The organism is Kistimonas asteriae, from assembly GCF_018263925.1.
Classification (GTDB): Bacteria; Pseudomonadota; Gammaproteobacteria; order Pseudomonadales; family Endozoicomonadaceae; genus Kistimonas; species Kistimonas asteriae.
In genome coordinates, this window is sequence record NZ_JAEVHF010000013.1 from 1 (window position 1) to 115,343 (window position 115,343).

Sequence of the window (115,343 nt, forward strand, 5' to 3'; positions counted from 1 at the left end):
ACTGTTATCGATTTAACCGGCGCTTTGATTTGAAGGCGATGGTATCAAGGCTGGGTTACATGGCTGCGCGAACCTGCCCCATGCCAGCAAGGCTTCTCAAGCTGGCTGAGCCACAGTGGTAATCAGGAATATTTATCAGCATTATTTACTGCTTCTACAGATTTACATAACTCACCCATTTGCTCATCACACAACACAATCTCATCAAAGACCTGATGCTCTTTATGATAATCAGAATAAGCACCTTGCCAGTCTAAAAAATGAGCATTCATAAGTTCCTTTACACATTTATACTGAGCTAACAAACGCTCTTTAGCTCTACCAACCTTTAGAAGAAAGGCATCCTCCAAAGAAGTACCGCCTACAGCACCTTCCATTTTTTCAAAAATCCGCTCTATTTTATACATAGCCATTGATCCAGATAAATCATGATGACGCTCATTATAATGAAGCAAGTTCTCCATGCTTGCCTTCGCTATAGAAGACTCACGCCGATCAACAAAGTATCCGATGACACTCTTCAAATGAGCCCTTATCTCTGTATTATTGAAACGCCTTTCTGGCAACAGTGCTTTATCACCGATAACATCTGACAATCCACCCTTTACAGGTACAGATTTAACATCGTAACTTTTATCGGACAACGATGTCTTTTCCAATCGCTTACCTCTTGAAGATATAGCGACCCTAACAAAATGAACTAATGCATCTTTATACCATTGTTCTCTTCCTGCTTGCCATGAAGCATCCATAACACCCCTCCAAAAATCAAAATATTAGAAAGCAGCTTATATCTGCAACTAGAAAAACTGACAGTAAGCATATGCTTTAGTTCACATTTGATAACTTAACGGTTAGATACAGCAGCCGTGAATTAATGAAAGTCACGCTGAACGCAATAAGACAGGTGATACCAGAACGACTCTCCTGCCTTGTTGCGTTTTGCTCAGTTGAATTACATCAGAAAATCACTGTATTCCGTATCCATCAATCCCAGTCGATCATTGTCCAGCCAGCTGTTAACGCTGCCGACTTCTTCAACATCTTCCGCATCAGTCACAGTCGCCACATGGAATACCGCGTCACCTTCATACGCTGCCGGCATATGACTCTTACCGATAATGACACCTTCAAGCTGGGAGGCCACCGCCACATCGGTATTGTCAGCCGGGTTATAGACATAACCCAGCGTTTGCCCCTTGCGGACAAAATCACCCAACCCTCTGACAGAGCGGAACAGACCACTGCATGGCGCCCGCATCCAGCGAGAACGGTAGGCCCGGATGGTTTCGCGTTCAGCACTGCGCTTTGCTGCCTGCTTTGGCAGCATCTCCAGACGGCGCATAACATTCAGAACGCCCTGCAGACCGATACGGATCGCTGCCTCATCAAGACGCAGCGCTTCGCCGGCCTCGTAAAGCAATACCGGCACATTGTGCTCTGACACCGCCGCACGCAGGGAACCATCCTGAATAGCCGTATTAATCATGACCGGTGCACGGAATGCCGTTGCCAGTTCGCTCGTGTACTCATCTTCCAGTCGAGCCCGAATCTGCGGCAGGTTAGTACGGTGCGCACTACCGGTATGCAGATCGATACCCACATCAGACACCGCTACCACATAACGCAGGAAGGCATCGGCCAGACGTGCGCCAAGTGAACCGGTTTCGGAACCGGGGAAACAGCGGTTGAGGTCACGGCGGTCAGGCAGGTAACGGGAACGGTTCATAAACCCATAAGGGTTGACCAGGGGCACGACCAGCAGGGTGCCACGCAGCTTTTTCAGCTGATAGTAATTGAGCAGACGGCGGATAATTTCAACACCATTGACCTCGTCTCCATGCACCGCCGCACTGACAAACAGCACGGGGCCTTCACGACGTCCATGGAACACATGGACGTTCATCATGGCTTCAGTCTGACCCGGCAGGGCCATGGTGGGCAAAGCAATCTGCCGGTGCTCACCGGCAGCTACCTCAACCTCCCCCAAAGTAAAAGGCTTGCGCTTCACGACAGATCTTTCCTGACAAATAATAACCACCGAGACTGACCAGTTTCAGCGGGATTGTCATCAGTTTTTTTCTATCGTGAAGAACAGAAAATCAACTACAGGGCGCCATTGAAAGAACACCTGCAGAGCCTTTTAACTGTCCCAGTAAGCTTCTTCCAGAGAATCCTCACGCTCGGGCAATCCCCGGGTTAATCTGGGCGAGTTCTGGATCAACACCTGGTAACTCACCCGGTTCGCGTATTTGCACACCTGGGCAAACGAGGAGTACGTCAGAAAGGGTTTCACATGCTTACTGGATGTCGGCAGCACGGTACAGTGGTAATGGTTGGCCGTCATATCATGAACAACGGCGGCCAGCGCACCATCGCCAGCACCATTGGTGTTATGGATTTTGTCGGGCCCGCCCATATAAGGATCAATCTGGGCAAACACCTTCACCGGCTCCGAGCAATCCCGTCGACGCAGCGGACGGCTGAACTCAAACGCATTGAAGTCCGCTACTGCACCGGAGCGAATCGGGTTCGCCGTCTTTCTCAGCATGGACTGATCACCGTATCCACTCAGATAAAGCCCTTCCGGCCCGGCGGTCAACAACACCAGATCCGCCATATCCAACACGCTTTCTGATGCCAGCAGTGGATCTGCATGCCCTGTGAGCGCCTCGGCCTCTTCCTCATTCATGGCAACGAGGGTCACATAATCCCTGATGAAGCAGGTAAACGTCTCGCGCTTGGCTTCGACCAGCGGGCGGGTACCCAGTGTCAGCACCACTGGCACATCATGCTTAACGGCCAGCTCTGCCGCCTTGAGGGTTGCCCCATAGATCGGCAGCGATTCATCCGCGAGGGTGTAAGCACAAAGCAATAGCGCCGAGGCATCCGCGATGACCGCTTCGGAGATATAGTCTTCACCCAACGCATTCATCTGTCCGGGACTGATACCGAAGGTGCGCTCACCATCCGAGGTAATCAGCGCAAAACAGCGCCCAATGGCGCCCGGCACAGGCTGAAGATGGGTGAGATCCACCTTGCTGCTGGTATTACAAAGATAACGATAGGCAGAGGTACCAATGACAATATTTTCACTCATCACACCCAGCAGGATGGAGCTGTCATCGGCAATAACGGAATAATTGTGCAGCGTATTGCCAATGGTGCCGCCGGCAAATTCATCCTCAATGGCATCATTCAGCTGGAGGCGCTGGTACAAGAGGTTGGCCTTTTCACTGTCCATAAGCTGCGATGCGCCTTTCTGCAGCTCGAACTCTGCCAGCAGCTCATCATCAACACGGGCGGTGATATCCACCAGGTTCTGGTCGATACCCGTCACATAGGTATTCACATGGGAGAAAGCAACACTTTCCCGATCAAAGCGGTTACCTGCATTGACGGGGAAATAGTGCTTGATCTTACGCTGTCCAGGAAATTTCATGGTCACCTGCCGGGCGTGCTGGAGGTATAAAAAAGCGCCGGATTTTATACCCCTCGCGACAGGTAAACCATTAGTAAATATTCAGAAAATTCTCAAACACCCTGGCAATGTTCACCTGTGTTCTTACTTGTTCTATTGATAAATGATTGCTCTTTTCATTCGCTCGGACTTCTTCAACACACGCCTTTTGTCTTTGACTTGATAATATTCGACGACGCGCTCAACCCAGTTTTCCTGTTCGTCGAAACGGTAGTCTTTATAAACGACAATCTCTGCTTTGGGGTACAACCCGAAGCTTTCCCGCTCTTCCAGCACCAGCTCGCCCTGCTCCCCATAGGTATAACGATGTGCCTGGAGCAAACCTCCCTCGGCATATTTCGCCTTGTTTTTCATTCGACCCTGCTGATCATAACTGAATTCGACAGCCTGACTGGACTCTTTCAGCTGGATATTCGCAATCAGGTCAACGCCTTGGGGAAACGTCATATATCTCAATGCACGACCCTCACCATCAAGCTCCGCGACACGCAGGAAATCGCCACCACAACGACGAAGCAACTGCTTATCCTCGAAATAAGCCACATCAAAACAGGGGCTCAGTTTTCTGGCCTGACTACCCGGTAGCATTCGATAATCGCCCGTCGCCAGATAAGTGGCTTTATTATCTTCCACGGCGGGCGGATCAAGCTTGATGATATTACCCAGGGTGTCGTACCGGAATGTCTGGCGCAGTTTCAGCTCACCATTCTCCCGCACAATATGCTTGACGGGGTTTCCCCACTTCATCTCCAGCGTTTCATGGCGGTCCGTGACAAGTCCCTTCACCCGTTCAGAAATACGCAGACCATCACTGGAATAGGTTTCAACCACAACGTCCAGCAAGCTAACATCCCGATCCTCACCGGCCTGCTCCTGAACCCCTTCCGTGATGACCTGAGTGACAGCCCCCTGCAAACCGGCATCATCGCGGGTTTTGATCACTTCGACAGGATAACGGTTCAGTGAACGACCAATGCCCTCTGACCAGGTGGAACACCCAGGCACTAGCCCCACGACAGCAGCAAGCAGGATTGCGGACTGAAACACACGCATGACCAACAGTCTCCGGTTGTATAATTATTATTCCCGACAAGTGCAGTATACCCCGTCCTATCACCGTCGTCCCTGACCCTGATGCCCACCCAACAGATACAAAAATGCCGGGCATTATCCCGGCATTTCTGACACAGCAAGTTGAAACAATCAGTCCATTTCATCCATCCAGGCCATCTGGATCGCCTCAAGGACTTTCTCACCACAGCGATCAGGTGAGTCTTCGAAGCCATCCAGTGCCAGCACCCAGTTACGAAGATCGACAAAATTCACATAACGGGGATCTGTATCCGGATATTTCTCGCTCAACTCAATCGCGATATCCACCACATCCGTCCACATCATGGCTTGCTGCTCCCTTTCGATGGCTCAGTGTCGTTCTGACACCTGATTGATGGTGTAACGGGGTATTTCTACCACCAGGTCCTCTTCCTGTACAACCGCCTGACAACTCAGCCGGGATTCATGCTCCAATCCCCAGGCCTTATCCAGCAAGTCATCCTCCAGCTCATCAGAAGGCTCCAGCGAATCAAACCCTTCCCGAACGATCACGTGACAGGTGGTACAGGCGCAGGATTTCTCACAGGCATGCTCGATGTCGATGCCATGCTCCAGCGCCGCATCCAGGATCGTCGTGCTACCTGGCTCAACTTCAACGACCTTGCCCTCTGGACAGATCTCTTCATTCGGCAGGAAAACAATCTGGGTTTTCTTGCTCATTGACTACTACCCCTTGAATTCATCCACAGAGTGCCCGGAAAGCGCCGCCTTGATCCCGGCATTCATACGACGGGCGGCAAACTCATCCGACGCCCTGGCCATTTTCTCAATCGCCTGTTTAATAGCTTGAGCATCTGACCCCTGACGCACCTCCGCCAGGGATTGCATGATAGCCTCAAGCTCTGCACGCTCTTCCTGATTCAACAGACGTTCACCGTCTACGGCCAGTGCCGCGGCGACGGCCTCCAGAATCCGGTCAGCTTCCACCTGCTGCTCCAGCAAGACCCGAGCATCTTTGTCCTGTGAGGCATGATCAAAGGAATCCCGAATCATCCGGGTGATCTCATCATCCGACAGGCCATAGGAGGGCTTGACCTGGACGGCCGCCTCAACACCGGAGGACTGCTCCCGGGCGCTGACACTCAACAAGCCATCAGCATCCACCTGGAAGGTCACCAGAATCCGGGCCTGACCTGCCGGCATGGCCGGAAAACCATTCAGAATAAAGCGAGCCAGCGAGCGGTTATCAGCAATTAACTCTCTTTCGCCCTGCAATACATGGATAGACATGGCAGTCTGACCATCCTTGTAGGTTGTGAACTCCTGCGCCCTGGCTGCGGGAATCGTGGTATTGCGATGCACCACTTTTTCCATCAACCCCCCCATGGTTTCCAGTCCGAGGGACAGCGGAATCACATCCAGCAGCAACATATCATCAGCGGACTTGTTGCCCACCAGCACATCAGCCTGAAGCGCAGCACCGATGGCCACAACCTGATCCGGGTCAATAGACGTCAGAGGCTCCTTACCTGCCAGTTCCGCCACCCGCTCACGTACACGGGGAACACGGGTTGAACCGCCGACCATGACCACTTCGTTAATATCCGATACTTTCAACTTCGCATCACGCAAAGCGCGTTTGACCGTACGCAGCGTACGATCAACCAACGGATCAACCAGCGCATTAAACGTTTCGCGGCTCAGTTCACCCGTCCAACCTTCAAAGCTGACGGAAACCACAGTCTGTTCAGTCAGCGCCTCTTTAGCGTCACAGGCAATCATCAATATCTGGCGGAGGCGCTCCGGTGTTAATAAGGACACGTCGATCCCGGCCTGGGATAACAACCATCCGGCTACTTCATGATCAAGATCATCACCACCCAATGCGGTATCACCACCGGTGGCCAATACCTCGAAGACACCTTTATTCAGGCGCAGAACAGAGATATCAAACGTTCCGCCACCCAGGTCATAAACTGCGATGACACCTTCGCCCCCCTGATCCAGCCCATAAGCGACAGCTGCCGCCGTCGGCTCGTTGAGCAACCTCAGTACATTGAGACCCGCCAGCCGTGCGGCGTCTTTGGTCGCCTGGCGCTGGGCATCATCAAAATAGGCAGGCACGGTAATCACGGCGCCACTCAGCGTTCCGCCCAGGGACGCTTCACCGCGAAGGCGCAACACGTTAAGAATGTCTGCAGATACCTGGACCGGACTCCTATCACCCGCTGCGGTTCGCAGATACGGCATCCCTTCGCCACTGTCGACAAAGTCAAAGGGCATGACATTACCCAATGTCTTCACATCCGCAATGCCACGCCCCATCAGTCGCTTGACAGAAACAATGGTATTTCGTGCGTCAGTGGTTGCCTTTGCCCTGGCATCACGACCGACGGTCACTTCATCACCGTAATGCACAACAGAAGGAAGGATGACATGACCATCATGATCAGGAAGGGTCTCCGCCACACCACTACGGACGGAAGCAATCAGCGAGTTGGTGGTACCCAGGTCGATCCCCACCGCCAGCTTCTGCTGGTGAGGCGCCGGGCTCTGGCCGGGCTCGGAAATCTGCAGTAATGCCATTTGCCGCCTTTTTAGTACATCGTCCTGTAGCGATCAATCGCTACAGGAATGAAAAATATGCAGGGATAATATCCGTATGATGCAGAGAGTCCAGCCGAAAGCCGTGATCTTTTCCACTCGGACTGACCCTGAAGATCAAACCCGACAAGACCTGTCAGTAGTCCAGCAGCTCCTCTTCAAGCTGTTCAGCTTCAGCAATGAACTTCACCAGGAAATGCATTTTGTGGGTGATATTGGCCGCCTGTCGAAGGCTGTCTTCAGCCCGCGCTGCCCAGCAACCAACAAAATTGGTTTCCAGCCCTGCCAGCATCTGCCGCGCCTCATCCAGTAGCTGAGCAAGGGCCGCTTCAGGGTCGGCACTGTCACGCACCGCCATCAACTCATCACGAAGCTCCATCTGCTGCATCAGGAATGCTGAATCAGCGACCGTATGGCGATCCGAGTTGACTTCAACACCTTCCAGCTCAAGCAGGTAAATAGCCCGAGACAGCGCTGACCGCAATGTATCGTAGGCCTGATTCACAAAGGCTGCATACTGCACCGCCAGACGCTGCCCCTGCTCTCCCTGCACAGCAAAGCGGTCAGGATGCACAGCCTTCTGCAATTCACGATAACGGGTATCCAGTGCTTGGTGGTCAACGTCGTACGCCACGGGCATCTGGAACAACTCGAAATAGTTCTGCTGAAGATTGAGCCCAGCCTGACGGTCAGACATTAAAACTCTCTCCGCAGCCACACTCGCTGGCGACATTGGGGTTATTGAACTGGAAGCCCTCATTCAACCCTTCGCGAACAAAATCCAGCTCTGTACCATCCAGATAGCCTAAACTCTTCGGGTCAATGAACAACTGTTCACCATGACTCTCAAACATCAGATCCTCTTCCAGGATCTCGTCAACAAACTCCAGCACATAGGCCATGCCGGAGCAGCCGCTGGTCTTGACCCCGAGACGGATACCAATGCCGCGTCCACGGCCATTCAATTGTCGACGCACATGCTTGGCCGCCGCTTCTGTCATGGTTACAGCCATGAATCACCCTGTATACAACTCAGTTCATCAAACCCGGATCAAGCGCACACTCACGTAGAGGTGAGCCGCTTTCCGATCCGTTCACCAGAAGCCTGCTCAGGCTCCCTGCTGCTTGCTCCGATAGTCGTCAATCGCAGCCTTGATTGCATCCTCTGCCAGTACGGAGCAGTGGATTTTTACTGGCGGCAGCGCCAGCTCTTCGGCAATCGTGGTGTTCTTGATGGTTTCTGCCTCTTCCAGCGTTTTGCCTTTCATCCACTCTGTCGCCAGAGAGCTGGAAGCAATGGCAGAACCACAACCATAGGTCTTGAACTTGGCGTCTTCGATCACACCGCTATCGTTGACACGGATCTGCAGTCGCATGACGTCACCGCATGCCGGCGCACCGACCATGCCGGTACCCACATGAGAGTCCCCCGCATCCATTTTGCCGACGTTACGGGGATTCTCGTAGTGATCGATTACTTTTTCGCTGTAAGCCATCGTCTTTTCTCCCGCCGACCGGTTAGGCCGGCTCTGTCAAGGTGGTCAGTGAGCTACCCATTCGACCGAATTCAGGTCGACGCCATCCTGGTACATGTCCCACAGGGGAGACAGTTCGCGCAGTTTGATCACCGCCTGACGCACCTTGTCTGCGGCATAGTCCACATCTTCTTCCGTGGTAAAGCGGCCGAAGCTGAAACGTAAAGAGCTATGTGCCAGCTCGTCACTGAGGCCTAGCGCCCGCAGCACATAAGAAGGCTCCAGGCTGGCAGAGGTACAGGCAGAACCGGAGGATACGGCAATATCCTTCAGCGCCATGATCAGAGATTCACCTTCCACGAAAGCAAAGCTGACATTCAGGTTACCCGGCACACGCTGCTCCAGGCTGCCATTGACATGCACCTCTTCCATGTCGGACATGTGATCCATGAAGCGGTTCCGCAACGCCAGCAGACGCGCATTCTCAGCAGCCATCTCTTCACCGGCGATACGGAAGGATTCCCCCATGCCGACCAACTGATGGGTGGGCAGGGTACCGGAACGCATGCCACGCTCGTGACCACCACCGTGGATCTGGGCTTCAATACGGACACGGGGCTTACGACGGACATAGAGGGCGCCAACCCCCTTGGGTCCATAGATCTTGTGGGCACAGAAAGACATGAGATCAACTTTCATGTCTTCCAGGTCAATCGGCAGCTTGCCGGCGCTCTGGGCGGCATCCACATGGAACAGCACCTTGCGCTCACGGGTGATTTCACCGATCGCCTTGATGTCGGTGATAGTGCCGATCTCATTGTTGACGTGCATCAGGGTCACCAGGATGGTGTCTTCCCGGATCGCATCAGCGACGGATTGCGGCTGGATCAGACCATCGCTGCCAGGCGACAGATAGGTGACGTCGAACCCTTCGCGCTCAAGCTGACGACAGGCATCCAGCACCGCTTTGTGTTCGATTTTTGAGGTGATGATGTGTCGCCCTTTTTTCTGGTAAAAACGGGCAACACCCTTGATGGCCAGGTTATCGGATTCCGTCGCACCGGATGTCCAGACAATCTCACGAGGATCCGCTTTGACCAGTTCAGCGACCTGCTTCCTGGCGTTTTCCACTGCCTCTTCTGCTTTCCAGCCGAACAGATGGGAGCGGGAGGCCGGGTTACCGAAGTTACCTTCGGTCGTCAGACACTGCATCATCTTTTCGGCCACGCGCGGATCGACCGGAGTGGTTGCGGAGTAATCAAGGTAAATAGGCAGTTTCATACAGAATTATCTCCCGCGCGCTTATCTGCTTCTTGTGCGCTTGGCTATTCGCTCGCTAGAGCGACGTTATCTCAATAGGTCAGATCGGTCTCAGAACGATTCAGCGTTGATGCGCTGCTCTTGCTCTTCAGGGGTCAACAACCGATCGGCTCCCTGCTCGCCGTCCTGCCTGCAGGCTATTTTCTGCACTTCCTTGCGCCGAACCAAATCCGCAAGACTGATTCCGCTTAAAAATTCATGGATCTGCTTGCTGAGGTCACACCAGAGATGGTGGGTCAGGCAGACATCGCCATGCTGGCAATCCCCGTCACCCTGACACCGAGTAGCATCCACGGACTCATTGACCGCATCAATGACTTCAGCAACGAAGATTTCCTCGCTGTTTCGACTCAGGCAATAACCGCCACCGGGGCCACGCACGCTGCTCACCAACGCATTACGGCGCAGGCGCGCAAACAGTTGCTCAAGATAGGAAAGAGAGATTCCCTGGCGCTCAGAAATATCCGCCAGAGCGACTGGCTTCTCGCCAGCATGCAGTGCCAGGTCCAGCATCGCGGTGACCGCATAACGGCCTTTAGTCGTCAGACGCATCGTAAATCACTCCCCCGGCAGTCAATCAGTAAATCCGAGGGTAAGTATCAAATACCCGACCATATTAGTCAAGTATTAAACCTAACCGAACCGCCAGCATACCTGACGATTTCAGAATTAAACGGTCGATTCCCCTTGTCATTGGCAACTAAACGCGCTCCGGTGGAGGCCAACACTGTGCAACAGACAGGTTTTAAGCGCTGCGGATTATAACAGAGAAAAAGCAAATTACAGCAGGCTATAGAAGCAGTTTCCCTGCAAAATAGCGCATAAGCGCCCTATTTCGCAGGGAGATGACAACAGCAACGATCAGGCATCCTCAGCAGCTGGCGCCTTGCGCTGCTTGACGGAGACGGACTCAAAATCCTCATCCTTGAGCTTGGGCAACCCGGCTTCACCGCAGTCAACCCCCTTCTCACGCAGGGCCTGGCACATGGTCTCAATCCGGAATTCGACCGCATGGAGATGATCCAGCATGGCCGTGATCGCCTGGGCTGTCGGGTCAGGCATGTCACTGGTGACGGCATAGGCATCAAAGCCCATTTTTTCTGCCATGGCCTGGCGCCGCGCCTCATCCACCTGACGCTTCCGGATAATACGCCCCGGAATCCCCACTACCGTAGCACCTTCCGGCACTGCCTTGGTCACCACGGCATTAGAGCCCACCTTGGCATTGTCGCCTACCGTGAACGGCCCCAGCACCTTGGCACCGGCACCGACAATCACGCCGTTACCCAGCGTTGGGTGGCGCTTTCCTTTATTGAGGGTCGTCCCACCCAGGGTGACCCCCTGATAAAGGGTCACATCATCCCCAATCTCAGCCGTCTCACCGATCACGACACCCATGCCATGATCAATAAAGAAGCGGCGACCGATGGTGGCCCCGGGGTGAATCTCAATACCGGTCAACCAGCGACTGAACGTGGAAATACATCGAGCCAACCATTTGAACCCACCCAGCCAGACCTTATGGGCCAGCCGGTGCAACAACAGGGCATGCAGGCCCGGATAGTTGGTCAGGACTTCAAACGTATTGCGTGCCGCCGGATCCCGGGCAAAGACACTGCTGACATCCTCACGTATTCGCTCAAACATAGGCTTCAGACCGATTGTGTTTCCTTTCTTCCGCCGGCGGACTGCTTACCGAGCGCAGCCTGCATCTCCGACAGAATCCCCCTGAGAATATTCAGTTCAACCCGATCAGGACGAACGCGACCGTATAAACGACGCAATTTAGCCATGATCTTGTCGGGGTTACTGTGCTTGAAAAAGTCGATATCTGCCAGCACTTCCTGCAGATGGCCGTAAAAATGCTCCATCGACTCAGAACTGGCCAGATCATGGGTGCGACACTCCGGCACCAGCGACGCCTGCTGCTGTTTCAAATCCGCCTTGCGCAACTCATAACATAAGACCTGAACGGCAGACGCCAGATTCAACGAACTGAACTCGGGATTTGAAGGAATATGGGTTTGCTGATGACAAAGCTTCAACTCATCATTGGTCAACCCCCGGTCTTCCCGGCCGAACACCAGCGCCACAGAACAATCCCCCACTTCAGCGACGGCCGCTTCTGCACACTCCCCAGGCTCCATCAACGGTAAAGAGATACCGCGAACCCGGGCACTGGCGCCGATGATCAAACCACAGTCTGCCACGGCTTCCTCCAGCGTGGCACACACCATGGCATTATCGAGGATATCCGTCGCCCCTGATGACAGGGTCACCGCTTCTGGCGCAGGAAAGGCCTTGGGTTCGACCAGCACCAGCTGTGAAAGCCCCATGGTCTTCATCGCCCGCGCTGCTGACCCGATATTGCCGGGATGCGACGTATTCACCAGAACGATACGCACATTATCCAGAGACATAAACCAACCACCTGAAAGCGTTTCGGCGACCGACAAAGCTGAACAGCCACCGGAAAAGAGAATAACAAAGAAATGCATCGGACCGGCCAGCCCCAATAAAGCCACTGCCGCATCCAGCGGCGCAGTCTACCAGATCCGCCCATATATTGGCGTCATTTCCCCCTTCGGGAAGAAATCTGTCTATTGCGATTATCCGGTAGTGACCGGAGCGCAACTCAGGAGTAGAATTCCCGGTTTTGCTGATCTTCACGACTGAAAGCGGCAGTATCCGTTCTCGCATACTCATCATAACGTGAAGGCATTCGGTTCTTTAACACTGCACAGGCACAGCGACCCTCATGCAACCGATGGTTAACATCGCCCTGCGTGCTGCACGCAAGGCTGGCGACATTATCGCCCAGGCATACCAGCAGCTGGACGTCATCAAAGTACAGGCCAAGAGCGCCAACGACTATGTGACCGACGTCGACAAAGCGGCAGAACGCGCCATTATCTCGATACTCAAGAAGTCCTATCCCGACCACGGGTTCCTGGGTGAAGAGAGCGGCCACCAGCCCGGCACCGGCGAAGGTGAAAGCTACCTCTGGATCATCGACCCTCTAGATGGCACCACCAACTTTATCCACGGCATGCCGCAATTTGCGGTCTCTATCGCCTGCCAGTACAAAGGCAGAATCGAACACGCCGTTATTCTTGACCCGATTCGCCAGGAAGAATTCACTGCCAGCCGCGGCCGTGGCGCCACCCTGAACGGCAAACGTATTCGCGTCGCTGACCGCACCAACCTGAAAGGTGCCCTGATTGGCACCGGCTTCCCCTTCCGTGAAAACCAGATGGCCAACCTGGACAGCTACCTTGGCATGTTCCGCAGCCTGGTGGGTGATACTGCCGGCATCCGTCGCGCAGGCGCCGCCTCCCTGGATCTGGCCTACGTGGCTGCCGGTCGCTTCGACGGTTTCTGGGAATTCGGCCTGCACGAATGGGACATGGCAGCAGGCTGCCTGCTGATCACCGAAGCCGGCGGCTTTGTGGGCGACTTCCGTGGCGGCGACAAGCACTTGGAGAAAGGCCAAATTGTCTGCGGCAACCCCAAATGCTTCCGTGAAATCCTGACGCGCATTCAGCCGTTTGTCAGCGAAAGTCTCAGGTAATCGCTTTTCGGGGAATCCACGGATTTCCCGACTCTCCCGCATCAAACAACGCCATACTGCTCAACAACTGCGTCCACAAACGTACGCAGAAGTGGCGTCACCCCCCAATTCTGCGGATAAACCAGCGAGATGGGCACAGCCGCCTGACGGTATTCCTCCAGTACAGGCAACAACTCACCAGTGCCCAACTCCTCCTCAATAAACAGGTCGGGGAGATAGCCAATGCCCATACCATCCAGTGCCGCCTGCTTGACCATCTCCCCACTGTTGACCTCGTAACGACCATCAATTGCCACGCTCAACTCGCGACCGCTGGCCGGATCCACCATATGCCAGCGTTTGGACGGCCCGACCACAGAATCATAAAGACAGTTATGCGCCTTGAGATCATCAGGGGTTTTTGGCGTACCGTGACGCGCCAGGTACAACGGGCTGGCAAAACAGGTCACCAGCGTGTGGGATACGGTCCGGTATTTGAAGTTGGAATCCTTCAGCCTGCCAATCTTAAGCGCCAGATCCATCCCTTCCTCTACCATATTCACATGTCGATTCGTCAAAAATACCGAAATATCGACACCGGGATACTTCCCCATGAATTCAGCGGCCAAGGGGGATAACCATTTTTGACCCAGATAGAGCGGCGCTGTGATCCGAAGAATGCCACTCACTGTGCTCTGCTGCTGTTTGACGGCCAGCTCCAGCCGATCAACCCTCTGCAGAATCTCATCCATTTGATCCAGGTAAGTCCGACCAGCCGGCGTCAGACTGATACTGCGTGTTGTCCGGTAAATCAGCTGCGTATCCAGCCAACGTTCCAGCTCTGCGACATAGCGACTCACCGCAGACGTCGCCAAGCTCAACTGAGCCGATGCGCGGGTAAAACTCCCCTGCCTGGCAACCTCCCGAAACACCGTCATTGCGCGCAACTTATCCATATTATTCCAATTATTCGAAAAATGATTTCACTTAACGATTATTTATCAAACTTTATGAAAAACCTATAGTCCAACCCTACAGGCAGCGCAATACACCCTTTAAGAACACAGGAGAACACTATGAAAATTCTTATCATTGGCGCCAGCGGCACTATCGGAAAGGCCGTGACCGAGAAACTGAATGCAAGTCATGAGGTGATTACCGCCAACCATAACAGCGGCGACTACCAGGTCGATTTAGGCAACAAAGCCTCCATTACAGCACTGTTCGAGAAAATTGGTCCTGTTGATGCCGTGGTGTCCACAACAGGTATGGCCCAGTTCGGCACCCTTGAGCAGTTGAGCGATGCAGACTATCAACTGGGTCTGGATAACAAGCTGATGGGACAGGTAAACCTGGTACGCATCGGCAAGGCGTACCTGAGCGAAGGCGGCTCCGTGACCCTGACCAGCGGCTTCCTCGCCCAGAACCCTATACCGGGCAGCATTTCCCTCAGCATGGTGAATGGCGCACTGGAAGGCTTCGTTCGGGCTGCTGCCCTGGAGCTGGGAGAATCATTGCGCGTGAACACTGTCAGCCCGGTTTTTGTGACAGAAACCGCACAGGCCATGGGCATGGGTACCGAAGGCACACTCTCGGCAGAGCAAACGGCCAACGCCTACCAGGCCAGCATCGAAGGCAATATGACCGGACAAATCCTTGATGTCCGCGACTACGTTTAACCGCCCTCCCATAAAAAAGCCCCCGCTGTTAAACGGGGGCTTTTTTATGCACCAGAAATACCACCCTGCTTAAGGCATATCATCCAGCTCATCATCCTTCTTCACCGGAATAATCAGATCTTCACGACTGATTTTCATGTAAAGCAGGACGTTACAGGCAATGTATATGGACGACGACGTACCAATAACAATACCGATCAACAACGCCACGGAGAAGTTGTGGATCATGTCGCCACCCAGGAAGAACAGGGACAACAGCACCATGATCGTGGTACCCGAGGTCGCCAGTGTCCGGCCCAGGGTCTGCGTCAGGGAGACGTTGATGATTTCAATCGCCGTACCCTTACGCATCTTGCGGAAGTTTTCCCGCACCCGGTCATACACAATGATGGTGTCGTTCAGTGAGTAACCGATAACCGCCAGCAATGCCGCCATAACCGTCAGGTCAAACTGCAACTGGAAGAACGAGAACACACCCAGCACAACAATCGCATCGTGCGCCAGTGAAGTCACCGCTCCCACGGAGAACTTGAACTGGAACCGGAAAGCGATATAGGCCATGACCAGACCCAGCGCCATCAGCATGCCAAGCCCGCCCTGCTCACGCAGACGATCACCAACCTGAGGCCCTACGAACTCAACCCGCTTCACCTGAACCTTACCGTCGTACTGCGCCGCAAGGTTCTCAGACACACTATTACCCAGTGTCGCCATATCACCGGGAATACGGATCAGCACATCAGACTCCGAGCCGAACTCCTGGGCAATGGCGTCACCGTGGCCCATCTGCTCCAGCTGGTCACGGATTTCACTGATATCCGCCGGCTTGTCGTAGGACAGTTCTACCAGTGTGCCACCGGTAAAGTCCAATCCCCAGTTAATGCCGTTAACCGCCAGACTCACCACGGATCCCAGCACCAGGATAACGGACAGCACAGTGGCCAGTGTCCGCACCTTCATAAAATGAATAACTTTCAAGTCCGGCCTTCCAGCAGCATCGGACGTGCTTTTTTCACCTGCCATGGATAAGCCCTCAAATAGCCAGTTTCTTGAGATCGCGACGGCCGCCATACACCAGGTTCGTCAGCGCACGGGTCACGACAATGGCCGTGAACAGGGACGTGATGATACCCAGCGACAGGGTGACCGCGAAGCCCTTGATCGGCCCGGTACCCACGGCATAGAGGATAACACCCACCAGCAACGTCGTGATGTTACCGTCAAAAATAGACACAAACGCCCGGTCATACCCATCATGGATTGCTTTCTGTACAGAAAGCCCATTGCGCAATTCTTCACGAATCCGGGAGAAAATCAGCACGTTGGCGTCAACCGCCATACCGAGACTCAGGACAATACCGGCAATGCCCGGCATGGTCAGCGTCGCCCCCAGCAGGGACATTGCAGCCACCATCAACACCAGGTTCAGGGACAGGGCAACGTTGGCAAACAGACCGAAGACCCGGTACACCACGACCATGAACACCAGCAGCAGCACAAATCCAACAATGGTGGAATTAATACCCATCTGGATATTTTCCCTACCCAGGCTCGGGCCGACCGTACGCTCTTCAACAAAGTGCATGGGTGCAGCCAGTGAACCCGCTCTCAACAGCAGTGCCAGTTCGGACGCTTCAGCCGCAGAATCCAGACCGGTAATCCGGAAGCTGTTACCCAGCGCACTCTGGATGGTCGCCAGGCTGATGATGCTCTTCTCTTCGCGGAAAGACTGCACCTTCACCCGCTCTTCCTCGCCGTCGACCATCTTGGTCTCGTAGCGGGTCACGGGCTTCTGCTCGATAAACAATACCGCCATGCTGCGGCCAACATTGTTACGGGTCGCGCGGTTGATCAGCTGACCGCCGCGGTTATCCAAATCAATATTGACCTGCGGACCACCACTTTGCGCATCAAACGTGGAACGGGCATTGGAGACCTGGTCACCGGTCAGGATGACATCACGCTCAATCCGGGCGGTACGGCGCTCATCATTTCGGAAAGAGAAATTCTCACTGACCGCGACAGACGCGTCATAAGGTGCTGCCAGACGGAATTCCAGGTTGGCAGTCTTGCCGAGGATACGCTTGGCCTCAGCGGTATCCTGAACACCAGGTAATTCGACAACAATGTTATTACGGCCCTGGCGCTGCACCAGCGGCTCGGAAACACCCAGCTCATTCACCCGGTTACGGACTGTCACCAGATTCTGGCGAACCGCGTAGTCGGCAATTTCCTTAATACGCTGCTCAGTCAGCTGATAACGGACGGTGAAAAGATCACCGCGCGTACTGGCATCCACCATCAGATCAGGGAACTCCTTACTGATAGTCTTAACCGCCTTGTCGCGCACCGCTTCTGCACGGAAACCCAGCTCACGCACACCGGTTTCGCCGCCGCCCGGCAAACTGCGGTAACGCAGCTTTTCCTTGCGCAGCAGGGTACGAATTTCGGTGTTGTAGACTTCCATCCGTGTCTGTACTGCCTTGTCAGTATCCACCTCCAGCAGGAAGTGCACACCACCGGACAGATCCAGACCCAGCTTCATTGGATGCGCGCCAATGGATATCAGCCACTCCGGTGTGGTTGAGGCCAGGTTCAGCGCCACCACATAGTCGTCGCCCAGATTGTCCTTGATCAGCGACCGGGCCAACAGCTGCTGGTCCGCATTTTTGAGGCGGATCAACACAGAGCCTTTATTCACTTCCTCAGCCTTGACCGCAATATCGGCCTGCTCAAGGATTTTGGTGGCTCTATTCAGTGTGGGCTGACCGATGGTCTGGGAAGAACTGGTACCAGAGATCTGCACTGCCGGATCATCCGGGTACAGGTTCGGCAATGCGTAAATGATACCGACCGCCACCACAACCAGGATGACGAGGTATTTCCATAAAGGGTAACGATTGAGCATGGCTCTATTGTTTCCTGCTACTGACAAGGCCTGGATACATGCGCTGTGCGCGGGTCACCACCTGCCGGCACGGCCAGGGCCGACCGGGAGAAACCTTCCGTACAGACAAAAAAGACCTGGCCGCTCAGCGGCCAGGTCTGTCCATTCCTGTTATTTAATCGCCTTGATGGTACCCTTCGGCAGGGCGGCCACGACGGAAGACTTCTGGAAGTTCAGTTCCATGTTGTTCGCCACCTGCAGGGTGACGTAGTCATCAGTCACACCGGAGACACGGCCCAGGATACCGCCGGAAGTCACCACTTCATCCCCTTTGGACAACCCACCGACCAGGTTCTTGTGCTCTTTGGCGCGCTTGCTCTGGGGGCGCCAGATCAGCAGCCAGAAGATCAGGAAAAACACACCCAGCATCACGAACTGGAACATACCGCCCAGGGCCTGGGGTGCCCCAGCCGACCCATCTGCAAACGCCTGACTGATAAAAGGAATCATTTCCCCGATTACTCCTGCTTACAACACATTAAAATTAACATTCATGGTTCCGATGCCACCGTCGGCCAGCATCCGGATAACAGACGGCGTCCGGTATCAGAGTTCCGGTACCGGCATGCCCCGTTTAGCGTAGAACCCGCTCACAAAGTGCTCCAATTTACCTTGTTCAATGGCTCCCCGCAATCCAGCCATCACCCGCTGGTAGTAGCGCAGGTTGTGAATGGTATTGAGCATGGCGCCGAGCATTTCGTTGCACTTGTCCAGGTGATGGAGATACGCGCGGCTGAAGTTGCGGCAGGTATAGCAGTCACACCCAGCCTCAAGCGGCTCTTCAGAACGCTTGTGAATGGCGTTACGAATTTTCAGCACACCTTCGTCAGTGAACAGATGACCGTTACGGGCATTGCGGGTCGGCATGACGCAGTCGAACATATCCACACCGCGGCGTACCGCTTCCACGATATCTTCCGGCTTGCCCACGCCCATCAGGTAACGGGGATACTCTTCCGGAATCCGGTGCGGGGTATGGCTGAGAATACGGTGCATGTCGTCCTTGCTTTCGCCGACACTCAGGCCGCCGATGGCATAACCGTCAAAACCCACTTCCAGCAGACCGTCGAGAGAACGCTGTCGCAGGTCTTCAAACATACCGCCCTGAATAATACCGAACAGGGCTGACGGACTGTCCGCATGGGCTTCACGGCTACGGGCCGCCCAGCGCAGGGAGAGCTCCATGGAATCCGCCGCCTGGCTCTTGTCGGCATCACCCGGTGTGCACTCGTCAAAAATCATAACGACGTCGGAACCCAACTCCCGCTGCACCTGCATGGAGATTTCCGGGCTCATGAACACCTTGGCGCCATCCACCGGCGAGCGGAAGGATACCCCTTCCTCGGTGATCTTGCGCAGCTCACCCAGACTAAACACCTGGAAACCGCCGGAATCGGTCAGGATCGGTTTGTCCCAACCATTGAAATCGTGCAGATCACCATGCTGACGGATGATCTCGGTACCCGGACGCAGCATCAGGTGGAAGGTATTGCCCAGAATGATCTCGGCGCCAATCTCATGGATATCCCGGGGCAGCATACCCTTGACAGTGCCATAGGTGCCCACTGGCATGAAGCAGGGGGTTTCCACGGTACCACGGGGAAACGTCAGCCGGCCACGACGGGCAAGACCGTCCTGTCCCAGTTTCTCGAACGACATGAAACATTCTTTACGCATTGACTCTCTGCAGACTCCGTAAACGCATCTAACGCTGTGCTGTACTGCCCTGATCTATGAAATGGCAGGGAATCTAATCCCTGCGGGTCAGCAGCATCGAATCGCCATAACTGAAGAAACGGTAGCGCTCAGCTACAGCTTCCCGGTAGGCGTGCATAATCTCGTCATAACCGGCAAAAGCCGACACCAGCATCAGCAGGGTCGATTCCGGTAGATGAAAATTGGTTACCAGCATATCCACGGTCTGGAACGGGTAACCGGGGTAAATGAAAATATCTGTTTCGCCAGCATAGGGTTTCAGCTCACCATCGCGGCTGGCGGTCTCCAGACTGCGCACGGAGGTAGTGCCTATAGCGACTACCCGACCGCCCCGTTCACGGGTGCGGCGAACCGCCTCACAGACCTCTCCAGAGACTTCCAGGTATTCTGAATGCATGTGATGGTCTTCAATGGAATCCACCCGTACCGGCTGATAGGTGCCGGCACCCACATGCAAGGTCACAAAGACTTTCTCAACGCCCTTTTCCGCCAGACGCTCAAACAGCGCCTCATCAAAATGCAGGCCAGCCGTAGGGGCTGCAACCGCACCTTCCTTACAACCGTAAACCGTCTGATAGCGACTCCGGTCGCTCAATTCATCATCACGGGTAATATAAGGCGGCAATGGCATATGGCCGAGGCGATCCAGCACATTCAGAACCGGCTCATCCGTGAGGAATTTCAGCAGGAACAATGCATCCTGACGCTCCACCATTTCCGCTTCCACATCCTGCTCGAGGATCACCCGGGAACCCGGCTTGGGGGATTTGCTCGCCCGGATCTGTGCAAGCACATGGTGCTCATCCAGCACCCGCTCGACCATAACCTCGATTTTGCCGCCGGTGGCTTTCTGGCCAAACAGACGGGCCGGGATCACCCGGGTATCATTCAGCACCAGCAAGTCACCCTCGTTGAGGTGATCCACGATATCGCTGAAGTGCTTATGTTCCAGGGAGTCGTTCCCATTGACCACCAGCAGGCGGCTGCCGGTACGTTCGGGCATGGGGTAACGGGCGATCAGATCATCTGGCAGATCAAAGTGAAAGTCGCTGACGCGCATCCAGCGTAAAACCTCACTGAATAAAAAAGGCGGCAAGCATAACCAAAGTCAGGCCGAAAGTCAGGCCGTATTATCCTCCGCTGGCGCACCATCCAGCGAAACCGTCTTAAATAAAAACGTATAGGGAGAGGACTAGCGCTCACCCACATCAACACAACGGATTGCAATCAATACGCACAAATAAAGGATCCATGGTGTGAAATATACACTCACTTTCGTACTCGTCATCCTGCTGGCAGCAATCACCCAGACATCAGCAGAAACCCGGGCAGTGGAGAGTGAACGGTCAGCCCACCCCACGCCACAGAACAGCAATGACCCGGAAGCCAGAGCCCAGCCACTGCAAAACAAAATCCTTGAGACACTATTTACGGCACAGTTTTACCGTTTTGCCATCAGAAAGCGCCAAACCGGCCACAACACCAACACGAAAGAAGGCATCACCCTGGCCAAGGTGAACCAGCAATATATTTACCTGGAGCGCCCAACCACCAATCAACCACTACCCGATTTACAACGCCTGTTCAAAAAGAGTTTCCAGATTAAAACACTGGATGATGCACGTATCCTGGAAACAGCATTGAACATCCTTTATCCCATCCAAAACCGATATGCTTATGACAACCTCAAGGGCAAAGCAATCCGACAGAAAGGGAATCAATGGTTCTTTATTCGGAACACGTTTTTCAGAGATCTGAAAGGCTTCATTTTTAATACGGATGATGACGGCAACATTCTTGCCATTTCTTTTTCGGCAAATATCCCCGACGACAAGTAACCCCGCACACCAAAAGGGAAGGACATTCTCAGTCCCTCCCTTGCTGTTTACAGCCCCGCGTTCTTCAACCGGTTGGCATGCTGCCGGTATACCGTAACCGGATCCGTATCCAGCAGGCTGTGAATCCCCAGCACCTGGTTCACCTCATCCAGGTGATTCATCTTGTAGTCATCCCGAATCACCATGCCCATGTGGGAACTGCAGCGCCCCACCAGCCCGTCATTCGGCTCATCAAAGGCCAGGGCCACCAGCGTCAGGGCGTAATCCGTGACATCCAACGGATTCGTAAACGGTTCTGTTCCACTCCAGGAGTAATAACGAATACCGTTGACCGCATAATCCCCCTCACCGCAATCCGCCGGAATCGCTTCCGGATATTGCTGGTTAAACGCTGCACTGCCCGCCGGGCTGAGGGCTTGCAGAGAGGCCATGGCATCCTGCCCGTTATCGGTCGGATTGCTGGACAAGCCATTGATCAGCGTCCCTAGGCCGTTAAGCACACCGGTCACTACGGTTTCCGCCACCGGGCTCTCGCTGACACCCAGTACAACATCGGCCACCGGGCTGCCCTTATGGGGTGAGCCGACACTGGTCACCGACTTCACCAAATCCGGCCGAAGGCTGGCCGCCACCCGGCTGGTTGGCCCACCGTGGGAGTGGCCGATCAGGTTAAAACCGTCGGCACCGGTAATCGCCTTGAGGTTTTCCAGCTGTGCAATCAGCTCCAGCCCACGGGCTTCGGAACTGTCCAGCGCGGTTACCTGGGCCACATAGACCTCGGCCCCACTCCGGGTCAGCTCGCCGGTGATCCGGTACCAGTAATCCACCCCCAGCACCGCATCAAAACCCAGCATGCCGTGGACCAAAACGATGGGGTATTGCGTTTCGGTATAGGTATCCTTCTTTTTCCAGAACCAGAACGCCTGTGATGGCTGACTGACCGCCACCAATATCGCCAGCGCCAGCCCGGCGATGCCTGTTTTCATTACCTGTGTTGTCATTGCTCTGCTCAATCCCGATTATCGTTGATTCTTGTTGTTATTGAGGTCACTCCCGACTGCCCAGAGTTCCGATGATTCACCCGGCTAACGCTGGATGCTTACTGCTACTGCAATCGCTCCATGGCCTGTACAAGCCGCAGTTCATGGTCAGAAAAATGCTCGCGCTGCAATGTGGCCAACGCGGCTTCATCAACACCGGACGCCACCAGCATAGTCCGCTCCTCCTGGTAGGCCTGCAACCGTTGCTGCCATGCCTGCCTTTCTTGATCCAGCGCGGCCAGTCGCTCAGCCGCCGCATCCCCCCAGACGGAAGCCCGCTGACTATATAAAGCCGCAGGGTCTACCGCTTCCGATGCAGCCACATGCTGCGCAGACAGCACCGCCAACGGCTGATGAGCCGCGACTGAAGCGCTGGCCACATCGGCATAGGTCTCTGCCAGTACGGACAAAGCCGCCTGCCGTTCACCCTCTGAGAGGCCGGGATCATTTCGAAGACTGATGCGTTCCAATGCGTACTGATCGTATCGCTCCTGCGCACCCCAGAAAGCGTCCGCCACGTCGCCAGGGAAATGGCGCCGGCGCAGGTCGTACAGTTTCTGCCAGCGCTGACGGTAGTCGGTGATATCCATCTGATGCCCCAGGGGCGGCAACGCTTCAAGCGCTTCCGCCATTAAGGCTTCCCGGTAATCAATATACTGGTGCAGCAATGCTCTCAGGCGAGTAGCCACACCAGGGGCGTAACCGGCTGTCAGTTCAGACTCAATCCTGTCGACCAGCTGTACCAGTGAGATTTCACCCAACGTTGAAAGGTAGTAGTCAAAGCGATCGCGAATACCACGGGTGATGACCAGATTACCGTCGGCATCCAGTTGGATAGCACCATCTGGCACCGTCCCCCGCAGCGAGTGAGGCAGGCGATTATCAAGAGCAACAGGTGACACCGACGATTCCATATTCAAGGCAGCGACCGCGTGGTGCTGAGCCAGTGCCGGATCGGCCGTATCGCCCAATTCACCGCCGGGCACTACTGACGATGGCGCTTCAACCAACCAAAAGGAGACCAGAAACAAACAGGCCAGCAACAGGCCTAACCCGCCAGCGAGATAAGGAGAGAGTACGGTAGAAAACCGGAAGAAACGCTTCATGCTGCCACATTATAGTTATTATTCTGTACAGATGTGCACGATTATAGGGCATTCAAAGCCGGCTGCCTGCAACAGACGACAGTGTTCAACATGAACCCGGCCAGTGCCTAAAGAGGCTAACCAGGCCAGACTCTCCTATAGTGTTCCTATTACCATCTTGATTTGTGACGAGGGAACGTCCATGCACCGCCTCTGCCTTCTGGCATTGATGACACTACTATTGAGCCTGACCTCCTCCCTGCAAGCCCAGGGACTGACGTCTGCCATGAAAGCCCAGCTGGATCAGGATATCCAGATGATCAGAACCTGGGTCAGCTTAGAGAAGGTGATTGACGCGGTCAGAAAGCAAAATGAGCTGGATATTCCACTCAGCGCCATCAAAAGAATGGACGCCAGCTGGAAAAAAGTGATGAAACAGAAGGGCTCGCCCAATAACCTGATGATCCGCGCCTTTCACCATCCTGCCGCCCAGTTTTTACGGAAGGTGGCAGACAAGCACAGACCCCGCTACCCCGAAATGTTCCTCTGCGATAATAAGGGCGCCAATGTCGCCGTCACCCAGTTCACATCAGACTACTGGCAGGGCGACGAAGACAAATGGCTCAATGCGTTTAATAACGGCAAGGGCAAGGTGTTCATTGGGGAGCCTGAATTCGACAAAAGCACCCGCACCATGTCAGTTCAGGTCTCAGTGCCGGTCATGGACCAGGGTAAGACGATTGGCGTTCTGGTCGTTGGCGTATCCTTGAAGGCCCTGGGCAAACAGCAATAACGCATTACCCGCTGCGGATACACGCCATCAACCAGATGGCACATCCCCTCAACCCAGACGTGGCATAATACCTACAGCCACCGCCACCTGAGCCAGAATAATCACCCCGCCGACCCCCATCACCAGCCATAACAGCATGCGTTGCCAGCCTTCAAGGCAGCCGCCATAGAGCTTCCGGACCATCAGCCCCGGCAACAACAGCGCCAATACCACCAAGGCTACGGCCGCAAAACCCAGGGCGGCGATAAACGCACCCGGCACCAGCAACACTGCGACCAGGGGCGGCAGGAAGGTAATGGCCGCGGTCCGACAGCGTCCCTTGACGGAATCCGCATGCCCCATGGCTTCCGCCATATAGTCAAACAACCCCAATGCCACCCCGAGGAAAGAGGTCGTCAGCGCCAGTGCCGTAAACAACGAAATAGCCGTCGTCACACCGGCTGACTGGCTGGTTTCACTCAGAGAGATGACCAGCGCACTGACGGGCTCCTGCTCCTGGCTCATCTGCACCAGGGCATCATGGGAAACCACCCCATTGGAAGCGGCCGTCCAGAGCAGGTAAATCAGCATCGGCAGGCTCGCCCCCCAGAGGATGGCCGGACGGATACGTTTCGGATCCCCCTCCAGATAGCGGACAATGCTGGGTACCGTGGCCTGAAAACCAAACGAGGTAAAGAACAGTGGCAGTGCCGCCGCCAGGTAGTGGGGCGACGTCATGGGGCTATCGAGCCGGGCCCAGTCAACGGCAGGCAGCAAGGAAACCAGCAGCACAGCCAGCATGACCAGCTGGAGCAGGAACAGGGAACGGTTCACCCAGTCAACATAACGGGTACCGGCCTGGATGACGGCGGCAAACACCAGAGTGACCGCAATGGCCTCCCCGCCAAACGGCAGCCCCAGGCTAAACCAGTGCTCCAGGGAACCGGCCAGATAACCCGCAGCCCCGGCAATATAAGCCGCACACAGCGCATAAGGGAGACAGATCGTGGCCAGCGTCGCCGACACACGACCGGGCCGGCCCAGCTGCTCACTGGCGGCGCCAAACAGCGTCGTCACATTCTTGCGGGCACAACAGACCTGGGCCACCAGAAGACCCGACCCCGCCGCCAGCAACCAGTTCACCACCATCAACACAACCGCGGCCCGAAAACCCACCATCGCCGTCACCAGCGGCATGGCAATCATCCCTGCGCCGATGGACGTACCGGCAATAATGAAGGTGCTGCCCAGGGTTCTGCTCTGCATAACACTCCTTTCGTTCACGACAGTGGCGGACCCGATGACAACGGGTACCCGGGCGACCAGGGGAAAGCCATCACAACGGCGTATCAAGGATGACGGTGGCAAAACCACACTGACAACATCGTACAAACACACGCCCCCTGCAAATTTGACCCCCCTGCCGGCGAAATGTTCCGATATAAACGCGCACAACAGCACGAAAGTCTGTTGCATGCTGAAAAGGTTTTGATATACTCCCGCTCGCTTTCGGAAGGGTTCCAACGCAGTTTCTGCGTGTGAAACGTGGCATTTTCCTGCTGCACGCTCATAGCCTTCCGATGATCTACTATGGCCGAGTGGTGGAATTGGTAGACACGACGGATTCAAAATCCGTTGCCTTTAAAAGCGTGCCGGTTCGAGTCCGGCCTCGGCTACCACCCTAAAATCAAGCAACTACGCAGTTTCTCTGCACTCCCTCAATTACCGTCATTTTGATGCTCGTGGCATACACGTGACATGAGTGCACTCAATCTTCCCAAAACAACTGATAGATTTTACGTATCTAGCGGCAACCTTGAACTACAAGTGTCGTACATATCGCAAGCATTACCGATACGTTGCTATTGATTACCTTCCTGAACAAATCGCTCGATTGTAGAGATTTCAGTCATGTATAAACGTGTGCGATATATACCCCTTCAATCGTTCACGTATAAAAAACATAATTAGTAAATTTGCCTGCAGGAAGAAGCGTTCTAAGATATGGATTCAAATTGCTCTGATGTAGTGCTTCAGGGGGCTTATAATGACCGCTAGCATTAGACCACTGGGTCAAGGTGCCGCCGGCAATTTTCATATGCCCCGCGTACCTCACGCTTTCGCGCATTGCCAGGGAAGTGTGCCCCTGTAGTGACCCCCAATAGTCATATATATTGGGCGCACAGTAAATTGTGAATGCCTCATAAGTCAGCACTACAAATAGATAATCACCATCGGGAGCAACCATCGTCTTAAGGCTGTCTACAATGGAGGTCAACATATACTGATCACCGCTTTTATGCACTGTAAATACGAAATCCTTATGCATAGGGTTCTGCTTATCCTCGGGTTTCAGTGTAATTGGCTCAAAATTCAAAATATCATGAAACAGATCTTCTAACTGAATGAAATTACTCTTATCAATTAAAGGCATAATAATTACCATCAACATAAATAAATAATGCAGTAATTATGTAAATCCCAATAACTATACATCACTTTATCTAAAAATACTGACTGCTTTCATCCGGGAGTAAAATATAAATATATAATAAAGAAATACACCAAGCTGCCCCAAATTAAAACATCAAAGCAGCCCTTATAAGAAGCGATCAGGGAGAAAGGAACACATGGACATATCATCCATAATCGGCCCAATAGCGGCCATAATATTCGTCCCGATCATCATGGGATTGCTTGCAAAGGTAAAAAAGCTTCAACCTAAAAAAACAACAGAAAAGAGTCTAGAGCAGCTAGAAAACGAATATTCAAAATATAATACTCATATCCCCTTAATACTCTTTTTTATCTTTAGTTTTGCTATAGGCTTTTTGATTTGGTATGTCTTGGATGGGTTATACACTTACAGGATATCTCAGTTGGCGGATAACAACGTATACCTATTCCCCCTACCAAGAATAGCTTGGGCTCTACCCGCAATATTCATGTCAATAATTCTTGCGGCAATACCTCTCCATTATTTGTATTTGGGATTGCTAGGTAAAGAGAGGTATGCAGAATATACCGAATACACCAATTTAAAGCATGGAATAGACGGCTGGAAGATGCTCAAGTACATGAGTTTAGCGATCTTGCCAGTGTGTCTGGTCTTTTCTCTATTACTCCTGGACTCATACATTAGAGTCACTAAAAATACATTTGTTGCCAATACCGTATTTAGTTTAGGAGAGAAAGAGTTCGGTTTTGAAGACATCAAATCCATAACCTTAACCAAATCGTTCAAAGCGCCAAATGGAAACATTGTTCGGCGTTCATCTTATGAAATTGAGTTCAGTAATGGTTACGTCTATAACTTAAAGCAGACTGCATCGGAGCTTGATTTTGAACAACAACAGGAAGTTGTAAATTATATTACAAACAATTCAGAGGTTATTGTAAAAGTGAATGATCCATACCCTAACTAATACTTCGGAAGACATTGCCAGCAACAAACAACAAAACCAACAACAAAGGGGACACCCACAAACTTCCCCGTTCTCAACACTGCACCCTCTTTCTCCGGCTTCTGATTTTTCAGATCCGGAGAAGCCATGACCAGCCCTCGCACACGCCTTCGAATGACCGCCCGAACAGCCATCGGGACAACAGGTAAAGGTCATTCATTCCCACACTCACGGTGTCTCTGCAAGATGACGCCTGCCAGCAAAACCCGCTTACCACATAACCTCCCGCCAACGCTCTACGGATAAACACCCGTTGGCTATCCTCAGAACACCGGAAACACACTTTGATCTCTAATGTTTTGAAATGTAATAATTACGCCCCTTCCGCACACTCCTCCGACGTTCATCATTCGCTGCATAAGGCTGTAGGCTGTTCTCATGTCCCAACCAGCGCCCACCCAACGGGCCCGTCACAAGATTAACCCCCCGGTTTTCTGGGGTTCCGCGATTCTGATTTTCCTGCTGGTTAGCTACACCGCCCTCTTCCCTATGGAAGCCGGGATACACTTTGGCCAGATGCAGGCCAGCATCACGACCAATGCCAGCTGGTTTTATATCGCTACCGTCGCGCTGATCATGATCTGCGTGATCTTTCTTTGCCTGTCCCGCTACGGCGACATCAAACTGGGGCCGGACCATTCCGAGCCGGACTTCAGCTTTGGCTCCTGGTTCGCCATGCTGTTCTCTGCAGGCATGGGGGTTGGCCTGCTCTACTTTGGCGTCTCCGAGCCCGTGATGCATTTTTTATCCCCGCCGATGGGCGACCCCGGTACCGTGGCCGCCGCCAGGGAAGCGATAAAAATCACCTTCTTCCACTGGGGCCTGCACGCCTGGGCGATCTACGCCATCGTCGCCCTGATTTTGGCCTTTTTCGGCTACCGCCACGGGTTGCCCTTAACCCTGCGCTCCGCCCTGTACCCGCTGATTGGTGACAAGATCCACGGCCCCATTGGCCATGCGGTGGATATCTTCGCCATCATCGGCACGGTGTGCGGTGTAGCCACCGGCCTGGGGCTCGGGGCGTCACAGATCAGCGCCGGGCTGGATTACCTGTTCGGCATTCCGGTCACGCCAGTCAACCAGACCATCCTGATCGTCGTCATCACCGCCCTGGCGACACTCTCCGTCGCCACCGGGCTCGACAAGGGCATTCGCCGGCTCTCCGAGGCCAACCTGCTGCTGGCGCTGATCCTCATGCTGATGATTGTTTGCCTGGGCCCGACGGTCCTGCTGCTGCAGATGCTGGTGCAGAACACCGGCGGCTATTTATCGGAGATCGTGTATAAAACCTTCAACCTCTACGCCTACCAACCCACCGACTGGATCGGCGGATGGACGCTGTTTTACTGGGCATTCTGGTTATCCTGGTCGCCCTTTGTCGGGATGTTTATTGCCCGCATTTCAAAAGGCCGGACCATTCGGGAGTTTATTACGGCGGTACTCTTCGTGCCGACCGGGCTCACGTTTATCTGGATGACCGTCTTTGGCAACACGGCGATCGACCTGATCATGAACCGTGGCGCGACAGAGCTGGGGACCGTGATTCAGCAGGACGTCTCCCTGGCGCTGTTCAAGTTCCTGGAGTATTTCCCGTTTTCAAGCGTCTTGTCGCTTGTGGCGGTGATCATGCTGGTCGTCTTTTTCGTGACGTCTTCGGATTCCAGCGCCATGGTGATCGATATGCTGGCCTCCGGCGGTGACAGCAAGGCGCCGGTGTGGCAGCGGGTGTTCTGGTCGTGCGTCATCGGCGCCGTCGCACTGACCCTGATGCTGGCGGGCGGGTTACAGGCCCTGCAGGCAGCCACCATTGCCAGCGCCCTGCCGTTTTCCATTGTCTTGCTACTGTCGACCTATGGGTTGCTCAAGGCACTCAATATTGATGCTACCAAGAGAGAGAGCCTGGCCCAGACCCAGCTCACCCCGAAAGTGGGCCATGTCACCATCCCCTGGCAGAACCGCCTGAAGACCCTGGTGCATTTCCCCCGGCAAGCCCATGTGAACCACTTCGTGAAGGAGACCGTGATACCGGCCATGGAAGCGGTCAGCGAAGAACTGAAGAAACGCAATGTCGACAGCACCATTCAATTTGATAAAGAAAAGTCCATGCCCAGCCTGGTGATGCTGCATGGCGACGAAATTGATTTTCTTTACCAGGTGTACCCGCGTTCGTACCTGCAACCCAGCTTTATGCTGGATGAAGAGGACGACGAAGAACGGAAATACTTCCGGGCGGAAGTGTTCCTCAGAGAGGGCGGGCAGGACTACGACATTATGGGTTGGACGAAAGCCCAGGTGATTGGGGACATTATTGACCAGTACGAGAAGCACATGCATTTCCTGCATATGATGCGCTAGGTGCAAGGGACAGCAACCTGTCACACGCCTGCGGGTGCGTAAGCGATTCGAAGGATGATTTTACTGGAAGGTGGCCCGCACCCAGCGGGCCATTATGGCAGGGGCTGACGGTTACGCCTGGCGTTTCCACTCCATGAGCTTCTCGCTCAAGGCATGGGAAATGGTGTCGTACTTACCGCCGACATTGAGGGCGGCTATCGCCTTATCCTTGTTGCCTGCCAGGGCCATGGCCAGAACGGCTGCGGCGGTTTTGTGGAATTCCGCATGCAGGGATTTTACGTCTTCAAAGAAAGGTGACGATTTATCTTCCAGACCATAAAGCCACTGGCCGAATTCACACTGGTTATCCTGACGCACCACCTCCGGTTCCCAATCACTCTGGCCGGAGGTGATGGCCCGTCGGATGCGCATTTTCCACACGCCATGGGCGATGATGCCGTTTTCTATCTGATCCTTGATATCCATGGTGTCATCCTTGCCAAAACCCGTGATTTTTTAAGCTTAGCCAAGAGTGTGCAGCTGGGAAAACGCGTTGAGACCCGCCACAACAGCGTATCTTCTGCCTGACTGCAATACGATTCAGGTCATTTTCATTATCCGGTACATCCGTATAATCTCGGCTCCCGTCAAAATAGACGACATTAGTTGCTCAAAGTGTGTGGTGAGCTTTTCCGGTAAAGAGTGTGCGGGCCGGCGGGCGGTAGCGTGCCTAACAAATAACGCGAACCTAGATTATGTCGTTTTCTACATCGATCAGACGTGCCAGCTCACACAAACCTCTGTTAGTGCTCAAGGAGAGATATGAGCGAAAACTCATACAAATCAATTAGAAACAGTGTCATTGCATCAGTTCTTGCAGGTGTCATTCTGTTAGTGGTGCCCGAGATACGAGCTTACGCTGTTACCCTTTTATCTTGGCTGAGGAATAGCGTGCTCTGGTTTTGGGAGGCTTTAATAGACTCCTACGCTTTACCTGGCTGGGCTTGGCTTTTTGTGTTTCTTCTTGCCCTGATTGGCTCATTGGCAATATTCTTTGAAATCAAAGGAGAAAAAGCAGAACCAGAATACAAAAAATACGTTGAAGATTTTATGTTTGGTGCAAAATGGCGGTGGTACTGGGTTGGCAATCAGATTTCCAACATATGGTGTTTTTGCCCTCGATGTGATGCCAATCTAGTTTACGACGATAGTTCATGTCGTGATTTCTATTCTGATATTAAGAAGACTGACTTTATTTGTGAAAACTGCGGCCACAGTGTTGTGGCTAGCGTCAAAGGTGGAAACAAAAATTATGCAGTTGGAGCTGCTGAGCGTGAAGCTCTCAGGCGAATCAGAACCAATGAATACAAAAATCACTAACAAAGCGGTGTTATCGCCCTCGGCAGATAGCGCTATTCCGATGGCGCTACATGACAGCCCCCTACCGCGGAGTTAATTTTAAAAGGAGCGCATCCATAAATGGATGATTTCTTCAAAACGAAAGTTGGTTTCACAATAGGTTTGCTTGCTGTTTTTGCATTCAAACCGTTAATTGATACCAATACAAGCATAGGATTTAACATCTTCAATATTAAAATCACTATTGAGTATGCTTATGTTATTTTGACTGCTTTCCTCGGTTTAGCCGTATATTTTATTTCACTACAGTTTGCTTCTTCTACACACATTAAAATATTAGATACTATAAGTGATATATGCTACACATTAGCTCTAGCAACACCGCCTGTCTTTTTAGTCTTTTGGGCATTAACAATTGCACTAAATGAAACAAGAAAATACGTCCACCAAATTCCAGATCTGCTAATTCATTTTGCATCTGGATTCCTGAGCAGCATATTTGCAGGCTTCACTTATATATTCTTAAGCAAGTCGATAAAACTCAAATTTCTTGAAGCAGAAAGAAAGGAAGAAAGAAAGAAAGAAAGAAAGAAAGAAAGAAAGAAAGAAAGAAAGAAAGAAAGAAAGGAAAGTGTAGAGGTTTTATCACGCGCAAAAAATCTTCTTAAGAATGATATGTATGACATGTCTGTTCTCGAATCAAATAAGATTTTGGAGTTTTCATTAAAGCGTATACTCGAAACCAAGGGGATTTCAACCAACAAACAAAACTCCTATCAGATTATTAAAATTGCTGCCAAAAACAGAATTCTTAGTAAAGAAGATATTTCCCTGATAAATGAAGTCAGAAGAAAACGAAATGACTCGGTTCACTTAATAGATGCAATTGACAAATCAACTGCAGAAAAAGTATTAAAACTATCTCAAGAATTGATCTTGAAGTTAGATTCAATTTCTTCATCATCAGGATATGAGTGGCTTGAACAAAATAGAGAGAAAGCTTTAAAGCTTTTCAAAGTTGGCGATCAACAGAAATGTTCTTACCCATTAAAAATGCTTAAAGAAGCATGGGAAAATAGAGATGGCGCTATATCGCTAGAGCTTGCAGACTTCTTTGAAACGCTGTTATCTCACAGCCCTGAACTAATCATCGAAGTATTCAAAGATGATGTTGATCTGCTAAACAGCTGGTTGGAAGTTACAGAGAACCAGTTGTTTACTGACTGGCTTGGAGGCCAAGCAGATAAACTACTAAACAGAAAACAGCGTATCCTTTCAAGACTGGAAGAATACATTCAGAATAATGATGACGAAAACAAACAGATTATTGCTATAAAAATGTACGACAACATAAAAAACTGCCACATTCGGGAAATCAACTAAAATCTCAGAAGTTAAAGAAGATGATGCCTACGGCGCACCTGTTTTAAACATTATTTGCCACCGCAACTAAAACACTTCAACAACATGAGGATTATTTAGAAGTACATGCCTGAAGAAAAGCTAGTTGAATACAGAAAAAAAATTGATGAAGATGAAGGACTTCAAGGTAAAAGAAAATCACTTGTAGGCCTTTCAATTTTGATGCTTGCCATCAATTTTACAGGGGCAACTTTCAAAGAAGCCAATACATTTATTTTTAAAATTGAGTTCACAAACCAATCAGGCCTTAGTTATTTTCTTTTATTAGCCGTGGCATTCCTTCTGATTCGTTACTACACGTATGCTCACCACTATCATGAAGAATTATATAAATTGTGGTCTAGCAGAATGCTAAGAGACCGTAAAATCTTTTATTATCACTACGAAGCAGAAAGTGTTAATGGACTACTGGCGAATGCGATAAATGTGTGCGGTGGTGATGAACCCGGAATACAAGCATCCAAATACCACATTACTGGTATTTTTAAACGTGGGTTGCTATATCCAACCTCACATCATCATGAAGACGGCATTGAAGAATATGAAGAGTTAATTTCGCTTACAAATTTCACAAATGACTGGCGTAGAGCAGATTATTTAAAATTGCTAGCATATGAGTTCAAATACCAATTCACTGCCTTCTTCAAATATAGAGAAAATCTGGATTTAGTTGGACCATATTTGCTTGGTATTGCAGCACTTTCACTAACAACATGGAAACTGGGCTTACTCAGTTTAACAACATAATCAAAAATATCAAAGTTAACCGTGTGGGACTGTACTAATGTTCAGCCCCACATCGATTCGTTACATTTCAAGGAACTATATAGTGCATCAATTAGAAATTATGGTTAAGAACTATAAATGCTTCAGTGAAGAGGTTGGCTTTGATGCCATTCAGAGGGTGAATCTAATTATTGGCAGAAACAACTCTGGAAAGTCGTCTTTATTAGATCTAATCGATGCGGTAACATCAAAGAAATATGAATTTGATAGAAGTACATGGAGGGACAACCAGCGCCCCCAAGTGTTTTTTCAGTCAGTCGTTACCGAGGAGGTTGCCACTCGGACTTTTCCAAATAATACAAGAGGTGGTCAAATCGGCGGAAACCATGGGGACTATGGTCGGCAATACATTGGAAAAACCATCAAGTGGTCTAAGAGCGGAGAGGAAAGAAATAATAATTCTATCCTTATATATTGTGATGATGAAGGCATTCGTCCACCACTACGGCAAAGTGGGGATTACCATAAACACTTGCCAAAAAACATGCCCATTTTCTTAGAGGGCAAAGTTTTTCGTAGGCTTTTGGCTGAGAGAGATATCCTTCCTGAGCCCGCGAGCACAACAGATATAAAAATATCGACAAACGGAACCGGGCTTACAAATGCAATCCAGTGCTTCATTAACAAGTCCGATCTTCCTAGCGATCTTGTTGAGCGGAATATATTAGAGGGTCTAAACGAAATATTTGCACATGATGCTGGTTTTACAGACATCGTATGCCAACTCCACGATAACAATGCATGGGAGATTTACTTAGAGGAAGAACATAAAGGAAGAATACCTCTTTCACAGTCTGGCAGCGGGTTAAAAACTGTGATGTCTGTATTAGCTTGCTTAATTTTGGTTCCTCACCTCGAAGGTAAGCCTCTAAATAGTTATGTTTTTGGCTTTGAAGAACTTGAAAACAATATACACCCTGCTTTATTGCGAAGACTTAACGAGTATATATACAAAGCATCCATAGAACATGATTTTATCTATTTTCTTACAACACACTCAAACGTTCTGATCGATCAGTTTAGCAAGCAGTCAGACGCACAAATCATACATGTCACTCATGATCAGCAATCATCTAAATGTACAACTGCGAAAACCTATATTGAAAACAATGGAATTCTTGATGATCTAGACATTAGAGCTAGTGATATTCTTCAATCTAATGGTGTGATTTGGGTTGAAGGGCCATCTGACAGAATTTACTTAAATAGATGGATAGATCTTTGGAGTAATGGAACTCTTAAAGAGGGAACCCATTACCAAATAATTTTCTATGGTGGGCGCTTGCTATCTCATTTGACGGCAGAAAACCCAGAAGACATAGAAAGCGGGATATCTATACTAAATGCTAACAGGAATGCTCTTATCCTAATTGATAGCGATAAAAGAAGTCGGCAATCAAGAATAAATGATACGAAGCAGAGAATCAAAGACGAGTTTGATGCGTTAAATGCGTTTTGCTGGATCACTAGAGGAAAAGAGATCGAGAATTATATTCCACTTGAAGTAGTATCTGCTCGCTGGGGTGTTCATGTCACGGAGCATGTTGGAAGATATGATAATTATTTTGATTATCTTGATCAGCTAGTGAGTGGTGAAGGCACTAAATATAGTAGTAAAAAAACGCTAATGGCTGAAGAACTAATTCCCCATATGACCAGAGAAAATCTTTCTCAAATGTTAAACATTAGCGATAGCATGGAACGGGTATGCAGGTCTATTGAATCCTGGAATAGTTAAAAATGTAACAAGGCGCTGCTGTCGGACCAATTTTTCGCTGTACTCCAAATCTGCCACAGAGCGCGGCATTGAACACTCTCATTTTTCTCATTCTTATTTTGAAGACCCGATATGAGCATCAATATCGACTGGCAAGGTGATTGCCAATTCAAAGTCACCACATCCGGTGGTTTCATGGTTGAGGTCGATGCCGAGAACGCGCAGGCGCCCTGCCCGACGGAGCTCTTGTTGTCCGCACTGGGTTCCTGCAGTGCCACCGACGTGGCCCTGTATTTTCAGGATAAAGGGGTAAACCTGGAAAGCCTGAATAACCAGGTGACCTACACCCTCACAGACAGTGAGCCGAGGCTGTATGAGTCCGCCAACCTGCACTTTACGGTCAAGGGTCAGGGGATTACGGCGTCAGACGTTGACCTCGCAGCCCAAAACGCCATCACAAAATACTGCCACGTGTGTTTAATGTTGCAGCCCGCCATCAGGATCACGCATTCGGTTGAAGTCGTTGACGGTGACCGTGAAACCGCGGCTTAAGCGACATTGGCCTTTCGAGGTGTTGCCCCCGGGCAAGGCCTCGCCTCCCCCTATACGCATGGATACGACTGTTTAGGTCAGGCGCCTACGCCGACAATGGGCTGGCTCACGACCATGCCCGCATCGGGTAATGGCCGTCTAACAGGTTGATCCCGTGGCCAACACTGATGTGAAGCCCCCTCATTTCCCCGGGCGGATTCGCGCCTGCGCTGTTTTCGAGAACCGATAATGTCCGAGATGTATACGAAGCATGCTGAAACGTATGATTCGGTGGTAAGAAACAATATCTACAACGCCTGTCTGGAGCGCCCCTCCCTCCAGGCATTGCTGGATGATGTGCAAGGCCTGGATGTCATCGATATGGGCTGTGGCTCAGGCATTTATGCCGGGTATTTCCTCGAACAGTCTGCACGCAGCGTGACGTGTCTGGATGTCTCCAGCGACATGGTGTCCATCGTCAAACGGAAGTTTGGCGACAAGGTCGCGGCCTATGCTCAGGACATCGCGTCAGGCTTACCGCAGGAAGCCGCGAACAGTGCCGATGTCATCGTCTGCCCACTGGTGTTGCATTACCTCGAAGATTTGCGTGTCGTCTTTAACGACGTGCACCGGGTGTTAAAGCCCGGGGGTTATATGGTGTTTTCCACACACCATCCGTTTGCCGATTTGGAGTGTTCGGCCTCCGGTAATTACTTTGCGACGGAACGGGTTCAGGAAGAGTGGAACACGGTGGGTACGCCGGTTACCGTCAACGTTTATCGCCGGTCACTGACGGATATCTGCAACGCGATCACCGCTGCCGGGTTAGTGATCTCCAGGCTGACAGAAGGTACCGTCTCCGAAGATGCCAAAGCGATATCGGAAGAAACCTATCACCACCTGAAACACAATCCCAACTTTCTGTTTGTCCGATGTGAAAAGTTGCCTGCCTGATGAAGCAACCGGGTGGTGTTTTCCGGCGTTAAGCCCGCCGGAAAACACCGAAATACAATAATGCGTTTATGGGGAGTAGCATGAAAAAAGTCAATCACCGCATCACGACTGCACTTTCGAACGGGGCTGAATTTCTAGCCATGGGCGAAATTGCGGCGAATACAGGCATGCTCGTAAGCCAGGCGCCCAGAAATAACGCCAACTACGACATCATTGTGAATAATCACGATTTGTCGAAAGGATGCAGAATCGAAGTTAAGCATAGCCGCACGGGGTTCAAAGCCAATATCAGTGGCGATGAGTATGATTTCCTCATCTTTATTTACGCTCCCAGCACTATTACGAATGGCGAAATCAAGCCAACTCAAGAAAGGGAGATATACGTTTTTCCTCATTACCTGGTTGAATCAACGAATAAGGGAAAAACCGGTGTGAACTTTAACCCAAAGAACATACCTGATTATGAGCGCTATCGTAGCGCATTTGGCCTGATACGCGACGCTCTAGAAGGAAAAAACGCATAACAGGGCAATTAACTTCAGCCCTTCGGCTCGGATCCTCAAACGGCTTCATGGGGCGATAGCAAACCTATAAACCTCCCCTTAAATTTAAACCTTCCAACGAAATATTTACTGGTACGTTATGGAAAGCAAAGAAAAATCTTTAGAAGAAAGACTTTCACATATCGAGCATGAGTTAAACCAATCTAAAAGTTTAACCAAACAAGCTCGCTCCCTTCCAAACATCATTGCTTTGATTGCTCTCTCATTGACACTCTTTCAGTTTTTTGGCGGCATGATTGAGGCAAGGATCGATGAGAAAAAATGGACTGCTGAGCGCCTACAGATCGATATTTCTTCATTACATAGTGATGTTTCTTTTTACTTATCATCGAGAAACAAAACATCTTCGGATGCAATGAACATAAATAACAAACTTTTAAAGTTAGAAGATAAAATCCCAAAAAACCCAGGGAACATTGAACTTACATCAGCCGTTGGACTTGCTTATAAAGCAATAGGAAACATAGATAAAGCCAAACTCTACTTAAATAAAGCAATTAGCCTTTCTGTTTCGAGAAAAGATTATGATAGAGCAACATACTTGACGAATGAACGACTCACTTTATCCATCTGGGCCTACAAAAACAATCCATCCGATTTGACCGAGCAAATGAGTAAAGCCCAGGATTTACTATCTCATCTTAGTGAGCCTAAAAAACGGCAATTCAAAGAAGGCGTTATTCTTCAAGCCAACTTTAATGTTTGCCTTATGACAAAAGACTTATTCTGCCTGGAAAGAAACCTAAAAGAACTATTGGTACTGGACTATTTCGATGCAAATTTAACATATAACACCATTAAATCAATCCGTATGAATTTTGGAGAAAATATTGGAGATAACAATCAGACATTACTAGAATTAATCGAAAAAGATTTTTCAAAGAAAACAGGATTTAAAACCAACAGTAAGCTCACAGAATTAGTTCACTATATTGACCTAATGAATTGACAAACATTAGGTCCATCAAAGCAATCACATGGATACTGCTTGAACCAAATGATTGCTAGCTCTGATAATACAGTGGCTATACCTGTCAGTAAGAACACCCTCTGATAACAGCGTCCTGTGGGGGGCCTTTAGCCCCCACGCAAGTGTTCAGTCTGTAGAAAAACGTCCCAATACACTGGCAAATAACGGCAAAGCCGATACCCTTTACCCATCTGTCATAAGGTTGTTTTACTCGCCGTGCCATCCTCGACGCTAGCACCACAGGGACGATGGACTCCGCACTGAAGAAGACCTCCTCTCGCATCAACGTATTCCTGAGAACACAAGATAGAGTGACATCAATGGTAATAGACAGAGCAGCAATAATACTCAGAGCCAAGAAACCTGCGGTCGACTGGATCAATCAAACCGCTCCGATCCCGGACATTGATCCCTTGAGCCTTCCAGAAGTCAACAGTGATAGTCAGCTGTATCTTGTTCCTGATGATGTCGATACCGAAGAGCTGGCAACCATCTGGGCTTATACCAATGCAGATGTGTTGCTACAAGATTTTTTGAGTGGCTGGCATCAAGATGAGTCGTTATGGCCAAAAACACTGGATACTGACCTTTTCAAGCAATGGTTTGCTGTTGAATACCACAGTTTGATCATAGATACCGTCGATGCACCTATCAACAAAGCAGACTTCTAACACGGCCGGGCTATAGACCGGCCAACTACACAATTGACAACAGACGTTTAAGCAATGATTCTGTCATGCGCTTACGCTTCATCATCTGACCGCATTCCAACACAGGCCAGCCAGAGCGCCTTTCTGCGAAAGGCCATACCATTCAATACGAGTTAACGATCATGAACAAAACCCATGCCTTATTAACTGCACTGGTCATTTCCCTCAGTGTTGGCGGGTTGGCGCACGCTAAGAATGACAAGGAAAAAGACCTGCCACCGGGTTTGCAGAAAAAGGTTCAATCCGGCAAAAGCCTGCCTCCGGGTTGGGAGAAAAAGCTGGAGGTCGGCGGTAAGCTGGACAAAGACCTCTACAAACAAGGCAAGGTGGTTCTGACGAACCCGGACAAGGGAACGGTCACTCTTGAGCTGGACGGCAAATTTGTTCGGGTACTCAAGAACACTCGTGAAATCGTCGACATTCTGGACGGGCGTTAACCGGGCACACCGGTAACCTGCCGTCTGGCAGGGCCGGATCACCAATGGGGTATGAAGCCGAAGGAGTCGCCGAGTGACCTACGATGAGTTCAATGCCTTTTGTCAGTCACTCCCCGCCACCACCTATGTCATGCAGTGGAACCATTCCCATGTCTGGAAAGTGGGTGGGAAAGTCTTTGCCATTGGCGGTCTCGGGCGCGAAGGCAACCCCGCCTTTATTTTCAAAACCTCGGAACTGAATTATCACTTTCTCAGTGAACAGCCCGGTTACCGGCCCGCGCCTTACTTTGCGTCCCGCGGCATGAAGTGGATACAACACTACGACAGCACCCCGGAAACGGATGAGGCGCTACAGTATTACCTCACGTCGTCGCACCGGCTGGTTGCATCGGGCTTAAGCAAACGAAAACAGAAAGAACTGGGGCTAGAACCCGTCACTCAAACCCAATAACGCTCCTCTCCCCATTCCCTGATTTCCCTTCTTTCATTGCCCGCCACAAGCGTCGCTATTACCCACTGATAGCGACGCATCATTCTCTTACAGACAGACACCTTGCCAGCTATAGTGAAACGCTGAGTTTCTGCCCCGCTGGCTGCGCCTTGTTAACCTATCGCCCGGAGTACCGATGCAGGATTTCCTCGACCGTTATGACTTCATGCTGTCTGAAGCCGCCATTGTTGAAAGACTGCGACGAAGGGGCGATATCGCCCTGGACAACATCGTTCACGCCCACCTGATTTATGATGCGCAAGGCGCAAAGGTACTTTCGCAGATCTACAATGACTACATCCGCATAGCCCAGCAGGCGGATACACCACTCCTGTTGTGCACACCCACCTGGCGAACGAATAAGGACAGGGTTCAGCAGTCCGGCATCAGCACTGCCATCAATCGCGATGCGGCCAGGTTTCTGCATACACTGAAACAACGCGCAAACGACACCGGTACGCTGAAAATCGGTGGCACCATCGGTTGCAGGAATGACTGCTACCGGCCCGAAGAAGGTTTGTCAGCCACTGAAGCGACCCGTTTTCACACCTGGCAGATCGAGCAGCTGGCCACCGGCGAAGTGGATTTTCTCATTGCTGTCACACTCCCCAGTGTTGAAGAAGCCCTGGGGATTGCCAACGCCATGGCTATGACCGGTAAGCCTTATATCATCAGCTTCGTCATCGGAAGAGACGGCAAACTACTGGACGGCCACTCTCTGGCCGACGCCTTTGACATCATTGATTCCCAGGCCACCACACCACCGCTCGGCTATTTCGTGAATTGCTCCTACCCCGCCTTTCTTAACCCGAGCGCGCAACCGGCAGCGGTTTTTAAACGGCTGTTGGGGATGCAGGCCAACGCCTCCTCGCTGGATCATACGGCACTGGATGGTTCACCGGAGCTGAAGTCTGAACCCGTGGAAGCTTGGGGGGATTTGATGCTGCAACTCAATCGTGACTATGGCGTCAAAGTTTTAGGCGGCTGCTGCGGCACAGGCAATGAACACCTTGAATACCTGGTAAACCATGGCAGGTAATACCGTTTCCATCAGTCAACCGTAACGTGATCCTGCATTACCCTCTTCAGCATTCTCAATGGCCAAAGCGAATGGCCCGATCACTCGCCACCAATTTTACAGCAGGAAGCACCATCCATAACACACGTGACGTACGCTGCCAGACCGAATAACATTCACCGTCGTCTATGGGGCAGCGCACGGTAGCGGACCTCCAACATCGAATAACAACATCATTTGGAGTGGATAATGAGTTTGATTTTTAGAATGATCTATTTGCTGTTAGCGTCGTTCTTCAAGCCACGGCTCCCCATCGTTAACCCCGAAAATTCACTTGTGCTGCGCGTGTTACCCAATGACCTGGATATCAATTTGCACATGAACAACGGCCGCTACCTGACCATCTGCGATCTGTCTCGCGTTGATATGTTCATCAGGACGGGGCTGGCGAAAACCATGTACAAGGAAGGCTGGATTCCCGTTGTTTCTGAACACACCATGAAATATAAAAAACCGCTGAATCCGTTTCAGAAGTACGAAGTCACCATGCAAATCACCGGCTGGAATGAGAAAAGCTTCCACATGATTCATACCTTTCTGGTTAATGGCAAGGTCGTCGCGGAAGGCACATCGCTGGGTTGTGTGCTGAGCAAATCCGGTGTAATTCCCCCGGAAAAGGTGATGCAAACCGTCACTGAAAGGCTTGAGGCAAAAAATGCTGGCCGTTGAGTGTTAATCTGTCCTGGCGCCCAGACAACATCTTGGATGCTGCAAACAATATAAATCGAGTTTAGGAGTAAGGCTTTTTATGGTTCGAGATCTGTCCCTGCAGGAACGTGCCATGGCGTTTATCCAACAGCAGTCAACGGGACATCTGCCGCAAGAAGAAGCCTGCGTCACGATTAACTTTCATCCTGCTCAACGGACCAAAGACGGCACCCCGCTCCTTGCAGCGTTAGCGGGCAGCGGTCTGATAAAATCACAATTTGAGACCGGAACCAGTAACGGTGGCCTGACAGCCCATCCGGAAGGCGATCGGTGGCAATGGGAAAGTCGTGCATTCAACGGCGTATACGACCACTGCAGCCCGGAGGCTCGCCCAAAATACGGCGCACTTGATTACCGAAGACGGGGATCAGGCGGTTCCCCCCGTTTTGGTTCCGCCTGCTTCCGGCTACACCCTCACGTGTTAAGCAGAACAACCTTCTGTTATCCAGACAGTTACTTCAATCCGGTGGCCTTTTCCACCTATGAGCATGTCGGCGCCTTGATTCAACAGGCAGCATCCTCACAGCTTGATGCTCTGGATAATTATATTGAGGCGCATATTCATGGCGAGCTCAGTCTGAAGTCTGATGTAGAAGCACTGGTTTTAGATCCTGTATTTCAGGGGACCGAGGTTGAGCAACTGGCCAGCAAACTGGATTGCGCCATCGAATGGCATAACGGTTTCCAAGTCAATGTCACCAGCTTACAGCCACACACGAATTATCGCGGGGAACATATTATGGCGCTGGCAACAACGCTTGCTGAACATAGCCACCTCAATCCATTGCTGATTGAATGCGCCTTTGGATCAGGGTTATACCCGGCACAGGATGTTAAAAAAGTGTGGCATTACCTTGCCCGGTTTGGTGATTTAAACGATCGGGAATAACCGGAGGCTATATTCTATAGTGTTTTCGGCCTAACGTTAGCCAACTGCCTGATGCTGAAAAAGAATGTATAACTAAGGATATCAACGCAGCCTCTATCACGTGATGCTACGTTTACTGATACCGGCTGTGTAGAAAGTGAAAATCTGCAAACAGTGAATGGATCCGTAAGCCTGAAATAGACCAGAGGTGTCGATGAAAGCACTGCGAGTGGATCACTTAGTACTAACGGTGACGAATATCGAAAAGACGGTTGCCTTTTATGAATCTGTACTGGGTATGGAAAAAGTCGTTTTTGGTGATAACCGGGTTGCGCTCATCTTTGGGAAACAGAAAATCAATCTGCATCAACTCCACCACGAATTTGAACCCAAGGCACAGCGGGTAATGCCGGGCAGCGTTGATATCTGTTTTATCGTCGATACACCTTCGGATGAGGTGGTGGAACACCTCAAACGCAACGCAGTTGAGATTATCGAAGGACCGGTGCAGCGTACCGGCGCGCTAGGCGCTATTGATTCCGTGTACTTTCGAGACCCTGACGGTAATCTGATTGAAGTTTCAACTTACCTCGACCGTTAACCATCCGTATGACGTAAAGGTAATCTCATCTATGGCTCATAAAACTCATAGATCGTCATGTGTCAGAGCAGGCTTCGTTAGTAAATATCAGTACCTATACAACTGGAGGCGCCACTTTCAACTCTGCGAATTATGTACTTTTTTTAGCTGCCCGACCAAAGCCAAGCCTCTGCATTCTAACACCGTGCTGATTTTCCACTTGTAATTGCTCTTTCTTTTTCTTAGTTCTTTCATTAATCTTTATCATACGGGTTGGGATTCTATTACTGAGTTCAGAACAATATTCCGACGCAGCTTCACCTCTGCTTTTTCCTCTACGACGATTCGCAATATTATCCAGATTCAACATGCTAGACGTACGAGTAAACTGAGCCGTTAACGATTTCTTATCATCACTTTTAAGCCAGGCACCGGCATATTCCAGAGACCGTTTATTTTCCTTATCTTCTTCCTCCATACACTCTTGCTCATGTCGTTCAAATGATTTCAGAGCAAGTACTTCCTCATAATCTTCAGCTGTCAAAAGTGAGTTTGATTCGTGGGAAATAGAAATGTCTACGAATATTCCTCCTATATCCTCAGATGCATCTGCAACATTAACATTCAGAGAAGTCATGCAAGAACCTGATTCGGGCTTTTCATGAATTATCGATAACATACCGTTCAATGGCGTTACACTTTCTGTCGTCAGATCCTCTCTCTGCACTTCAACATTCCCATCTTTAGACCATTCATCGAATACACATTCAGGCAGTGGCGGTTTAACTAATGCCTCTTCCTTAAGTTCACTTTCGGCATCAGTGTGTGGAACGACCGAATCACTGGCAGGCTGTAATTCAATAACCACGTCTTCCTGAAGGGATACATTCTGTACTTCAGGATGTACCACCATACTCTCCTGCTCATGCTTTACATCTGTTGATAATGTTTCTCTGGCGGGCTCAGAATCACTTACTGGCTCTTTCATATTGATTAGATGACTTCCAGTGACTGCTAACACGTCTGATGTATCACTGTGCTTTTCGAGAATAACCTGCACTTCCACACTGACATCGCCTGGTGCACGTAAGTCATCAGTGCTTGCCTGCTTATACGAAACGATAGAATCAGCAGTTTCACCTTTTTCATCGTCGACAGTAATGGTTTCTTCACTGGCAGGATCAGTGACTTCTTTTGAACTGAAAAGGCCTTTGAAAAAATCAATAATCTTACGAATTAACCATAAATCGCAAATCCGGTCACACAAGCGCTTGTCACTTGTTTTCGATTCATCAAGTGTTGGCTGTAAAGATTCAACTTTCTCGTTTGATATAGTTCTGTTCAATCCACTCGCTTCACTTTGTACTGCTTCAGCTTCAGTGGCTCCCCCAGTTTTATTTCGCAATGAAAAGCAATTTCCACAACTCAAGTCACACTTCTTATCCATGACAACCAACCCCTTCTATATACCATTAACGAATGACTAACTATTTGGTCAGTTATTTTGGATAAAAGTTCCCTATCAATATGAAAACACCCTATAAATAACAGTTACTATAACGATTATGTTTTAGAAAATGATCAGTCGATAAATAGCAAAGTCAGACTTATCGCTTTGTATAGATACATACAACTAAAGTCTACCTTTCCCTCTCCGTACGTGATTTCCTATTCGTATGCACGTTCATTGGCCAGCAAACGCCCTCCATCATCACTGAGCAAAGTGTCAGCTGATACCGCCCCTATGCATTGAATGAGGTCACGATATCTATCGCTTTATAACCTTGATGCAACACTTAAGCATTAGTACACCTCGAATAGATAAAATACTGCATCAATAGCTAATCAGACACGTTACTTACTCATTTTGGGGGGATGCTCGTTACCTGACCAGTGGCAAAGGAACTCCCGAAAACGAATGACCTTGTCATCCTTGATATCGAATACATGGGCCCAGCGATTCTCAAAGGGCTGGTTTGTTGCCTTGTCATCACCGGTCTCATCACCCAGCACAACCACGCTATCACCATCATGGATATACTGGTTAGCGGAGAACGAACGAAAAGTCCAAGTGCGTTCAAGAATATCCAGGAACTGCCTGACGCCCTCCCTGCCACGATAGGACTGGCATTTTTCCAGAGAAGCCGGCCCGTTGACCACCCATTCAATATTCTCATCACACATCTGGATGAAACCTTCCAGATCACCTTTAGAGAAACTGTCATAGACATTTTTGACGATATCAACCGGTGACATCATGTTGTACCTCCTGCCAGGGTTTATTCCTTAAATCGCAAACCGCTTTCATGCATAGTCTGCGCATAAAGCCTTTAGAAACCTCGGCGTTTTTATAGTTCATTTCAAAGGATGGGCAAGGCGTATCTTGATGGATAGTCATCTGCCCGTTGGTCTGTATCATTCACGGCCGCTAACATGCGGTAGTAATGGCGCAGAAAAGCGGTGAGCGAGTGTTCACCCTCCCCTTGTGATATTGGGTGGGTAATGTGACAGGTCGCAGGCCAGGCGCAGCATGTCTATATGCTGAATCCCGTTTTCGAAAACAGGTTCATCATAATGATCAATAAAAAAATTCTTGATGATGGATTCAACACGAAATCCCTACCGCTGGTAGAAGGCTAACTGATAACCGAAGGTACCTGTTCCCAGTTCCACGGATTTAAGCTGCTTGTCTTTCAGACAGGACACTGCGAACACCAGCAGGCGGGTACCGATCCCCTGGGCTTGAACTGCTGGGTCAACGGCTATGTTAAAAATTTCTGCAGTACCTGCCTTTATTTCCCTGGCAATGCAAACACCGGCTATTTGTTCCTGATCACGAGCGACAAAACACCATGCATTCCTCAAATAGTTCTTTATGCATTTTTCAGAGGGGTCAGCCCCAAGGAGTAGATGCATGGGGGCAATCTCGGTCGAGGTCTCTTCAAACGTTAACATCGTATCTATGACCTGTTTGCACTACCCAAAACGGTTTATGCCAAGTTTGCACTTTGCAGAACCTGGCATCTTTTGCCTGGGCATTTTACCTACTTATCAGCAGCAATGATTGCGGTAGATTATCCGAGATATCGCTCAGCCCATTTCTAAACTGGTCACAGCAAATATCTCATCAAGATTCACAGAAGGTGCACGCCCTTTATACATACGCATGCAGTCAAACTCTATGGGTACAAGATGGAGTGAATCGATCAGCACCTGTCTCTTTGTATTGGCTTGAGGAATATCAAGGTATACAGGTGTGCCTTTTGGCAAGCCAACACATAAGCTGTTGATCAAATCAACAGCATCGTTTGGATTCAGAGCATACACCGGTCCAAGGCGATATCCCTCCGTCGCCTGACGTATTGCGGCATAGCCTGTTATGGATCCATTCGAGGCACGGATGGTAGCGTGTTTCCTGGTTGGATCAACTGTCAGCCACGCGTGAGCGAAACTCGGGCGTGGTTCGGAAATGTATTGAGCATCAAACGCGATCAATTCACTTCGGGAGGGGGGCTTGGTACTGATAGGGATGGCGCAGACTTCACTTCCATTGACCTCATAGGCATGCCGTTGGTGAAGATACGCGCTAACGAATCCCTTTTTGGCGTAGTTGTCGATTTGTTCAATGACTCCATCCAGCCCAATGCCCTGAATGCCCTTATGTTCTAACTCCTCACACGCATAATCCCAGACTTGTATGCCGTAGCCTCTCCCTCTCAGTGAATCAGGTTCGACAAAATAGTATCCAAGAAAGGCATAGTGAGCCTGATAGATTGTCGCCGCAATACACGACACAATATTGCCATTGAGCAGGCCTACAAAAAAATGGGCGGTTTCAGTGGCAGAAAACGTATCCAGATCGTTTAAGCCAAGGTTCCATTGTGCATCCTGATACCATTTCAGCAAAATGGGCAATTCGTTCTTTTGTATTTCTCGAAGTTCTAACGCGTTAGACACAATAGCAACTCCCATATAAAAAACACGGAGTGTTCAGACTAGATGACAGATGCTGTTTGTCGATGAATCGCGTGAGCCGTCGATGCCGCTGAACATACTGTGACACCACTGACCGCTAGATAGGATGGAAACAGCATTCTTCGGTATCAGAAAAGTGCTTCCAGAGAGACTTAGTTTGTCATGCTTGTACAGTTTTATGCATTGTCATTGTTCTTATTGCTTGTATAACAGGGTCGTGCTTTGTCTGTGCCTTGATCGGAAAGGCGCAAATTCAACAACATTTCGTTCAATAGTACGCATCCCAGGAATCAACCACGGTATTCAATAACGCGCCAAAGCGTGCCACATACAACCATGGCATCACTTTTTTAGTGCACAGTTCTCAGCATTACCCCCGCCATTTATCCCTCTGCAGCTCGCTGGCATAGCCCTTGCTTTTACAGGAGCATCATCAGGCAATGACTGTACCTGCAGCCCGCCCGGTGACTGCTTCCCCTCACAGGCAAACAGAGAACGCTTATGTCTTATCTAGCTCCTGCCGAGTTCGTCACCAAAATGGTGGACGCCGGCGAATCCAAGGTTTTCATGTCCACCCGCGATACCCTGATCCGGGGTTACATGGCCGGCGCCATCCTGGCCCTGGCCGCCGTGTTTGCCATTACAGTAGCCGTCAAGACCGGCAGTTTCCTGCTGGGCGCCGTCCTGTTCCCCGTGGGTTTCTGCATGCTCTACCTGATGGGCTTTGACCTGCTCACGGGAGTCTTCGTACTGGCGCCGCTGGCCTGGCTTGACCGGCGCCCCGGCGTGACGCCTTCCGCCATCCTGCGCAACTGGGGCCTGGTGTTCCTGGGCAATTTCGCCGGCGCGCTCACGGTTGCCTTCATGATGGCCTTCGTTTTTACCTACGGTTTCAACGCAGAAGCCGGCGCTATCGGGAGCAAGGTGGCCGGTATCGGCGAGGCACGGACACTGGGTTATGCCGAATATGGCGTGGCCGGCTGGTTCACCATCTTCATCCGCGGCATGCTGTGTAACTGGATGGTTTCCATGGGCGTTGTCGGCGCCATGATCTCCACCACCGTCAGCGGCAAGGTACTGGCCATGTGGATGCCGATCATGCTGTTCTTCTTCATGGGGTTTGAACACTCGGTGGTCAACATGTTCCTGTTCCCCTTCGGCCTGATCATGGGCGGTGACTTCTCGGTCATGGATTACTTCATCTGGAATGAAATCCCTACGGCCCTGGGTAACCTGGTCGGCGGTCTGGCCTTCACCGGCCTGACGCTGTACACCACCCATATCAGAACCGCGCCCAAGCGCCCGGTCGAGCCACTGCTGAAAGAAGCAGCGTAATTCAACCCACACCTCGGCCCCTGGCGGGCTGGGGTGTCTAACGCTTGTAGAGACTTTATGACACCAGCGTTAACGGTCTCCGTCGGACAGCATACCGACAAGGGCCTCAAGCCCGAAAACCAGGACTGCCATGGGATTCGTATCCCGCAGGATGGCCTGCTGACGATGAAAGGCATCGCCGTGGCCATGGCGGATGGCATCAGCAGCAGTGAGGTCAGCCATGTCGCCAGTGAAACCGCCGTAAAAAGCCTGCTGGACGATTATTACTGCACCTCCGAAGCCTGGTCCGTCAAAAGCGCCGTGGAACGGGTGCTGACAGCCACCAACTCCTGGCTGTATTCCCAGAGCCGTCACGGCCTTGGCCAGTACGACAAAGACAAAGGCTACGTCTGTACCCTCAGCGCTCTGGTGCTGAAACATCATACGGCGCATGTCTTCCATGTCGGCGATACCCGTATCTACCGGCTGAACAGCAACGGTCTGGAACAGCTGACCAATGACCACCGCGTCTGGGTCACCCGCGAACAAAGCTACCTGAGTCGTACGCTGGGCGTTGAACCTTACTGCCATGTGGATTACCACACACTGCGTATACAACCAGATGACCTGTTCATCATTAGCTCCGATGGCCTCTATGACTTCATTTCCCCGGAACGTCTGATCGAGACCGTTCAGAGCCATCAGGACGATCTTGATACGGCGGCCAGAACCCTTATCGCCCTCGCCCTCCAACAGGGCAGTGATGACAACCTGAGTATTCAGCTGGTGCGCATTGATGACTTGCCGGACGCCACCAGCACCATCAGGCAGCAACTGGAAAGTCTGCCCATCCCGCCCAGGCTCAGTGCCCGAACCGTATTTGATGGCTACACCATCATGCGGGAACTCCATGCCAGTAGCCGCAGCTATGTTTACCTCGCGCAGGATAACGAATCAAAAAAAACCGTAGTATTGAAAGTGCCGACCATCGCGGTAGGCAGCGATATGGCACACCTTGAACGCTTCCTGCAGGAAGAATGGATTGCCCGGCGCATCAGCAGTCCGTATGTCCTGAAAGCGGACCTGGCCGAGCGACCACGCACTGCTCTCTACACGGTCTTTGAATATATAGAAGGGCAGACACTGGCCCAGTGGGCCACCGACAATCCCAAACCGGACATCACCACCGTACGCCAGATCATCGAGCAGATCGCCCGGGGGCTTCATGCCTTTCACCGGATGGAGATGCTGCACCAGGACCTGCGGCCGGAAAACATCATGATCGACCCTACCGGCACAGTCAGAATCATGGATTTTGGTTCCGTCAGCGTGGCGGGTCTGCAGGAAAACGTGACGGAAACGCCGCTGACCCACCTGCTCGGCACCGCGCTTTACAGTGCGCCGGAATATTTCCTGGGAGAACCGGGGACACCGCAGTCAGACCTGTTCGCCCTCGGTGTGATCACCCACTTCCTCCTGTCTGGCCAATACCCCTATGGCAACGAGGTGGCCAAAACCAAAACGCGTGCCGCGCAGCGCAAGCTGGTGTATCGCACCGTGCTGGCGGAGGACCAAGCGATTCCTGCCTGGGTCGATGAGGCCATCCACAAGGCCGTCCACTCGCTACCGGAGCGTCGCTATGAAGAACTGTTTGAATTTATTCACGACCTGCGTAAACCCAACCCCAGGTTTCTCAATAAAGCCCGACCACCGCTGATAAAGCGAAACCCGGTTATCGTCTGGCAGGGAATCAGTTTGGTGTTGGCACTGATCATCCTGTCTCTGCTGTTCCAATGACAAGAAGAAAACAAACGACTGTATCTGGTTTCAACCACAACCTGCGCCAGGGAGCACCTATGATCTCAAACCGCGAAGCCGTCACAGCACTGATTCTGGCCCGGAAAGTGGCCAGAGGAATCAGCTGGAAACAGGTCGCCGATGCGATTGACCTCTCCAAGGAGTGGACCACTGCCGCCTGCCTGGGGCAGATGACATTCAATAAGATACAGGCAGAAACCGTGGGAGAACTGTTTGACCTTCCCGATGAAGCGATAGCCTGGTTACAGATCGCCCCTTACAAAGGCTCCCTGCCGACAGCCGTCCCCACTGATCCACTCATTTATCGCTGGTACGAAGTGGTCAATGTCTATGGCAGCACCATCAAGGAATTGATTCATGAGGAATTTGGCGACGGCATCATGAGCGCGATTGATTTCTCAATGGATATCCAGCGGGAGGAAGACCCGAACGGTGACCGGGTCAATGTGGTGTTATCCGGCAAGTTCCTGCCCTACAAAACCTATTGAGCATACTGTGTGGCCGCATAAATAAAACGGGGTGCCATGAAAGGCACCCCTGCAAACCGGTCATACGCTACGCGACATGAAGTATCAGGCTTCTGCCGGGGCAACGTGCTGGCATACGGCCTCGTGGGGAGTCGTGTCCCTGGGCTGGAAGACGCGTTCAAGTGCTTCACCATAAGCCTGCTGCATTTCCTCACTGCCATTAACGCACATGCCGAGGTCTCTCAGCAGTCCATCTTTCAGGCCATATATCCAGCTGTGAATGGAGAGTTTTTTATCATCGGCCCAGGCTTCCTGAACGATACTGGTCTGGCAGACATGGACGACCTGCTCAATCACATTCAATTCGCACATACTGTCGATACGGGCCTGCTCTGACAATGGAGCCAGTGTCTCTCGATGCTTCAGTTCCGTGTCCTGAATATGCCGCAGCCAGTTATCAATCATGCCTTGCCGGCTGCCGGAGATCGCCGCCTCAACACCGCCGCAGCCGTAATGGCCACAGACGATGATGTGCTCAACGCCAAGAACGTTGACCGCGTAATGAATAACGGAAAGACAGTTGAGATCACTGTGAACCACCACGTTGGCGACATTGCGGTGAACAAAAAGCTCACCCGGCATCAGTCCGACAATCTCATTGGCTGGCACCCGGCTGTCAGAACAGCCAATCCACAAATACCGCGGCGCCTGCTGGCGGGACAGACGCTGAAAAAATTCAGGGTCCCTGTCGCGCACGGATTCTGACCAGGACTGATTGTTGTCAAACAGATGCTTGAGTACTTTCACGTGTATCCACCTTCAACGTTCGGGCAGCGCACAGAATATAAGTAAAGGCGGGCCGAAATCGACTCCATTTTGTTAATTTCGTGGTGTTTTCGTTACAAATATTGAATTCAGTGGCGTTCCAGCTGTTCACGGCACCAGGTAGTGAACTCTCCCGACCAACCTGACAATTGTTCCTGACACTCAAGCCTGCTATCCATGTGCCTGTAATAAGCCACCTGTGCCGCTATTTCTTCAAGGTCGCTGTTATCAACCAACTCATTACCGGCTATTTTTCGTGCAATTTCCTGATCTTGTTCAGTGGGATTTTCAAGCTCGCTATTAATCAGTTCGAGATCCTCCCACAGGTCTTCCTTCACCTGCACCATAGCTTCCAATTGGGCACGCTTCAACGAATGACTGCCAGCCTCAGACAGCAGTTTCATGAAAGATAACTCCGCGCCCTGACCTGTAAACAGCCTCTGAAAATCCGCCTGCCAACCGGTCTTCTCCCCCATGGCCTGCAATCGTTCAGACAATGGCTGATCAACCATCGTGAAATAATTCCATTGATCATCGCTGCTCAACCCTGAGTGGAAAAGCATGGTTTCGAACGTGCCTTTCATGGCAAGCAGCACCTCGGCATTATCCAGGCCCGCCATGGCATTACGGGTCAGGATGGCAGCGGCCTGCATGATGTTTTGTTCCAGTTGCCCGTACTGTGCATGATTAGTCACCACTTGCCCACCCTGTGAAATCAGCGCCTGTAAGCGACCCAGTGTGACATCGTCATAATCTTGCCGGGAGTGATTGACGATGTACTCATCCAGCAGATGAGTCACACCATTCAGGAAGGTTTCTGGATCAATAGCACGATCTTCACACAAGACATCAACGGCTTCTGTGAAACTGTATTTCTCCATATTCTGCAATTTGATCTGGAAGTAGTTATAGGCTGGGTCCTTTTTATCAAATGACGCCGAAAGACTATTCTCAACGACATCTCTCGCCCCAACAGAACCACCGATGACAACATCATCGTCATCATCATGTTCTCGCTCAGAAACCGTAGAGGCCTGGCCGATCGCCTCGTCCTTCTCATTCACCAACTGCTCCAGATACTGATTACGCGCTTTCCAGGTATCGCCCTCCATCGTGTCATATTCACTTGTTTGCTCATGTACAGGCTTCTGGCGGGGATGGAGATTCGCACGCACCTTCCGGTTATTCAGTATTTGATCGGGAAGATGATCAGCACGGCGGCGTTTTCTCGGTGCTTTGATCAATGGACGGTATCGGGCGACGGTAGCTGCCATATCAGAGTGGTTATCCTGCGAATCCAGTTCCGTCTGTAGCAGGGACATCGCCTTGTCATCAACCAAGGCATGGATAGGATGCAAGTCGCGCCCCTGTTGTCGACACTCATCAAGCAGGGCCTGCAGGTCTTCCTCAGAATGTGCCTGCTCTAGTCTGTCCCTGACCTGATCAAGCCAGTCAGCAGGCTTCTCAGTATCGCCTTTTCGGCTTGACTGCCCGGCCTCCCGGTTGTCGATCTTCACGCTACTCGGCTTGTTAATGCCTGGCTTTTTCTGGGGCAGGTCGTTTTCAGGTGGCGACTGATTTTGAGACGAAGGGGCTATCTTTCGCCCATCCCTGCCTAGACCTTTTTTTTGCGTTTCAGATTGCGCTTTTTTCCCCGCAGGCGTGTCTCCCTGGGGCTTATTTGAAGGTCCGTTGAGTCGCATCCTTGCTCCTCCCTGATCAGGCGCTTAGAACCGCATGGCTTTTAACCAGTATAGGTAGCCAGCCCCCAGAACCTGGCCTTGACCTCACGAAAATACAGGGGGAATACGTCTGTTGAGCTGCAATTTCTCCCGGACAGCCTCACCAGTCAGCGCATAGCCATGGAGTGTGTCGCCGTCCTGATACAGCGCCTTCACGCCTGCGTCGCCTTGCTCCAGTACCCACTGCCCCCTGGCACCGACAGCAGGCGGTGCCGTCACCACTGGGCAGGCGGGGGTTTTCACGGTTACTGGCATCGGCCCATAAGAGACCGCCGTCGGCTCACCGGCCAACGTTTGTGCCAGCGCGCGGGCGCAGCTCATCAGGGGCATGACATACAGCAGAACATGCCCATCCACTTCAGCACAGTCCCCCATGGCGAATATATCCGGATGGCTGGTCTGAAGCAGCTGGTTGGCCACGATGCCCTTACCGACAGCCAACCCGGCCTTCTCGGCCAGCTGGGTACGGGGTCGCAAACCCACGGCGGAAATCACAATATCAGCGGAGACACTATCACCGTTATCCAGCGCCAACCGGACACGTTCCCCGGCCCGGAAAACACCTGTTGCTGCACGGCCTAATCGGAAATTGACGCCCAGTGTCTCCAAGGCAGACTGGACACTGCCCGCCGCCTCAGTCGGCAGCAGCCCTGGCATGACCTGAGAGGAAGGCGCAACAACCGTGGTTTGATAGCCACCAGCATGGAGGTCGTTCGCAAATTCGCACCCGATCAGTCCCGCGCCCATAATGGCTACGTGGGCACTCTCCGGCAGCGCGGCACGAAAACGGTCATAATCGGTCAGGTCATTGATGGAAAACACCGCATCCGTGGCATCCCCCTCCAGCGCCAGACGGATCGGTGCAGCACCGGTCGCCAGCACCAGCTTGCTATACGTCAGTACCCGGCCATCCGTTTTCAGCTGATGAGCCTCGGGATCAATCGCCTGCACACCGGTATGGGTCAGGATGGAGGCATTGAGTTCGGCGGCCATGGTTGCCGCCTCAGCCATAGCAAGCTCATCCGCAGACTTCCCTTTGCTGAAACCGGTGGACAACATGGGTTTGGAATAATGACGGCCATCGTCAGCCGTGATCATCACCAGGGGAGTGTCCTGGTCCTGCTTGCGAAACGCTTTCGCCAGGTTATAACCGGCAAGCCCCGTACCTACGATAATGATGGGATGCATAATTCTTTTTATTCCCCGGATCATAAAACCGAAACGAATCAGCCAATTTCAACCATTTCAAAGTCATCCTTGCTGACGCCGCAGTCAGGGCACAGCCAGTCAGCGGGAACATCTTCCCACGCGGTACCGGGGACGATGCCATCATCCGGCCAGCCCTCAGCCTCGTCATACACCAGGCCACAGACGACACACTGCCACTTCTTCATACTGAACTCCCGTTTGCGGATTTTTTATTGTTGGTATCGTGGGTCAGTTTCCGGCTACACGCAAACCGGAGACGATAACCTGCGTGAATTGTGCCTAGACCCTGTGTGAATTTCAAAACTGATAAAAACCCGAAGGGCCGTTACAACCATTGTAACGGCCCCTTGAATGTCTGAAGGGAATGAAGTGTCTAGCGGTCAATCACGATGTTGCCGGTCTTAAGGTCCACGACCAGGTCATAACTGAACAGTTCCATACCCACAATATCGATGAGTTCAAGTTCTGTCGGACTGCCTTCAAAGGTGACATGGTAACTTTTCTCCCCGTTCACGGAGCTATCACCCGAACCGGAAATTTCCGCGTAACTCTGGTTATTCAGCCCCATGACATGAACCTGCTGTGAATCATTCAGGCTCGACTTGTCATGTGAATAGGACACCGATGTAACCGGGTGTTCCTTAACGGTTGTCTGACCATTGACCATCATGGTTTCTGACCAGCTGTCCGTCATCACGGATTCTATCTTGACGTTAACCCGGCCCAGTGAATGCTCACCCTCTTCAACGGGTACGGTCTCCCGCTTGAGCTCTGCCGGAATCTCGATCGCCAGACGAAAACGGGCATATTTGAGGTTTTCATGGGAGGCATCTTCCTTGACTTTCAGCTGCACTTCGGATGAAAAGTCATTCAGCTCTTCAAGGTTCTTGATCGCCGACACATCATTACCGGCGCTGTCCCGGATCTCCAGCACCTTGTACTGAATACGGGACAGATCCTGGTTAACAAAGCTGAGGTTTTTCAGGCTGACGGAGTAGTAGTTGTACTTCAGATCATTATCCATACCGAATCCGAAACTACCGTTCGGGTCATAACTGGCCACCTTCGGCAGGACTTCACGGAAATAGGCATCCTGTTCCCCACGATCGACCTTGTCCTGAAAGCCACCCCCTGAGTCCAGGTTGACGCCAACCGTCAACGCAGCCCCCATGGCCAACCGTAACCCGACTCCGACTACCCCAGACATACTGCTTACCTCACATCCTGTCAGTCAAACGCGATACGGCTGCGGTTGTACTTCACCAGGCGTTTGCCCACACCCTTGACCTCAGTCAGGTCATCCAGGCTGGTAAAGTGACCATGCTGCTCCCGGAATGCCACAATCGCCCTGGCCGTATCGGCACTGACAAAGACCAGCGCACGATCAATAGCCTCAGCATCGGCGGTGTTGATATTCACCCGGCCGGCATCCGCAGAAACAGATAGAATGGTTGTCGCAAAGACTAGTGCGACGATCGAAGAAACACGCTGCAAAGACATGAGCTACCTCCTTGTACTGCCAAACCTCTGCTCACACCTATTGGTTTAGTCCAAATTCAGGGCTCCGGGGCATAAATCCTCCAATGAACCCTGTTTTCTCCCATTCTACAGCCAGCAATCTGTAAAACAGGCGCCATAAAAAACGCCCGCGGCTGCGGGCGTCATTTATCTGTCACGTCTCAGAGCATGACCTAGAAGGTAAACGCCCGGGAAACACCATCTGCCATAGTTTTTCTGCCCCTGATTAGATAGATGATCTGAGACAGTAATTATGGACACCTCCCTAAAAGAGTAAAATCACTCTTGTAGGCGACCAATGACAGCCTCAGAGCACTGTTAACAAATGCGCACTTTCGTACCTCAGATTCATGTCGTTTATGCTTGTTAGTTAGCATTGGCTCGCATAATATCGCCGCCGCATATTCCTTTTGAGACTCACTGATCGGTTATGGCGGTTATCCTGCAGTTTCCCGGCAATACACCGGTTCATTCCCTTACGATTAACCCGGTCAATTCCGTACCGGAATTTGTATTGTCCGCAAATAATATCCACTTCTTCCGCCATGCAGGTACGGACGGCCTGTTAACCCTGCGGGGCAATGCCAGCCAGATTATCTCTGAACTGCAGCAGCGCCGTAATGAACTCCAGCACCATTGCTGGAATGAATGCTGCCGGGAGATGGCGGATGATGCCTTTGTCGACTTCATGCTGGAGACCCTCAATCGCCTGGAGGAGATCGTCTATTACGTCATGGACCATGTGGACCCGACCGACAGCCTGGAGCTCTGCGGTGTACCTGACTTCGCCTGGGTTGACCTGCTGGCCAGCCACTGACACTGGTCATGCCATTTAGGCTTTATTGTTGACCTGAAACGGAATCACTTGAACCCGCCGGGCTTTTCCGTAAACTCATCCGCCAAAATGGCTAGATATTCACGGATCGTATGAGCAGTTCCAACGAGCAGATACCCCAGGTTCCCCTGCCTCCCGCACCACTGTGGCGCCGACTGGCGGCCATGTTCTATGACACCCTGCTGGTCATGGCCCTGATGATGGTGACCACCGGCCTCTATCACACGGCGGTCAACAAGTGGCTGCTGAAGATGGATGACGCACCGCTGGGTTTCAACCCATTCCTGGCTTCCCTGCTGGTGTTTGTCAGCTTTGGTTTCTTTGCCTATTTCTGGACCCGAAAAGGTCAGACGCTGGGCATGCAGGTTTGGCGCGTTCGGATTCAGAACAAAGACGGTGGCGCCATTTCCCTGTGGCAGTGTCTGCTACGGTATATGATCGCCATTCCCGCGATCGGGCTGGCTTTAGCCGGTGTGTTCTGGATGATGATCGATAAGGAAGGCAAAACCTGGCAGGATCGTTATTCCATGTCGGAAGTCGTGCTTCTGCCCAAAGGTTTCTACGGACTCAAATAATTGTTGTATTGCAGTCACGGTCACGTCTGCAGGACAGACGTGACCACTGTTCATTAAGCCGCCCGCCGCAACAGCACCACGCCAATCCCGAAGCAGATCACAATCGGCAGCAATACCGCCACCATCGGTGAAAAGCCAAATACCAGGCTGGCCGGTCCCATCAGGTTCTGCAGGATCATAAAGACAACCCCCGTCACCACACCGGTAAACAACCGCAGGCCCATGCTGACCGAGCGAAGCGGCCCGAACACAAACGACATCCCGATCAATACCAGCACAAAAATGGACAACGGCTGCAGGACTTTCTTCCAGAATGCGAGGTCATATTCGCCGCTTTCCAGCCCCTGGTCACGCAGGTAATCCACGTAGGTCATCAAACCTTCAATGGAGAGGTCATCCGGCTTCACCACAACCACTTTCAGCAGGGTTGTCGTCAACTCGGTATGCCAGTCTTCGGTCAGATTCGTGGTCGTTGTGACTTTATTTCCCTGATAATGGCTATTCTTCACATCTTCCAGTACCCAGTGTTTTCCCTGGTACAGGGCACGATCCGCATAGCTGCTTTCCACCAGGCGGTTCTGGTCGTCAAATTCAAAACGACTGACGCCGTACAAAACGCCATTAGGCTGCACGGCATTGAAGAACATGTAACTATTGCCTTCCCGGTGCCATACCCCTTCGTCACTGTAGCGACCGTCTGCGGAACGTTCGATCTTGCGCTGGGTCAGCGCCATCTGCTCCGCCACTGGCGTGAGATATTCACCGATCAGCATACCGGCAACAATCATCACCAGCGCCGGCTTCATCACCGCCCAGCCGATCCGGCTGAGCGAAACACCAGCAGCACGCATGACCACCAGCTCACTGTGTCCGGCCATGGTGCCCAGACCGGCCAGGCAGCCGATCAAAGCGGACACTGGAATCACCTCATAGATCCGCTTCGGCGTGGTCAACAGCATGTATTTCAATACTTGCGGCAACTGGTAGTTGGCCCGCATGCTGCCCAACTGATCCAGGAAGGAAAACAGGCTGTTCAGGAATACCACGACCACCAGCACAACCAGCATGGCGCCGAGGACGTTCAGCCCAATGTAGCGATCCAGCTTCTTCATGACTCTCAACGCCCCCTGCCGGACAACCACTGGGTCAGCCGGTTCCAGTAAAACATCACCACCGCGATTGCCAGGAATACGGCATGCACCCCCCAGACGCCAATGGCCGGCGACAGGTTGCCATCCTCAACCGCACCGCGGGCCGCAATCAGCAACGCCAGGTACAGGAGATAGAGCAGAACCCCTGGCAGCAGTTTCATAAACCGTCCCTGCCGCGGATTCACCCGCGCCAACGGCAGTGCCATCAGTACGATAACCGGCGCCAGCAGCGGCAGTGAGATACGCCACTGCAACTCGGCCTTGCTGGCATTGTTATCGTGGCTCAACAGAACCGATGTCGGCTGCACACTCTCTTTACTGGCGCGGGCGCTGACATCGCGATCCTGCATCTGTACGCCATAGGTCTCGTATTTCATGATGCGCGCCTGGGGCTGCCCCGGCACCAGGTCGTAGCGATAACCGTCTGACAACATCAGGTAGCGTTTGCCGCTTTTTTCATCCGGATGCAAGCGTCCCTGTTCCGCCAGCAGCATGGTCATACCGTTCTCGGCACCTTTTTCGGAACGCTGGGCAATGAAGACATGACTCATGACCGACTTGTCATCCAGCAGTTCCTCGACATATGTCGTGCGATCCCCGCCATCCAGCATCTGGAAACGGCCCGGTGTCAGGTTATCGAACTCGGTCATGCTGTCCTGTCGGTTCAGGATGTCTTCCACCTGGGCGGTGCCGGCCGGTGTCAGCCAGATGCTGAACAGGCCCACCACCAGCGCCACCAGCAGGGCCGGCGCCATGGTATAGCCCAGCAGCCGGTTCTGGCTCATCCCGCAGGCTTCCAGCACCGTCATCTCACTGTCCACATACAGGCGGCCATAGGCCAGCAGGATGGCGATGAACAAGGCCAGCGGCATGATCATCTCCAGGAACCCCGGCATCCGGTACCCCATGATCGCGAACAGGAACTCGGCCTTGATCTCACCGACCGCCGCCTGTTCGAGGTATTTGATAAAACGCCCGCTGACAATAATCAGCAGCAAAATGCCGCTGATAGCCAACCAGCTATGAAGAAGTTCTTTGGCAAGATAGCGAAATACGATCAAGGCTGAATCCCGATACTGTTCAGTTGTCGCAGGACTGTATATAACGCACAGATATGACGTAAACTCCCCATAACCCTGCAACGGCTCCATTATGTACCAGGAATCGCTGCTTACCGCCGGTTACAGAACCCGTTCACATCGGCAAGAAACCGCGCATTATCGCTAAAACAACCGTGTTTGTCTCGGAGTGATTATGGAAATTTCAGTGAAGAACGGCGCTGCTGACAAGCAACGCACCCAGTGCCTGGTGATTCTGGCCGGCGAGACACAGCAGAACGCCGCCTTCACCGCTGTCGACAAAGCCGCCGGCGGCCTGCTGAGCGATCTTCTCAAGCGTGGTGACCTGAAGCAGAAGCCCGGACAGACACTCCTGATTCCCAGGGTCGATGGCATTCAGGCAGAACGGGTGATCCTGGCTGCGACCGGCAAGGAGGCACTGACCACAAAAACTGCCACCAAAGTGATTGCCGGTATCGTCTCCGCCGTTAACAGTGCCTCTGTCAGTAACGCCATGATAAGCCTGGACGGCCTGGAGCCGGCAGACCGTACACAGGCCTGGGCTACCAGCCAGTTAAGCCAGATGCTGGAACATTCCAGCTACCGCTTTGAACAGTTCAAGAGCCAGAAAGACGACAAAAGCGTTTCACTAGACAAGGTGACCCTGCAGCTGACCGCCCGCAAGGGCGTGACTGAACTGGAAGCCGCCGCCGCGACCGGTCGCGCCATTGGCTACGGTATGAACCAGGCGCGCGACCTGGGCAACCTGCCCGGCAACGAGTGCACGCCCAGCTACCTGGCGAAAGAAGCCGAAGAGCTCGCCCGCAAGCACACCAAGCTGACCACTAAGGTACTGGGCGAAAAGGACATGGAAAAACTGGGCATGGGCTCATTCCTGTCCGTTGCCAAGGGGTCTGCCGAAGAAGGCAAGCTGATCACCATGGAGTACAAGGGTGGCAAGCGCGGTGAGCAGCCTGTCGTACTGCTCGGCAAGGGGATTACCTTTGATACCGGCGGCATCAGCCTCAAGCCTGGCGCCGAAATGGACGAGATGAAGTTCGACATGTGCGGCGCAGCCTCCGTACTGGGCGCCATGCACACCATCGTCACCCTGAAGCTGCCAATCAACGTAGTAGGCATGATTGCCAGCGCTGAGAACATGCCATCCGGCCATGCCAGCAAGCCAGGGGATATCGTCACGTCCATGTCTGGCCAGACTATCGAGATCCTGAACACCGATGCTGAAGGCCGACTGGTGCTCTGCGATGCCCTGACCTACGCCGAACGCTTCAAGCCACGTGCTGTGGTGGATATCGCCACCCTGACCGGTGCCTGCATTATCGCGCTGGGCAGCCATATCAGTGGCCTCCTCAGTAACAATGATGAACTGGCCGAGCAACTGCTCGCGGCAAGCCGCATGGCGGAAGATCCGGCCTGGCGCATGCCGATGGACGAAACTTACGACCAACTGCTCGACAGTAACTTTGCCGATATGGCCAACATCGGTGGTCGCGCGGCAGGCACCATCACCGCCGGCTGCTTCCTGGCCCGCTACGCCAAGGCATTTGCCTGGGCGCACCTGGATATTGCCGGTACGGCCTGGAAAAGCGGCAAGGAGAAAGGGGCAACCGGTCGTCCGGTACCGTTGCTGATCCAGTACCTCCTGGATCAGATTGCACGGGATGGCAGTGCAAAACCGGCCCCGGCTCCCAAAACCACAGCCAAAAAGCCTGCCGCCAAGAAAGCACCGGCTAAAAAGGCAACAACACGCAAGAAGTAATACCAACGCGCGGCAGGCCCCCTCTGTGCCTGCCGCCTTTACCCGTGTAACATTATTGCCCTGAACCACTCTGGCCTGATTTCATGTCACACGTTGACTTCTACATCCTTCCAGGCAACCAGCCTGATGACCGACACCAGTTTGCCTGCCGCCTGGTGGAAAAAGCCTGGCACAAGGGGCACCGGATCCACATCCATGCAGAAAGTCAGGATGAGGCCCGCCTGCTGGATCAATTGCTCTGGCAGTTCCGGGAAGACAGCTTCATTCCGCATCGCCTGCAGAAGGATGACACCCTAAAGGATACCCCTGTCACCATCGACTGGCAGACAGAATCTCTGGAACAACATAATGACGTGCTGATCAATCTGGCAAAGGCCATACCCGGGCAATGCACCCGCTTCAGCCGCATCAGCGAGATTGTGATACAGTCTCCCGACGTATTGGCCATCACCCGTGAGCACTACCGTGAATACCGGGAACTGGGTTTCCCACCGAATACCCGTGATCTGAGAAACAGGCACTGACCCATGTCCGGAAACAACCCAACAGAAAAGAACACCGCCGACCTCCTGGGGGAGCTGGAAACCCTCAAGGATTTCCTGGGCACGTCCAGCCTGCATGGCGATCAGGCTGATAACGTCTCAGACGAAACCAACACGGATGAGATTCCTATCCTGTTTGATATTGCCATGGACGATGGCGAAGAAGACGATATCCCCCTGTTGCTCGACCAAGTCGACAATACCACTGAAATGCCTGATGACACACAGCAACTATCCACGCAACTGAGACCTGATCAGGTAAAAGCCACTTTAGAGCAGGCTGGAGAATTGCTGATTCAGGAAATCATTGACGAAGAGATGGTTCGCATTGAAGCGATTCTTCGCCGTCAGCTCAAAGCGAAATTAAATCAGTTACTGAACTCTGAAAAAAACTAATAGCTGGTTTCATGGTATATCCATAATTAACCTCTAACCATGTGGGCAGTGTTAATACACTCGCGAAATAATTCTGATATTTTTCTTATTTCATCTACTATCAATAACAAAATGATCCCGTAAATAGTATTGACTGCCCGTGTAAGGAAGCTATATGCCACCTAGCTGCATCACTGTGCACAACCAGAAGAAAAAAAAAATCCATCAACAAAAAATTCTGATATTATTACTACTCCCATCAATTAACATTGCAGCCTCCCTACACAATAACACTCCAAACGAGGGCATGATAATACAACATGGAAGCCTAAGTACTTTTGGCCAAACACTGCAAGAACAACTGCAAATCAAAATGAACAACAATGACCTACCATTCCAACTATTTTATATCAACACAGATTCATTATTCACAGAAAAACAAACATTCGAAATACGACAATTACTTAATGCCTCGCACACCATTATTTTAGATGGCACAACCAGCTCACCAGAAACCATCCAGACAACCAGTGCTGCTATTGGTGGCATCGGCCTGTCATCACCCGTAATAATGATACGCGGCAATCAAAAAGCGTTTCCTGAATACAAGCATATTGTCATTCCTGCCAGCGTCAACGCCCCCCCCCCTGAAGTATTGAACAGACTGGCAGACGAAAGCTATCGTCTTCTGACCACATGGCGAGCCCCCCTTTACCATGCACGATCCGCCGAACGCCAGAAATCCCGCTGGCGTCCTGAGGCCAGCATCTCAATTGAACAACGCCATATCGATCTCTCCTGCATGGTTGGCAGTAAATTTGAAAGCCGACAGGGCAACGAACCAGACTGGACAGAAGGTAAGACAGATGCCTGTGACCATGCAGCAAGCTTATCCTTGAGTTATACCGTCGATCTCATTCGATCTGTCCCCACATACATAGCTGATACACAGGACCTCAAATACCTGCGAATAACCGTTGACCCAGAAACCAACGGCGGTGCGGGATGGCATTTAGTAGACGCCCCCATGCACAAACATACCTGGTTCGAAAGCTGGACCAATCGTGAAACCTGGTTTGGACCAATTGCCGACCGTTATACAATTCAGGTTCACCCGCTGGATCCAGATGTTCGCTTGCATAACGCGATACCGGCCAACACTCCAAAACAGTCACATATCACTGAACGTTCGGCCATTCAAGTTGGTGTCATGGGGCAGTTTATTTTTCTGGGTCCTGAAATAATCGCCTATCAACCGGATGACAATATCGAAGAACAAGAGGAAGTTGGTGTTCCATCTGGTCAGGATGCGGTAAACGATCAAGCATCATCAGCAACTGACAACCTTTCTGACCAATCTGAAGCTCCCCCCCCCATTGAGATTTATTCTGATGCACCAGGAACTAGCTCAGAGCAGAACAAAGAACATTCCAAGTCATATTATGCATTACCTAAAGAGGAGGCCAAAAAATACTATTTAAAATTAATAGATGATCATTTTGACACTTACCTTTATGAGTTATGGAAAGAAATACTTGAAGTCCGCAACCAACCAATAACATTGAACGGGAACAATCAGCCCCTGCCTATTAGCGAACAAATCAAGAACCAACTATTGTCAGTCATATTGATGGAAACAATGGGGAATATTAACCAACACAATGTTGACAGGCTTGTTTCCGCTCGAAATTACTGGTATACGGCAACCGCAACAAGTATATCCCCCTCAGTCATTCAAGCATACAAGGACAATCCAACAAACTTCAAATACCAAAGGCCTGAGTTCTTGCGCCCCTATCCGTTTTACTCTTTCAAAAGTAAAACAACAAGCCCCCAAACAAAAGACACATTCTCATCGAATACACATAGCACAGAGCAAACCTTGCTTGATCCTCCTGAAAAACCGGTCATACAAAACAGCCACACGTATAGATCGCCACTCACGCCAGTGACTGCATTTACATACAGCAGTGAACGCTCTATCAACTATAAAAACCATGAATATATTCTTATCAACCAATCAAGGGCGGACACAGCTGATTACGCAGCCTGGACATGGTCTAGAGATTTTCCCAATGCGAGTAAACACTGGCGCACCCATATTACCTGTCCGCTCTGGTGCCAAGATTGGTTTTTTGATAACAACGCTTTTTCGCCTGCAGCATACGCCAGTTTCACTCCCGGTTTTTCATCGACCTTTGCCGTTCCTGCCAGGAAAACAGATTTGTCCACCTTGATACTCACCGTCGCTATAAAGCCAGTTGCTTTAGGTGGACGCATACAGTATCGCTTCATTTACCAAGACTATGGAACCTGGGGACAAAGCGGTAGGGATATCGCCTTCAATCAGGTCATCACTGTAAATTGGGGATCGTCAGTGTTTAACCCAGAAGCGCCTGTCATTATTAAAATGCATAATAAAAATCTCTGTCTTAATGTGAGAGAAGGAGATACAAAAGGAAATGGGCAAGTCAATCTCTATAAATGCCGCTATTCTGAGAGCCAAATCTGGGGGCAAGATCAATACCATCGTCTAAAAGCACACTCTGATGCACAGCAATGTCTGACAAAAAGAGCGCATAATATAATCATGCTGGATACCTGTAACAATACTTCAAACCAGAAATGGTTCTGGGACGATCAACTTTTACGTGACACTGACGGTTGTTATCTTTTTACCGATAACAATCTCTCATTAGCAGTTACGTGTGATCCCAATGAAGCAACACGCTGGATATACCAAGTCAAAAAACCGGTGACAAAGGGCGCTATCACTATCCTCCCATTGTAACAGTGGCGCTATACTGCATTGCTATGAATGATAGAAAAAATCGTAAAACCTAACCTATCAGTCCGCTATGATGTCACAATGACATTTTCGCCTTAAACCGTCATAGTTCTCCCGGACAGTTTCAAACGAGATACTATTGATGTGTGCAAAAACTTCCAGATTTCCTCTGTGTAAATCTATCATCTCAGCGCCAGAGGTGATCATGAGTAAGGTTGACGGTCGAAAAATATCTCATGCAGTCCGCGAATCCATCCGTATGGAAGCTATGCAGCAATGGCAGGACGGTGCTTCTGCCAGCCATCTGGCAGAACAGTACGGGGTTAATAAATCCTGCATTTATGAATGGATAAACAGCTATAAACAGGGCGGTTTTGATGCCCTGAAAACCTGTGAGATGCCAGGTCGGCCGCCTAAGCTGACGGATTCGCAGAAATCCGAACTGGCAGAGATTCTGTTACACCAGCCCCCCACCGCTTATGGTTTCTACAAAGCCCTGTGGACCCGGGATATTGTTGCAGCCATCATCAAGCGAGTCTTCGATGCTTCCATGTACCCGGCATCCGTTGGCAGGATGCTCAGAAAAATGGGATTTTCGCCACAACGACCCACCCGTAAGGCGTGGCAGCAGAGTAAAAAAGTCCATGAATGGCTAAATGAAACCTACCCGGCGCTTCGCACACAGGCCGAGGAGCACAATGCCCTGATCTACTTTGCTGACGAGGCCAGCGTTCGTTCCGATTATCACAGTGGCACTACCTTGGGACGAAAAGGGTGTACCCCCTTGGTTGAAGCAACCGGAGCACGCTTTGGTATCAACATGATTTCAGCTATCAGCGGTGAGGGAACAATGCGCTATATGACCATTACGGGCCGTTTCAATGCCGATGTTTTATTCGCTTTCTGAAACAGGTGGTCAGATCCCATGACCGGCCTGTCATGGTCGTGGTTGATGGACACTCAGCTCATAAGGCGAAGAAAGTTCCCAAATACCTGAAACAGGAACCTCGCCTTTTGGCGATTGAAATACTGCCGACCTACTCACCGGAGCTGAATCCTGATGAATTGGTATGGGGTTATTTGAAGTCTGGACACATTGGACGGATGCTCCTGAGGAGCAAAGAGCAGTTTCTACGCGCCATCACTTCAGGCTTGCGTTCGCTACAGAAAATGCCCGATAAGATTCAGGGATTCTTCAGGGCTGAACATACCGCTTATGCTTGTGTGGAGGTATTTGTTGGGTAGATATGGCACACATCAATAATAACAATGCACTCTTACTACACTCCTGTAGCTATGTGGAAAATCAGAAATACGACTGAAACCATGACCGATTAAGGAATAGCCAAGACTGTTATCTTTTCCTGAGCAACAATGACAAATTAAGCATAAGTTGTGATGACGTAGAAACGTCCAAATGATCGTTGCACATACAAAACCCAAACTCACATAACACCTTACTAATTACTTCATTATAACAATCACTTCCTACCAAACCCAGAAAACAGGCAACAATTAGCGGCCCGGAAACCTTGCTTATATGAATACTAAAAAATATGAAAAAAAACTGCTCAAAAAAGACAGGAAATAAATACGCAACCTATTCGACTTTTTCTCAAAAAGTGTTAACTCCCTGCTACGCTAAATGCCAAAACATTATATAAAACACCGGTTTTTAGCCTGTAACCAGGACAATATGAATGCCACATACAGCGTTAACCCGAAAAACCACCACACCACTCACTAAATACATTATTTTTTTCATGGGGATAATTGCGTTAAATGGTTTAACCTGGTTACATCCTCCAGACACTCATGCCTCTCATCACTCATTCGGCCCACTGACAGAGTATGGCAGCCGGTTAAAACAGCACATTCAAACTGATAAAGACTTCCCTGCCCCGCTGACTTATATCAATGCACTATCTCCCCCTTTACCTGAGGAATGGCAGACAATCCATCAACAGCTAACATCTGGCGCCATTATTATTGTGGATGGGACAACCTCATTACCCGCCGACGTTCAAGATATCAGCGCCAAGGTTGGCGGCCTGGGTATGAGGGGCACAATTGTAATGATCCGAAAGCAACCGGGAAAAGCGCCAGAATACAAAGATCTTCAGTGGTTCCCCCCACAATCGGAAACGGATGGCGAAACCGTCAAAATAAACCACCAGTTAGCACAGAAACTGGCTGATGAAACCCTACAGATGCTAACGCCCTGGCACTCGTCCTCACGCTATCGCACGGCAGTAAAACCGGGCGGTAAAGTCCCTCCCTGGAAACCCGAACTCTCCATCCCCATTGAAATCAGACAACTGGGGTTCCCCTGCCTGGTTGGCAGCCGCTACGAAGGCAATAATTTCACCGGGTATTCTGCCTGGGACGATACACTGATTGATGCCTGTAACAACGAAGCCAGTGTATCTCTGAATTATTCTGTTGAACTGATCCGCTCAAAACGAAGCAAAGGGACAACCCAGAACGCCAAAATTGTCCGGATTACCATGGATCCTGGCAGCAGTGGAGGGGCTGGCTGGCATCTTGTCAATCTGCCACAACACAAGCACACCTGGTTTGAAAGCTGGGCAAACCGTGAAACCTGGTATGGCCCTGTTGCTGAAAGCTACGCTGTCACGCTGGAGCCACTTGATCCCGATATACGCCTATATCACGCCGTGCCAGACAATCATCCCAAACATTCCGAGATTTCCCACACCACGAAGATCGAAATCGGTGTTGCGCTGACAGCAGGAATCGATTTCCCGCTACATGATGATCAAAATGAAGGGCAGCAAATGTGTTGCGGGGGTAACGATGAGCATGGACACGACGCGGACATAGTAGATGGCGGTGCCGAAGGGGATGATGATGGTGCTCACCCAGCACACGCTCACGGAGGTCAACCTCCTGCTGCACCTCAAGCTGCCGGCATGGCCGGGAATGATAGCGGCCCTTGTTGTTGTGGCGGCCACGGTAGTTCCTCAGATAGTGGTGGCCATGGTAGTTCCTCAGATAGTGTTAGTCATGGCAGTTCCACAGATAGTGGTAGCCATGATAGTTCCTCAGATACTGATGACCAAGGCAGTACGGGCATGGATCCAATGAGCGATGATGATGAGGATGACGAGGGAGCCGACCAGCACAAAAACAGTTTTGACCCGTACGGGCATGAGTCAGGTGGGAGCTGTTGTCGTGACGACGTTATAACCTTCCCAGGGACGGGGGGAATTGTGAGAAGCACCCTATTCCCATCCACACTTCAAAAAAGACAACACACTTTGTCGCCACATCGCCAGAAACGCACGCGTGCAGCACAATTCAGGGATATTGGTACGGAACAGTCGTTCACCTACGAAAGCAAACGCTCCATCGCCTATCAAAATCATGAGTATGAGGTAATTAATCGCGCCAAAACCGGAATTCAGAATACGGCGTCCTGGCTTTGGACACGTGAATTTTCTAAATACGCCAGTCACTGGCGCACAAATAATACCTGCCCACTCTGGTGCGATGACTGGTTTTTTGCAGACAGCGCCTTCTCTCCGGCGGCCTACGCACACTTCATTCCTGGCTTTTCAGCGACATTCATGGTTCCTGCAGAGAAGACTGGGCAATCAACCATCCGTTTTACCAGCAGCGTCAAACCCATCGCCCTCGGTGGCAGGGTGCAATACCAGTTTTTCTACCAGAAATATGCGCCATTCAGCCGTAAGGGAACTGACTATCACCTCGCGCAAGATCTCACCATTGACTGGGACTCGCCGATATTTGCCGCCGAAATCCCCATCTCTCTGGAGGCCTTGCACAGGAATACACCGAATGGTGCATGCCTTACAGCACACAGCACCAACAGGGAGTCCCTCGAGCCAGCGTCTGTCAGCTCATGTCAGTTACAACCCAACCAGCTATGGGGACTCGACACAGAGCTACGCCTGCGTTCTTTCCTGATTTATGATCATTGCCTTAACCGTGAACCGGATGACACGCTTTCATTACGACGTTGTGACCGCAGTATTTCACAAAAATGGAAATGGGTTGAAAACAACCTGGTCAACAGACAAGGGGGCTATCTCAGCATTTCCTCAGAAGGCAGCCTTTATACCAGCTGGCAACCTGCAGAATTAACTGCATGGCACGGCTTTATTCGTCAGTCCCATAGCAGCGATGCCCTGCGTGTCGACCCTGCCGTAAAAACCTAGGCCATCAAAATGACAGAAAACCATTGACCATTTTTAATGGAACTCATCAAGAGCAATGGTTTTCTTTCACGACCTTTTATTTATCGCCAGCGACTAACAAATGAACACCCATTTAACACACTGAAAACGGAAACCCCATCGACAACAAAAGCCTTTGTTAGTTTCACAAAACAAAATATGAATAACCCAACGAAAACCAACAACAAACGAATACCACTCAGGGCAACAGTAAAATAAGTAGTAATCACTCTTTATGATTAATTAAGTTTACTTTTGTCACCTTTATGTAACACTCAACAATATCTTCTAGCCAATAGAAAGTTATTACACTATAGCCTTATACAAATCTTCTCTTTGTAGTTGATTTTTCTGTATCAGAAAACTGAGAGATGAAAATACACTGTTCCAAAAAGGTTCTGCTTATGAATAGAAAGGATTGCCAAGCACCTAACCGCATCCTGGACGCTCTTTTAGACAAAAAAAACAAATCTATATTTATTCATATATTAAAAACCCTCTTATTGGAGGGAAAAAGTAAACAAAACAACAGACAACAAACTGCTCCAAAAGAGTTTTCATATAAAAAAAAATATGGCCAACCAACCCACCACCTTTCAAGACGCTTGAATACAGCAGTAAAAATTCTGTCGTACAGCTATTTTACCTATTCACTCGCACTCAGGTGTCGCATGATGCTGAAAAAACAGACAGCCAAACAGCAAGATGACATACCTCCAGGCAAGCCTGGCCACTTCATTCTACTCGCAATGCTGAGTTTATTTATTCAGCCAACCCTAGCTACAGATAAGCCTTATACAAATACGTCTCAACCGGTCATCAAGGACCATGGTGAATTAACTCGGTTTGGTATGATACTGCACGAACGATTGCAGACAAGCTCCGAAAAACCAAAGAGCCATAACCATCATTCTGTAAGACCACTTATTTATATCAATACACAAGGAACGCATTCAAAACCTGCCCTGGAGAACATTCGTTCAGCCTATTTACAAGGCGCGGTTGTTATTCTTGATAATACATCAGGGGCTGAAGGGGCTGAAAAACTCAGTGCAAGCATTAGTGGTATTGGCATTGCGAGCCCTGTTCTCCTGATAGGACTTGGCCACCACCACACCCCGGAATACAAAATACTCGACATCTCCAATAGTGAAGACAAGCCTGACTCACCATTATCACCCACTGAGCAGGCAATGGTTTCCCTGGCTCAAGAAGCTCATACCTTACTGGATGATTGGGATAGCAATACTAGAAATCGGAATTACCGCCAGCGAAACACCCAGGACTCCAATCAGTTCTACCGTCCGGAAACCTCTATCAATGTTGAGTTTCGCAACATTGGCTCTCCATGCATGGTGGGAAAGGACTACCATGGCAACAGTGTCACCGGCGCATCCCGCTGGACCGATGAGATGATTGATGCCTGTGACGGTAAAGCCAGTGTTTCACTGTTCTATACCATCGATCTGGTTCGCTCTGTCGCCAGCGATGATGGCTCAACAGAAGATGCCAAATATCTCCGCATTACATTAAACCCTTCGGGTGAGGGTGGCGCTGGCTGGTACTTTACTGACATGCCGACACATAAGACGCTCTGGTATGAGAGCCTTACAAACCGGATTGAATGGTTTGGCCCCATCGTCGAAGATTATACGGTCACGGTGTCAGCCCGGGATCCGGAAGTACGTCTCTTTCAGGCGGTTCCAGGCAATAAACCCCAGAACAGCAATGTCGTCGAACTGCCTTCAATCGGTATCGGGGTTAAAATACCCAAAGGTTTGCTCAATCCTGCTTATATGCCATTTCCTTCCATGGGCTTGTCAACGGGTCTTGTGGCAGGGTTCACCACAGACCGGGCTGTCATCTATAAAAATCATGAATACACCATTATTAATCGCTCCAGTGACAACCATTCAGCGACTGCCGCCTGGCTATGGAGCCGTGAATTTGATAAATACAGTGAAAGCTGGCGAACCAATAGTACCTGCCTGCTATGGTGCGACGACCCATTTTTTAATGACAACGCCTTTTCTCCAGCCGCTTACGCACATTTTGCTCCGGGTTTTTCAGCCACTTTCAAGGTACCTGGCGACAAAAATGACCATTCCAGCTTTTTGTTTTCGGGGACGGCCAATGTGGTTGCGCTTGCGGGGCGCGTCCAATACAAGTTCCTTTTACAGCATTATGCGCCATGGAGCCGTAAAGGTTCTGTCCATCATTTCGCACAGCGGTGGGAGGTAAACTGGGGCTCTGCTTTCTTTAATTCCGATCTTCCTATGTCCATTGAAGCATCAAGGGAAGAGAGTGGTAGTGGCTTGTGCCTTAATATTGCAGAAAGTGATATTGATGAAGGCGTTGGTAGTGTCAACCTCTATGACTGCCACTTCCGAAGCAATCAGATCTGGGGGGTAGATTCTGAAGACCGCTACAAAACACTCTTACAGGACGACCTCTGCCTGACCAGAGAGCCGGATGACACAGCGACTGTTCGCAGCTGTTCGCATGCAGTCAACCAGAAATGGGAATGGGAAGGTAACTGGTTAACCAGCCAGCAAGGAGGGTATCTTACTGCGGGGACGGATGGGAGTATCAGGATCACCCCGAACGCTTCTGAAGCACTGGAGTGGCGAAGTTATTTCAGAAAAGCCGACAGCACCGACACACTGAGCATTCAAACGATCCCCGGCGAATAAATAAACGGTAGCAAAAGTCTGCTCACAAAATATGACAGTGAGGTTAACGGAACACATGAAAAACCATCAATCCAATAAGTGTTTCAAAAACGCCAAATATCATTATGAAACACAAGTAGTTGAACACTCTACGGACAAGACGCGTATTCAACACTGTCAGACATGCGCCAATAAACCACACAATTAACAAGTATTTAGCAATAGGGAATCACATTTCGTGAACTCAACATCGGTGATACATGAAAAATAACCAAGACTGCATCAGATAAGAAATAAAAGTCATGCACAGACCTTAATACCAACAGGCGCATCATGATGCCAATCAGCTTTTAATACATCAAAATGAGGATATAGATATGCTCTTGCCAAAACGGCTCTGTACATTAGGCAGTTTATCTTTTGCCAGCCTGCCTCTGCTATTAGGCACGTCATCATGGGGTTCTGAGTTATCTGAACATCACGTCAGCCCTTTATACAAAAATGAATCAACAATAAAAACGTATGGCCCAATGACACGATACGCCTCGGCATTACAAAAAAAACTTATTAACATTGAAAGTGATCCCCATAAATCCATATTGCCACAGAATATTGCATACATTAACGCAGCTGCGTCACTGACATCTCACCATCAGAGCCATATTCAAAAAACATTGGCATCAGGGGGGACAGTCATTATCGACAGCACAGAAAACCAAAACAAAGCCATAGCAAAAAAAATCAGCGCTACACTTGGCGGTATCGGCTTTGACAGCCCTATCATCATGATAAGAAAAAACAGTGACGGTATCTCGGAATATAAACAGTTGATACCGCATTTTCCTGAAGATCATGATGCCGATAAAACACCCAGCCATCATCTTGATCATGAAATGCTCTCTGAAGAGACCGTTTCAATGCTACAAGACTGGCAGAAAAAAAGCTCAAAATACCGCGCTAAGGAACGTGACAACCACTACCGACCAGAAGTGTCTATCCCTGTAGAGCTACGCTACACCAACTTCCCCTGCATGGTAGGTGACACGTTTCATGGTAATGGTACGACAGGCTACTGGTATTGGAACGATAAAATGATCGACGCCTGTAACAAAAATGCCAGTGTCTCGCTGTTTTATACCGTAGATCTTATCCGCTCCGTCTCTTCAACAGCGGGAGGCGCAGATGATGCCAAATATGTTCGGATCACGGTAGACCCTTCGTCCAATGGCGGGGCAGGATGGCACCTTACAGATCAACCAGATCACAAACATACCTGGTTTCAAAGCTGGACAAACCGGGAAACATGGTTTGGCCCTGTGGCTGATAGCTATTACGTCACCATCCAGTCCCATGACCCGGACGTACACCTCTATAACACCATTCCCAGCAATCACCCCAAAGAATCGCAGATCATGCACACCATTGGTTTGCAGGTGGGTGTCAGCGGCGGCCCAAGCCTGTTAAACCCCGCCTTAATGGCTGCGGGCGCTGCAGGTCAGAACCCATTAGGTTTTTCTGGCATTAATATGGGCCTGTCTTTCACCTACACCAGTGAACGAGCTATCAGCTACAACAATCATGAATACGAATTAATCAACCTGTCCAGAGCTGGTAATACGGACAAAGCAGCCTGGATATGGAGCCGTGAATTTGACAAGTATGCACAACATTGGCGTACCAACCGCACCTGCGAACTCTGGTGCCAGGACTGGTTCTATGATGATGTCGCCTTTTCTGCAGCGTCTTATTCAAGCTTCACACCCGGTTTTTCCGCAACATTCCAGGTACCCGCGAATAAAGGTGATACCTCCACCCTGGAGTTTGAAAGTGCCATAAAAGCCGTCGCACTCGGAGGCCGGGTGCAATATGCATTCTTATTTCAACATTACACCCCATGGGGCTTTAAAGGCACCAAGTACAGTTTTAAACAAAACATTGATATCAACTGGGGCGCTACCTTTTTCAATGCCGAAATCCCTGTTTCGATTGAAGCTTATAAAGAGAGTAGTGAGCATGGTATTTGCCTTGAAGTGATAGACAGTAAAACCGAAGCAGGTAGCAAGGTAGGCGTCGGAGACTGTCACTTTAATCAAAACCAGATCTGGGGCATGGATTCAGAGTTTCGTTACAAATCCTTTCTGGCGCAGGATCGCTGCCTGACACGTGAAGGCCATGAAACACTGACGATTCGACCCTGTACCCATGCCGCCAACCAAAAATGGGAATGGGAAAATGAACACCTCATCAACAACCTGGGAGGTGCCATGACGATTAAAGAAGGTAATCGCGTGATTGCATGCCCCCATACACAAACCCCGACTGAATGGCGTAACTTTATTCGGAAGCCTGATATCACCGATACCATGACCGTGTCAGCACTCACCATGACAACCGATGAGCCCAACGCCAAACGGCCTCAGAGAACACCCGACTATTCTCCTGAACCAAACAGTAGTGCCACACCGCAAGAAGAAGATACGGTGTACCCGCCTTCATCCACTGCCATAGACAACGGCATCGAACAAGACATTGACGATGATACCGACTATGACAGTGTCAATGAGCCCCTTGAAAGCACCGAAAATCAAGAGGAAACCGTTTGGAGCGATGAATCCCCCCTCACCCCTTATGAAACCGATCAGGCATCATCTGCCTACTCTGCGCTGGATGCCAATGCAAGAGTGCCCAGCAACGCTGGCACAGAATCAACGTATACAATGATTATCAAACAAACCAATGACGATGATTAACAAGCTTCAAGAGTACTAAGTACGCACGGGTATCGGCCCTTATGCTGATACCACAGTCGAGGCGTCACCCATCGTTTTGCTGAACCTGTACCTTCAGTAACGCGACGGATGGCGCCTTGGCCTGCGTCCAGCCCCCATAGCGCTTTATCACCACGGCAATAGCGTTGTCCTGTCGACATAAAGGCATGATAAAATATGATACGCCGCATATAATCTCATCCTTTTAACCTCCGACAGGCAGTTTTATCCCCGCTATGGAGAAGACCTACAACCCCCACGCCATTGAGCGTTCCTGGTATCAGACTTGGGAAGACAACGGTTACTTCGCACCGACCGGCGAAGGCCAGCCCTACACCATCATGATTCCTCCGCCCAATGTGACCGGCAGCCTGCACATGGGCCATGCCTTCCAGGACTCCATCATGGATGCCCTGATCCGCTACCACCGCATGAAGGGCAACAACACCCTCTGGCAGGTAGGCACCGACCATGCCGGCATTGCCACCCAGATGCTGGTCGAGCGTAAGCTGGCCGTCGAAACAGGCCAGAGCCGCCACGACCTGGGCCGTGAGCAATTCCTGGATAAAGTCTGGGAATGGAAAAATGAATCCGGCGGTACCATCACCCGACAGTTGCGCCGTCTGGGCGCTTCCGTCGACTGGAAAACCGAACGGTTCACCATGGACGACGGTTTCTACAAGGCAGTACAGGAAGTCTTCATCCGACTGCACGAAGATGGCCTGATCTACCGCGGCAAACGGCTGGTCAACTGGGATCCGAAGCTGCATACCGCCATCTCTGACCTTGAAGTCGAGAACAAAGACGTCAAGGGCCATATGTGGCACCTGCGCTATCCGCTGGCCGATGGCGAAACCACCCTCGACGGCAAGGATTACATTGTTGTCGCCACCACCCGTCCGGAAACCATGCTGGGTGATACCGGTGTTGCCGTAAACCCGGAAGACCCACGTTACAAGATGTTGATCGGCAAGGAGATCATCCTGCCACTAGTCAACCGTCGTATTCCGATCGTGGGTGATGAGCATGCGGACATGGAAAAAGGCACTGGCTGCGTAAAAATTACGCCAGCCCACGACTTCAACGACTACGAAGTCGGCAAGCGCTGCAACCTGCCCATGATCAATGTGATGTCCCTCAACGGTGACATCAGCGACAAGGCCGATGCCTTCAACATGGACGGCACACCAAACGACAGTGTCGACACAGTTATCCCCGAAGCGTACCGGGGCATGGAGCGCTTTGCAGCCCGCAAACAAATTCTGGCTGACCTGGAAGCCGCCGGTCTACTGGACGACACCAAAGATCATGATCTGACCGTTCCCTATGGCGACCGGTCGGGCGTCATCATTGAACCTCTGCTGACTGACCAGTGGTTCGTCCGCGCCAAACCGCTGGCGGAGCCGGCGATCAAAGCCGTTGAAGACGGCGAGATCCAGTTCGTTCCCAAACAGTACGAAAACATGTACTACGCCTGGATGCGTGATATCCAGGACTGGTGTATCTCCCGCCAACTGTGGTGGGGCCACCGTATTCCTGCCTGGTATGACGAGCAGGGAAATGTCTATGTTGGCCACAATGAGGCAGAGATCCGCGACAAGCACCAACTGCCTGCTGACACCACGCTGCGTCAGGACGATGACGTACTGGACACCTGGTTCTCTTCCGCGCTCTGGACCTTCGGCACGCTCGGCTGGCCCGAAGCCACGGAACGTCTGAAGACTTTCCACCCGACCGATGTTCTGGTCACCGGCTTTGACATCATCTTCTTCTGGGTTGCCCGGATGATCATGATGACCCTGCACTTCATGAAAGATGAAGACGGCAAGCCCCAGGTACCGTTCAAGCATGTCTATGTACACGGACTGGTCCGTGACCAGGAAGGCCAGAAAATGTCCAAGTCCAAGGGTAACGTCCTTGACCCGCTGGACCTGATTGATGGCATTGAGCTGGAAACCCTGGTTGAAAAGCGTACTGGCAACATGATGCAGCCCCAGCTGGCGGCCAAGATAGAAAAGCAGACCCGCAAGCACTTCCCGGATGGCATTGCCGCCTTCGGTACCGATGCTCTGCGTTACACGTTCTACTCTCTGGCCTCCACCGGACGTGACATCAAGTTCGACATGGGCCGGATCGAAGGTTACCGGAACTTCTGCAACAAGATCTGGAATGCCACCCGGTATGTCCTGATGAATACTGAAGGTGAGGACTGCGGACAGAACGGCGGTGAAGTTGAGCTCAGCCTGGCTGACCGCTGGATCATCTCCCGCCTGCAGCAGACAGAAAAAACGGTTGCCGAAGCGATTGAATCCTTCCGTCTGGATCATGCGTCCCAGGCATTATACGAGTTCGTTTGGAACGAGTACTGCGACTGGTACCTTGAGCTGTCCAAACCTGTACTGTGGGACGACAGCGCCTCAGACGCACGCAAGCGCGGCACCCGCCAGACTCTCGTCCGTGTACTGGAAACCATACTTCGCATGGCACACCCGTTCATGCCCTATATCACTGAAGAAATCTGGCACAAGGTGAAGGCACTGGCAGGCAAGGATGGCGACACCATCATGCTGCAGACATTCCCCACACCAGACGAAGCCCTGATTGACGCTCTGGCTGACCAAGACATTGAATGGCTCAAGGGCGTGATTGTCGGTATCCGGAATATCCGTGGCGAAATGAACATTGCTCCGGGCAAAGAGCTTGATGTTTTGCTGCGCAACTGTACGGAACAAGACACCCAGCGGCTGGGTGATAACCTGTCCTTCCTCAAGAAGCTGGCCAAACTGAGTAATATTCGCATGCTTGGTGCAAACGAAGTCGCCCCCATGTCCGCGACTCAGCTAGTCGGCAAGATGGAAGTGCTGGTTCCCATGGCTGACCTGATCGATAAGGAAGCGGAACTGACACGGTTGACCAAGGAAGTGGATCGCCTCCAAAAAGAGACTGCGCGATTGGCCGGCAAACTGGGCAATGAAAAATTTGTCAGTAAGGCGCCTGCCGATGTCGTTGAAAAGGAAAAAGCCAAATTGGCGGAAGTAAAATCTGCCAAGACAAAGTTGGAAGAACAGATGGAAACTATCAGACAGCTTTAAGGCATACCAGTGAATAAGTGCATCAAGTAAGATATTGATGCACATTCATATTTACGGAATACTACCCATTGTGACAGCAATCAAGTATTATCGCTGCCACAATGGCAAAAGTTTTAATCAGCCTAAAAATAAAAGACAACTAAAATATAATTGCCACCTTTTTAACAGCTTATACATTGAGAAAATACTGTCTTTATTAATGTATAAAGAACTCAACCAAAGAACACCTATCTACATTCCCTCTACACCCTTAAAAATATCAGATCCTTCCAAATGAGACCTTCAAACAACTATCACTGACCATCACGCTTAGATTCCCGAAAAATTTGAATCAGGCTATTATTTAACTTCCCGCCCCCTTCATAAAAATTCAAACATCCCACATCACCCTTATATATGTGACAAAAAATCAACTATAAACATCAAACCTTCGCCAAACCATTAGTTAAATGACCTCCGGCAAAGCCGGAGGCTTATTAGGTGACGCCCTCAAAGGGCTTTTATTGCGCCCATGGGCGCGAGTCCCAACCAAGCTTTAACTGATCCTGCCGTTCATCATCCTTTTCCTGATTACGGATATACGTCCTGACAACATCCTCATCCAGAACAACTGTTGTCACAAAGTAGCCCCTCACCCAGAAGCTCTCCCCATTAAAATTTCGCTGTCGACCTTTAAAGTGACGAGCTATCGCTATGGCACACTTGCCTTTCAAATAGCCGATAACATGTGACACTGAATACTTTGTAGGAATGCTAATACATATGTGTACATGATCACGCATCAAGTGGCCTTCAATAATTTCACAGCCCTTGCGCCTGGCTAGTTCATGAAATATATCTCCAAGAAACTTTCTCAACCTTCCATAGATCAATTTCTGACGTCTCTTCGGAAAAAAAACTACGTGATACTTACAATCCCAACGGGTATGGGTCAGACTCTTGTAGTCTGGCATAGGTGAATTCTCGTGATTCTTGGCAGAACCTCGAGATTAGCTACCGACGCCTCGGTAAAACCTATGCGAGTCTCCCCGGGTTTACCTAATGATTAATTAAACAAAACATACCTTTCAACGCTAAGCGCCCAACAGCCTGAGATCACCCCTTGAATTCCAGTAATGTCATAGACAGGGCAGTTTCCTGCTCAGTAATTGATGCTAATTCTCACGAATCCTATACCCCCCATAAATCCGTTCACCGACACCAATACATACAAACCTTCACTGGTATGCAAGGCGTTAGCGTAACCATTCGCAAAAATACATGGTCAGCCTCAACGCTACCTTTTGGAACTAAACTCAGGCTTGCTACTCATACTCCTTGCTCATACCCATTTCGTAGATACAGCCAGCCAGAAAAATCCATTTCCGACTGTATGTCATTAAAATGAACCTCCGCCACCCTCCGTTACGACCAGTGCTAATATCAGACGCATCTGCATAGTTTGCAAACAACGATTGTAATGCCCTCTGACAACTTTCTGCATCCCTACACTCCTGCACTCACTATCCCCAAAAAGACAAGATTGAAGCTGCTTTGACAATATCTTTGCATTCCTCAAATCGTGACTTCTTCTGCCACCTTATCTGCATTCTCAGAGGGCATTCACACACTGACGCTCACTTGAGAACGCAGATAACCAGTTGACCCATAAAGATTTCGTCATCACACTCTCCTTTTTGAGATACAATCAACCTCTTATAAATCCAAAATATTTCAACATATTCTGTGCATACCTGACAAATACTAAAGTCACACTTTTTTTGCGTGCAAAACACGCCTCACTTTAAGAACTAAAACAAAAAACATATAAGTGTATTTACCGAACGCACAGACAAAACCAAAAACCAGATGATATTCGAACAAAAATTGACATTACACTCATAATTAACAAACAAAACATTATTTACTTTTTCAGGGCAGTCTACCCAAGAGCTATTAATCGCACGTTTTTTCTATTTACACTATAAATTCCACTTTCAACTTGTTGATATGAGAACAAACGTACATTAACCGAATGTCGGCGTCACACTGACGTTTGTATATAAATGCCATTATTTAACGAGCGTCTTTGAAGCGGAAGTCTATCCTTGTATAACCTTGGCGTTGTCCATGGTTAACCGTAAATTATTGGGCTCTCCTTTAACTCTCAGAGAGAAATCCATGCCTATCACTAACCAAACAGTACTGTATGAATGGCAACAGTAATCAGGACAGCGTAATAAATCAGGTACTTTATATATTACTTCTGATGGCCATGACTAAAGACAGGTAGAACTCAATGCCGACGACAGTCAGAAAAAGCAGAAACAGCAATTGTACACCGTTTGAAGCCCGTATGGCTGTCACTCGTGATGACATGGAAGCCATCATGAGGCTACGGCACAGTGTTTTTAATCAGACCTTCGGTGCACGGTTTTCACATTGTGAAAATGGCATGGATTACGATAGCTTTGACCCCCTTTGCCGCCATCTCATTGTGAAGGATCGGAGTAACAACCAGACCATTGCAACAACCCGCCTGCTGACCGAAAAAAAAGCCCAGTTAATTGGTTCTTTTTACAGTGAAAATGAGTTTATCTTACCAGGCCTGAAAGAATTACCAGACCCCATTCTTGAACTGGGGAGAGTCTGTATTCATGAAGACTATCGCAATCGAAGTGCCATTCTCAGCCTGTGGCAAGCGCTTTCCAAAGTGCTGACAACAACCGATACCGAGGTACGGTTTCTCATTGGCTGTGCCAGCATCAGCATGGATGATGGAGGTATTCAGGCGGAAGCGATTATGCGCATACTTCGTGCAAACTATATGGATACCAGCCGTATCAAAGCAACGCCCCTTGTGCCATTACCGCAGGTCGATCTTCCCGACAATGTCGTCACCTCCATCCCCCCCTTTCTCAAGTTTTGCCTTCGCCTGGGTGCAAAAGTTTGCGGGGAACCCAGTTGGGATCGAGATTTCGGTGTCGCTGATGTATTTACTCTTCTGGACCTGCATGAGCTTAATCGACATACGCATCGCTATGTCAACCGGTTTCTCTGAACGAAGATGGCATTAACTAAAGGGGGATTCCTCCCCCTTTTTAGTGACGCAATCAGCTGATTTTCACCGGCTCAAACTGTGCAATTTTGTCACGCCACTCTTCTGGCCCCGTCTGGTGAACAGATGTTCCTTTGCTGTCAACAGCCACCGTCACGGGCATATCTTCTATATCAAATTCATAAATTGCTTCCATGCCAAGATCATCGAATGCGACTACCTTGGCCTGCTTAACTGCCTGTGCAACCAAATAGGCCGCGCCACCGACCGCCATCAGATACACCGCTTGATTATCGCGAATTGCCTCAATCGCAGTAGGACCGCGCTCGGCCTTACCGATCATGCCAATCAATCCCGTTTGCTCGAGCATGGTGCGGGTAAATTTATCCATCCTGGTTGAGGTCGTCGGACCGGCAGGTCCGACCACTTCATCACGCACAGGATCAACTGGCCCAACGTAATAGATAAAACGGTTCTTCATATCAACAGGTAGTTCCTCACCCTTGGCAAGCATATCCACCATACGTTTGTGTGCGGCATCACGACCCGTGAGCATTTTTCCTGAAAGCAACACGGTTTCACCAGGCTGCCAATCACGGATATCTTCTGCGGTTATCGTATTGAGATTGACGCGACGGACACTGTCTCCAACTTCCCAGGTAATATCCGGATAATCGCCCATGGAAGGAGGCGTCAAAACGGCAGGGCCGGAGCCATCCAATGTAAAATGTGCATGTCGAGTAGCGGCACAATTCGGAATCATGGCCACCGGCTTAGAGGCTGCATGGGTTGGATAGTCCATGATCTTGACATCAAGCACGGTCGTTAAGCCGCCCAGCCCCTGCGCCCCAATACCGAGTTTGTTAACCGCCTCAAAGATTTCCAGACGAAGCTCTTCAATTCTGCTCTTAGGACCGCGGTCACGGAGTTCATGGATATCAATGGGATCCATCAAGGACTGCTTTGCCAATACTGCGGCCTTTTCTGCCGTCCCCCCAACGCCGATACCCAACATACCCGGCGGACACCAACCAGCGCCCATAGTAGGGACGGTCTTGACCACCCACTCAACAATATCATCCGACGGATTCAGCATGGCCAATTTGGACTTGTTCTCAGAGCCCCCCCCCTTGGCAGCCACCTGAACATCCACCTTGTCACCAGGTACCAGGCTAGTGTGAATAACGGCCGGCGTATTATCTTTGGTGTTTGTCCGTTTCCCGGCAGGATCTGCAAGAATGGACGCGCGCAGGACATTATCGGGGTGCGTATAAGCACGCCGAACACCTTCATTAACTAAGTCTTCCACACCTAGCTTGGTATCAAAGCGAACATCCATGCCTACTTTAAGAAAAACAGTCACAATACCCGTATCTTGGCAGATAGGACGTCGGCCCGTTGCACACATACGGGAATTAATCAGAATCTGCGCCATGGCATCCTTGGCTGCCTGAGACTGTTCCTTCTCATAGGCTTCGTGGACAGCCTTGATGAAATCAACCGGGTGGTAATAGGAAATGAACTGCAAAGCGTCGGCAATGCTCTGTATAAAATCTTCTTCTCGTATAACAGTCATCGTTTTCCGGACTCCTTTGACTGGCGTATCCGCTCGCCTTCCGACGAACAAACCCATCGCCATGGCTGAACACGGTAATGCATTATTATGAAGGTGTGATCGGAGTATACCACTATCCATAAAGAGGGGGATTCTTTGCCCTGGACAACTCGGTTACACTCGAAAAGTCTCTAACAGACCGCTTCAACGAGAGAGGAAATGGTACAAATCCATTTTGGTAATAAGTCTTACCAAACAAAGTCAGGAAAATCGCTACTTGAAACACTGCTGGAGCAGCATTGTCGCATTCCATGGTCCTGCAGGGCCGGGTTATGCCATTCATGCCTGATGCAAACCACCCAAGGCTCAGTACCTAAAGAGGCCTGTTCTAGCCTCTCACAAGACCAGGTAGAAAGTGGGTTTTTCCTAGCCTGTCAATGCTATCCCACCAGCGATATCACCGTTCGCTTGCCTGAACGCCACCTTCAACCCCAGCCAGCTGTGATCACCGGGAAAGACTTTCTCTCTCCCACATTGCTCGCTATAAGGCTGGCACCACGCCTCCCACTGCAGTATCGACCCGGACAGCACATCCTGCTTTGGCGTAATACAACGGACAGTAGCCGTTATTGTCTTCTGTCACAACCAGAACTGGACAGCGAGCTGCTGATTCATGTGGAACGGCGAGCCGGTGGCAAGTTCAGCCGATGGCTGTTTGATGAAGCGGCTTGTGGCACTCAGGTGACACTCAGTGAACTGGCCGGCCAGTGTCACTACCAGCCAGGCAGGGATAACAAGCCCACCATCCTATTTGGCAGCGGCGTTGGTATTGGCGCCGCTATGGCAATCACTCGTGACACACTATTAAACAATCCCTCATCGGTCCTTGTAACACTCTTACATGCAGATACCGAATCGCCCGAAGCGTTTTTCCTTCGCCATCACGACCTGCCTGAATCACTTCTGCAGACTATCACTCTGGAAGCACCAATAGAGAGGGTTGATGAACTGTTGGCAGAACGTCGCTTCCAAAATGCGCAGATCAAGTTAATTGGTCAAAATGACAGTGTGCTCACCTTAGAGCACACGCTGAAAAAAAGACGTTATCCAGACACGCATCTCGTTACTCAACCCTTTTCGCCCATACCTTCCGCCTGATTGCCACGGGTATAGGAGGACTCAGGGTATAAATCAGGAATAACGGAGACACTGGATGTCACAACCATGTCTGGATAGGGCGCATTATCAAAGGCCAGCTCGACAAACCACGCCGTCCACCCAGACTTGGGCGACTCAACATCAATACTGAACTGGCAAGGTTCTACTCGCTGAATCGCCACGTTTTCGGGTTTATACTGCAACCCGTTCTGGGAAAGCGCTGTCATTCGAAAATCACGAGCCTCAGGATTGGTCACCTGCCACAAAACAGCACGCTTTGGGCAAACCGGCATACTCGCAGCCAAGCGCCCAACCCCGGGACGACTCCAGTTCACATCCGGCAACGGCCTGTTATCAACCCTTGCACCAAGAAATGCTTCAAACGTATCCGTAGCCCGCGCCAGCCCACCGGGATCCCTGAAGACATAATGTCGACTATTGGGAAACGTGCGCATCCACGTTGGCCCCAGGAGTTCTTGCAGGTAGAGCTTGGCGGAATCAGGCGGAAAAAAATCATCACCTGACGCAGTAACAATATATTTTGGCATGTTCAGGCGATCACGGTAGCGATAAGGATCCACCAGCATCAGCAAACGATACATTTCAGGGGTATGAACATAGGAAAAGACATCATGCTCGGGTGCATAATAATCACTGAGTGCCGGAATCGTTCCCTGATGCGCCTTATAAACATGATCAATAAACGCCTCACTTTTGAGGATATCAATCACGACAGGTATGAGTGAATCGGTTCGCTTATCAACAGCGGCAGTGAGCCACGCGGTCCACCCCCGCTTGGAAGCCCCCGCGAGAACAAAACGCTCAACATCAACGCCTTTATACGATAATACAGCCTGAACGGTATCCATCGCCCGTACTGCTGACTTGACCATGGGAAACTGCAACAGCAATGCCTCACTTTCCTCAGGATCCTTGAGATAGTGATACCAGGTCCAGGCAATAAGATCATCTTCCTTACGCGGCTTACCATCCGCAAAGCGCAGATACTGATTCGGTACATCTTTCAGGTCGACAACGACCGCGCCGGTACTGGCCGCAATTTTGGCGAAATCAACCTGATTGAATACATCGTAAGTCACGTCTCCATATTCAGGATCACGTGGGTATCGAGTCCCTCCATCAATAAACAAAAACGCCTTTTCTGAGCGAACAACCTCGGGTCGGTAAATCATCAACCGATGACGCCAGACTGGTTCAGAAACACCATGCTTTATCGCCGCAGACCAGGTCTGGGAGACCATACTGACCTGGTACAGCTTGACTTTAGCATTAGGAAAATCGGCAACGTTTTGCCACGCCTCCCCTTCCAGCGTCCACTCCCAGCTATTATCCGGTTGTTGAATATAGTCATCCAACGCAGTCCTGTGCACAGGGTTATCCCCATCCTTTATCATGCCGCAGGCAGACAGTACGGGCATCACCGCCAGTACGCCTGCAAGAACAAGCACTACTAACCGACCGCTGTTAAACATGAAACTTGTGCAAGCCATGCCATTATTCCTGGTTAATACCTTGTCAGAGTAGTCATATCGTGCCCCTACAGGGTATGACATAATGCCCCGGCCCACTGACAAAATGACGATAACAGGGCTGGTGCCTGAACATGACCGATTCAATACAAACAGACGTTGTTGAACGTATCCTGCAAATCCGGATCGTTCGTCCTGAACGAAAGAACGCATTGACGCATACCATGTATGACGCATTGGCAGCCGCATTGCTGCAGGCGGATGAACAGAGCGAAATACGAGCCATATTCATCACCGGTACAGATGACTGCTTCACCAGTGGTAATGATGTGCAGGACTTCCTGTCCCACCCGCCATCAGGGCCAGACAGCCCTGTGTTTCGTTTCATGCGTACACTGCAACAGTGCCGCAAACCGGTCGTTGCCGCCGTGAACGGCCCCGCTGTCGGCATTGGCGCCACGCTGCTTCTGCATTGTGATCTCGTTTATCTTGGGCCTGACGCCAAACTTCAGATGCCCTTTGTCAAACTGGGGCTTTGTCCGGAATACGCATCCAGCCTGTTGGTACCCGCAATGGTCGGCCATCGCCGGGCGACAGAGCTCCTGCTACTGGGTGACACCCTACGTGCAGAGGAAGCTGTCAGCGCAGGCATCGCTAATGCTGTCTTCGATGAGTACTACCAGGAAAAAGCGTTCGACAAAGCGCGGGAAATTGCCGCATTGCCACCAGCGGCTATCCGCATGGCCAAACGGCTAATGAAAGAGCCGGTTGAAGAACAGATCTCTCGGCAAATTGCCCGTGAAGGCGCTGCCTTTGTGGAACGCCTTGCATCACCTGAGGCACGGGAGGCCATGATGGCATTTATGCAGAAACGCCCCGCCGATTTCAGCGCATTTGAATAAGCCCCTATCGATAATGGCCTGGATGTTTTCACCCCCAGGTCATTGATAGGTTTTCGGTGCTAGAACCACCACCAGGACGTATTTTCTGCTACTTGGGCAACAGTTTCCTGAACCGGTGCAGACAACACCACAACCGGATTCAACGCCCGGGTTTGTTCAAGCTCCGCCTTGGCTGAAGAGCGAGAAACAAACTGCATGGGTCCATCACCCAGAGGCATATCACCTGCCGTCGGATCCAGCCTGGGCGAGGTTAACTCTGCGTAACGCAGATAGTAGGTCCCACCACCTGCCACATCCAGGGAAAAACTGGCTATCCGGTTGAAATTGATAGGCTGTTCGGCCAGAAAAGAATCTTCCAGAAAAAACAGGTCCAAACCAAAGAACGGGCGCTTGAGAAGAAACTGATACTGACCCGGCGCCAGTTCCAGCACTTGATGACCATTACTGCTGATATTCACGACGGGCTCGCCGTTAACATACACGGTCGGTGCTTCCAGTTCCTCTTCCGCCCATTCACTGTAGGGGCGATAGATAATGACATGGGCGTTATCGAGTTCAGGACTGGCCTGCGTCGCATACAACGCCCCGTCAACGGGTTTCAGGTAGGCGCCGAACGTCCTGTCCCAGGAACTGCAGGCTGACAGGAAATACAGAACGCACAGCACGACGCTGATTCGGCTGAGTGATTTCATTATTGTTATTCTCCACACATTCGCGTGCTCATTCTGCCTGTTTTTTGCAAACGGTGCTATCTATCAGGTGCTCATCCAGGGCGCAACGCCAATTGCCGTCATGATGAGTTCCACCGAAAGTGCCGCCAGTATCATGCCCATGATACGGACAATGATCGCGGAACCGTTATGACCAATCACCTTGAAAATACGGTCTGCCATGAGCATTAAGCCACAGGTTACCAGCAATACGAGTAACAGAACCGCCGCCGTCGCCGTCTGCTCATACAGGGTTTTCACCCGGTTATCGGTCAAGGTAATCACGGCCATAATCGCACCGGGGCTAGCGATCGATGGCACAGCCAAAGGGAAAACGGCCAGATCATGCCCCGGCTCTGTTTCACCAGGCTCCTGGATATGCGTAGAAAAGATCATTTGCAAACCAAACAGAAACAGGATGACGCCACCGGCCAACTGTAAAGAGATCAGCTTGATATCCATGGCCGTTAATATCAGTTGGCCAAGAATCAGTGCGGCAATCAGCACAACGCTGGCATATAGTGTCGCCTTGATTGCCGTTTTTCTACGCTGTTGCGCAGACAATCGCGCGGTAAGTCCGGTAAACAGTGCCAGCGTCCCTACCGGATCAATCGTCGACCACAACATCATGAAATCTTTAATCAGCATTTCCATTGAGACACCACCTGAGGTTATTCCATTACTGTCGGCGCGTTATTTATCAGAAATCGCTGATTACCACCAACCCATTTATGTAGCTTATTGTTTACAATACGAAAATCTGACAACGGCCTTCTGACGGAAGTCCGCAGCCGGCCGATACAGATCAATAATCCCCCGTGCCAAGAGGCGTACTATAAGCGGGAAGAACACCCTGATCGTTTCCAAACGGGGGAAGTAATAAGCATGCAACTGTCATTTTTGGGGGCTGCCGGTACCGTCACCGGCTCCAAGTATCTGGTGACATTCAATGGCTTCCAGCTACTGGTCGATTGCGGACTGTACCAGGGACTAAAAGACTATCGTCGTCGAAACTGGCAACCCTTACCGATACCAGCGGAAGACATTGACGCTGTTGTTCTGACTCATGCGCATATTGATCACAGTGGTTATCTGCCCGCACTGGTCAGACAGGGGTATGACGGACCCGTCTACTGCAGCCAGGGCACCAGGGACTTATGTCGTGTGCTGCTCCCTGACGCCGGTTACCTCCAGGAAGAAGACGCTCGCTTTGCCAACAAACACGGTTTTTCCAGGCATCAGCCCGCCCTGCCGCTGTATACTGAAGAAGACGCCCGTCGCTCATTAAAACTGTTTCGCCCCCTGCCTCTCGATAGCATCAACGATATCGGCAAGGGTTTGACCCTGCGACTCCGTCCGGCAGGTCATATTCTGGGCGCCTGCACACTGGAGGTGTTCAATGGGCGACACCTCCTCTGTTTCAGCGGTGATCTTGGTCGTGCCGACGACCCTATCATGTACCCACCCGAACCGATGCCGCGGGCCGATTACCTGGTACTGGAATCCACCTACGGCAATCGCCTGCATGCCGAAACCGATTCGCTGGTGACACTGGAACAGATCATCAACAAAACCGCTAAACGGGGCGGCATTGTCCTGATGCCCTCATTCGCGGTTGGCAGGGCGCAACTGGCCCTGCATATGATCAGCCAGCTCAAGCTTCAGAACCGCATCCCCCGCGAATTACCGGTCTACCTGAACAGCCCCATGGCGATCAAGGCGACTGAGCTGTTTTACCAGCATCCTGAGAAACATCGGTTAACCCATGAAGACTGCCAGCGCATTGATGCCGGCACCCACTATGTACGAACCATGGAAGAATCCATGGCGCTGAACCGCCGCACCTTTCCAGCCATCATCATCTCCGCCAGCGGCATGGCCAGCGGCGGCCGCGTTCTGCACCACCTGAACACCCTGGCCCCCAACCACCGTAACAGCATCGTATTCATGGGATTCCAGGCGCCGGGCACCCGTGGTGAAAAAATGGTGAATGGCGCACGAGAGGTAAAAATCCACGGTCGGCAGGTGACGATCAATGCGGATGTTCATAATCTGGAAGGCTTATCCGCCCATGCCGATTACCAGGGGATTCTTGACTGGCTCACAGCAGTGCACCAGCCCCCCAGAAAAGTCTTGATCACCCACGGTGAACCCACGGCATCGGTGTCATTAGCGGAGCATATTCAGACACGTTTTGGCTGGTCGGCTGAAGTACCGGAACTGGGCACAACGATTGAGATTCCTGATCCAGACTGATCAGATACTGAAACGTTTCATCCAGAGTCCATGGAGATTGCAGTCACTCACCGCGAACAGGACGCTTCCCGGCGGCAGGCGCAACACAAACAGCCCTTCCGCCACAGACAGGGCGGCATGCAATGACATGCCACACAGCTCCTGGCGCTGGTGATCATAAAGGCGAATAGCGGATATATGGTGCGCAACGGTCTGGACATGCCGAACCACAATGCCGATGCGTACCAGCTCCCCTTCCCGGCAGACCGTCACGTCCGGAATATGGGCGTCACCCCCGGCCCGGCTCTGCCAACCGCCTGTCAGCGTAATCGGCTGAACAGCCTCTGCCACACTATCCTGCCCCAGTGCCAGCGCCATTGATGCCGTACCAGCCACCAATCCGTAATGCAGGAACGTTCTTCTCATCATGCCTTCACTCATTACATCGCACCTCTACAGCCCGGGTCATGTTGCAGCAAGCCTAGCAATGAAAGCGCCTGAGAGAGTGGCCACGCCCCCGCAGAGATGGCAGAATATATCGACAATCAATAACAACAATAATGACAAGAAAAGCCATGAAGTTGACCAGACAACTTTACCCCTTACTGCTTCTAGTGGGTTCATTCTCACTTGTCCACGCCGCTGACAACGAGAACGCTGACCCATCCGTTCCGGTGTATGATATGGGCGATGGCTACCATAATTATCCGCCCGGTCACACCGAACCGCCCCCAGACGCGCCCTTACGTTATGGCCGAACCACGTCCAACACCTTCCCGCTGCCCAGCATGGCCAGTGAAGACATGGCCGATGCGTCTGTCCCGGGCGCACTTCAGGCAACCTCCGCCGGTCAGAGCGACGACGATGAACGGGAAAAGCATAACGTCAATGTGGGAATCACGATCGACGAACTGGAAGATACGATTGATATTTCACTGCCAAATGACAACCTGGCCAGTCAGGGACAACAGCGACCAACCACCGTTAGTATTGACGTGACTTACAGCAATGACAGTTCAACCGATGTGCATGTTACGGCAACAACCACATCCTATAATGAATAACCCTTAGAAAAAGAATACCATTGCACGGAATTGATTATTAATAAAAGAAGGATACAGTCATTAAAGCGGAACATTAAACAGCTTTATTTGGGGATGATTTAATAAAGCTGTTTTAATGAATCACCTTTTTATCGGACTCGTCTCTCGCCCGAAACCAGTCTTTTAATTTTTCCCTGACGGTTTTAGATTCCACCAGAAACTCCGGATGCAGGGAATGCCTGATAGATTTCACCTTACCATCAAGCTCTTCCAGGCGCTCTATGGCAATGTCGACATTATTCTCTTTAATGAAACGAACCATTTCCGAGGTTGGTCCACAAATCGCCTGCCGGTATTCCTTGTCCATAATAACTCCCAATTCCAGCGGAATAATAACCACGAGCAGCTCTAATTCGCCTTATTTGTGATTTTTTTTATTTGAATTAAGCATTTTTACCAACTGTGTATATACTGGAAGCCTCACAGTCAGGAAGAGGACGTTCCCTGACTATATCGCCTATGGGCGAAAAAGGTTTAACCGCCAGGGTTGGCATAAATAGAACGGCAGATACCAGCAATGGGCAGGCATACAAGCTTTGAACTGACTGAAGTACTGAGTCAGGCGATGGATTTATTCTGGCGCCTTGGCTATGCCAGTACATCTATGCGTCATGTTGAGGAGGTTACGGGCTTAAATCCCGGTAGCCTCTATCACCATTTCAGCAGTAAAGAAGGCCTCTATAAAGCGGTTATTGAGCATTATTACACTGCCATACTCCAGCCTCGCCTGTACCATTATCGTCACACCGCCTCGCCCAGGGAATGCCTTCGGCGCTTTTTCACGACCAGTTATCGTCATTTCCCGGCCAAAGAATACCGTGGGCATTGCCTGCTATTGCTGGCTGTGGTGGAAACCAAGCACCATGACGATCTAAGCCCACAGTTTCAGCAATATATTTCTGAATTAAAACAGGACTTTACCGCCATTCTGACGCTGGATACAGAGCTGAAAGTCCCTGAGACCAGTGCGGACTATCTCTTTGAATGCTATATCGCGCTACAGTTCTATGCCTGCCTGAATCCCAGCCGGAAATTCCTGGATAACAAGGTACGCGTGTTCTTTGAAAGATTAACCCTGCTGGATCGCTAGCTCACTGTAATTCCCAGCCCCCTGTGCAATAATCCCGCTTCTGATTCGACATGTCTGAAGTGCAGTACTTATGGCCATTAGCAATATTATTGTTCACCATCTTGAACGCAATCCGGATGCTGACAGCTCCACTGTGCATCCCCGGTCAACCCCGCTGCCGGTGACACCGGCGACAGAAGGCCTGCTGCAGGATCTGCTGCAAAGCTACAACCAGAAATCCGACAAGGCCCATGGCTGTTTCCCGGAATCCGACGGTGATTCAGGGCTGCAACACTGGCTCAAGGCCTACCTGGATGAACAGCTGCCCTTCGTCGACTTCAGCCTCAAGACCACAGAAAGCCTGAAAGAAAAGCTCGATGCCGCCGGCATGTTTCCGGGCGGTTTCGTACTGATAGCCCACTACCGCAGTGGACTGACCCAGTATCTGCTGATAACCCTGGTCAGCCCGGCCAGCAGCGTCACGGTCACTGACCAGCTGGATATTATTGATACTGCCTACCTGGATATGGGGCGTCTTAACCTGGCCGCTCGCATCAACATTACGGAATGGCAGAACAACTCTCAGGCTCAACGTTATATTTCCTGGATCAAACCCCGCGGCGGACGCCGCCTCAGCGACTGCTTCAGGGATTTCCTGGGTGGCACCGAGACAGCCAATACCAAGAAAGATACCGATACCCTGATGAACGCCGTCGAAGCTTACTGCGACACCAGTGAAACACCGACAGAACAGGGTGGCGTCAAGAAACGGGTCTATGAATACTGCAATGAGCAGCTTCAATCCAGCGAAGCCATTTCCCTGGACGAATTATCTGCCTTCCTGAACGAGGCGGAACCCGACAATTTTGCACGCTTCGTCAACACACAGGATTATGATGTTGCCCCGGAAATCGCTCCCAGCAAAAGCCAACTGAAGCGACTGATTCGTTACTCCGGACGTGCCAAGGGATTCAATATCGCCTTCGAGGCTGAACTGCTAGGCAGCCGTATCACCTATAACCGGGAAAACGATACCCTGACCATTCAGGGCATCCCGGATAACCTCAAGTCCCAACTTGAAAAAGCCTGAGAATCGCTGACCGCCGCTTGCGCATGAGGACGTGATCTATGAAATCAATCAGAATATGGGATGTACCGACGCGCCTGTTCCACTGGCTTCTGGTGCTGGCTATCGCTGGCCTCTGGTATACCGGTACCGAAGGCGATATGGACAGGCATCTGCCGCTGGCCTATTTCACGCTGGCGCTCCTGCTGTTTCGGTTTATCTGGGGATTTGTCGGTGGTTTCTATTCGCGATTCTCTGCGTTCCAGCTGGCGCCCGCGAATGCGATCCGTTATATCCGTAGCGGTCTGAAGAGCGATTACCCTGGCCACAACCCACTGGGCAGCTGGAGTGTTGTGGCGTTACTACTCAGCGTTGCAGTCCAACTGACCACCGGACTGTTTGCCAATGACGCCATTCTGACTGAAGGCCCACTGGCTCACTATGTGTCCAGTAATCTCAGCGATCAGATGACCAGCTGGCATTCCCTGAACTTCAATATTCTGTTGGGACTGATCGCCCTGCATATCGCAGCAGTATTGTTTTACTCCGTCATCAAACGGGATGATATTCTGCCTGCCATGATTACCGGTAATCGCTCTGTTTCGGCAGATACAGACGAACCTGCCCGCAAAAACCCTGCCTACAGCCTGATCGCTATTGCTGTTGCCGCCGGTATCGTGTGGCTGATCACACAGTTAGGATACTAAGTATTCAATAGACTACTAGCGCAATAAAAAAGCAGCAATTGACGATTCAATTGCTGCTTTTTTGATTCTTTATCACAAGGTCTTATTTATACTTGTAGGGTTTGTGGCAGCTGCCACAGGTACCGGCTGTTACTTTGAACTCTGCACGGATTTCGCCCATATCGCCCTTCCCGGCGACCTGCTGCAGCTTGAGCGCCTGATCATGGAATTCTCTCATTTTCTGATCAAAGTCTGCTTTTTTTTCCCAGACAGCCGGCTTTGACTTCGAATCATCAGTTAGCCGCTTTTCTGCGAATCCCTCGTAAGACCAACTACTCAGCGCAGCCAGCCGATCAGCATCTGCGGAGAAACGTGCCGCATCGTAAGGCTGCTTGCCTTTGATCATATCGCCCATTTCGCCGAAATAGGTGCCAATCAAATGCATATGTGATTTGCGCAAGGCAACAGCATCTTCATCTTTATCGAAAGTCACGGCGTGTGCTGACACATTGAACGCAACTGCCGCCAAACTCATCAAGGCTATCTTTTTCATCAGCTAATCGACTCTCTCGTTCTGTTGTTGTTCAGAGTAATCTCACGGTGGCGCGTCGGCTTGTCATAAGCCTGGAAAGGTACCGTTATCATTAAATTCCGCGCGAGAGTCTAGCATAGCCCCCTCAGCAGAACAGCGAGAACGGGGCAGGCAAAACGTAAAGAAACGAAAATTATTAACGTTTACAAGAGAGGGAACAGGACAAGCAGAATGCCTGCCACCATCGAGCTGACGACGGTGGCAGGTGTTATTAATCAGACATTGAAGCGGAAGTGCAGAACATCACCGTCCTGAACAATATACTCTTTCCCTTCAACACGCAGGCGACCGGCCTCCTTGGCACCCTGCTCACCATTGTATTTGGTGAAATCCTCATAGCTGGTCACTTCGGCACGGATGAAGCCACGCTGGAAGTCTGTATGGATGACGCCCGCGGCTTCTGGCGCTGTTGCACCGATCTTCACCGTCCAGGCACGCACTTCCTTCACACCGGCCGTGAAGTACGTCTGCAGCCCAAGCAGCTCATAGCCCGCACGGATAACGCGATCCAGACCCGGCTCTTCCATACCCAGGTCCGCCAGGAATTCGCCTTTTTCTTCGTCATCCAACTCGGCGATCTCGGCTTCCAGCTTGTTGCAGATCGGCACCACGATGGAACCTTCCGCCTCTGCCAGCGCGAACACCTTGTCCAGGTGAGGATTATTCTCAAAGCCATCCTCATCCACATTGGCAATGTACATGGTCGGCTTGCTGGTGAGCATGTGGAACATTTTGACCAGCTTCCACTCTTCCGGCGTGAAGCTCAGGCTGCGCACCGGACGCCCTTCTTCCAGCGCCGGAATCATTTTTTCCAGCAACGCTTTCTGGGCCAGCGCTTCCTTATCGCCACCCTTGGCAGCGCGGGAGATACGCTTCTCCTGCTTTTCCAGACTGTCCAGATCCGCCAGCGCCAGCTCAGTATTGATGATTTCAATATCAGAGATTGGGTCAATCCGGTTGGCAACATGAATAACATTATCATTTTCGAAGCAACGCACGACGTGGGCGATGGCATCGGTTTCCCGGATATTGGCCAGGAACTGGTTCCCCAGACCTTCTCCCTTGGAAGCCCCTTCGACCAGGCCGGCGATATCCACGAATTCCATGGTGGTTGGCAATACCCGCTGGGGCTTCACAATCGCAGCCAGCCTGTCCAGACGGGGATCCGGCATAGGCACCACGCCTGCATTCGGCTCGATAGTGCAGAAAGGGAAGTTTTCCGCATCAATACCCGCCTTGGTCAGGGCGTTGAAGAGAGTGGACTTACCAACATTCGGCAGTCCAACTATGCCGCATTTAAAACCCATGCTTGTCTACCTTATTCAGCAGAATAATCGTCAATAAAACCGGCGGATTATACGGGCTGAAAAGACGCTGCGCAAAAATGCTGAAAATCCATCCATTCTCAAGGTGAGCAGTAGGCAATTACACGCTAGATTTTTAACAGGGACTGCGGGAAAAGAGAGCCAAAACACCATGGATTACCGGGATTTGCGTCAGGGAATCATCACTTCGATGTTGATAGCATCGTTGCTGGGTGTGGCAGGCGTCAGTCCGGTGACGGCCAACCAGGAAGCCGAGGCAAAACAGGATATTCTGAATTTTGTCCAGTCCCGCAACCAGCAGCACTACATGCAAACATTGAATGCGCATGTCAAAGAACTGGTCACATTATTTTCCAGCAAGGCATTACAGCAGCTCCAGAAAAACAATGACCGCAGTATTCAGGGCAAGCCACTGACCAAGCTGGATAGCAATGTCGGCATCGCCCTGGACAAACTCACGGATGATCAGCGTACCTCGCTCCACCAGCTGCTCGCCACTGCGCTGGACACCGGCGGCTATCAACGCCTGACCGCCATACTGAACCAGAAATTCCTGCATCAGGAAATGGCCGGTCATGACAGCGACCTGCTGACGGATCGCCTGCCCGAAGAACGACTCCTGCTGACGGGCATTCCTGGCAGCCATGAATGGGGGATTCGCCTCGGTGGACCGTGGCTGAATATTGACCTGTTTTTCGATATGGCCGAAGGGCGAAACCGTGTCAGCACAGGCCCCCTCTTCATGGCCAGCTATCCGACTCAGGTCCCACCGGCACCCGCCATTGACCTCAGCCAGAATTCAACAGAAATACACTACCCCTACCTGCGCTGGCATGAGCAGGCCGGCCAGACCGTACTCTGGCAGGCAGGCCATTTTGCCCGTACCACGGTGAAGGAACTCCGGTCTGTTGTGCGCTACAAGACCTGCCTGAACCGCAAAGCACTTACTGACGAATGCCTGATGATTCCAAAACTGCCAGATTCAGCGGCATTCCTGACGCCGGCAACCCCCACGGTCAGGATTGACCAGCTGACGGTGGCTGAGCGCTACTACTTCAAACGCTTTGTGAAAACCATTCTGGAAAACTGGCAGCCGGAGACCCGTGATCCCTCCGACACCATGGAGCAGCTGAATCTGGCCAGACTCGCCTGGGCAGGGAATCCAGAAGAACAGGATCAGGGGTTTTATCTTCGCATTCAGTCAGAAACGCTGCTGATTGAACTTCTCCAGACCCCAATGACGCTCACCACCGACACCATGGGCCTGCCCAATAATGCCACCTTCATGGTTTTTCGGGATCTCAGTTCACCGCATGATTTTGACCCACTCAGCAATACGCTCAAACTGCTGAATCAGGCTCGAAAGGACGCGGAAGCTGAAAAGTCATCAGCAATGCCGCACAACATGGAGACAGCCAGCGCTGCAATGATGATGGGTGAACCCACCCAAAACAACATGCGATCCAATGACGCCATCACATGGCTCAGGGACTCTGCCTATCTGGAAGGGGTGGAAATCAAAATTGGCTACGAAGGCAAACAGGTCGCTACCGGCACACCATTTTATCCCGTCGTACGTACACGCTTAAACGGTAGTCTTCACAAGAATATGCGTGTCAGCGTGACACTCCAGGATCAGCACGGCCAAGCCCTAATTGTTGGCCATCCCCTTAAATATGACAATGAAAGAGGGCTCTATTCCAGCGCTCTGACACTGCCAGAAGCCATGAGCGGGACACCCGTGATCATTACCTATTCGATCCATCAACCCGGCAGTCATTACGAAGGGATATACGACGCAACAGTAAGGCCCGACATGCCACTGGATAGCGCACCCGGCAGCTCAGGCCGAAAAGGTATGTAATGCCTGTACAGCCTTGGCCCATGAGCCATCCAACACCTCAGGCATCAGCCGCACCGACTCATCAATGACAGTACGAATCTTGTCATCATCCTGCCTTGACGGCTTGTTAAGCACATAACCCACAACCTTGCTGCTGTCACCGGGATGCCCGACCCCGATTCGCAAACGCAGAAAGTCCCGATTATTGCCCAGACGGCTGATGATATCCCGTAAGCCATTATGGCCGCCATGGCCACCACCCTGCTTGAGCCTCGCGGTTCCAACTGGAATATCGAGTTCATCATGGGCGACAAGAATGGACTGGGGAGGAATACGGTAGAAGTTCGCGATGGCAGCCACAGCCTGGCCACTGCGATTCATGAACGTGGTGGGATAAAGCAACCGGATATCACGCCCGCCCAAATAGATTTTTGCGGTCAGTCCGTGAAATTTCTTTTCCGGCTGAAGACTGGCACCGCAGCTGCGGGCCAGCGCTTCAAGGAACCAGACGCCGGCATTGTGGCGGGTATCTTCATATTCTGCACCGGGATTACCCAGGCCAACAATCAGTTCGACAGCCTCATTCGGGGTTGTCTGCGCCACAATGTCGTCTCCGTCCGTGTTATAGCTTACTCAGCGCTGCTTTCGCCTTCGCCTTCAGCGGCTTCATCAGCTACGTCTTCCTTGGTCGCACGTACTGCCTGAACACCGGCTACTGGCAGATCGTGGTCTTCACCGTGCATCAAGTGAACCAGCTTAACGCTTTCAGCAACCTTCAGCTCAGACAGGTGTACACTGCCACCCAGCTCAACGGCTTCCATGTCAACTTCGATGAACTCAGGCAGGTCCTTCGGCAGGCAGCGAACTTCTACTTCTACCATGTTGTGGGTGATCGCACCACCCGCCTTTGCACCGGCGCAGATATCTTCGTTGATGAAGTGCAGCGGTACGTTGGTGGTGATTTCAGTGGCAGCATCAACACGCAGGAAGTCCATGTGCATGGCGAATTCCTTAGCAGGGTGGCGCTGAATATCCTTCAGGATAGCCTGCTCGGTCTTGCCTTCAACATTCAGGGTAACGATCTGCGCGTAGAACGCTTCGCTTTCCTGCGCCTTACGAACGTCCTTGGCCATCAGAGTGATCTGGGTGGCTTCAGCATTGGCACCGTAGATGATAGCGGGCAGTTTTTCTGCGTGACGCAGGCGGCGGCTCGCACCTTTCCCTACATCCTTACGCAGTTCAGCATTCAGAACGATTGCTTCAGACATGGTCTTCTCCAATAAAAATAAAACCGTGACAGACGGCGACCAGTCTGTCACTGCAGATAACGAAGCGGCGTATCATACCTGCAATAGAGACTTTGTCAAAGCCGTATCATCCGGGACGCAACAGGCTGACTGTAGGTAAATAGCGCCCCATAAAAAAAGCAGCCCTAAAAGGCTGCTTTTTTTCAGAGCATGTCGCTAATTAGCGAAACATGGCACTGATAGATTCAGCATTGCTGATACGACGCACGGATTCGGCAACTAACGGAGACATATCCAGCTGACGGATACGATCCACAGCACGGGCTGCCGGAGTCAGCGGGATGGTATTGGTAACAACCAGCTCATCCAGCTCAGAATTGGCAACATTTTCCAGTGCACGGCCAGACAGTACCGGATGCGTTGCATAGGCAAATACCTGCTTGGCACCCTTTTCCTTCAGGGCAATGGTTGCCTGGCACAGGGTTCCGGCGGTATCGACCATATCATCCACCAGAATACAGGTACGACCATTGACATCACCGATAATGTTCATGACTTCTGCTTTATTCGCTTCCGGACGACGTTTGTCGATGATAGCCAGTTCAGCATTCAGACGCTTAGCCACCGCACGGGCACGTACAACACCACCATGGTCAGGAGAAACGATCACCATGTTATCGAGATTTCTGCGCTCGATATCATCCAGCAAAACCGGAGAACCATAGATATTGTCGACAGGAATATCGAAGAATCCCTGAATCTGATCAGCATGCAGGTCAACGGTCAGCACACGGTCAACCCCCACGCTGGCGATCATATCGGCAACAACTTTGGCGCTGATAGCAACACGGGTTGAACGGGGACGGCGGTCCTGGCGGGCATAACCGAAATAAGGAATAACGGCAGTAACACGGGCAGCAGAGGAACGGCGCATGGCGTCAGCCATGACCAGGAGTTCCATCAGGTTATCATTGGTCGGTGCACAGGTGGACTGGATGATGAAGACATCCTTGCCGCGCACATTTTCCTGGATTTCAACAGAGACTTCTCCGTCACTGAAGCGTCCCACACTGGCCTTTCCCAGTGGGATATGCAGGTGATCGACGACCTTCTGAACGAGTTCCGGGTTAGAATTACCGGCGAACACCATCATCTTCGACACAGTAGCACCTTGAGTCTCTTTGCAGTTTGGAAAGCGTTATCAAGTACGCGGGTACAGTTGATGCCTATGCTTGAAAGTCTGGCTGGGGTGGCAGGATTCGAACCTACGCATGACGGGATCAAAACCCGTTGCCTTACCGCTTGGCGACACCCCAGTTACGGTCATCATTTTATAATCTACCCGGCTCCCTGCCAGCGTTGCGATTATCCCCGATGGCCGGATCTTTCGCAATATCATCAGCCTTCAGGGCTCTTTCACTGAGTCACCGTTAGAAGGCGGCGCTACTCTACAAAGTGACACAAAAACTGTCAAACGCGGAATATGCATACTTTACGTAGTGTTAACGCTAAGCCGACAGTTGCCAGCGTCGAATCAGAAGCGTGACTTTAATATCGCCTTTCTGCAATTTCAGCCGTCCTGGCAACTCGTAGCCGGACGTAACGCCAAACCGGTCAAACGCAATCGTCCATCCAGCCTGATTCAGTGATTGCAGTCGATTCATGTCATTCAGCTGCAAATCTGCGTATTTTCCCGGGGCAGGCACACCTTTGACCCACGACTGCAGCAAACGAAACGGTATGATCCAGCCGGTCTGCTGATAAACCAACGCTTCGAGCGAAGGCCCCATGAGAACGCCTTCATCAGGCACGGTCATGACAACATGACCAGGGGCTCCCTCAATACTGGCAAGGCTCTGCCCAAAGGGGCCGGTCAAATAAACGGTATAACTGCCCGCCTGTTCTTCCCACTCCAGCGTGGCACTACCGGCTTCCGATGCGGTTCTGACACCCAGCTTGCCCGACAGCTGCCATTGATCCAGCGCTGTCATCACCGCAACATGCTCCTGCCAGGATCGATGCTCCACGTCCTGCGCCAACTGGGCACGCCCTGCACACCCTGCAAGAACCAGCAGAACCGATAGACCGGCCAAATACCGGACAGCACCCAACAGACCACGCATTGACTGAACACCCTTGAAATAAACAGGCCCGAACCAAACGGGACGGGCCAAATAGAAATTACATTAGAACAATGCTTAAGGCATGAAATCTACATTATTGCCCGACCTGCAGGCGTTCCATGGTTTCCTTAAGTATTTCGCTGTCCGGCTGCCTTTCCAGCGCCTGCTCCCAGAGCAACGCGGCTTCCTTACGACTGCCCTTGACCCAAAGCACCTCACCCAAATGCGCTGCCACCTCTGCGTCTGGCATTTTCTCATAAGCGGCACGCAGGTAACGCAGTGCTTTTTCAAAGTCCTGCTGTCGGTAGGCCACCCAACCCATGCTGTCGATGATAGCCGGGTCATCAGGTTTTAATTCATAAGCCTTGGCAACCAGCTCCTGCGCCTCATCAAACCGCTCGGTGCGATCAGCCAGGGTATAACCCAGCGCATTCAACGCCGCAGCATTCTCGGCATCAATCGCCAGAATGCCTCGTAAGTCTTTCTCCAGCAGCGCCAGATCGCTCATTTTTTCTGCCAGCATTGCGCGGGCATACAGCAGGTTAACATTGTCGGGATAGATTTTGACGGCCTTGTTCAACACTTCTGCCGCCTGCTCATATGCCCGCTGCTCAATCAGTACATCACCTTCCATCAGGTAAAACTGCGGTACAAAAGCTGGGTACAGCTCACGGGCAGCACGCAAGTCTTTTACCGCCTGGGGCCACATTTCGTGATCCGCCAGCATTTGCGCCAGTGCGGCATACGCCGGGATCAGCTGTTTACCCACACCCACATTCAGATAGTGCTGACGCGCCTGCTGCCAATCATCCTGCTGCTGGGCTAATCGCCCCAAGTAGAATTCAGCCAGGTTTTTATGGCTATTGAATGCTGAAAGGCGCTCAAAGTAGCCCACTGCTTCTTCCGGCATGGTGTTCTCAAAGGTGATCAACCCCAGCGACAACAGGATGTCCGGATCATTCGGTGACTGGGCCAGAAGAATCTCAAACTGCTCCTGGGCCTGATCCAACCGCTGTGCATGCACAAGCACCCGTGCATAAAGGAGGCGTAAACGGGTATTATCCGGCGTATCTTCTACATAATTCGCCAGGAAACGACGGGCATCATCCGGGCGCTCCATTGCCATTAAAACCCGCCCTTTGAGCATGACAGCCTTGAGGTTATCCTCGCGTTTCAAAATACGTTCGCAAAGCTTGATCGCTTCGGCATTGCGACCGTTGTATTGCAGCAAAATGGCTTTACCCAACAACACCTGACTATTATTCGGATAGCGCTTGAGGGCCTGATCAAATGTTGCGATCAGCATGTCACGCTCTTCCTGCCCCTGATCGGCCGCACTGACAGCGACAAACTCGAAGCTGGCATCGCCGGCCATTTCCAGCACCCGCAACATTTCGTCGGCAGCAGCCTGGTACTCGCCGGCACGGGCCAGCTCGATGGCACGAGCCTGGAGTGCAGCAGGGTTTTCTGCATCCACACTCGCCCATAATTCAGCCGCATCTCTGGAAGCCTGCCGTGCACCAATATAAGCAGCAATCTGATAGGCGCGTGCCGCCAGACCTGGATCACCGGTCTTGTGCGCCTGTTGCAGGTAATTCCCCAGCGCCAGATCAAACCGCTGGTTATGACCAGCCACTTCCGCCACCAGCAGATCGTAAAGGGTATCCGGCTCAAATGAAGCGACAGGCTCGCTGCTTTCCTCAACGGTTGCCTGCCCGGCATCGGTCCCTGCGGATGTCATTGAAGACAACTGGGCACAACCGGCAAAGGCTACCGTCGCCAGAAGTAATGGAAGATAACGCAGGCGGGATCTGATCTTTAACAACGTGATATTCTTCTTTCCGGGAAACCGAGCCTGGTGCAATAATGACACAAGCGCCGTGACAAACACATCCCGACCCAAACACAAGATTTGCAGTTGACGTATATCCATAGGAAAATTCTGCTTTCTCCATGCTTCCCTGTGAGGCGTCACTCCCGATGTGAATCAGTTATACGGCGATTGGGCAGGTGACAATCAGGGCTCAGTAATTTTAATACTAGCCCGAGTTACCGGAGAAGAGGGTGGCAATATCAGAAGTTTGCAGCAAAGCGAAAAAAGCCATACTGCAGGCTAGTCTGAAAGACTACTACCGTGAAGCTTTAGCCAGCTTGTGAGTAGATAAAAGAACAAGGTACCTGACGATTTATATGGGATTCCTGGCAGTCGGCATCAATCATCAGACAGCACCCGTCAGCCTGAGGGAACAGATTGCGTTCTCGCCTGAACAGCTGATTCCAGCCCTGCAGAATGCCCTGCAGCTGGAACCGGTCAGCGAGATCGCGATACTGTCAACCTGCAACCGCACTGAGCTGTACTGTTTCGGGGATGTCAAACCGGAACGGCTATACCAGTGGCTGTCTGACTTTCACCAGATCAACAGTCATGCGCTGACACAATACGCCTATGCCCACGCTGATGAGGCGGCTATCCAGCACATTATGCGCGTGGCCTGCGGACTGGATTCCCTGGTTCTGGGCGAACCTCAGATCCTGGGACAGATGAAATCTGCCTACGCAGTCGCTCGCGAGGCCGGGGCTACAGGCACACACCTGAGCCGCCTGTTCCAGGGCACCTTCACCACCGCCAAACAGGTACGCACACACACGGCGATCGGCGAAAACCCGGTATCAGTGGCTTACGCTGCCGTCACCCTTTCGCGCCAGATCTTTGCCGACCTGTCAGAGAACACGGCCCTGCTGATCGGTGCCGGAGAAACCATTGAACTGGTGGCCCGTCACCTGAAGGAACAGGGTACTGGCAATATCATTGTCGCCAACCGGACGCTGGAGCGTGCCCTTCGGCTGGCAGAGAGCGTCAACGGCCACGCCATCCTGCTGTCAGATATTCCGGAAGAGTTGCACAAAGCTGATATCGTCATTGCCTCCACCGCCAGCCAGCTGCCTATCCTGGGCAAGGGCGCGGTCGAACGAGCCCTGAAAAAACGCCGCCATGCGCCGATCTTCATGGTGGATATCGCCGTCCCCCGGGACATTGAACCGGAAGTCGGCGACCTGGCCGATGTCTATCTCTACACCGTTGACGATCTGCGCGAAGTCGTGGAAGACAACCTCCGTAGCCGCCAGGAAGCGGCACAGGCCGCAGAAGAGATCATAGCCACAGGATGTGACGCCTTCCTGAAACGCATCCGCGCCATGGACGTGGTGGATATTCTCAAGTCTTATCGGGAAAAGGCAGAAATCATTCGCGACCATGAGATCAACAAGGCACTCCGCCTGATACAGAGCGGCCGTCCCGTCGACCAGGTTCTGGCCCAGCTGGCCCGCGGCCTGACCAACAAACTGATCCACACACCCTGCGTCCAGCTCCGCAAGGCTGGCAGCGAAGGGGATACCGCCTCCATTGCCTTAGCCAGGGATTTTTTTGATCTGCAGATTGCAGACACCCTCGAACCTACCCCTATCAAGCCTGCGCCACTACAATCACGCCAGGCCACTGTACGGGCCGTCGATCCAACGCCGTTGAGCGACGTCCGCCCTCCCAAGGTAAAGAACCACTGAAATGAAAGCTTCTATCAGTACCAAGCTTGATAACCTGCAAGACCGCTTTGAAGAACTGAGCGCGCTGCTCAGCGACCCGGAAATTATTTCCGACCAAAACCGTTTCCGCAGCTTCTCCAAGGAGTACGCTGAGCTGGAACCGGTCGTAAAATGCTATCGCGAATACCGCCAGGTGCAGGACGACCTGGAAGAAGCCCGCAGCATGCTGTCCGACTCAGACCCTGACCTGCGCGCCATGGCAGAAGAAGAAGTGGAAACCACACAGGCCCGTACCGAGTCATTAAGCCAGGAACTGCAGATCCTGCTGCTCCCCAAAGACCCTGATGACGCCAACAACGTATTCCTGGAAATCCGCGCAGGCACAGGCGGTGATGAAGCGGCCATTTTTGCCGGTGACCTGTTCCGGATGTATTCCCGCTATGCCGAAAGCCAGCGCTGGAAAATCGAAATCCTTAGCGAAAACCTCGGCGAGCACGGCGGTTACAAAGAGATTATCACCAGGGTTGTTGGTCAGGATGTGTATGCCCAGCTCAAGTTTGAGTCCGGTGCCCATCGGGTTCAACGGGTACCGGCAACGGAATCACAGGGAAGAATTCATACGTCTGCCTGCACCGTTGCCATCATGCCGGAGCCTGACGAACAGGAAGAGATCAACATCCGCAAGGAAGACCTGCGGATTGATACCTACCGCTCCTCTGGCGCAGGTGGCCAGCACGTCAATACCACCGATTCTGCCATCCGTATTACCCACCTGCCCTCAGGCATCGTGGTGGAGTGCCAGGATGAACGTTCACAGCACAAGAACAAGGCCCGCGCACTCTCCCTGCTCAATGCCCGGCTGAAAAACGCCCAACAGGAAGCCCACGCCAAAGAGATGGCCGACCAACGGAAAAGCCTGGTCGGCAGCGGTGACCGCTCGGAGCGAATTCGAACCTACAACTACCCGCAGGGACGGGTAACCGATCACCGTATCAACCTGACGCTCTATAAGCTGCCGGAAATCATTGAAGGCGATCTGGCCCCGGTGATCGAACCGCTACGTCAGGAACATCAGGCAGAACTGCTGGCTTCACTGGCAGGCGAGAATTAATGCAGGTCAGGGATATTCTACAACGCGCCAGGGAATTAACCTCACTGAGTAGCACGCCTGCACTGGATGTTGAGCTACTGCTCTGCCATGTGCTGGACAAACCACGTAGCTGGCTGTTTACCTGGCCGGAACATGAATTAACGACAGATCAGCTGGCGGCCGTCAACCAACTGATCGATCGACGCCTGATCGGCCACCCTGTCGCGCACCTGATCGGCACCCGCGATTTCTGGAATCTGACACTGAATGTCAGCCCCGATACGCTCATCCCACGTCCCGATACCGAGCTTTTAGTCGAGCAGGCACTTGCCTGCCTCGACCCGTCGCCGTACAAAGTGGCCGACCTGGGCACCGGCACCGGCGCGATTGCCCTGGCGCTGGCGGTAGAGCGGCCAAACTGGGAGGTTGCAGGCACCGACCGGGTCGAAGCCGCTGTCGAGCTTGCCCGGCAAAATGCCGACATGAACGCATTGCTGCATGTGCAGTTCTACACTGGCTCATGGTGTGATGCCTTACCTGACAAGGATTACGATCTTATCGTCAGCAATCCGCCCTATATCAGGACAGATGATCCGCATCTGCACCAGGGTGATGTTCGCTTTGAGCCCAGTTCCGCCCTGGCATCCGGCATCGACGGATTGGACGACATTAGAATCATTGCCAAGCAGGCATTACAGCATCTGAAACCCCGCGGCTGGCTGCTTCTGGAGCATGGCTATGACCAGGGGGATGATGTCAGAAATATCCTGACCCAGCAGAATTATACCGACATAGAAACCCTTCGTGATCTTGCCGGACATGAACGCATTACCCGGGGACGACGCTTTGACTGAAACACTCAGCGACCAGCAACTGTTACGCTATAGCCGCCAAATCATGCTGCCGGAACTGGATATCGCCGGTCAGGAAAAACTGCTGAATAGCCGGGTATTGGTGATTGGCGCCGGTGGTCTTGGCTGCCCGGTGGCTATGTATCTGTCTGCTGCCGGAGTCGGCACGCTCGTGATTGTCGATCATGACGATGTGGATGAGAGCAATCTTCAGCGCCAGATTGCCCACACGATACGCGACCTTGGCAAACCGAAAGTCTTTTCCGTCACTGAATCGCTTCATGCCCAGAACCCAGATACCCGCGTGATGGCCATTGCCCGTAAGCTCAGCGAACCTGAACTGCTGGAAGAAGCCGGTGCCGCCGATGTCGTGGTGGACTGCACCGACAACTTCCAGAGCCGCCATGCCATCAACGAGGCCTGCATCAGAACGGGGACACTCCTGGTTTCCGGCGCTGCCATTGGTTTCAGCGGACAAGTCGCTATTTTCGGTCTTTCTGATGGTCCCTGTTATCACTGCCTGTATCCCGATACCGACGACCAGCAACCGACTTGCAGTGAATCAGGTATTTTGTCCCCCGTAACCGGCGTCATTGGCTCTATTCAGGCAACAGAAACCATCAAACTCCTGACGAATATCGGACAATCACTTTCTGGACGACTCATGCTGTTTGATGCCCTGAGCATGACCTGGCAGACACTGAACCTGTCACGCAATGCCAACTGCTCCGTCTGCGGTACCAAAGCCCGAACATAATCACTTAACAGAAAGACACTTTTGCCAGAACAAGGACGTTAGGCTATATCTGAATGGCATTTCAGACCGTCGCGGTGCCGTTCGATGCAGGAAGATTACCCCCGCAATTTTACCGGCTATGGCGGACAACCGCCGAAGGTCCAGTGGCCCAACAACTGCCGCCTCGCCATCAGTTTTGTATTAAATTACGAAGAAGGCGCTGAATCCTGTCGTCTTGATGGTGATCCTTCATCAGAATCTTTTTTAACGGATTTACCCGGCACCCGCCCCCTCTCATGTGCCAGGCACTTTAACTGTGAGTCGATCTTTGCCTATGGCGCCACCAGTGGCGCCTGGCGTTTACTCAATCTGTTTGACGACTTCTCTCTCCCTGTCACCGTATTCGCCTGCGGCATGGCTCTTGAACGCAATCTCCCTCTGGCACAGAAACTGGCCGAGTCCGACCATGAGATTGCGGGACACGGTTACCGCTGGATTGATTACCGGGTGATCCCAATAGCCATTGAGAAAAGCCATATTCGCAAAACATTAGAAGTCATAGAAAAGCTGACCCACAAGGAAGTCGTTGGCTGGTACACCGGTCGACACAGTGAAAACACCCGTCGACTGATACAGGAGATGGGTTTGCTATACGATTCTGACGCTTACAATGATGACCTGCCTTACTATATTGATGTCGCCGGTCAGGCCCACTTGGTTGTTCCCTACAACCTGGTCACCAATGATTTTCGTTATTCCACATCACCCGGCTGGAACAGTCCGGAAGACTGCCTGCAGAATCTGCGGGCAGCCTTTGATTGTCTTTACCGCGAGGGTGAGGAATGCCCGAAAATGCTGTCGATAGGCCTGCATGGACGCCTGTCCGGGCAGCCCGGTCGAACAGAAGCACTCCGTCGTTTTCTGGATTATGCGCTGAGCCATGAGGATGTCTGGGTTTGTCGCCGTATGGATATCGCCCGACACTGGCTTTCACACCAGCCCAGTCATCACGATCAGGATTCAGGCGACAATACCCAGGCGACAATACCCAGGCGCCATTGCCAAACGCGCTTGATCTCTCGGTCACCGAATAAACGACAGCATCAACTTTTCCGCTTTCCGGAGACAGAACCCCCTCCTGATGCCTATAATGCCCATCGGTTATGAGAAGCCCCCAAACGGCAAACCGACAAAAGACCACGCTATCCGCCATCTCTGGCCTGGATCCTGCGTATAAGTACTATTCAGGAATTACAAAAGTTGAAAGATTCCAATATAGTTCACTTTTTTTATCAACTTTAGGGGCGTTCGTGTCATGATACGTGGCACGGCAATTACTGGAGGCTGCATGGTCGAAGCCATTCGCCGATTTTTGAAGCACGAAACATCTGTTGGCATTCTGTTGATCGTGGCCGCCACGCTGGCGATGATTGCGGCCAATACACCACTGAATGTCTATTACGACCTGCTGCTGTCTGTTCCGATTACCGTGGCTGTCGGCTCTCTGGCCATTGCCAAACCCATCCTGCTGTGGATCAACGACGGCCTGATGGCGTTGTTCTTCCTGCTGATTGGCCTTGAAGTCAAACGTGAATTTCTGGTGGGTGAGTTATCCAGCCGTTCCCAGGTAATACTACCTGCGATGGCAGCGCTGGGTGGCATGGTGATACCCGCGCTCTGCTACGCGGCACTGAATTATGATGACCCCATCGGCATCAAAGGCTGGGCGATTCCTGCCGCCACTGACATTGCTTTCTCCCTGGGGGTTCTGGCCCTGCTGGGTAAGCGCGTACCGCCTTCACTGAAGATTTTCCTGCTGGCACTTGCCATTATTGATGACCTTGGCGCCATCGTTATCATCGCACTGTTCTACACCACGGATCTGGCTATTGAGTCCATTGTACTGGCCTCTATCTGTTTGACATTGTTGATTGCCTTTAACCGCTGCGGGGTATCCAAACTCGGCCCCTATATCGTTGTCGGTGTCATCATGTGGGCCTGTGTGCTGAAGTCCGGCGTACACGCCACACTGGCAGGTGTTGCACTGGCATTCACGATTCCCATCCAGACCCGGAATGAATACGGCCGCTCCCTGCTGATTGACCTGGAACACAAGCTGCACGGCAGCGTCAATTACTGGATATTACCTATCTTCGCCTTCGCCAACGCCGGTGTCGGCCTGAGCGTTGCCCAATTCCAGAGTCTGCTGGACCCGAGCCCCCTGGGCGTCATCATCGGCCTGTTTATTGGTAAGCAGCTGGGTGTATTCGGATTTACCTGGCTAACCATCAAGGCCGGTATCGCCAAACTGCCGACAGGGACGTCCTGGTCGCATATCTATGGCATGTCGATCCTGTGTGGTATCGGTTTCACCATGAGTCTGTTCATCGGTACCCTGGCCTTTGAAGAAACCGGCCCTGAATATTTGATTGCCGACCGTGTCGGGATTCTGGTGGGTTCGTTCATCTCAGCCATTGTGGGCTATATCGTCCTGCGCTACTTCACGCCCAAGCCCACCAGCAAAGAGACCACTTAAAGCCAATCCCATACCTGAAACTGGTTCTCCCAGTTTCAGGTGACAGAGTGGCTGGTTCAGTCACTTTCCTATGATACCCAACCACAAAATAAACAGTCTTCGGAGAGAAGCATGCAAGGCCGCGCGGTATTACTGGTCAACCTGGGGTCACCCGACTCCCCTGAAGTCAGCGATGTCAGGCGTTACCTCAACGAATTTCTGATGGACAAGTATGTCATCGACCTGCCCTGGCCCCTGCGTCGTTTGATTGTCAGCGCCTTCGTGTTACCAAGCCGTCCCAAACAGTCTGCTGAGGCCTACCAGTCAGTCTGGTTGCCAGAAGGTTCACCGTTAAAAGTCATCAGTGAAAAGGTCAGGGAGAAACTGCAGGCACAAACCGATATTCCGGTTCGACTGGCAATGCGTTATGGCTCACCCTCTATTGAGCAAGAGCTAGTAGCACTGGCTCGTCAGGAAGATGTTCAAGAGATTTTCCTGCTGCCCATGTATCCGCACTATGCCATGTCTACCGTAAAGACATGCATCGAAGAAGCGCAGCGGGTCGTGCAAACACATGGCATCCACAAGACATTAACTATCCATCCGGTTTTCTATAACCACCCGGATTATATTCATGCCCTGGTAGAAAGCGCCCGTCCCTGGCTGGAAGAGGATTATGATCACCTGCTGTTCAGCTATCACGGTGTACCGGAACGGCATATCCGCAAGGATGACACTACCGGCAGCCACTGCCTGACCCCAGACTGCTGCCAGAAACCGTCAGAGGCGCACGCAACCTGTTATCGCCATCAGCTGTATCAGACGACTGCCGAGTTTGTACGTGCTGCGGGTATCCCTGACAACCGCTACTCCGTTGCCTTTCAATCGCGGCTGGGCAAAGCCAAATGGCTGGAACCGTATACCGATAAAACCATTGAGCAACTGGCCCGTCAGGGTGTCAAACGCCTGCTGGTGATGTGTCCGGCCTTTACGGCAGATTGCCTGGAAACGCTGGAGGAAATTGCCATGCAGGGACAGGAAATCTTCGAGGCTGCCGGTGGCGAGACATTAACACTGATTCCCTGCCTGAACGACCATCCGGTCTGGATCAGTACGCTCAAGCAGTGGATTGAAGCGTAAGCCCAAAACTATGACAAAACCGGCTCATCAGGAGCCGGCTGTACCACCCAGGAAATTCAGCAGCGCCTGATCATCCATCGCGCGCGCCAATACCTTATTAATAATGGCATTCACCATTTCCTCATTCTGGCTGTCTGATGGCGCCTTGATGGTACGGTAATGGTCTTCAGAGACATAGCGCCCCGCATAACGTCGACCATCCTTCAGGATTTCAATCCGTATGGCGGCTTTCAGATCAACGCCGGAGACATAATCCCCGTACGGCACCGTGTAGGACAACTCATCCATGTAAACCTGCACCTGAGGAACGGTTGTGCTGCTGACAGGCTCCATTCCCATGGATTGCAATACATTATCAACTGCGACCTTGATGGAACGGGCAAACTGCTCATCCAAGTAGATGAAATTGGTCGTTTTGTAGATCCCGCCCCGGGTGCCAAGCTGCGGTGTCGCCCGCTCATCATAGACGGTGACCGCCACAGGACCGCTCAGCTGGGCCGTGCGCTCTGCAATCTTGATATCTGGCACAACCTCAACCGTCTGAGGTCCCAGGATACAACCGCCCAGCGCCATGGTCAGTCCGAGTATTGCTAACTGTTTTTTCATGGTTGATCTCTGTCTCAACACCATTCCTGATTCACCACCACTAAAGAAACAAATACAACGCAATAAGGCAGCGAGATTATATTACGTTTACTGCAAGGAGCGCATTGTGAGCTGTTTTATACTTTTATAATACGTGACCGTTGCTGGGCAGGGATGATGGCTAAAGTGAACGGAGTTGGTAGTCTCAAAGCGTTATACTCTAACGCCAAAGAGTCCGTTTCCCCAAAATCTCTTTTAAAGGCGCTCAATCGAAAGATAAGCCAGATAACCCACCCCACAAAACAACCCGTTTTATCGCTATCAACGGACAAAACCCCACCCACTCCGGATAAAACATTACCAACCAGGACTGTCAGCCACCATACGCCCAACAATACAACACTGTCCCGTCCTCCAGGTAACCCTGCAAATCCCGCATCGGCTCAAAAGCAGGCTGTTTATCAAAATTATGAGAGAGCCTCACAACAATTGACCGATTTAAACAGCATTCAACGCTTTAAAAAAGACCTTCTGATGGGGTACGGAGCAGGCAACCTTAATGATGCCCAGTTCAGCCAACTCTCCGGCAAAGTCACTTCCGCATTGTTCAGACTTGTCCGCCAGGGACAAGTAGCCAATCTATCACTGACGCTCCTGACACCTTTGGTAGGCGATGACAAAGCCAGAGAAATCATGAAAGACGTTGATACGCAGCTGACAACACGCCTCAACACACTGAGATGCGGAGCAGCACAACATCCCAATACGCTGTATGAAAATCTGTCTAACAAGGGCAAGCAACTCAGTACATTGCGAGACGCCATAGCGTTTAAACGAGAACTGTTGGCACGTACTGGATCAAAGGAACTATCCTCGGATAAATTCCAGAAATTACATATAAACGCACTTATCCCAGCATTGAAGAAACTGGCCCAGAAACCCGAGCAGGCAAAACAGATGACTTATAAACGCCTGAGCCTATTAGTCGGTGGTTTTCAGGCAACCGAAATACTAAAAATATGCAGAAGTACACTTTTGAAAGCAGACATGCAGCTATTAAAAAGCCTTAAGAATATACCCGACCCACCAACACATACACCACCTGCAGCATAAAATGCATCATCAATCTCTGATGTTGAACAGATAGCCAACAGACACTCAATACCAATGGATAAATCCGTTTTCCATCCACCGGGTTGGAAAACATCACAATGGACGTTATATTACGCCAAACAGCCATCAACATACGTAGAAAACACAAATGGCATTATCAAGGCACAACAATCCGCCCACGGGGATCAGCAAAAAGACCTTCTTCGCTCCCGCACGCCTGCTTCTCCTACTGCCTTAGGGCAGCATAATTTTCTTCACCCCGGCCCCGCTGAGGCGCATCCAGAAGCACCGGACGCCTGAAACAGCACACAACACAGACCCGTATTCCAAATTCCAATAATTGTCTGGAGTGTTTGCGATGAGTGAGAATCGCGTTGTAATTTTCGACACCACCCTCAGGGATGGCGAGCAGAGCCCTGGCGCATCAATGACCCGTGATGAAAAGCTGCGCATTGCACGATCCCTGGAAAAAATGCAGGTGGATGTCATCGAAGCCGGGTTTGCCATGGCCAGTCCGGGGGACTTTGAGTCCGTCAAAGCCATTGCCGAAACCATCCGGGAAAGCACCATCTGTAGCCTGTCCCGGGCACTGGACAAAGATATCGATCGGGCTGCCGAAGCCCTGAAACCGGCATCCCGTGGGCGAATCCATACCTTTATCGCCACCTCACCCATCCATATGAAATACAAACTTCAGATGGAACCGGAGCAGGTGATTGAACAGGCCGTCCATGCAGTCAAGCGTGCCAGGAACCAGGTGGAGGATGTCGAGTTCTCCTGCGAAGACGCTGGTCGTTCCGAGCTGGATTTCCTCTGCCGGATTATCGAGAAAGCCATTGATGCGGGTGCGCGCACCATCAACATTCCGGATACCGTCGGCTATGCCCTGCCCCACCAGTTCGGTGAAACCATCCAACAACTGATTGAACGTATTCCGAATTCTGACAAGGCCATTTTCTCCGTACACTGTCACAACGACCTCGGTCTTGCCGTTGCCAATTCCCTGGCGGCTGTCGTTAACGGCGCCCGGCAAGTAGAGTGTACCATCAACGGACTGGGTGAGCGGGCCGGTAACGCTTCGCTGGAAGAAATTGTCATGGCTATCCGCACCCGTGGTGACAACCTGCAGGTGGATACTGCCATAGACACCCGCCAGATTGTGCCGGCTTCCCGCCTGGTATCGGGCATCACCGGCTTCCCGGTACAGCCCAATAAGGCCATTGTCGGCATCAACGCCTTTGCCCATGAAGCCGGCATCCATCAGGATGGCGTACTCAAGCACCGGGAAACCTATGAAATCATGAAAGCCGAGGACGTCGGCTGGAATGCCAACCGGATGGTACTGGGCAAGCATTCCGGCCGGAATGCGTTCAAGAGTCGTCTGCAGGAACTCAATATCACCATCGCGGATGACGAAGCGCTCAACAAGGCTTTCATGCAGTTCAAGGCGCTGGCGGACAAAAAACACGAAATCTATGACGAAGACCTCCAGGCCCTGGTCACCGATGCCAGAAATCAGGACATTGCCGAGAAGTACAGTCTGTTGCAGATGGAGGCCAGCTCCCGAATGGGCATCACACCCGAAGCCCAGCTGACCATGACGGTGGATGGCAAGGAAGCACAAATCACCAGTGAAGGCGATGGCCCGGTGGATGCGATCTTCAAGGCCATTGAATCTGTCGCAGATTCGGGCGCCAAACTGGAACTCTACTCTGTCAATGCGATCACGGAAGGTACTGACTCCCAGGGTGAAGTGACTGTCCGGCTCGCCAAAGATGGTCAGATCGTCAATGGTAATGGCGCCGACACTGATATCCTGGTGGCATCTGCCAAGGCCTATATCAATGCGTTGAACCTGCTGACATCAGGCATTCGCAAGGCTAACCCGCAGACCGACAGCGTCTGACCGACGTCCATCCATCAACAACGGGTGGTAACCATTCTGTTACTGCCCGTTTTGCTTATCCGCGGTTTTGCATACAATAGGAAGGAGCCAGCCAACAGCCCCTCCGGGGCGGGAGCCTCCGGAGCCGCATGAACGAACAACAACGCCAGCAATACCTTGACGCCATGGGCATCCAGCCTTGGTTTCCCCGTTATATTCTGCCGGAAGCCAAACCCTCGACGACCTGCGAATGGGACTGGGAAGCCTGGGAGGCGGAGCATCCGCCAGCGATCACGGTAGAACAACCCCAGACGCGCGTCGAGCAGACTGTAACACCCGCGTCCTTTAAGCCTGCGGGCAAACCCATCATGCGACCTGCGGATATTCTGGGCGAAACACCCGAACAAGCCGCAGAGGCCAATATTGAAACGCCCGCAGCACAGGTTCGCGCCCAGAGCAAACCGGTCAAACCCGCCGAGCGGTTTCGCCTGGTCACACTCTCGATAAGCGACGACTGCCTGATAGTCTCAGAGTTGCCCAGCACCGGCATGAACCAGTTCACCCGTTTCCATGAAAGGCTGTTAAGAAATCTGCTCTTTTCTGTCGATATTCCTGTCGCGCCATCGTTACAGCCAGCGTTGTTTGACTGGCCCATCGCCGGCAACCGGGCTGACCAGGATGAACAGGCGGCCTATGATGCTGTGCACGGTTACCTGACCAACCAGTTTGGCCTGGGACGCCGTAAAACAGTCTTTCTGCTGGGCCGCAACTGTGTACGTTATGTCTTGGGTCCGGACACCGATTTTGATGAAGTCCGGGGTATTCAGGACAAAGACCAACAAATCACTGTGATAACCCACAGCCTGGATGCACTGATGAAACTACCCGCCATCAAGGCCGATACCTGGCGCGACATCTCTCCTTTATTAACTCATAACTCATGATCACGTCTGAAATATATTCCGAGCTTTCCCCTATTGTGCAACGCGCCATGACGCTTGAGGACCTTGAGTCCGTATTTGCCATCGAATGCCTTGCACATTCGCACCCCTGGTCCATTGGTAACGTCAGGGACTGCATCACCTCTGGCTATCACTGCCAGGTACTGGAACAGGACGGGGACATTGTCGCCTTTGGCATCATCTCTGCGGCCATTGGTGAATCGCACCTGCTGAACCTGGTCGTATCACCCAACCACCAGCGCCAGGGACTGGGTCAACGATTGCTCAACCAGCTTCTCAAAGCCGCTGCCACACTGGATGCCGAGGTTATGTTCCTGGAAGTCCGCGCCTCGAACCAGGGCGCCATTACGCTTTATCTGGAAAACGGTTTTTCGGAAATAGGCCGGCGCAAGAATTACTATCCAACCAAACAGGGACGGGAAGAAGCCATCGTCATGGTCATGGATCTCACCTTTCTTGACGATTGACATCGCCTTCTGTCGATCACTCCCTTCCCATGCGTGGCGCAGGCCGATAGACTGCCGCCACGC

At 51.4% G+C, this 115,343-nt stretch carries 110 protein-coding genes, 2 tRNA genes and 1 pseudogene; 59 read left to right on the forward strand and 54 right to left on the reverse strand.

The window, feature by feature from the left end; genetic code table 11:
• A pseudogene (locus KHS78_RS14695) lies at positions 1-122 on the forward strand (IS1595 family transposase); the annotation flags it as partial.
• On the opposite strand, the gene KHS78_RS14700 reads toward KHS78_RS14695, so the two are convergent.
• From KHS78_RS14700 to trmJ, 14 genes are all read right to left on the reverse strand, one after another.
• Positions 123-752, reverse strand: a complete 630-nt coding sequence (locus KHS78_RS14700) for a hypothetical protein (RefSeq protein WP_211829227.1) — start codon at positions 750-752, stop codon at positions 123-125.
• A gap of 203 nt (positions 753-955) precedes the next feature.
• Positions 956-2,011: a succinylglutamate desuccinylase/aspartoacylase family protein gene (locus KHS78_RS14705; RefSeq protein WP_211829228.1), complete on the reverse strand. Its 1,056-nt coding sequence runs from the start codon at positions 2,009-2,011 to the stop codon at positions 956-958.
• 132 nt (positions 2,012-2,143) lie between these two features.
• On the reverse strand, positions 2,144-3,442 hold the full coding sequence (locus KHS78_RS14710) for an inosine/guanosine kinase (RefSeq protein WP_211829229.1): 1,299 nt from the start codon (positions 3,440-3,442) through the stop codon (positions 2,144-2,146).
• 132 nt (positions 3,443-3,574) lie between these two features.
• Positions 3,575-4,534 (reverse strand): hypothetical protein, encoded by a 960-nt coding sequence (locus KHS78_RS14715; RefSeq protein ID WP_211829230.1) that lies wholly within the window; start codon positions 4,532-4,534, stop codon positions 3,575-3,577.
• 150 nt (positions 4,535-4,684) lie between these two features.
• Positions 4,685-4,879 carry a Fe-S cluster assembly protein IscX gene (iscX, locus tag KHS78_RS14720; protein WP_211829231.1) on the reverse strand — a complete coding sequence of 65 codons (195 nt, stop codon included), beginning with the start codon at positions 4,877-4,879 and terminating at the stop codon, positions 4,685-4,687.
• A gap of 24 nt (positions 4,880-4,903) precedes the next feature.
• A complete protein-coding gene (gene fdx / locus KHS78_RS14725; RefSeq protein WP_211829232.1) occupies positions 4,904-5,254 on the reverse strand; it encodes an ISC system 2Fe-2S type ferredoxin in 351 nt (116 codons plus the stop codon).
• Positions 5,255-5,260: 6 nt separating this feature from the next.
• A complete protein-coding gene (gene hscA / locus KHS78_RS14730; protein ID WP_211829233.1) occupies positions 5,261-7,120 on the reverse strand; it encodes a Fe-S protein assembly chaperone HscA in 1,860 nt (619 codons plus the stop codon).
• A gap of 154 nt (positions 7,121-7,274) precedes the next feature.
• Positions 7,275-7,835 (reverse strand): Fe-S protein assembly co-chaperone HscB, encoded by a 561-nt coding sequence (gene hscB / locus KHS78_RS14735; protein WP_211829234.1) that lies wholly within the window; start codon positions 7,833-7,835, stop codon positions 7,275-7,277.
• Positions 7,828-8,151: an iron-sulfur cluster assembly protein IscA gene (gene iscA, locus KHS78_RS14740; protein WP_211829235.1), complete on the reverse strand. Its 324-nt coding sequence runs from the start codon at positions 8,149-8,151 to the stop codon at positions 7,828-7,830. The genes hscB and iscA overlap by 8 nt, the downstream gene beginning before the upstream one ends.
• A gap of 96 nt (positions 8,152-8,247) precedes the next feature.
• The gene (gene iscU / locus KHS78_RS14745; protein ID WP_211829236.1) at positions 8,248-8,634 is read right to left on the reverse strand and encodes a Fe-S cluster assembly scaffold IscU; all 387 of its coding nucleotides are present in this window, start codon (positions 8,632-8,634) and stop codon (positions 8,248-8,250) included.
• Positions 8,635-8,679: 45 nt separating this feature from the next.
• Entirely contained in the window at positions 8,680-9,894 is a 1,215-nt protein-coding gene (locus KHS78_RS14750) for an IscS subfamily cysteine desulfurase (protein ID WP_211829237.1), read from the reverse strand.
• Positions 9,895-9,984: 90 nt separating this feature from the next.
• On the reverse strand, positions 9,985-10,485 hold the full coding sequence (gene iscR, locus KHS78_RS14755) for a Fe-S cluster assembly transcriptional regulator IscR (protein WP_211829238.1): 501 nt from the start codon (positions 10,483-10,485) through the stop codon (positions 9,985-9,987).
• A 309-nt stretch (positions 10,486-10,794) separates the two neighbouring features.
• A complete protein-coding gene (cysE, locus tag KHS78_RS14760) occupies positions 10,795-11,580 on the reverse strand; it encodes a serine O-acetyltransferase (RefSeq protein ID WP_211829239.1) in 786 nt (261 codons plus the stop codon).
• Positions 11,581-11,585: 5 nt separating this feature from the next.
• Positions 11,586-12,458 carry a tRNA (cytosine(32)/uridine(32)-2'-O)-methyltransferase TrmJ gene (gene trmJ, locus KHS78_RS14765; RefSeq protein ID WP_343216920.1) on the reverse strand — a complete coding sequence of 291 codons (873 nt, stop codon included), beginning with the start codon at positions 12,456-12,458 and terminating at the stop codon, positions 11,586-11,588.
• A gap of 233 nt (positions 12,459-12,691) precedes the next feature.
• On the opposite strand from trmJ, the gene KHS78_RS14770 reads away from it, so the two are divergent.
• Positions 12,692-13,504, forward strand: a complete 813-nt coding sequence (locus KHS78_RS14770) for an inositol monophosphatase family protein (RefSeq protein WP_211829240.1) — start codon at positions 12,692-12,694, stop codon at positions 13,502-13,504.
• 41 nt (positions 13,505-13,545) lie between these two features.
• Here KHS78_RS14770 and KHS78_RS14775 read toward each other — a convergent pair whose 3' ends face one another.
• Complete coding sequence (locus KHS78_RS14775) at positions 13,546-14,439, reverse strand: LysR family transcriptional regulator (RefSeq protein WP_211829241.1); 894 nt, start codon at positions 14,437-14,439, stop codon at positions 13,546-13,548.
• Between the two features lie 120 nt (positions 14,440-14,559).
• On the opposite strand from KHS78_RS14775, the gene KHS78_RS14780 reads away from it, so the two are divergent.
• Positions 14,560-15,162: a short chain dehydrogenase gene (locus KHS78_RS14780; RefSeq protein ID WP_211829242.1), complete on the forward strand. Its 603-nt coding sequence runs from the start codon at positions 14,560-14,562 to the stop codon at positions 15,160-15,162.
• A gap of 69 nt (positions 15,163-15,231) precedes the next feature.
• On the opposite strand, the gene secF is transcribed toward KHS78_RS14780, so the two are convergent.
• The 5 genes from secF to queA form a co-directional block, all read right to left on the reverse strand.
• Positions 15,232-16,185, reverse strand: coding sequence for a protein translocase subunit SecF (secF, locus tag KHS78_RS14785; RefSeq protein ID WP_211829243.1), 954 nt, complete (start codon positions 16,183-16,185; stop codon positions 15,232-15,234).
• A gap of 10 nt (positions 16,186-16,195) precedes the next feature.
• Positions 16,196-18,070 carry a protein translocase subunit SecD gene (secD, locus tag KHS78_RS14790; RefSeq protein WP_211829244.1) on the reverse strand — a complete coding sequence of 625 codons (1,875 nt, stop codon included), beginning with the start codon at positions 18,068-18,070 and terminating at the stop codon, positions 16,196-16,198.
• A gap of 150 nt (positions 18,071-18,220) precedes the next feature.
• The gene (gene yajC, locus KHS78_RS14795) at positions 18,221-18,559 is read right to left on the reverse strand and encodes a preprotein translocase subunit YajC (RefSeq protein WP_211829245.1); all 339 of its coding nucleotides are present in this window, start codon (positions 18,557-18,559) and stop codon (positions 18,221-18,223) included.
• A gap of 96 nt (positions 18,560-18,655) precedes the next feature.
• The gene (tgt, locus tag KHS78_RS14800) at positions 18,656-19,768 is read right to left on the reverse strand and encodes a tRNA guanosine(34) transglycosylase Tgt (RefSeq protein ID WP_425513971.1); all 1,113 of its coding nucleotides are present in this window, start codon (positions 19,766-19,768) and stop codon (positions 18,656-18,658) included.
• Between the two features lie 91 nt (positions 19,769-19,859).
• On the reverse strand, positions 19,860-20,885 hold the full coding sequence (gene queA, locus KHS78_RS14805) for a tRNA preQ1(34) S-adenosylmethionine ribosyltransferase-isomerase QueA (protein WP_211829247.1): 1,026 nt from the start codon (positions 20,883-20,885) through the stop codon (positions 19,860-19,862).
• A 196-nt stretch (positions 20,886-21,081) separates the two neighbouring features.
• On the opposite strand from queA, the gene KHS78_RS14810 reads away from it, so the two are divergent.
• The gene (locus KHS78_RS14810; RefSeq protein WP_211829248.1) at positions 21,082-21,663 is read left to right on the forward strand and encodes a hypothetical protein; all 582 of its coding nucleotides are present in this window, start codon (positions 21,082-21,084) and stop codon (positions 21,661-21,663) included.
• A gap of 47 nt (positions 21,664-21,710) precedes the next feature.
• Here the strand turns inward: KHS78_RS14810 and KHS78_RS14815 are convergent, their stop codons facing one another.
• Together KHS78_RS14815 and KHS78_RS14820 are read right to left on the reverse strand one after the other, a co-directional pair.
• The gene (locus tag KHS78_RS14815) at positions 21,711-22,664 is read right to left on the reverse strand and encodes a lipase family alpha/beta hydrolase (RefSeq protein WP_246506513.1); all 954 of its coding nucleotides are present in this window, start codon (positions 22,662-22,664) and stop codon (positions 21,711-21,713) included.
• 104 nt (positions 22,665-22,768) lie between these two features.
• A complete protein-coding gene (locus KHS78_RS14820) occupies positions 22,769-23,809 on the reverse strand; it encodes a lipase secretion chaperone (RefSeq protein WP_211829249.1) in 1,041 nt (346 codons plus the stop codon).
• Positions 23,810-23,990: 181 nt separating this feature from the next.
• Here KHS78_RS14820 and KHS78_RS14825 point away from each other — a divergent pair, with 181 nt between their 5' ends.
• Entirely contained in the window at positions 23,991-24,581 is a 591-nt protein-coding gene (locus tag KHS78_RS14825; RefSeq protein ID WP_211829250.1) for a PDC sensor domain-containing protein, read from the forward strand.
• 48 nt (positions 24,582-24,629) lie between these two features.
• Here the strand turns inward: KHS78_RS14825 and KHS78_RS14830 are convergent, their stop codons facing one another.
• The gene (locus KHS78_RS14830) at positions 24,630-25,826 is read right to left on the reverse strand and encodes an aromatic amino acid transport family protein (RefSeq protein WP_211829251.1); all 1,197 of its coding nucleotides are present in this window, start codon (positions 25,824-25,826) and stop codon (positions 24,630-24,632) included.
• 326 nt (positions 25,827-26,152) lie between these two features.
• On the opposite strand from KHS78_RS14830, the gene KHS78_RS14835 reads away from it, so the two are divergent.
• Positions 26,153-26,239, forward strand: a tRNA-Leu gene (locus tag KHS78_RS14835).
• A 269-nt stretch (positions 26,240-26,508) separates the two neighbouring features.
• Here the strand turns inward: KHS78_RS14835 and KHS78_RS14840 are convergent.
• The gene (locus KHS78_RS14840; protein WP_211829252.1) at positions 26,509-26,994 is read right to left on the reverse strand and encodes a hypothetical protein; all 486 of its coding nucleotides are present in this window, start codon (positions 26,992-26,994) and stop codon (positions 26,509-26,511) included.
• 196 nt (positions 26,995-27,190) lie between these two features.
• Between KHS78_RS14840 and KHS78_RS14845 the strand changes: the two genes are divergently transcribed.
• Both KHS78_RS14845 and KHS78_RS14850 read left to right on the forward strand, forming a co-directional pair.
• Entirely contained in the window at positions 27,191-27,985 is a 795-nt protein-coding gene (locus tag KHS78_RS14845) for a hypothetical protein (RefSeq protein WP_211829253.1), read from the forward strand.
• Positions 27,986-28,402: 417 nt separating this feature from the next.
• Positions 28,403-30,379 carry a BCCT family transporter gene (locus KHS78_RS14850; protein WP_211829254.1) on the forward strand — a complete coding sequence of 659 codons (1,977 nt, stop codon included), beginning with the start codon at positions 28,403-28,405 and terminating at the stop codon, positions 30,377-30,379.
• Positions 30,380-30,490: 111 nt separating this feature from the next.
• Here KHS78_RS14850 and KHS78_RS14855 read toward each other — a convergent pair whose 3' ends face one another.
• Positions 30,491-30,844 (reverse strand): CZB domain-containing protein, encoded by a 354-nt coding sequence (locus KHS78_RS14855; protein ID WP_211829255.1) that lies wholly within the window; start codon positions 30,842-30,844, stop codon positions 30,491-30,493.
• Positions 30,845-31,180: 336 nt separating this feature from the next.
• On the opposite strand from KHS78_RS14855, the gene KHS78_RS14860 reads away from it, so the two are divergent.
• From KHS78_RS14860 to KHS78_RS14930, 15 genes are all read left to right on the forward strand, one after another.
• Complete coding sequence (locus KHS78_RS14860; protein WP_211829256.1) at positions 31,181-31,738, forward strand: hypothetical protein; 558 nt, start codon at positions 31,181-31,183, stop codon at positions 31,736-31,738.
• Positions 31,739-31,837: 99 nt separating this feature from the next.
• The gene (locus KHS78_RS14865; protein WP_211829257.1) at positions 31,838-33,100 is read left to right on the forward strand and encodes a HEPN domain-containing protein; all 1,263 of its coding nucleotides are present in this window, start codon (positions 31,838-31,840) and stop codon (positions 33,098-33,100) included.
• A 105-nt stretch (positions 33,101-33,205) separates the two neighbouring features.
• Positions 33,206-33,886 carry a PQ-loop repeat-containing protein gene (locus tag KHS78_RS14870; RefSeq protein ID WP_211829258.1) on the forward strand — a complete coding sequence of 227 codons (681 nt, stop codon included), beginning with the start codon at positions 33,206-33,208 and terminating at the stop codon, positions 33,884-33,886.
• Between the two features lie 82 nt (positions 33,887-33,968).
• Positions 33,969-35,663 (forward strand): ATP-dependent nuclease, encoded by a 1,695-nt coding sequence (locus tag KHS78_RS14875; RefSeq protein ID WP_211829259.1) that lies wholly within the window; start codon positions 33,969-33,971, stop codon positions 35,661-35,663.
• A 111-nt stretch (positions 35,664-35,774) separates the two neighbouring features.
• Complete coding sequence (locus tag KHS78_RS14880) at positions 35,775-36,194, forward strand: OsmC family protein (protein ID WP_211829260.1); 420 nt, start codon at positions 35,775-35,777, stop codon at positions 36,192-36,194.
• A 228-nt stretch (positions 36,195-36,422) separates the two neighbouring features.
• Complete coding sequence (locus KHS78_RS14885) at positions 36,423-37,127, forward strand: class I SAM-dependent methyltransferase (protein ID WP_246506515.1); 705 nt, start codon at positions 36,423-36,425, stop codon at positions 37,125-37,127.
• 80 nt (positions 37,128-37,207) lie between these two features.
• The gene (locus KHS78_RS14890) at positions 37,208-37,651 is read left to right on the forward strand and encodes a hypothetical protein (RefSeq protein WP_211829261.1); all 444 of its coding nucleotides are present in this window, start codon (positions 37,208-37,210) and stop codon (positions 37,649-37,651) included.
• Positions 37,652-37,769: 118 nt separating this feature from the next.
• Positions 37,770-38,639 (forward strand): hypothetical protein, encoded by an 870-nt coding sequence (locus KHS78_RS14895; RefSeq protein WP_211829262.1) that lies wholly within the window; start codon positions 37,770-37,772, stop codon positions 38,637-38,639.
• 269 nt (positions 38,640-38,908) lie between these two features.
• Positions 38,909-39,331 (forward strand): hypothetical protein, encoded by a 423-nt coding sequence (locus tag KHS78_RS14900; protein WP_211829263.1) that lies wholly within the window; start codon positions 38,909-38,911, stop codon positions 39,329-39,331.
• A 161-nt stretch (positions 39,332-39,492) separates the two neighbouring features.
• Positions 39,493-39,807 (forward strand): hypothetical protein, encoded by a 315-nt coding sequence (locus tag KHS78_RS14905; protein WP_211829264.1) that lies wholly within the window; start codon positions 39,493-39,495, stop codon positions 39,805-39,807.
• A gap of 73 nt (positions 39,808-39,880) precedes the next feature.
• A complete protein-coding gene (locus KHS78_RS14910) occupies positions 39,881-40,258 on the forward strand; it encodes an MmcQ/YjbR family DNA-binding protein (RefSeq protein WP_211829265.1) in 378 nt (125 codons plus the stop codon).
• Positions 40,259-40,433: 175 nt separating this feature from the next.
• Positions 40,434-41,336 (forward strand): homocysteine S-methyltransferase family protein, encoded by a 903-nt coding sequence (locus KHS78_RS14915; protein ID WP_211829266.1) that lies wholly within the window; start codon positions 40,434-40,436, stop codon positions 41,334-41,336.
• Between the two features lie 228 nt (positions 41,337-41,564).
• Positions 41,565-42,044 carry a thioesterase family protein gene (locus tag KHS78_RS14920; RefSeq protein ID WP_211829267.1) on the forward strand — a complete coding sequence of 160 codons (480 nt, stop codon included), beginning with the start codon at positions 41,565-41,567 and terminating at the stop codon, positions 42,042-42,044.
• A 79-nt stretch (positions 42,045-42,123) separates the two neighbouring features.
• Positions 42,124-42,972 carry a DUF3626 domain-containing protein gene (locus tag KHS78_RS14925; protein WP_211829268.1) on the forward strand — a complete coding sequence of 283 codons (849 nt, stop codon included), beginning with the start codon at positions 42,124-42,126 and terminating at the stop codon, positions 42,970-42,972.
• Between the two features lie 193 nt (positions 42,973-43,165).
• Positions 43,166-43,552, forward strand: a complete 387-nt coding sequence (locus KHS78_RS14930; protein WP_211829269.1) for a VOC family protein — start codon at positions 43,166-43,168, stop codon at positions 43,550-43,552.
• Between the two features lie 130 nt (positions 43,553-43,682).
• Here the strand turns inward: KHS78_RS14930 and KHS78_RS14935 are convergent, their stop codons facing one another.
• The 4 genes from KHS78_RS14935 to KHS78_RS14950 form a co-directional block, all read right to left on the reverse strand.
• Positions 43,683-44,978: a hypothetical protein gene (locus tag KHS78_RS14935; protein ID WP_211829270.1), complete on the reverse strand. Its 1,296-nt coding sequence runs from the start codon at positions 44,976-44,978 to the stop codon at positions 43,683-43,685.
• A 407-nt stretch (positions 44,979-45,385) separates the two neighbouring features.
• Positions 45,386-45,790, reverse strand: coding sequence for a nuclear transport factor 2 family protein (locus tag KHS78_RS14940; protein ID WP_211829271.1), 405 nt, complete (start codon positions 45,788-45,790; stop codon positions 45,386-45,388).
• A 360-nt stretch (positions 45,791-46,150) separates the two neighbouring features.
• Positions 46,151-46,486 (reverse strand): GNAT family N-acetyltransferase, encoded by a 336-nt coding sequence (locus KHS78_RS14945; RefSeq protein WP_343216921.1) that lies wholly within the window; start codon positions 46,484-46,486, stop codon positions 46,151-46,153.
• Positions 46,487-46,621: 135 nt separating this feature from the next.
• Positions 46,622-47,488 (reverse strand): GNAT family N-acetyltransferase, encoded by an 867-nt coding sequence (locus KHS78_RS14950; protein ID WP_211829272.1) that lies wholly within the window; start codon positions 47,486-47,488, stop codon positions 46,622-46,624.
• A gap of 519 nt (positions 47,489-48,007) precedes the next feature.
• Here KHS78_RS14950 and KHS78_RS14955 point away from each other — a divergent pair.
• From KHS78_RS14955 to cynS, 3 genes are read left to right on the forward strand one after another with little or no spacing between them, the layout of a single operon-like run.
• Positions 48,008-48,841 carry a formate/nitrite transporter family protein gene (locus KHS78_RS14955; protein ID WP_211829273.1) on the forward strand — a complete coding sequence of 278 codons (834 nt, stop codon included), beginning with the start codon at positions 48,008-48,010 and terminating at the stop codon, positions 48,839-48,841.
• Positions 48,842-48,898: 57 nt separating this feature from the next.
• Positions 48,899-50,617 carry a bifunctional protein-serine/threonine kinase/phosphatase gene (locus KHS78_RS14960; RefSeq protein ID WP_211829274.1) on the forward strand — a complete coding sequence of 573 codons (1,719 nt, stop codon included), beginning with the start codon at positions 48,899-48,901 and terminating at the stop codon, positions 50,615-50,617.
• A 59-nt stretch (positions 50,618-50,676) separates the two neighbouring features.
• A complete protein-coding gene (gene cynS, locus KHS78_RS14965; RefSeq protein ID WP_211829275.1) occupies positions 50,677-51,126 on the forward strand; it encodes a cyanase in 450 nt (149 codons plus the stop codon).
• An 84-nt stretch (positions 51,127-51,210) separates the two neighbouring features.
• On the opposite strand, the gene can is transcribed toward cynS, so the two are convergent.
• From can to KHS78_RS14995, 6 genes are all read right to left on the reverse strand, one after another.
• Positions 51,211-51,912, reverse strand: coding sequence for a carbonate dehydratase (can, locus tag KHS78_RS14970; protein ID WP_211829276.1), 702 nt, complete (start codon positions 51,910-51,912; stop codon positions 51,211-51,213).
• A 107-nt stretch (positions 51,913-52,019) separates the two neighbouring features.
• Entirely contained in the window at positions 52,020-53,633 is a 1,614-nt protein-coding gene (locus KHS78_RS14975) for a hypothetical protein (RefSeq protein ID WP_211829277.1), read from the reverse strand.
• 84 nt (positions 53,634-53,717) lie between these two features.
• Positions 53,718-54,860, reverse strand: coding sequence for an NAD(P)/FAD-dependent oxidoreductase (locus tag KHS78_RS14980; protein WP_211829278.1), 1,143 nt, complete (start codon positions 54,858-54,860; stop codon positions 53,718-53,720).
• Positions 54,861-54,898: 38 nt separating this feature from the next.
• The gene (locus KHS78_RS14985; protein WP_211829279.1) at positions 54,899-55,066 is read right to left on the reverse strand and encodes a rubredoxin; all 168 of its coding nucleotides are present in this window, start codon (positions 55,064-55,066) and stop codon (positions 54,899-54,901) included.
• 188 nt (positions 55,067-55,254) lie between these two features.
• Positions 55,255-56,088, reverse strand: coding sequence for a hypothetical protein (locus KHS78_RS14990; RefSeq protein ID WP_211829280.1), 834 nt, complete (start codon positions 56,086-56,088; stop codon positions 55,255-55,257).
• 20 nt (positions 56,089-56,108) lie between these two features.
• The gene (locus KHS78_RS14995) at positions 56,109-56,381 is read right to left on the reverse strand and encodes a ComEA family DNA-binding protein (protein ID WP_211829281.1); all 273 of its coding nucleotides are present in this window, start codon (positions 56,379-56,381) and stop codon (positions 56,109-56,111) included.
• A gap of 448 nt (positions 56,382-56,829) precedes the next feature.
• Between KHS78_RS14995 and KHS78_RS15000 the strand changes: the two genes are divergently transcribed.
• The gene (locus tag KHS78_RS15000) at positions 56,830-57,216 is read left to right on the forward strand and encodes a hypothetical protein (protein ID WP_211829282.1); all 387 of its coding nucleotides are present in this window, start codon (positions 56,830-56,832) and stop codon (positions 57,214-57,216) included.
• Between the two features lie 110 nt (positions 57,217-57,326).
• Positions 57,327-57,809, forward strand: a complete 483-nt coding sequence (locus tag KHS78_RS15005; protein WP_211829283.1) for an RDD family protein — start codon at positions 57,327-57,329, stop codon at positions 57,807-57,809.
• Positions 57,810-57,862: 53 nt separating this feature from the next.
• Here KHS78_RS15005 and lptG read toward each other — a convergent pair whose 3' ends face one another.
• Together lptG and lptF are read right to left on the reverse strand one after the other, a co-directional pair.
• Positions 57,863-58,921 carry an LPS export ABC transporter permease LptG gene (lptG, locus tag KHS78_RS15010; protein ID WP_211829284.1) on the reverse strand — a complete coding sequence of 353 codons (1,059 nt, stop codon included), beginning with the start codon at positions 58,919-58,921 and terminating at the stop codon, positions 57,863-57,865.
• A 5-nt stretch (positions 58,922-58,926) separates the two neighbouring features.
• Positions 58,927-60,021 (reverse strand): LPS export ABC transporter permease LptF, encoded by a 1,095-nt coding sequence (gene lptF, locus KHS78_RS15015; RefSeq protein WP_246506519.1) that lies wholly within the window; start codon positions 60,019-60,021, stop codon positions 58,927-58,929.
• A 193-nt stretch (positions 60,022-60,214) separates the two neighbouring features.
• Here lptF and KHS78_RS15020 point away from each other — a divergent pair, with 193 nt between their 5' ends.
• The 9 genes from KHS78_RS15020 (at position 60,215) to KHS78_RS15060 (ending at position 75,145) form a co-directional block, all read left to right on the forward strand.
• A complete protein-coding gene (locus tag KHS78_RS15020) occupies positions 60,215-61,798 on the forward strand; it encodes a leucyl aminopeptidase (RefSeq protein WP_211829286.1) in 1,584 nt (527 codons plus the stop codon).
• 83 nt (positions 61,799-61,881) lie between these two features.
• On the forward strand, positions 61,882-62,322 hold the full coding sequence (locus KHS78_RS15025) for a DNA polymerase III subunit chi (RefSeq protein ID WP_211829287.1): 441 nt from the start codon (positions 61,882-61,884) through the stop codon (positions 62,320-62,322).
• Between the two features lie 3 nt (positions 62,323-62,325).
• Complete coding sequence (locus KHS78_RS15030; protein ID WP_211829288.1) at positions 62,326-62,736, forward strand: hypothetical protein; 411 nt, start codon at positions 62,326-62,328, stop codon at positions 62,734-62,736.
• Positions 62,737-62,890: 154 nt separating this feature from the next.
• Positions 62,891-65,506, forward strand: a complete 2,616-nt coding sequence (locus tag KHS78_RS15035; RefSeq protein ID WP_211829289.1) for a ricin-type beta-trefoil lectin domain protein — start codon at positions 62,891-62,893, stop codon at positions 65,504-65,506.
• Between the two features lie 202 nt (positions 65,507-65,708).
• Positions 65,709-66,410 carry an IS630 family transposase gene (locus tag KHS78_RS15040; protein WP_211829290.1) on the forward strand — a complete coding sequence of 234 codons (702 nt, stop codon included), beginning with the start codon at positions 65,709-65,711 and terminating at the stop codon, positions 66,408-66,410.
• Positions 66,411-66,415: 5 nt separating this feature from the next.
• Entirely contained in the window at positions 66,416-66,748 is a 333-nt protein-coding gene (locus KHS78_RS15045; RefSeq protein WP_343216922.1) for a transposase, read from the forward strand.
• Positions 66,749-67,203: 455 nt separating this feature from the next.
• Positions 67,204-69,705, forward strand: coding sequence for a leukocidin family pore-forming toxin (locus KHS78_RS15050; RefSeq protein ID WP_211829291.1), 2,502 nt, complete (start codon positions 67,204-67,206; stop codon positions 69,703-69,705).
• 422 nt (positions 69,706-70,127) lie between these two features.
• Entirely contained in the window at positions 70,128-72,416 is a 2,289-nt protein-coding gene (locus KHS78_RS15055; RefSeq protein ID WP_211829292.1) for an RICIN domain-containing protein, read from the forward strand.
• A 356-nt stretch (positions 72,417-72,772) separates the two neighbouring features.
• The gene (locus KHS78_RS15060; protein WP_211829293.1) at positions 72,773-75,145 is read left to right on the forward strand and encodes a leukocidin family pore-forming toxin; all 2,373 of its coding nucleotides are present in this window, start codon (positions 72,773-72,775) and stop codon (positions 75,143-75,145) included.
• Positions 75,146-75,209: 64 nt separating this feature from the next.
• Here the strand turns inward: KHS78_RS15060 and KHS78_RS22500 are convergent, their stop codons facing one another.
• Positions 75,210-75,332, reverse strand: coding sequence for a hypothetical protein (locus tag KHS78_RS22500; protein ID WP_281417081.1), 123 nt, complete (start codon positions 75,330-75,332; stop codon positions 75,210-75,212).
• Between the two features lie 67 nt (positions 75,333-75,399).
• Here KHS78_RS22500 and KHS78_RS15065 point away from each other — a divergent pair, with 67 nt between their 5' ends.
• Positions 75,400-78,255: a valine--tRNA ligase gene (locus tag KHS78_RS15065; protein WP_211829294.1), complete on the forward strand. Its 2,856-nt coding sequence runs from the start codon at positions 75,400-75,402 to the stop codon at positions 78,253-78,255.
• Positions 78,256-78,755: 500 nt separating this feature from the next.
• Here KHS78_RS15065 and tnpA read toward each other — a convergent pair whose 3' ends face one another.
• A complete protein-coding gene (tnpA, locus tag KHS78_RS15070; RefSeq protein WP_211829295.1) occupies positions 78,756-79,208 on the reverse strand; it encodes an IS200/IS605 family transposase in 453 nt (150 codons plus the stop codon).
• Positions 79,209-80,533: 1,325 nt separating this feature from the next.
• Here tnpA and KHS78_RS15075 point away from each other — a divergent pair.
• Entirely contained in the window at positions 80,534-81,295 is a 762-nt protein-coding gene (locus tag KHS78_RS15075) for a GNAT family N-acetyltransferase (protein ID WP_211829296.1), read from the forward strand.
• A gap of 52 nt (positions 81,296-81,347) precedes the next feature.
• On the opposite strand, the gene KHS78_RS15080 is transcribed toward KHS78_RS15075, so the two are convergent.
• Positions 81,348-82,868, reverse strand: a complete 1,521-nt coding sequence (locus KHS78_RS15080; RefSeq protein WP_211829297.1) for a fumarate hydratase — start codon at positions 82,866-82,868, stop codon at positions 81,348-81,350.
• A gap of 198 nt (positions 82,869-83,066) precedes the next feature.
• Here KHS78_RS15080 and KHS78_RS15085 point away from each other — a divergent pair, with 198 nt between their 5' ends.
• Complete coding sequence (locus KHS78_RS15085; protein WP_211829298.1) at positions 83,067-84,005, forward strand: 2Fe-2S iron-sulfur cluster-binding protein; 939 nt, start codon at positions 83,067-83,069, stop codon at positions 84,003-84,005.
• On the opposite strand, the gene KHS78_RS15090 is transcribed toward KHS78_RS15085, so the two are convergent.
• Entirely contained in the window at positions 83,975-85,516 is a 1,542-nt protein-coding gene (locus KHS78_RS15090) for a PhoPQ-activated protein PqaA family protein (RefSeq protein ID WP_211829299.1), read from the reverse strand. The genes KHS78_RS15085 and KHS78_RS15090 overlap by 31 nt on opposite strands.
• A gap of 113 nt (positions 85,517-85,629) precedes the next feature.
• Here KHS78_RS15090 and KHS78_RS15095 point away from each other — a divergent pair, with 113 nt between their 5' ends.
• Positions 85,630-86,397, forward strand: a complete 768-nt coding sequence (locus tag KHS78_RS15095; RefSeq protein ID WP_211829300.1) for an enoyl-CoA hydratase — start codon at positions 85,630-85,632, stop codon at positions 86,395-86,397.
• A 59-nt stretch (positions 86,398-86,456) separates the two neighbouring features.
• On the opposite strand, the gene KHS78_RS15100 is transcribed toward KHS78_RS15095, so the two are convergent.
• Positions 86,457-87,089: a DUF2846 domain-containing protein gene (locus KHS78_RS15100; RefSeq protein WP_211829301.1), complete on the reverse strand. Its 633-nt coding sequence runs from the start codon at positions 87,087-87,089 to the stop codon at positions 86,457-86,459.
• 63 nt (positions 87,090-87,152) lie between these two features.
• The gene (locus KHS78_RS15105; protein WP_211829302.1) at positions 87,153-87,761 is read right to left on the reverse strand and encodes a MarC family protein; all 609 of its coding nucleotides are present in this window, start codon (positions 87,759-87,761) and stop codon (positions 87,153-87,155) included.
• A 231-nt stretch (positions 87,762-87,992) separates the two neighbouring features.
• Here KHS78_RS15105 and KHS78_RS15110 point away from each other — a divergent pair, with 231 nt between their 5' ends.
• Entirely contained in the window at positions 87,993-89,363 is a 1,371-nt protein-coding gene (locus KHS78_RS15110) for an MBL fold metallo-hydrolase RNA specificity domain-containing protein (protein WP_211829303.1), read from the forward strand.
• On the opposite strand, the gene KHS78_RS15115 is transcribed toward KHS78_RS15110, so the two are convergent.
• Entirely contained in the window at positions 89,364-89,771 is a 408-nt protein-coding gene (locus KHS78_RS15115) for a desulfoferrodoxin family protein (protein WP_211829304.1), read from the reverse strand. It abuts the gene before it with no gap.
• Between the two features lie 146 nt (positions 89,772-89,917).
• Between KHS78_RS15115 and KHS78_RS15120 the strand changes: the two genes are divergently transcribed.
• On the forward strand, positions 89,918-90,406 hold the full coding sequence (locus tag KHS78_RS15120; protein ID WP_211829305.1) for a hypothetical protein: 489 nt from the start codon (positions 89,918-89,920) through the stop codon (positions 90,404-90,406).
• 112 nt (positions 90,407-90,518) lie between these two features.
• On the opposite strand, the gene KHS78_RS15125 is transcribed toward KHS78_RS15120, so the two are convergent.
• Positions 90,519-90,752, reverse strand: coding sequence for a hypothetical protein (locus tag KHS78_RS15125; protein ID WP_211829306.1), 234 nt, complete (start codon positions 90,750-90,752; stop codon positions 90,519-90,521).
• A 210-nt stretch (positions 90,753-90,962) separates the two neighbouring features.
• On the opposite strand from KHS78_RS15125, the gene KHS78_RS15130 reads away from it, so the two are divergent.
• The 3 genes from KHS78_RS15130 (at position 90,963) to KHS78_RS15140 (ending at position 93,287) form a co-directional block, all read left to right on the forward strand.
• Positions 90,963-91,535, forward strand: coding sequence for a TetR/AcrR family transcriptional regulator (locus KHS78_RS15130; RefSeq protein WP_211829307.1), 573 nt, complete (start codon positions 90,963-90,965; stop codon positions 91,533-91,535).
• A gap of 70 nt (positions 91,536-91,605) precedes the next feature.
• A complete protein-coding gene (gene yejK / locus KHS78_RS15135) occupies positions 91,606-92,604 on the forward strand; it encodes a nucleoid-associated protein YejK (RefSeq protein ID WP_211829308.1) in 999 nt (332 codons plus the stop codon).
• Positions 92,605-92,642: 38 nt separating this feature from the next.
• Entirely contained in the window at positions 92,643-93,287 is a 645-nt protein-coding gene (locus KHS78_RS15140; RefSeq protein WP_211829309.1) for a cytochrome b/b6 domain-containing protein, read from the forward strand.
• An 82-nt stretch (positions 93,288-93,369) separates the two neighbouring features.
• Here KHS78_RS15140 and KHS78_RS15145 read toward each other — a convergent pair whose 3' ends face one another.
• The gene (locus tag KHS78_RS15145; protein WP_211829310.1) at positions 93,370-93,819 is read right to left on the reverse strand and encodes a c-type cytochrome; all 450 of its coding nucleotides are present in this window, start codon (positions 93,817-93,819) and stop codon (positions 93,370-93,372) included.
• Between the two features lie 254 nt (positions 93,820-94,073).
• A complete protein-coding gene (gene ychF, locus KHS78_RS15150; RefSeq protein WP_211829311.1) occupies positions 94,074-95,165 on the reverse strand; it encodes a redox-regulated ATPase YchF in 1,092 nt (363 codons plus the stop codon).
• A gap of 169 nt (positions 95,166-95,334) precedes the next feature.
• Between ychF and KHS78_RS15155 the strand changes: the two genes are divergently transcribed.
• On the forward strand, positions 95,335-97,047 hold the full coding sequence (locus KHS78_RS15155) for a DUF3500 domain-containing protein (protein ID WP_211829312.1): 1,713 nt from the start codon (positions 95,335-95,337) through the stop codon (positions 97,045-97,047).
• On the opposite strand, the gene pth is transcribed toward KHS78_RS15155, so the two are convergent.
• The 6 genes from pth to KHS78_RS15185 form a co-directional block, all read right to left on the reverse strand.
• The gene (gene pth / locus KHS78_RS15160; RefSeq protein ID WP_211829313.1) at positions 97,027-97,629 is read right to left on the reverse strand and encodes an aminoacyl-tRNA hydrolase; all 603 of its coding nucleotides are present in this window, start codon (positions 97,627-97,629) and stop codon (positions 97,027-97,029) included. The genes KHS78_RS15155 and pth overlap by 21 nt on opposite strands.
• A 26-nt stretch (positions 97,630-97,655) precedes the next feature.
• Complete coding sequence (locus tag KHS78_RS15165) at positions 97,656-98,294, reverse strand: 50S ribosomal protein L25/general stress protein Ctc (RefSeq protein ID WP_211829314.1); 639 nt, start codon at positions 98,292-98,294, stop codon at positions 97,656-97,658.
• A gap of 199 nt (positions 98,295-98,493) precedes the next feature.
• Positions 98,494-99,435, reverse strand: a complete 942-nt coding sequence (locus KHS78_RS15170; protein ID WP_211829315.1) for a ribose-phosphate pyrophosphokinase — start codon at positions 99,433-99,435, stop codon at positions 98,494-98,496.
• A gap of 79 nt (positions 99,436-99,514) precedes the next feature.
• Positions 99,515-99,589, reverse strand: a tRNA-Gln gene (locus KHS78_RS15175).
• Positions 99,590-99,781: 192 nt separating this feature from the next.
• Positions 99,782-100,396 carry a lipoprotein insertase outer membrane protein LolB gene (gene lolB / locus KHS78_RS15180; protein ID WP_211829316.1) on the reverse strand — a complete coding sequence of 205 codons (615 nt, stop codon included), beginning with the start codon at positions 100,394-100,396 and terminating at the stop codon, positions 99,782-99,784.
• A 94-nt stretch (positions 100,397-100,490) separates the two neighbouring features.
• Complete coding sequence (locus tag KHS78_RS15185) at positions 100,491-102,221, reverse strand: tetratricopeptide repeat protein (protein WP_211829317.1); 1,731 nt, start codon at positions 102,219-102,221, stop codon at positions 100,491-100,493.
• A 365-nt stretch (positions 102,222-102,586) separates the two neighbouring features.
• Between KHS78_RS15185 and hemA the strand changes: the two genes are divergently transcribed.
• The 7 genes from hemA to hemH all read left to right on the forward strand — a co-directional run bounded on the left by hemA (position 102,587) and on the right by hemH (position 110,268).
• Positions 102,587-103,957, forward strand: coding sequence for a glutamyl-tRNA reductase (gene hemA / locus KHS78_RS15190; RefSeq protein ID WP_211829318.1), 1,371 nt, complete (start codon positions 102,587-102,589; stop codon positions 103,955-103,957).
• Between the two features lies 1 nt (position 103,958).
• The gene (prfA, locus tag KHS78_RS15195; RefSeq protein ID WP_211829319.1) at positions 103,959-105,047 is read left to right on the forward strand and encodes a peptide chain release factor 1; all 1,089 of its coding nucleotides are present in this window, start codon (positions 103,959-103,961) and stop codon (positions 105,045-105,047) included.
• Positions 105,047-105,880 carry a peptide chain release factor N(5)-glutamine methyltransferase gene (prmC, locus tag KHS78_RS15200; RefSeq protein ID WP_211829320.1) on the forward strand — a complete coding sequence of 278 codons (834 nt, stop codon included), beginning with the start codon at positions 105,047-105,049 and terminating at the stop codon, positions 105,878-105,880. The genes prfA and prmC overlap by 1 nt, the downstream gene beginning before the upstream one ends.
• The gene (locus KHS78_RS15205) at positions 105,873-106,634 is read left to right on the forward strand and encodes a HesA/MoeB/ThiF family protein (RefSeq protein ID WP_246506523.1); all 762 of its coding nucleotides are present in this window, start codon (positions 105,873-105,875) and stop codon (positions 106,632-106,634) included. Before prmC ends, KHS78_RS15205 begins: the two co-directional genes overlap by 8 nt.
• Positions 106,635-106,718: 84 nt before the next feature.
• Entirely contained in the window at positions 106,719-107,780 is a 1,062-nt protein-coding gene (locus tag KHS78_RS15210) for a polysaccharide deacetylase family protein (protein ID WP_211829322.1), read from the forward strand.
• Positions 107,781-107,961: 181 nt separating this feature from the next.
• Positions 107,962-109,149 (forward strand): Na+/H+ antiporter NhaA, encoded by a 1,188-nt coding sequence (gene nhaA, locus KHS78_RS15215; protein ID WP_211829323.1) that lies wholly within the window; start codon positions 107,962-107,964, stop codon positions 109,147-109,149.
• Positions 109,150-109,260: 111 nt separating this feature from the next.
• Positions 109,261-110,268 (forward strand): ferrochelatase, encoded by a 1,008-nt coding sequence (hemH, locus tag KHS78_RS15220; protein WP_211829324.1) that lies wholly within the window; start codon positions 109,261-109,263, stop codon positions 110,266-110,268.
• A gap of 27 nt (positions 110,269-110,295) precedes the next feature.
• On the opposite strand, the gene KHS78_RS15225 is transcribed toward hemH, so the two are convergent.
• On the reverse strand, positions 110,296-110,874 hold the full coding sequence (locus tag KHS78_RS15225) for a YajG family lipoprotein (protein WP_211829325.1): 579 nt from the start codon (positions 110,872-110,874) through the stop codon (positions 110,296-110,298).
• 156 nt (positions 110,875-111,030) lie between these two features.
• On the opposite strand from KHS78_RS15225, the gene KHS78_RS15230 reads away from it, so the two are divergent.
• The 5 genes from KHS78_RS15230 to rimI all read left to right on the forward strand — a co-directional run bounded on the left by KHS78_RS15230 (position 111,031) and on the right by rimI (position 115,280).
• The gene (locus KHS78_RS15230; protein ID WP_211829326.1) at positions 111,031-111,966 is read left to right on the forward strand and encodes a hypothetical protein; all 936 of its coding nucleotides are present in this window, start codon (positions 111,031-111,033) and stop codon (positions 111,964-111,966) included.
• Positions 111,967-112,020: 54 nt separating this feature from the next.
• The gene (locus KHS78_RS15235; RefSeq protein WP_211829327.1) at positions 112,021-112,266 is read left to right on the forward strand and encodes a hypothetical protein; all 246 of its coding nucleotides are present in this window, start codon (positions 112,021-112,023) and stop codon (positions 112,264-112,266) included.
• Positions 112,267-112,324: 58 nt separating this feature from the next.
• Positions 112,325-113,872, forward strand: a complete 1,548-nt coding sequence (locus tag KHS78_RS15240) for a 2-isopropylmalate synthase (protein ID WP_211829328.1) — start codon at positions 112,325-112,327, stop codon at positions 113,870-113,872.
• Between the two features lie 128 nt (positions 113,873-114,000).
• Positions 114,001-114,795 (forward strand): uracil-DNA glycosylase family protein, encoded by a 795-nt coding sequence (locus KHS78_RS15245; RefSeq protein ID WP_211829329.1) that lies wholly within the window; start codon positions 114,001-114,003, stop codon positions 114,793-114,795.
• 47 nt (positions 114,796-114,842) lie between these two features.
• Complete coding sequence (rimI, locus tag KHS78_RS15250) at positions 114,843-115,280, forward strand: ribosomal protein S18-alanine N-acetyltransferase (protein WP_211829330.1); 438 nt, start codon at positions 114,843-114,845, stop codon at positions 115,278-115,280.
• The last annotated feature ends 63 nt before the right edge of the window (positions 115,281-115,343 follow it).

What these genes read in the sequence shown, in the direction of transcription:
- KHS78_RS14975 (WP_211829277.1), bottom strand. Translation starts at nt 53,633, where the DNA reads ATGCGACTCAACGGACCTTCAAATAAGCCCCAGGGAGACACGCCTGCG.
- KHS78_RS14845 (WP_211829253.1), top strand. Translation starts at nt 27,191, where the DNA reads ATGGACATATCATCCATAATCGGCCCAATAGCGGCCATAATATTCGTC.
- KHS78_RS14955 (WP_211829273.1), top strand. Translation starts at nt 48,008, where the DNA reads ATGTCTTATCTAGCTCCTGCCGAGTTCGTCACCAAAATGGTGGACGCC.
- KHS78_RS14850 (WP_211829254.1), top strand. Translation starts at nt 28,403, where the DNA reads ATGTCCCAACCAGCGCCCACCCAACGGGCCCGTCACAAGATTAACCCC.
- yejK (WP_211829308.1), top strand. Translation starts at nt 91,606, where the DNA reads ATGGCCATTAGCAATATTATTGTTCACCATCTTGAACGCAATCCGGAT.
- iscA (WP_211829235.1), bottom strand. Translation starts at nt 8,151, where the DNA reads ATGGCTGTAACCATGACAGAAGCGGCGGCCAAGCATGTGCGTCGACAA.
- lptG (WP_211829284.1), bottom strand. Translation starts at nt 58,921, where the DNA reads ATGAAGAAGCTGGATCGCTACATTGGGCTGAACGTCCTCGGCGCCATG.
- KHS78_RS15245 (WP_211829329.1), top strand. Translation starts at nt 114,001, where the DNA reads ATGAACGAACAACAACGCCAGCAATACCTTGACGCCATGGGCATCCAG.
- KHS78_RS14825 (WP_211829250.1), top strand. Translation starts at nt 23,991, where the DNA reads ATGCACCGCCTCTGCCTTCTGGCATTGATGACACTACTATTGAGCCTG.
- KHS78_RS14855 (WP_211829255.1), bottom strand. Translation starts at nt 30,844, where the DNA reads ATGGATATCAAGGATCAGATAGAAAACGGCATCATCGCCCATGGCGTG.
- KHS78_RS14840 (WP_211829252.1), bottom strand. Translation starts at nt 26,994, where the DNA reads ATGCCTTTAATTGATAAGAGTAATTTCATTCAGTTAGAAGATCTGTTT.
- ychF (WP_211829311.1), bottom strand. Translation starts at nt 95,165, where the DNA reads ATGGGTTTTAAATGCGGCATAGTTGGACTGCCGAATGTTGGTAAGTCC.
- KHS78_RS14780 (WP_211829242.1), top strand. Translation starts at nt 14,560, where the DNA reads ATGAAAATTCTTATCATTGGCGCCAGCGGCACTATCGGAAAGGCCGTG.
- KHS78_RS15125 (WP_211829306.1), bottom strand. Translation starts at nt 90,752, where the DNA reads ATGGACAAGGAATACCGGCAGGCGATTTGTGGACCAACCTCGGAAATG.
- KHS78_RS15225 (WP_211829325.1), bottom strand. Translation starts at nt 110,874, where the DNA reads ATGAAAAAACAGTTAGCAATACTCGGACTGACCATGGCGCTGGGCGGT.
- KHS78_RS22500 (WP_281417081.1), bottom strand. Translation starts at nt 75,332, where the DNA reads ATGCCTTTATGTCGACAGGACAACGCTATTGCCGTGGTGATAAAGCGC.
- cynS (WP_211829275.1), top strand. Translation starts at nt 50,677, where the DNA reads ATGATCTCAAACCGCGAAGCCGTCACAGCACTGATTCTGGCCCGGAAA.
- KHS78_RS15100 (WP_211829301.1), bottom strand. Translation starts at nt 87,089, where the DNA reads ATGAAATCACTCAGCCGAATCAGCGTCGTGCTGTGCGTTCTGTATTTC.
- hscA (WP_211829233.1), bottom strand. Translation starts at nt 7,120, where the DNA reads ATGGCATTACTGCAGATTTCCGAGCCCGGCCAGAGCCCGGCGCCTCAC.
- KHS78_RS15035 (WP_211829289.1), top strand. Translation starts at nt 62,891, where the DNA reads ATGCCACCTAGCTGCATCACTGTGCACAACCAGAAGAAAAAAAAAATC.
- secD (WP_211829244.1), bottom strand. Translation starts at nt 18,070, where the DNA reads ATGCTCAATCGTTACCCTTTATGGAAATACCTCGTCATCCTGGTTGTG.
- KHS78_RS15120 (WP_211829305.1), top strand. Translation starts at nt 89,918, where the DNA reads ATGAAGTTGACCAGACAACTTTACCCCTTACTGCTTCTAGTGGGTTCA.
- KHS78_RS15065 (WP_211829294.1), top strand. Translation starts at nt 75,400, where the DNA reads ATGGAGAAGACCTACAACCCCCACGCCATTGAGCGTTCCTGGTATCAG.
- KHS78_RS14960 (WP_211829274.1), top strand. Translation starts at nt 48,899, where the DNA reads ATGACACCAGCGTTAACGGTCTCCGTCGGACAGCATACCGACAAGGGC.
- KHS78_RS14895 (WP_211829262.1), top strand. Translation starts at nt 37,770, where the DNA reads ATGGAAAGCAAAGAAAAATCTTTAGAAGAAAGACTTTCACATATCGAG.
- iscX (WP_211829231.1), bottom strand. Translation starts at nt 4,879, where the DNA reads ATGATGTGGACGGATGTGGTGGATATCGCGATTGAGTTGAGCGAGAAA.
- iscR (WP_211829238.1), bottom strand. Translation starts at nt 10,485, where the DNA reads ATGCGTCTGACGACTAAAGGCCGTTATGCGGTCACCGCGATGCTGGAC.
- KHS78_RS15050 (WP_211829291.1), top strand. Translation starts at nt 67,204, where the DNA reads ATGCCACATACAGCGTTAACCCGAAAAACCACCACACCACTCACTAAA.
- KHS78_RS15040 (WP_211829290.1), top strand. Translation starts at nt 65,709, where the DNA reads ATGAGTAAGGTTGACGGTCGAAAAATATCTCATGCAGTCCGCGAATCC.
- KHS78_RS15075 (WP_211829296.1), top strand. Translation starts at nt 80,534, where the DNA reads ATGCCGACGACAGTCAGAAAAAGCAGAAACAGCAATTGTACACCGTTT.
- KHS78_RS15090 (WP_211829299.1), bottom strand. Translation starts at nt 85,516, where the DNA reads ATGGCTTGCACAAGTTTCATGTTTAACAGCGGTCGGTTAGTAGTGCTT.
- KHS78_RS14980 (WP_211829278.1), bottom strand. Translation starts at nt 54,860, where the DNA reads ATGCATCCCATCATTATCGTAGGTACGGGGCTTGCCGGTTATAACCTG.
- KHS78_RS15005 (WP_211829283.1), top strand. Translation starts at nt 57,327, where the DNA reads ATGAGCAGTTCCAACGAGCAGATACCCCAGGTTCCCCTGCCTCCCGCA.
- fdx (WP_211829232.1), bottom strand. Translation starts at nt 5,254, where the DNA reads ATGAGCAAGAAAACCCAGATTGTTTTCCTGCCGAATGAAGAGATCTGT.
- KHS78_RS14995 (WP_211829281.1), bottom strand. Translation starts at nt 56,381, where the DNA reads ATGTCTTTGCAGCGTGTTTCTTCGATCGTCGCACTAGTCTTTGCGACA.
- prfA (WP_211829319.1), top strand. Translation starts at nt 103,959, where the DNA reads ATGAAAGCTTCTATCAGTACCAAGCTTGATAACCTGCAAGACCGCTTT.
- cysE (WP_211829239.1), bottom strand. Translation starts at nt 11,580, where the DNA reads ATGTTTGAGCGAATACGTGAGGATGTCAGCAGTGTCTTTGCCCGGGAT.
- KHS78_RS15240 (WP_211829328.1), top strand. Translation starts at nt 112,325, where the DNA reads ATGAGTGAGAATCGCGTTGTAATTTTCGACACCACCCTCAGGGATGGC.
- KHS78_RS15000 (WP_211829282.1), top strand. Translation starts at nt 56,830, where the DNA reads ATGGCGGTTATCCTGCAGTTTCCCGGCAATACACCGGTTCATTCCCTT.
- KHS78_RS15105 (WP_211829302.1), bottom strand. Translation starts at nt 87,761, where the DNA reads ATGGAAATGCTGATTAAAGATTTCATGATGTTGTGGTCGACGATTGAT.
- KHS78_RS14865 (WP_211829257.1), top strand. Translation starts at nt 31,838, where the DNA reads ATGGATGATTTCTTCAAAACGAAAGTTGGTTTCACAATAGGTTTGCTT.
- KHS78_RS15210 (WP_211829322.1), top strand. Translation starts at nt 106,719, where the DNA reads ATGCAGGAAGATTACCCCCGCAATTTTACCGGCTATGGCGGACAACCG.
- hemH (WP_211829324.1), top strand. Translation starts at nt 109,261, where the DNA reads ATGCAAGGCCGCGCGGTATTACTGGTCAACCTGGGGTCACCCGACTCC.
- KHS78_RS14710 (WP_211829229.1), bottom strand. Translation starts at nt 3,442, where the DNA reads ATGAAATTTCCTGGACAGCGTAAGATCAAGCACTATTTCCCCGTCAAT.
- hscB (WP_211829234.1), bottom strand. Translation starts at nt 7,835, where the DNA reads ATGTCTGACCGTCAGGCTGGGCTCAATCTTCAGCAGAACTATTTCGAG.
- KHS78_RS14860 (WP_211829256.1), top strand. Translation starts at nt 31,181, where the DNA reads ATGAGCGAAAACTCATACAAATCAATTAGAAACAGTGTCATTGCATCA.
- iscU (WP_211829236.1), bottom strand. Translation starts at nt 8,634, where the DNA reads ATGGCTTACAGCGAAAAAGTAATCGATCACTACGAGAATCCCCGTAAC.
- hemA (WP_211829318.1), top strand. Translation starts at nt 102,587, where the DNA reads ATGGGATTCCTGGCAGTCGGCATCAATCATCAGACAGCACCCGTCAGC.
- KHS78_RS14885 (WP_246506515.1), top strand. Translation starts at nt 36,423, where the DNA reads ATGTCCGAGATGTATACGAAGCATGCTGAAACGTATGATTCGGTGGTA.
- KHS78_RS14870 (WP_211829258.1), top strand. Translation starts at nt 33,206, where the DNA reads ATGCCTGAAGAAAAGCTAGTTGAATACAGAAAAAAAATTGATGAAGAT.
- KHS78_RS14940 (WP_211829271.1), bottom strand. Translation starts at nt 45,790, where the DNA reads ATGATGTCACCGGTTGATATCGTCAAAAATGTCTATGACAGTTTCTCT.
- KHS78_RS14915 (WP_211829266.1), top strand. Translation starts at nt 40,434, where the DNA reads ATGCAGGATTTCCTCGACCGTTATGACTTCATGCTGTCTGAAGCCGCC.
- KHS78_RS14750 (WP_211829237.1), bottom strand. Translation starts at nt 9,894, where the DNA reads ATGAAACTGCCTATTTACCTTGATTACTCCGCAACCACTCCGGTCGAT.
- KHS78_RS15020 (WP_211829286.1), top strand. Translation starts at nt 60,215, where the DNA reads ATGGAAATTTCAGTGAAGAACGGCGCTGCTGACAAGCAACGCACCCAG.
- KHS78_RS14880 (WP_211829260.1), top strand. Translation starts at nt 35,775, where the DNA reads ATGAGCATCAATATCGACTGGCAAGGTGATTGCCAATTCAAAGTCACC.
- nhaA (WP_211829323.1), top strand. Translation starts at nt 107,962, where the DNA reads ATGGTCGAAGCCATTCGCCGATTTTTGAAGCACGAAACATCTGTTGGC.
- KHS78_RS14935 (WP_211829270.1), bottom strand. Translation starts at nt 44,978, where the DNA reads ATGGATAAGAAGTGTGACTTGAGTTGTGGAAATTGCTTTTCATTGCGA.
- KHS78_RS14770 (WP_211829240.1), top strand. Translation starts at nt 12,692, where the DNA reads ATGCAACCGATGGTTAACATCGCCCTGCGTGCTGCACGCAAGGCTGGC.
- KHS78_RS14900 (WP_211829263.1), top strand. Translation starts at nt 38,909, where the DNA reads ATGGACTCCGCACTGAAGAAGACCTCCTCTCGCATCAACGTATTCCTG.
- KHS78_RS15115 (WP_211829304.1), bottom strand. Translation starts at nt 89,771, where the DNA reads ATGATGAGAAGAACGTTCCTGCATTACGGATTGGTGGCTGGTACGGCA.
- KHS78_RS14945 (WP_343216921.1), bottom strand. Translation starts at nt 46,486, where the DNA reads ATGTTAACGTTTGAAGAGACCTCGACCGAGATTGCCCCCATGCATCTA.
- KHS78_RS15165 (WP_211829314.1), bottom strand. Translation starts at nt 98,294, where the DNA reads ATGTCTGAAGCAATCGTTCTGAATGCTGAACTGCGTAAGGATGTAGGG.
- KHS78_RS15025 (WP_211829287.1), top strand. Translation starts at nt 61,882, where the DNA reads ATGTCACACGTTGACTTCTACATCCTTCCAGGCAACCAGCCTGATGAC.
- tnpA (WP_211829295.1), bottom strand. Translation starts at nt 79,208, where the DNA reads ATGCCAGACTACAAGAGTCTGACCCATACCCGTTGGGATTGTAAGTAT.
- KHS78_RS15060 (WP_211829293.1), top strand. Translation starts at nt 72,773, where the DNA reads ATGCTCTTGCCAAAACGGCTCTGTACATTAGGCAGTTTATCTTTTGCC.
- prmC (WP_211829320.1), top strand. Translation starts at nt 105,047, where the DNA reads ATGCAGGTCAGGGATATTCTACAACGCGCCAGGGAATTAACCTCACTG.
- KHS78_RS15095 (WP_211829300.1), top strand. Translation starts at nt 85,630, where the DNA reads ATGACCGATTCAATACAAACAGACGTTGTTGAACGTATCCTGCAAATC.
- KHS78_RS15155 (WP_211829312.1), top strand. Translation starts at nt 95,335, where the DNA reads ATGGATTACCGGGATTTGCGTCAGGGAATCATCACTTCGATGTTGATA.
- KHS78_RS14830 (WP_211829251.1), bottom strand. Translation starts at nt 25,826, where the DNA reads ATGCAGAGCAGAACCCTGGGCAGCACCTTCATTATTGCCGGTACGTCC.
- KHS78_RS14925 (WP_211829268.1), top strand. Translation starts at nt 42,124, where the DNA reads ATGGTTCGAGATCTGTCCCTGCAGGAACGTGCCATGGCGTTTATCCAA.
- KHS78_RS14715 (WP_211829230.1), bottom strand. Translation starts at nt 4,534, where the DNA reads ATGCGTGTGTTTCAGTCCGCAATCCTGCTTGCTGCTGTCGTGGGGCTA.
- lolB (WP_211829316.1), bottom strand. Translation starts at nt 100,396, where the DNA reads ATGCGTGGTCTGTTGGGTGCTGTCCGGTATTTGGCCGGTCTATCGGTT.
- secF (WP_211829243.1), bottom strand. Translation starts at nt 16,185, where the DNA reads ATGGCAGGTGAAAAAAGCACGTCCGATGCTGCTGGAAGGCCGGACTTG.
- KHS78_RS15080 (WP_211829297.1), bottom strand. Translation starts at nt 82,868, where the DNA reads ATGACTGTTATACGAGAAGAAGATTTTATACAGAGCATTGCCGACGCT.
- KHS78_RS15140 (WP_211829309.1), top strand. Translation starts at nt 92,643, where the DNA reads ATGAAATCAATCAGAATATGGGATGTACCGACGCGCCTGTTCCACTGG.
- KHS78_RS15110 (WP_211829303.1), top strand. Translation starts at nt 87,993, where the DNA reads ATGCAACTGTCATTTTTGGGGGCTGCCGGTACCGTCACCGGCTCCAAG.
- KHS78_RS14820 (WP_211829249.1), bottom strand. Translation starts at nt 23,809, where the DNA reads ATGAAGCGTTTCTTCCGGTTTTCTACCGTACTCTCTCCTTATCTCGCT.
- KHS78_RS14890 (WP_211829261.1), top strand. Translation starts at nt 37,208, where the DNA reads ATGAAAAAAGTCAATCACCGCATCACGACTGCACTTTCGAACGGGGCT.
- tgt (WP_425513971.1), bottom strand. Translation starts at nt 19,768, where the DNA reads ATGTCGTTCGAGAAACTGGGACAGGACGGTCTTGCCCGTCGTGGCCGG.
- KHS78_RS14930 (WP_211829269.1), top strand. Translation starts at nt 43,166, where the DNA reads ATGAAAGCACTGCGAGTGGATCACTTAGTACTAACGGTGACGAATATC.
- queA (WP_211829247.1), bottom strand. Translation starts at nt 20,885, where the DNA reads ATGCGCGTCAGCGACTTTCACTTTGATCTGCCAGATGATCTGATCGCC.
- KHS78_RS15030 (WP_211829288.1), top strand. Translation starts at nt 62,326, where the DNA reads ATGTCCGGAAACAACCCAACAGAAAAGAACACCGCCGACCTCCTGGGG.
- KHS78_RS15130 (WP_211829307.1), top strand. Translation starts at nt 90,963, where the DNA reads ATGGGCAGGCATACAAGCTTTGAACTGACTGAAGTACTGAGTCAGGCG.
- KHS78_RS14985 (WP_211829279.1), bottom strand. Translation starts at nt 55,066, where the DNA reads ATGAAGAAGTGGCAGTGTGTCGTCTGTGGCCTGGTGTATGACGAGGCT.
- KHS78_RS15230 (WP_211829326.1), top strand. Translation starts at nt 111,031, where the DNA reads ATGGCTAAAGTGAACGGAGTTGGTAGTCTCAAAGCGTTATACTCTAAC.
- KHS78_RS14990 (WP_211829280.1), bottom strand. Translation starts at nt 56,088, where the DNA reads ATGTCTGGGGTAGTCGGAGTCGGGTTACGGTTGGCCATGGGGGCTGCG.
- KHS78_RS15055 (WP_211829292.1), top strand. Translation starts at nt 70,128, where the DNA reads ATGAATAGAAAGGATTGCCAAGCACCTAACCGCATCCTGGACGCTCTT.
- KHS78_RS15235 (WP_211829327.1), top strand. Translation starts at nt 112,021, where the DNA reads ATGGATAAATCCGTTTTCCATCCACCGGGTTGGAAAACATCACAATGG.
- KHS78_RS14905 (WP_211829264.1), top strand. Translation starts at nt 39,493, where the DNA reads ATGAACAAAACCCATGCCTTATTAACTGCACTGGTCATTTCCCTCAGT.
- KHS78_RS14700 (WP_211829227.1), bottom strand. Translation starts at nt 752, where the DNA reads ATGGATGCTTCATGGCAAGCAGGAAGAGAACAATGGTATAAAGATGCA.
- KHS78_RS15145 (WP_211829310.1), bottom strand. Translation starts at nt 93,819, where the DNA reads ATGAAAAAGATAGCCTTGATGAGTTTGGCGGCAGTTGCGTTCAATGTG.
- KHS78_RS15085 (WP_211829298.1), top strand. Translation starts at nt 83,067, where the DNA reads ATGGTACAAATCCATTTTGGTAATAAGTCTTACCAAACAAAGTCAGGA.
- rimI (WP_211829330.1), top strand. Translation starts at nt 114,843, where the DNA reads ATGACGCTTGAGGACCTTGAGTCCGTATTTGCCATCGAATGCCTTGCA.
- KHS78_RS14815 (WP_246506513.1), bottom strand. Translation starts at nt 22,664, where the DNA reads ATGACAACACAGGTAATGAAAACAGGCATCGCCGGGCTGGCGCTGGCG.
- yajC (WP_211829245.1), bottom strand. Translation starts at nt 18,559, where the DNA reads ATGATTCCTTTTATCAGTCAGGCGTTTGCAGATGGGTCGGCTGGGGCA.
- KHS78_RS14920 (WP_211829267.1), top strand. Translation starts at nt 41,565, where the DNA reads ATGAGTTTGATTTTTAGAATGATCTATTTGCTGTTAGCGTCGTTCTTC.
- KHS78_RS14775 (WP_211829241.1), bottom strand. Translation starts at nt 14,439, where the DNA reads ATGGATAAGTTGCGCGCAATGACGGTGTTTCGGGAGGTTGCCAGGCAG.